General features: G+C 60.9%; 106 protein-coding genes and 2 pseudogenes (2 of these 108 only partly in view). 50 read left to right on the forward strand and 58 right to left on the reverse strand.

Annotation, left to right across the window (positions count from 1 at the left end):
- Nucleotides 1-601, reverse strand: the 5' portion of a protein-coding gene (locus tag ACYSTU_RS16240) for a MurR/RpiR family transcriptional regulator (protein ID WP_499000038.1). 254 nt of this gene lie to the left of the window's left edge; 601 of the gene's 855 nt are visible here — the first part of the coding sequence; the start codon lies at nt 599-601; the stop codon falls past the left edge of the window.
- 318 nt (nt 602-919) lie between these two features.
- On the opposite strand from ACYSTU_RS16240, the gene ACYSTU_RS16245 reads away from it, so the two are divergent.
- Both ACYSTU_RS16245 and cobF read left to right on the forward strand, forming a co-directional pair.
- Entirely contained in the window at nt 920-1,489 is a 570-nt protein-coding gene (locus ACYSTU_RS16245) for a histidine phosphatase family protein (RefSeq protein ID WP_499000041.1), read from the forward strand.
- On the forward strand, nt 1,489-2,244 hold the full coding sequence (cobF, locus tag ACYSTU_RS16250) for a precorrin-6A synthase (deacetylating) (RefSeq protein ID WP_499000044.1): 756 nt from the start codon (nt 1,489-1,491) through the stop codon (nt 2,242-2,244). The genes ACYSTU_RS16245 and cobF overlap by 1 nt, the downstream gene beginning before the upstream one ends.
- Before the next feature lie 220 nt (nt 2,245-2,464).
- Here the strand turns inward: cobF and ACYSTU_RS16255 are convergent, their stop codons facing one another.
- Genes ACYSTU_RS16255 through ACYSTU_RS16265 form a run of 3 tightly spaced genes read right to left on the reverse strand, consistent with a single transcriptional unit; the run spans nt 2,465 to nt 5,043 of the window.
- Complete coding sequence (locus tag ACYSTU_RS16255) at nt 2,465-3,646, reverse strand: acetyl-CoA C-acetyltransferase (RefSeq protein WP_499000047.1); 1,182 nt, start codon at nt 3,644-3,646, stop codon at nt 2,465-2,467.
- An 11-nt stretch (nt 3,647-3,657) separates the two neighbouring features.
- Nucleotides 3,658-4,323 (reverse strand): CoA transferase subunit B, encoded by a 666-nt coding sequence (locus tag ACYSTU_RS16260; RefSeq protein ID WP_016774134.1) that lies wholly within the window; start codon nt 4,321-4,323, stop codon nt 3,658-3,660.
- Nucleotides 4,324-4,344: 21 nt separating this feature from the next.
- Entirely contained in the window at nt 4,345-5,043 is a 699-nt protein-coding gene (locus ACYSTU_RS16265) for a CoA transferase subunit A (RefSeq protein ID WP_499000050.1), read from the reverse strand.
- A 224-nt stretch (nt 5,044-5,267) separates the two neighbouring features.
- On the opposite strand from ACYSTU_RS16265, the gene ACYSTU_RS16270 reads away from it, so the two are divergent.
- A complete protein-coding gene (locus ACYSTU_RS16270) occupies nt 5,268-6,203 on the forward strand; it encodes a LysR family transcriptional regulator (RefSeq protein ID WP_499000053.1) in 936 nt (311 codons plus the stop codon).
- 44 nt (nt 6,204-6,247) lie between these two features.
- Here ACYSTU_RS16270 and ACYSTU_RS16275 read toward each other — a convergent pair whose 3' ends face one another.
- Nucleotides 6,248-6,865 (reverse strand): DNA-3-methyladenine glycosylase family protein, encoded by a 618-nt coding sequence (locus ACYSTU_RS16275; RefSeq protein ID WP_499000056.1) that lies wholly within the window; start codon nt 6,863-6,865, stop codon nt 6,248-6,250.
- 58 nt (nt 6,866-6,923) lie between these two features.
- A complete protein-coding gene (locus tag ACYSTU_RS16280; protein ID WP_130889019.1) occupies nt 6,924-8,006 on the reverse strand; it encodes a bifunctional transcriptional activator/DNA repair enzyme AdaA in 1,083 nt (360 codons plus the stop codon).
- Between the two features lie 109 nt (nt 8,007-8,115).
- Here ACYSTU_RS16280 and ACYSTU_RS16285 point away from each other — a divergent pair, with 109 nt between their 5' ends.
- A complete protein-coding gene (locus ACYSTU_RS16285; protein WP_252877860.1) occupies nt 8,116-8,547 on the forward strand; it encodes a VOC family protein in 432 nt (143 codons plus the stop codon).
- Here the strand turns inward: ACYSTU_RS16285 and ACYSTU_RS16290 are convergent.
- Entirely contained in the window at nt 8,529-9,647 is a 1,119-nt protein-coding gene (locus tag ACYSTU_RS16290; RefSeq protein ID WP_499000060.1) for a carboxylate-amine ligase, read from the reverse strand. The genes ACYSTU_RS16285 and ACYSTU_RS16290 overlap by 19 nt on opposite strands.
- A gap of 161 nt (nt 9,648-9,808) precedes the next feature.
- Between ACYSTU_RS16290 and ACYSTU_RS16295 the strand changes: the two genes are divergently transcribed.
- From ACYSTU_RS16295 to ACYSTU_RS16310, 4 genes are all read left to right on the forward strand, one after another.
- Nucleotides 9,809-10,084, forward strand: coding sequence for a hypothetical protein (locus tag ACYSTU_RS16295; protein WP_024012480.1), 276 nt, complete (start codon nt 9,809-9,811; stop codon nt 10,082-10,084).
- Between the two features lie 194 nt (nt 10,085-10,278).
- A complete protein-coding gene (locus ACYSTU_RS16300) occupies nt 10,279-10,884 on the forward strand; it encodes a biliverdin-producing heme oxygenase (protein ID WP_016774141.1) in 606 nt (201 codons plus the stop codon).
- A complete protein-coding gene (locus ACYSTU_RS16305; RefSeq protein WP_223630267.1) occupies nt 10,881-13,118 on the forward strand; it encodes an ATP-binding protein in 2,238 nt (745 codons plus the stop codon). Before ACYSTU_RS16300 ends, ACYSTU_RS16305 begins: the two co-directional genes overlap by 4 nt.
- A 182-nt stretch (nt 13,119-13,300) precedes the next feature.
- Nucleotides 13,301-13,888, forward strand: a complete 588-nt coding sequence (locus tag ACYSTU_RS16310; protein WP_056784646.1) for a LysE family translocator — start codon at nt 13,301-13,303, stop codon at nt 13,886-13,888.
- A gap of 143 nt (nt 13,889-14,031) precedes the next feature.
- Here the strand turns inward: ACYSTU_RS16310 and ACYSTU_RS16315 are convergent, their stop codons facing one another.
- A complete protein-coding gene (locus ACYSTU_RS16315; protein ID WP_499000066.1) occupies nt 14,032-14,865 on the reverse strand; it encodes an AraC family transcriptional regulator in 834 nt (277 codons plus the stop codon).
- 34 nt (nt 14,866-14,899) lie between these two features.
- Nucleotides 14,900-14,977, reverse strand: a pseudogene (locus ACYSTU_RS16320) (VOC family protein); the annotation flags it as partial.
- Between the two features lie 55 nt (nt 14,978-15,032).
- Here ACYSTU_RS16320 and ACYSTU_RS16325 point away from each other — a divergent pair.
- Nucleotides 15,033-15,425 (forward strand): GFA family protein, encoded by a 393-nt coding sequence (locus ACYSTU_RS16325; protein WP_499000069.1) that lies wholly within the window; start codon nt 15,033-15,035, stop codon nt 15,423-15,425.
- Nucleotides 15,426-15,736: 311 nt separating this feature from the next.
- On the opposite strand, the gene ACYSTU_RS16330 is transcribed toward ACYSTU_RS16325, so the two are convergent.
- A complete protein-coding gene (locus tag ACYSTU_RS16330) occupies nt 15,737-16,567 on the reverse strand; it encodes an alpha/beta fold hydrolase (protein ID WP_024012485.1) in 831 nt (276 codons plus the stop codon).
- Nucleotides 16,568-16,815: 248 nt separating this feature from the next.
- On the opposite strand from ACYSTU_RS16330, the gene ACYSTU_RS16335 reads away from it, so the two are divergent.
- Genes ACYSTU_RS16335 through ACYSTU_RS16350 form a run of 4 tightly spaced genes read left to right on the forward strand, consistent with a single transcriptional unit; the run spans nt 16,816 to nt 21,053 of the window.
- Nucleotides 16,816-17,271, forward strand: coding sequence for a (2Fe-2S)-binding protein (locus tag ACYSTU_RS16335; RefSeq protein WP_499000072.1), 456 nt, complete (start codon nt 16,816-16,818; stop codon nt 17,269-17,271).
- A 22-nt stretch (nt 17,272-17,293) separates the two neighbouring features.
- Nucleotides 17,294-19,456, forward strand: a complete 2,163-nt coding sequence (locus ACYSTU_RS16340) for a xanthine dehydrogenase family protein molybdopterin-binding subunit (protein WP_136494205.1) — start codon at nt 17,294-17,296, stop codon at nt 19,454-19,456.
- A gap of 1 nt (nt 19,457) precedes the next feature.
- Nucleotides 19,458-20,036: a hypothetical protein gene (locus ACYSTU_RS16345; protein ID WP_499000076.1), complete on the forward strand. Its 579-nt coding sequence runs from the start codon at nt 19,458-19,460 to the stop codon at nt 20,034-20,036.
- 54 nt (nt 20,037-20,090) lie between these two features.
- Nucleotides 20,091-21,053 (forward strand): sensor domain-containing diguanylate cyclase, encoded by a 963-nt coding sequence (locus ACYSTU_RS16350; RefSeq protein WP_071171843.1) that lies wholly within the window; start codon nt 20,091-20,093, stop codon nt 21,051-21,053.
- Nucleotides 21,054-21,188: 135 nt separating this feature from the next.
- Here ACYSTU_RS16350 and ACYSTU_RS16355 read toward each other — a convergent pair whose 3' ends face one another.
- The 9 genes from ACYSTU_RS16355 to gloB form a co-directional block, all read right to left on the reverse strand.
- A complete protein-coding gene (locus ACYSTU_RS16355; RefSeq protein ID WP_499000079.1) occupies nt 21,189-24,311 on the reverse strand; it encodes a hypothetical protein in 3,123 nt (1,040 codons plus the stop codon).
- Between the two features lie 150 nt (nt 24,312-24,461).
- A complete protein-coding gene (gene fabI, locus ACYSTU_RS16360; protein ID WP_014339032.1) occupies nt 24,462-25,256 on the reverse strand; it encodes an enoyl-ACP reductase FabI in 795 nt (264 codons plus the stop codon).
- 19 nt (nt 25,257-25,275) lie between these two features.
- The gene (locus ACYSTU_RS16365) at nt 25,276-26,886 is read right to left on the reverse strand and encodes an ABC transporter ATP-binding protein (protein ID WP_056784662.1); all 1,611 of its coding nucleotides are present in this window, start codon (nt 26,884-26,886) and stop codon (nt 25,276-25,278) included.
- 1 nt (nt 26,887) lies between these two features.
- A complete protein-coding gene (locus ACYSTU_RS16370; RefSeq protein WP_016774153.1) occupies nt 26,888-27,907 on the reverse strand; it encodes an ABC transporter permease in 1,020 nt (339 codons plus the stop codon).
- A gap of 1 nt (nt 27,908) precedes the next feature.
- Complete coding sequence (locus ACYSTU_RS16375) at nt 27,909-28,982, reverse strand: microcin C ABC transporter permease YejB (protein WP_016774154.1); 1,074 nt, start codon at nt 28,980-28,982, stop codon at nt 27,909-27,911.
- Between the two features lie 4 nt (nt 28,983-28,986).
- On the reverse strand, nt 28,987-30,828 hold the full coding sequence (locus ACYSTU_RS16380) for an extracellular solute-binding protein (protein ID WP_425643170.1): 1,842 nt from the start codon (nt 30,826-30,828) through the stop codon (nt 28,987-28,989).
- Nucleotides 30,825-32,657, reverse strand: coding sequence for an extracellular solute-binding protein (locus tag ACYSTU_RS16385; RefSeq protein WP_499000087.1), 1,833 nt, complete (start codon nt 32,655-32,657; stop codon nt 30,825-30,827). The genes ACYSTU_RS16380 and ACYSTU_RS16385 overlap by 4 nt, the downstream gene beginning before the upstream one ends.
- Before the next feature lie 307 nt (nt 32,658-32,964).
- Complete coding sequence (locus ACYSTU_RS16390) at nt 32,965-34,428, reverse strand: transglycosylase SLT domain-containing protein (protein WP_039763240.1); 1,464 nt, start codon at nt 34,426-34,428, stop codon at nt 32,965-32,967.
- Between the two features lie 99 nt (nt 34,429-34,527).
- On the reverse strand, nt 34,528-35,295 hold the full coding sequence (gloB, locus tag ACYSTU_RS16395; RefSeq protein WP_499000089.1) for a hydroxyacylglutathione hydrolase: 768 nt from the start codon (nt 35,293-35,295) through the stop codon (nt 34,528-34,530).
- Nucleotides 35,296-35,361: 66 nt separating this feature from the next.
- On the opposite strand from gloB, the gene ACYSTU_RS16400 reads away from it, so the two are divergent.
- The 4 genes from ACYSTU_RS16400 (at nt 35,362) to ACYSTU_RS16415 (ending at nt 38,561) form a co-directional block, all read left to right on the forward strand.
- On the forward strand, nt 35,362-36,120 hold the full coding sequence (locus ACYSTU_RS16400; RefSeq protein WP_499000091.1) for a class I SAM-dependent methyltransferase: 759 nt from the start codon (nt 35,362-35,364) through the stop codon (nt 36,118-36,120).
- Nucleotides 36,121-36,209: 89 nt separating this feature from the next.
- Nucleotides 36,210-36,680 (forward strand): ribonuclease HI, encoded by a 471-nt coding sequence (rnhA, locus tag ACYSTU_RS16405; protein WP_007910572.1) that lies wholly within the window; start codon nt 36,210-36,212, stop codon nt 36,678-36,680.
- Between the two features lie 215 nt (nt 36,681-36,895).
- Nucleotides 36,896-37,654 (forward strand): DNA polymerase III subunit epsilon, encoded by a 759-nt coding sequence (dnaQ, locus tag ACYSTU_RS16410; protein ID WP_024012494.1) that lies wholly within the window; start codon nt 36,896-36,898, stop codon nt 37,652-37,654.
- Between the two features lie 292 nt (nt 37,655-37,946).
- Nucleotides 37,947-38,561, forward strand: a complete 615-nt coding sequence (locus ACYSTU_RS16415) for a GNAT family N-acetyltransferase (RefSeq protein WP_016774208.1) — start codon at nt 37,947-37,949, stop codon at nt 38,559-38,561.
- Here ACYSTU_RS16415 and ACYSTU_RS16420 read toward each other — a convergent pair.
- Both ACYSTU_RS16420 and ACYSTU_RS16425 read right to left on the reverse strand, forming a co-directional pair.
- Complete coding sequence (locus ACYSTU_RS16420; protein WP_499000095.1) at nt 38,527-39,420, reverse strand: LysR substrate-binding domain-containing protein; 894 nt, start codon at nt 39,418-39,420, stop codon at nt 38,527-38,529. The two genes, ACYSTU_RS16415 and ACYSTU_RS16420, sit on opposite strands and share 35 nt — an antisense overlap.
- 85 nt (nt 39,421-39,505) lie before the next feature.
- The gene (locus ACYSTU_RS16425) at nt 39,506-39,736 is read right to left on the reverse strand and encodes a hypothetical protein (protein ID WP_016774209.1); all 231 of its coding nucleotides are present in this window, start codon (nt 39,734-39,736) and stop codon (nt 39,506-39,508) included.
- A 183-nt stretch (nt 39,737-39,919) separates the two neighbouring features.
- Here ACYSTU_RS16425 and ACYSTU_RS16430 point away from each other — a divergent pair, with 183 nt between their 5' ends.
- Nucleotides 39,920-40,477, forward strand: coding sequence for an NADPH-dependent FMN reductase (locus ACYSTU_RS16430; RefSeq protein WP_024012496.1), 558 nt, complete (start codon nt 39,920-39,922; stop codon nt 40,475-40,477).
- 149 nt (nt 40,478-40,626) lie between these two features.
- Nucleotides 40,627-41,910, forward strand: coding sequence for an arsenic transporter (locus tag ACYSTU_RS16435; RefSeq protein ID WP_499000100.1), 1,284 nt, complete (start codon nt 40,627-40,629; stop codon nt 41,908-41,910).
- 116 nt (nt 41,911-42,026) lie between these two features.
- Here ACYSTU_RS16435 and ACYSTU_RS16440 read toward each other — a convergent pair whose 3' ends face one another.
- Entirely contained in the window at nt 42,027-42,977 is a 951-nt protein-coding gene (locus ACYSTU_RS16440) for a DUF1853 family protein (RefSeq protein ID WP_499000103.1), read from the reverse strand.
- A gap of 114 nt (nt 42,978-43,091) precedes the next feature.
- On the opposite strand from ACYSTU_RS16440, the gene ACYSTU_RS16445 reads away from it, so the two are divergent.
- From ACYSTU_RS16445 to pepN, 6 genes are read left to right on the forward strand one after another with little or no spacing between them, the layout of a single operon-like run.
- On the forward strand, nt 43,092-43,982 hold the full coding sequence (locus tag ACYSTU_RS16445) for an NAD(+) kinase (protein ID WP_016774212.1): 891 nt from the start codon (nt 43,092-43,094) through the stop codon (nt 43,980-43,982).
- Complete coding sequence (locus ACYSTU_RS16450; RefSeq protein ID WP_024012499.1) at nt 43,982-44,953, forward strand: metallophosphoesterase; 972 nt, start codon at nt 43,982-43,984, stop codon at nt 44,951-44,953. Before ACYSTU_RS16445 ends, ACYSTU_RS16450 begins: the two co-directional genes overlap by 1 nt.
- Nucleotides 44,950-45,819 (forward strand): rhomboid family intramembrane serine protease, encoded by an 870-nt coding sequence (locus tag ACYSTU_RS16455; protein ID WP_125926037.1) that lies wholly within the window; start codon nt 44,950-44,952, stop codon nt 45,817-45,819. Before ACYSTU_RS16450 ends, ACYSTU_RS16455 begins: the two co-directional genes overlap by 4 nt.
- Before the next feature lie 35 nt (nt 45,820-45,854).
- Entirely contained in the window at nt 45,855-46,115 is a 261-nt protein-coding gene (locus tag ACYSTU_RS16460) for a YeaC family protein (protein WP_016774215.1), read from the forward strand.
- A complete protein-coding gene (locus ACYSTU_RS16465; protein WP_016774216.1) occupies nt 46,112-46,942 on the forward strand; it encodes a DUF2797 domain-containing protein in 831 nt (276 codons plus the stop codon). The genes ACYSTU_RS16460 and ACYSTU_RS16465 overlap by 4 nt, the downstream gene beginning before the upstream one ends.
- Before the next feature lie 10 nt (nt 46,943-46,952).
- Nucleotides 46,953-49,610, forward strand: a complete 2,658-nt coding sequence (pepN, locus tag ACYSTU_RS16470; RefSeq protein WP_110599024.1) for an aminopeptidase N — start codon at nt 46,953-46,955, stop codon at nt 49,608-49,610.
- Between the two features lie 182 nt (nt 49,611-49,792).
- Here pepN and katG read toward each other — a convergent pair whose 3' ends face one another.
- Nucleotides 49,793-52,069: a catalase/peroxidase HPI gene (gene katG / locus ACYSTU_RS16475; protein ID WP_110599026.1), complete on the reverse strand. Its 2,277-nt coding sequence runs from the start codon at nt 52,067-52,069 to the stop codon at nt 49,793-49,795.
- A gap of 218 nt (nt 52,070-52,287) precedes the next feature.
- The gene (locus ACYSTU_RS16480) at nt 52,288-54,498 is read right to left on the reverse strand and encodes an LTA synthase family protein (protein ID WP_499000109.1); all 2,211 of its coding nucleotides are present in this window, start codon (nt 54,496-54,498) and stop codon (nt 52,288-52,290) included.
- Between the two features lie 327 nt (nt 54,499-54,825).
- On the opposite strand from ACYSTU_RS16480, the gene ACYSTU_RS16485 reads away from it, so the two are divergent.
- Complete coding sequence (locus tag ACYSTU_RS16485; protein WP_499000112.1) at nt 54,826-55,842, forward strand: ABC transporter substrate-binding protein; 1,017 nt, start codon at nt 54,826-54,828, stop codon at nt 55,840-55,842.
- A gap of 351 nt (nt 55,843-56,193) precedes the next feature.
- On the opposite strand, the gene ACYSTU_RS16490 is transcribed toward ACYSTU_RS16485, so the two are convergent.
- Together ACYSTU_RS16490 and ACYSTU_RS16495 are read right to left on the reverse strand one after the other, a co-directional pair.
- The gene (locus ACYSTU_RS16490) at nt 56,194-56,673 is read right to left on the reverse strand and encodes a copper chaperone PCu(A)C (protein ID WP_056784698.1); all 480 of its coding nucleotides are present in this window, start codon (nt 56,671-56,673) and stop codon (nt 56,194-56,196) included.
- Nucleotides 56,673-57,278: an SCO family protein gene (locus tag ACYSTU_RS16495; protein WP_016774221.1), complete on the reverse strand. Its 606-nt coding sequence runs from the start codon at nt 57,276-57,278 to the stop codon at nt 56,673-56,675. Before ACYSTU_RS16495 ends, ACYSTU_RS16490 begins: the two co-directional genes overlap by 1 nt.
- Before the next feature lie 274 nt (nt 57,279-57,552).
- Between ACYSTU_RS16495 and ACYSTU_RS16500 the strand changes: the two genes are divergently transcribed.
- The 3 genes from ACYSTU_RS16500 (at nt 57,553) to ACYSTU_RS16510 (ending at nt 59,583) form a co-directional block, all read left to right on the forward strand.
- On the forward strand, nt 57,553-58,479 hold the full coding sequence (locus ACYSTU_RS16500) for a Gfo/Idh/MocA family protein (RefSeq protein ID WP_499000116.1): 927 nt from the start codon (nt 57,553-57,555) through the stop codon (nt 58,477-58,479).
- Nucleotides 58,480-58,608: 129 nt separating this feature from the next.
- Nucleotides 58,609-59,238, forward strand: a complete 630-nt coding sequence (ycaC, locus tag ACYSTU_RS16505) for an isochorismate family cysteine hydrolase YcaC (RefSeq protein ID WP_016774235.1) — start codon at nt 58,609-58,611, stop codon at nt 59,236-59,238.
- A 144-nt stretch (nt 59,239-59,382) separates the two neighbouring features.
- Nucleotides 59,383-59,583 (forward strand): hypothetical protein, encoded by a 201-nt coding sequence (locus ACYSTU_RS16510; RefSeq protein WP_016774226.1) that lies wholly within the window; start codon nt 59,383-59,385, stop codon nt 59,581-59,583.
- A 70-nt stretch (nt 59,584-59,653) separates the two neighbouring features.
- On the opposite strand, the gene ACYSTU_RS16515 is transcribed toward ACYSTU_RS16510, so the two are convergent.
- Nucleotides 59,654-60,280, reverse strand: coding sequence for a helix-turn-helix domain-containing protein (locus ACYSTU_RS16515; protein ID WP_217879756.1), 627 nt, complete (start codon nt 60,278-60,280; stop codon nt 59,654-59,656).
- A 46-nt stretch (nt 60,281-60,326) separates the two neighbouring features.
- Between ACYSTU_RS16515 and ACYSTU_RS16520 the strand changes: the two genes are divergently transcribed.
- Nucleotides 60,327-61,022 carry a B3/B4 domain-containing protein gene (locus ACYSTU_RS16520; protein ID WP_217879757.1) on the forward strand — a complete coding sequence of 232 codons (696 nt, stop codon included), beginning with the start codon at nt 60,327-60,329 and terminating at the stop codon, nt 61,020-61,022.
- A 797-nt stretch (nt 61,023-61,819) separates the two neighbouring features.
- On the opposite strand, the gene ACYSTU_RS16525 is transcribed toward ACYSTU_RS16520, so the two are convergent.
- Both ACYSTU_RS16525 and ACYSTU_RS16530 read right to left on the reverse strand, forming a co-directional pair.
- A complete protein-coding gene (locus ACYSTU_RS16525) occupies nt 61,820-62,557 on the reverse strand; it encodes an SDR family oxidoreductase (RefSeq protein WP_499000121.1) in 738 nt (245 codons plus the stop codon).
- A gap of 126 nt (nt 62,558-62,683) precedes the next feature.
- Nucleotides 62,684-63,565 carry a helix-turn-helix domain-containing protein gene (locus ACYSTU_RS16530; RefSeq protein ID WP_217879896.1) on the reverse strand — a complete coding sequence of 294 codons (882 nt, stop codon included), beginning with the start codon at nt 63,563-63,565 and terminating at the stop codon, nt 62,684-62,686.
- 258 nt (nt 63,566-63,823) lie between these two features.
- Here ACYSTU_RS16530 and ACYSTU_RS16535 point away from each other — a divergent pair, with 258 nt between their 5' ends.
- On the forward strand, nt 63,824-64,588 hold the full coding sequence (locus ACYSTU_RS16535) for an SDR family NAD(P)-dependent oxidoreductase (protein WP_016774231.1): 765 nt from the start codon (nt 63,824-63,826) through the stop codon (nt 64,586-64,588).
- Between the two features lie 174 nt (nt 64,589-64,762).
- Nucleotides 64,763-65,680 (forward strand): AraC family transcriptional regulator, encoded by a 918-nt coding sequence (locus ACYSTU_RS16540; protein WP_073475257.1) that lies wholly within the window; start codon nt 64,763-64,765, stop codon nt 65,678-65,680.
- Here the strand turns inward: ACYSTU_RS16540 and ACYSTU_RS16545 are convergent, their stop codons facing one another.
- Nucleotides 65,681-66,610 (reverse strand): LysR family transcriptional regulator, encoded by a 930-nt coding sequence (locus tag ACYSTU_RS16545; protein WP_122699049.1) that lies wholly within the window; start codon nt 66,608-66,610, stop codon nt 65,681-65,683.
- Between the two features lie 94 nt (nt 66,611-66,704).
- Nucleotides 66,705-67,415 (reverse strand): SDR family NAD(P)-dependent oxidoreductase, encoded by a 711-nt coding sequence (locus tag ACYSTU_RS16550; RefSeq protein WP_016774234.1) that lies wholly within the window; start codon nt 67,413-67,415, stop codon nt 66,705-66,707.
- A gap of 265 nt (nt 67,416-67,680) precedes the next feature.
- Here ACYSTU_RS16550 and ycaC (ACYSTU_RS16555) point away from each other — a divergent pair, with 265 nt between their 5' ends.
- Complete coding sequence (gene ycaC, locus ACYSTU_RS16555) at nt 67,681-68,310, forward strand: isochorismate family cysteine hydrolase YcaC (protein WP_016774235.1); 630 nt, start codon at nt 67,681-67,683, stop codon at nt 68,308-68,310.
- 193 nt (nt 68,311-68,503) lie between these two features.
- Here ycaC (ACYSTU_RS16555) and ACYSTU_RS16560 read toward each other — a convergent pair whose 3' ends face one another.
- The 3 genes from ACYSTU_RS16560 to ACYSTU_RS16570 all read right to left on the reverse strand — a co-directional run bounded on the left by ACYSTU_RS16560 (nt 68,504) and on the right by ACYSTU_RS16570 (nt 70,758).
- Nucleotides 68,504-69,202, reverse strand: coding sequence for a tRNA (adenine(22)-N(1))-methyltransferase (locus ACYSTU_RS16560; protein WP_318782901.1), 699 nt, complete (start codon nt 69,200-69,202; stop codon nt 68,504-68,506).
- A 130-nt stretch (nt 69,203-69,332) separates the two neighbouring features.
- Entirely contained in the window at nt 69,333-70,382 is a 1,050-nt protein-coding gene (locus ACYSTU_RS16565; RefSeq protein WP_499000127.1) for an NAD(P)-dependent alcohol dehydrogenase, read from the reverse strand.
- Between the two features lie 148 nt (nt 70,383-70,530).
- Nucleotides 70,531-70,758 (reverse strand): hypothetical protein, encoded by a 228-nt coding sequence (locus tag ACYSTU_RS16570; protein WP_110645810.1) that lies wholly within the window; start codon nt 70,756-70,758, stop codon nt 70,531-70,533.
- A gap of 164 nt (nt 70,759-70,922) precedes the next feature.
- On the opposite strand from ACYSTU_RS16570, the gene ACYSTU_RS16575 reads away from it, so the two are divergent.
- Entirely contained in the window at nt 70,923-71,132 is a 210-nt protein-coding gene (locus ACYSTU_RS16575; RefSeq protein ID WP_136494225.1) for a hypervirulence associated TUDOR domain-containing protein, read from the forward strand.
- Here ACYSTU_RS16575 and ACYSTU_RS16580 read toward each other — a convergent pair.
- The 5 genes from ACYSTU_RS16580 to ACYSTU_RS16600 form a co-directional block, all read right to left on the reverse strand.
- Nucleotides 71,129-72,382, reverse strand: coding sequence for an NAD(P)/FAD-dependent oxidoreductase (locus ACYSTU_RS16580; RefSeq protein ID WP_499000130.1), 1,254 nt, complete (start codon nt 72,380-72,382; stop codon nt 71,129-71,131). The genes ACYSTU_RS16575 and ACYSTU_RS16580 overlap by 4 nt on opposite strands.
- Nucleotides 72,372-73,964, reverse strand: coding sequence for an aldehyde dehydrogenase (NADP(+)) (locus ACYSTU_RS16585; protein ID WP_499000132.1), 1,593 nt, complete (start codon nt 73,962-73,964; stop codon nt 72,372-72,374). The genes ACYSTU_RS16580 and ACYSTU_RS16585 overlap by 11 nt, the downstream gene beginning before the upstream one ends.
- A gap of 63 nt (nt 73,965-74,027) precedes the next feature.
- The gene (locus tag ACYSTU_RS16590; protein WP_110599051.1) at nt 74,028-74,975 is read right to left on the reverse strand and encodes a dihydrodipicolinate synthase family protein; all 948 of its coding nucleotides are present in this window, start codon (nt 74,973-74,975) and stop codon (nt 74,028-74,030) included.
- A gap of 54 nt (nt 74,976-75,029) precedes the next feature.
- Entirely contained in the window at nt 75,030-75,956 is a 927-nt protein-coding gene (locus tag ACYSTU_RS16595) for a 4-hydroxyproline epimerase (protein WP_039763195.1), read from the reverse strand.
- Between the two features lie 22 nt (nt 75,957-75,978).
- On the reverse strand, nt 75,979-77,604 hold the full coding sequence (locus ACYSTU_RS16600; protein WP_130000026.1) for an APC family permease: 1,626 nt from the start codon (nt 77,602-77,604) through the stop codon (nt 75,979-75,981).
- A gap of 220 nt (nt 77,605-77,824) precedes the next feature.
- Here ACYSTU_RS16600 and ACYSTU_RS16605 point away from each other — a divergent pair, with 220 nt between their 5' ends.
- Nucleotides 77,825-78,595, forward strand: a complete 771-nt coding sequence (locus ACYSTU_RS16605; RefSeq protein ID WP_499000137.1) for a PAS domain-containing protein — start codon at nt 77,825-77,827, stop codon at nt 78,593-78,595.
- Here the strand turns inward: ACYSTU_RS16605 and ACYSTU_RS16610 are convergent.
- Nucleotides 78,592-79,188 (reverse strand): LysE family translocator, encoded by a 597-nt coding sequence (locus ACYSTU_RS16610; protein WP_336341323.1) that lies wholly within the window; start codon nt 79,186-79,188, stop codon nt 78,592-78,594. The genes ACYSTU_RS16605 and ACYSTU_RS16610 overlap by 4 nt on opposite strands.
- 54 nt (nt 79,189-79,242) lie before the next feature.
- Nucleotides 79,243-80,079 carry an AraC family transcriptional regulator gene (locus tag ACYSTU_RS16615; RefSeq protein WP_366301768.1) on the reverse strand — a complete coding sequence of 279 codons (837 nt, stop codon included), beginning with the start codon at nt 80,077-80,079 and terminating at the stop codon, nt 79,243-79,245.
- Between the two features lie 1,030 nt (nt 80,080-81,109).
- Between ACYSTU_RS16615 and ACYSTU_RS16620 the strand changes: the two genes are divergently transcribed.
- Entirely contained in the window at nt 81,110-81,409 is a 300-nt protein-coding gene (locus ACYSTU_RS16620; RefSeq protein ID WP_039763483.1) for a hypothetical protein, read from the forward strand.
- 79 nt (nt 81,410-81,488) lie between these two features.
- Here ACYSTU_RS16620 and ACYSTU_RS16625 read toward each other — a convergent pair whose 3' ends face one another.
- The 3 genes from ACYSTU_RS16625 to ACYSTU_RS16635 are packed head-to-tail and all read right to left on the reverse strand — an operon-like array spanning nt 81,489 to nt 85,005.
- Nucleotides 81,489-82,727, reverse strand: coding sequence for a nucleoside permease (locus ACYSTU_RS16625; RefSeq protein WP_499000141.1), 1,239 nt, complete (start codon nt 82,725-82,727; stop codon nt 81,489-81,491).
- 42 nt (nt 82,728-82,769) lie between these two features.
- The gene (locus ACYSTU_RS16630; RefSeq protein ID WP_499000144.1) at nt 82,770-83,852 is read right to left on the reverse strand and encodes a sugar phosphate isomerase/epimerase family protein; all 1,083 of its coding nucleotides are present in this window, start codon (nt 83,850-83,852) and stop codon (nt 82,770-82,772) included.
- A complete protein-coding gene (locus ACYSTU_RS16635; RefSeq protein WP_136494233.1) occupies nt 83,842-85,005 on the reverse strand; it encodes a Gfo/Idh/MocA family protein in 1,164 nt (387 codons plus the stop codon). Before ACYSTU_RS16635 ends, ACYSTU_RS16630 begins: the two co-directional genes overlap by 11 nt.
- Nucleotides 85,006-85,208: 203 nt before the next feature.
- Between ACYSTU_RS16635 and ACYSTU_RS16640 the strand changes: the two genes are divergently transcribed.
- Nucleotides 85,209-86,222, forward strand: a complete 1,014-nt coding sequence (locus tag ACYSTU_RS16640) for a LacI family DNA-binding transcriptional regulator (protein WP_264364931.1) — start codon at nt 85,209-85,211, stop codon at nt 86,220-86,222.
- A gap of 5 nt (nt 86,223-86,227) precedes the next feature.
- Here the strand turns inward: ACYSTU_RS16640 and ACYSTU_RS16645 are convergent, their stop codons facing one another.
- The gene (locus tag ACYSTU_RS16645) at nt 86,228-88,609 is read right to left on the reverse strand and encodes a DUF3772 domain-containing protein (RefSeq protein WP_499000147.1); all 2,382 of its coding nucleotides are present in this window, start codon (nt 88,607-88,609) and stop codon (nt 86,228-86,230) included.
- A 165-nt stretch (nt 88,610-88,774) separates the two neighbouring features.
- Between ACYSTU_RS16645 and ACYSTU_RS16650 the strand changes: the two genes are divergently transcribed.
- The 6 genes from ACYSTU_RS16650 (at nt 88,775) to ACYSTU_RS16675 (ending at nt 91,930) form a co-directional block, all read left to right on the forward strand.
- Nucleotides 88,775-89,284: a CinA family protein gene (locus ACYSTU_RS16650; RefSeq protein WP_323163736.1), complete on the forward strand. Its 510-nt coding sequence runs from the start codon at nt 88,775-88,777 to the stop codon at nt 89,282-89,284.
- Entirely contained in the window at nt 89,281-89,799 is a 519-nt protein-coding gene (locus tag ACYSTU_RS16655) for a hypothetical protein (RefSeq protein ID WP_499000150.1), read from the forward strand. The genes ACYSTU_RS16650 and ACYSTU_RS16655 overlap by 4 nt, the downstream gene beginning before the upstream one ends.
- A gap of 7 nt (nt 89,800-89,806) precedes the next feature.
- On the forward strand, nt 89,807-90,262 hold the full coding sequence (locus ACYSTU_RS16660) for a DUF421 domain-containing protein (RefSeq protein ID WP_024012534.1): 456 nt from the start codon (nt 89,807-89,809) through the stop codon (nt 90,260-90,262).
- A gap of 86 nt (nt 90,263-90,348) precedes the next feature.
- Entirely contained in the window at nt 90,349-90,576 is a 228-nt protein-coding gene (locus ACYSTU_RS16665) for a PLD nuclease N-terminal domain-containing protein (RefSeq protein ID WP_024012535.1), read from the forward strand.
- 41 nt (nt 90,577-90,617) lie between these two features.
- A complete protein-coding gene (locus tag ACYSTU_RS16670) occupies nt 90,618-91,787 on the forward strand; it encodes a zinc-dependent alcohol dehydrogenase (RefSeq protein ID WP_073475215.1) in 1,170 nt (389 codons plus the stop codon).
- Nucleotides 91,784-91,930, forward strand: coding sequence for a hypothetical protein (locus ACYSTU_RS16675; RefSeq protein ID WP_016774259.1), 147 nt, complete (start codon nt 91,784-91,786; stop codon nt 91,928-91,930). Before ACYSTU_RS16670 ends, ACYSTU_RS16675 begins: the two co-directional genes overlap by 4 nt.
- Nucleotides 91,931-92,042: 112 nt before the next feature.
- On the opposite strand, the gene ACYSTU_RS16680 is transcribed toward ACYSTU_RS16675, so the two are convergent.
- Nucleotides 92,043-93,266, reverse strand: coding sequence for an MFS transporter (locus tag ACYSTU_RS16680; RefSeq protein WP_499000155.1), 1,224 nt, complete (start codon nt 93,264-93,266; stop codon nt 92,043-92,045).
- Nucleotides 93,267-93,373: 107 nt separating this feature from the next.
- Between ACYSTU_RS16680 and ACYSTU_RS16685 the strand changes: the two genes are divergently transcribed.
- The gene (locus ACYSTU_RS16685) at nt 93,374-93,829 is read left to right on the forward strand and encodes a winged helix-turn-helix transcriptional regulator (protein WP_130888629.1); all 456 of its coding nucleotides are present in this window, start codon (nt 93,374-93,376) and stop codon (nt 93,827-93,829) included.
- Nucleotides 93,830-93,987: 158 nt separating this feature from the next.
- Nucleotides 93,988-94,413: a VOC family protein gene (locus tag ACYSTU_RS16690; RefSeq protein ID WP_024012539.1), complete on the forward strand. Its 426-nt coding sequence runs from the start codon at nt 93,988-93,990 to the stop codon at nt 94,411-94,413.
- Here the strand turns inward: ACYSTU_RS16690 and ACYSTU_RS16695 are convergent, their stop codons facing one another.
- Nucleotides 94,414-95,328: a LysR family transcriptional regulator gene (locus ACYSTU_RS16695; protein WP_197891978.1), complete on the reverse strand. Its 915-nt coding sequence runs from the start codon at nt 95,326-95,328 to the stop codon at nt 94,414-94,416.
- A gap of 202 nt (nt 95,329-95,530) precedes the next feature.
- Between ACYSTU_RS16695 and ACYSTU_RS16700 the strand changes: the two genes are divergently transcribed.
- The 3 genes from ACYSTU_RS16700 (at nt 95,531) to ACYSTU_RS16710 (ending at nt 98,327) form a co-directional block, all read left to right on the forward strand.
- Entirely contained in the window at nt 95,531-96,871 is a 1,341-nt protein-coding gene (locus ACYSTU_RS16700; RefSeq protein WP_499000159.1) for a nucleobase:cation symporter-2 family protein, read from the forward strand.
- 33 nt (nt 96,872-96,904) lie between these two features.
- Nucleotides 96,905-97,414 (forward strand): nucleoside deaminase, encoded by a 510-nt coding sequence (locus ACYSTU_RS16705; RefSeq protein WP_016774265.1) that lies wholly within the window; start codon nt 96,905-96,907, stop codon nt 97,412-97,414.
- Between the two features lie 178 nt (nt 97,415-97,592).
- Complete coding sequence (locus ACYSTU_RS16710) at nt 97,593-98,327, forward strand: class I SAM-dependent methyltransferase (RefSeq protein ID WP_499000162.1); 735 nt, start codon at nt 97,593-97,595, stop codon at nt 98,325-98,327.
- On the opposite strand, the gene ACYSTU_RS16715 is transcribed toward ACYSTU_RS16710, so the two are convergent.
- The 10 genes and pseudogenes from ACYSTU_RS16715 to ACYSTU_RS16760 form a co-directional block, all read right to left on the reverse strand.
- The gene (locus tag ACYSTU_RS16715) at nt 98,324-98,572 is read right to left on the reverse strand and encodes a DUF6555 family protein (RefSeq protein ID WP_016774267.1); all 249 of its coding nucleotides are present in this window, start codon (nt 98,570-98,572) and stop codon (nt 98,324-98,326) included. The genes ACYSTU_RS16710 and ACYSTU_RS16715 overlap by 4 nt on opposite strands.
- Nucleotides 98,573-98,656: 84 nt before the next feature.
- Complete coding sequence (locus ACYSTU_RS16720; protein ID WP_082228610.1) at nt 98,657-98,863, reverse strand: hypothetical protein; 207 nt, start codon at nt 98,861-98,863, stop codon at nt 98,657-98,659.
- A gap of 178 nt (nt 98,864-99,041) precedes the next feature.
- Complete coding sequence (locus tag ACYSTU_RS16725) at nt 99,042-99,974, reverse strand: MBL fold metallo-hydrolase (protein ID WP_016774269.1); 933 nt, start codon at nt 99,972-99,974, stop codon at nt 99,042-99,044.
- 39 nt (nt 99,975-100,013) lie between these two features.
- A complete protein-coding gene (locus ACYSTU_RS16730; protein ID WP_073475203.1) occupies nt 100,014-101,216 on the reverse strand; it encodes an NAD(P)/FAD-dependent oxidoreductase in 1,203 nt (400 codons plus the stop codon).
- A 448-nt stretch (nt 101,217-101,664) separates the two neighbouring features.
- Nucleotides 101,665-102,024 (reverse strand): DUF6124 family protein, encoded by a 360-nt coding sequence (locus ACYSTU_RS16735; protein ID WP_016774270.1) that lies wholly within the window; start codon nt 102,022-102,024, stop codon nt 101,665-101,667.
- A gap of 116 nt (nt 102,025-102,140) precedes the next feature.
- Nucleotides 102,141-102,506 (reverse strand): DUF6124 family protein, encoded by a 366-nt coding sequence (locus tag ACYSTU_RS16740; RefSeq protein WP_016774271.1) that lies wholly within the window; start codon nt 102,504-102,506, stop codon nt 102,141-102,143.
- A 579-nt stretch (nt 102,507-103,085) separates the two neighbouring features.
- A complete protein-coding gene (locus tag ACYSTU_RS16745) occupies nt 103,086-103,355 on the reverse strand; it encodes a DUF6572 domain-containing protein (protein ID WP_499000348.1) in 270 nt (89 codons plus the stop codon).
- Nucleotides 103,355-103,726 (reverse strand): annotated as a pseudogene (locus ACYSTU_RS16750) (S-type pyocin domain-containing protein); the annotation flags it as partial. The pseudogene ACYSTU_RS16750 and the gene ACYSTU_RS16745, both read right to left, overlap by 1 nt.
- 311 nt (nt 103,727-104,037) lie before the next feature.
- On the reverse strand, nt 104,038-104,418 hold the full coding sequence (locus ACYSTU_RS16755; protein ID WP_499000166.1) for a response regulator transcription factor: 381 nt from the start codon (nt 104,416-104,418) through the stop codon (nt 104,038-104,040).
- Nucleotides 104,419-104,515: 97 nt separating this feature from the next.
- On the reverse strand, nt 104,516-105,520 hold the full coding sequence (locus tag ACYSTU_RS16760; RefSeq protein ID WP_499000169.1) for a GlxA family transcriptional regulator: 1,005 nt from the start codon (nt 105,518-105,520) through the stop codon (nt 104,516-104,518).
- A gap of 198 nt (nt 105,521-105,718) precedes the next feature.
- On the opposite strand from ACYSTU_RS16760, the gene ACYSTU_RS16765 reads away from it, so the two are divergent.
- Together ACYSTU_RS16765 and ACYSTU_RS16770 are read left to right on the forward strand one after the other, a co-directional pair.
- Entirely contained in the window at nt 105,719-106,390 is a 672-nt protein-coding gene (locus tag ACYSTU_RS16765) for a response regulator transcription factor (RefSeq protein ID WP_016774275.1), read from the forward strand.
- A 56-nt stretch (nt 106,391-106,446) separates the two neighbouring features.
- A complete protein-coding gene (locus ACYSTU_RS16770) occupies nt 106,447-111,909 on the forward strand; it encodes a trifunctional serine/threonine-protein kinase/ATP-binding protein/sensor histidine kinase (protein WP_499000172.1) in 5,463 nt (1,820 codons plus the stop codon).
- Between the two features lie 57 nt (nt 111,910-111,966).
- Here the strand turns inward: ACYSTU_RS16770 and ACYSTU_RS16775 are convergent, their stop codons facing one another.
- Nucleotides 111,967-111,991: the 3' end of an SDR family oxidoreductase gene (locus ACYSTU_RS16775; RefSeq protein WP_474320338.1), read on the reverse strand. The gene runs 740 nt beyond the window's last position; only the last 25 of its 765 coding nucleotides appear in the window; its start codon lies off the right edge, out of view; its stop codon occupies nt 111,967-111,969.

The raw sequence follows: 111,991 nt of genomic DNA on the forward strand, positions 1-111,991 counted from the left end.
CCTGCGCAACGCGCAAAGCTTGGGTCTGGTAGCGCCGGTAGTCGAACACCAGCACCACGTCCTGACGTTGCAAATCGTACAAACGGTCGGGCAGCAGGGCGTTGTCTTCCAGGACGAAGCAGCCGGGACGCAGCAGACGCAGGTGGTTGAGCAGGTAGTTGGCGAGCAGAATGCTGAAGCGGCCACCGAAACAGTAGACCTGATGGCGGCTGTCGAGCAGCCATTCCACGAGGATGCGCACATCTTCAGGCTGGGTCAGGGCTTGAGTGTCGATCAGCAAGCGCTGGCTGTCCGCCAGGTAATGCGCCCAGGCATCGTCCTTGTTCTGCTGCGAGCGCGGCTGCAACAAGGTGCGCGGTGAACGCAGGCGATGGTCCATGTCGCTGAGCAGGGCTTCCTGGAATTCGGCATAACCGCCGAAACCGAGCTTTTTCACCAGGCGCACGATGGTCGGATCGCTGACGCCGGCATGTTCGGCCAGTCGCGCCATAGGCCCGAGACCGTTGCGTGGATACTGATCGAGCAGGGCGCGAACGACTTTGCGCTCCGATGGCGTCAGGTCCAGGCCGGGGTCGGTGATCAGGTCTCTGAGAGGGGGCATCCGGGCTCCTGCTGGATGGGGTGTCGAATTCGTTTCACAATCCGTTAAACGAGTATTTATGTAATGGGTGTTACATGTCTAGCTAATTTTTGTACAGGTTTTTCGAGCACCAAAAGTGTGCAAGGTGCCCGTGTAATAAGGGCTACGTCGAAGTAGCGCGCTGTTGTAGTCCTTTGCCGATTGCTGTGTCAGACATTACCTATCCCAAGCTCAGCGACGGCCCGGTGACAACCCTGAACGCCGAGGTTTTACGGCACAATGCGACGCGTATCGGCTGTGTGCCATTGTTTGTTTTATCTTTCGACCGAGAACCTGCTTGTGCCAAGTAGCCGTTTGACACTGATTTGCCATGCGCGAACCGTCGCACAGAAACTAGCGCGTTTTCCTACGGACGAGCCTGTTGAAAATCTGGCTGTTCCGTCCGACGCGTTCAGGGCGCGATTGGCGGTAACACGGCGGCTGGTGTGTGCCCCGGAGTTGAGAACTCAGCAAACGGCGGCATGGTTTGGCGTCGATGCGCAGATTGATCAAGCCCTGCGCGATTGCGATTGGGGACGCTGGCACGGCCAGTCGATCAAGGATCTGCAAGCCAACGAAAACCAGGCTTTGCAAGCCTGGCTGGCCGATCCTGAAGCGGCACCCCATGGCGGCGAGTCAGTCAGGCAACTGACGCAGCGGGTGGCAAAGTGGCTGGACACAATCGCTGCAACGCCTGGGCATGTCGTGGCGGTGACTCATCCGTTCGTCATGCGCGCGGCGCTGATGCAGGTGCTGCAAGGCGCGGCGTTCCACGCAATCGACGTTGAGCCGCTGGCGATGATCGACTTGCGCTTCAATGGCATCTGGCGACTACGCTTGCCGGGCATGGCCCTTGACGAGGAATCCTGATGAAACAGCTGCTGGTCATCGGCATTGGCGCCGGCAATCCGGACTACATCACCATGCAGGCGGTGAAAGCGCTGAATCGGGTCGATGTGTTCTTTCTGCTGGATAAAGGCCAGAGCAAGCAGACGCTGATCGACCTGCGCCGAGAGATCTGCGAGCGCTACATCACCGACCACGCTTATCGCTTTGTCGAAGCCAGCAGCCCGGAGCGCGAGCGCGGCGATGTCGACTACACGGCGAGTGTCGATGCACTGAATCGCGCCAAGCAGCAGACATTCGAACAGCTGATCAATGAAGAATTGTCCGACGGCCAGTGCGGCGGATTCCTGATCTGGGGCGATCCGGCGTTATACGACAGCACATTACGGATTCTTCAGGCGCTTCAGGCATCAGGCCGCTGTCAGTTTGAATACGAAGTGATACCGGGGATCACCAGCGTTCAGGCCCTGGCTGCGCAGCACAAAATACCTTTGAACACGATTGGTCGCTCGGTAGAAATCACCACAGGCCGGCGATTGGCGGCGGGGCAGGTGAGTGAAGCGGACAGTCTGGTGGTGATGCTCGATGCCGAGGATTCCTACCAGCGGGTGGCGGATCGGCAGACCGAGATTTTCTGGGGCGCTTACCTGGGCACACCGGACGAGATACTGCTCAGCGGCCGGCTGGCGGATGTCGCCGATGAGATCGAACGGGTGCGCAAAGCGGCGCGGGCGGAGCATGGGTGGATCATGGATACCTATCTGTTGCGCAAGCCTTGAGTGGTTGGCTGCCTGATCAAGCGCTTTCGCGAGCAGGCTCGATCCCACAGGGTAATGCGTTGCAGAATGTGGGAGCGAGCCTGCTCGCGAAGGGGCCAGAACATTCACCACCGATCGTAGACAGGCAAAAAGAAACCCGGTGCAACGCAAATCGCACCGGGTTTTTTGTTGCCAGCCAACAGCGGATGTCGTGGATCCGCGGTCAACCTTGAACTCCGTATCAGGCGCGTTCCAGCGCCAATGCCACGCCCTGACCGCCGCCGATGCACAAGGTCGCCAGACCTTTCTTGGCATCGCGCTTGAGCATTTCATGCAGCAATGTCACCAGCACGCGGCAGCCTGATGCGCCGATCGGGTGGCCGAGGGCAATGGCGCCGCCGTTGACGTTGACCTTGTCCAGATCCCATTGCAGGTCCTTGGCCACGGCCAGCGATTGCGCAGCGAACGCTTCGTTGGCTTCGATCAGGTCGAGCTGGTCGATGTTCCAGCCGGCCTTATCGAGGCAGCGGCGGGTCGCCGATACCGGGCCGATGCCCATGATCGCCGGGTCGACGCCAGCGTTGGCGTAGGCGGCAATCCTGGCCAGAACCGGCAGGCCCAGCGATTTGGCTTTCTCGGCACTCATCAGAATCACAGCAGCGGCACCGTCGTTCAGCGACGAGGCGTTGCCAGCGGTGACGCTGCCGTCCTTTTTGAACGCCGGACGCAATTTCGCCAGAGATTCTGCGGTGGTATCGCCGCGTGGCTGCTCGTCGACCTTGAACGCGACAGGATCGCCTTTGCGCTGGGGAATCAGGATCGGCGTGATTTCATCAACGAAGCGCCCGGCCTCGATAGCGGCGGCAGCTTTCTGCTGGGAAGCGGCAGCAAAGGCGTCCTGCTGTTCGCGGCTGATCTGGTATTTGTCGACCAGATTCTCGGCAGTGATGCCCATGTGGTAATCGTTGAACGCATCCCACAGGCCATCGCTGATCATGGTGTCGACGATTTGCGCGTGACCCATGCGCAGACCGGTGCGCGCGCCCGGCATGATGTAGTTGGACAGGCTCATGTTTTCCTGGCCGCCGGCGATGATCACCTCGGCGTCGCCGCAACGGATCGCTTGCGCGCCCAGGTGCAGAGCCTTGAGGCCCGAACCGCAAACCTTGTTCAGGGTCATGGCCGGCACGGCATGGGGCAGGCCAGCCTTGATCGCGGCCTGACGTGCCGGGTTCTGCCCGGCGCCAGCGGTGAGCACCTGGCCCATGATCACTTCATCGACCTGCGCCCCGTCCAGACCGGTCTGCTCGAGCAACTGGCGGATCACCGCCGCGCCCAGGTCTACAGCGGATACATTGGCCAGGGAGCCCTGAAAACTGCCGATCGCGGTACGCGTGGCGGCAACAATGACGACGTCTTGCATGTGCGAATTCCTCACTGGGCAGCGAACTGCATTTCCGGTACGTGATCCGGGACGATCAGTTTACCAGCGGTTTTGGCGACGATTTCCTCAACGCTGACGCCAGGTGCGCGTTCCTTGAGGACAAAAGCGCCATTTTCGATTTCCAGATAGGCGAGGTCGGTCAGCACGCGCTTGATGCAGCCGGCACCGGTCAGCGGCAGGCTGCATTTGGCCAGCAGCTTGGACTCACCGTCCTTCGAGGCGTGGGTCATGATGACAATGATGTTGTCGGCGCCGGCCACCAGATCCATCGCGCCGCCCATGCCCTTGACCAGTTTGCCGGGGATCATCCACGAAGCGATGTTGCCTTCAACATCCACTTCAAAGGCGCCAAGCACGGTCAGGTCGACGTGGCCGCCACGGATCATCGCGAAGGATTCGGCGGAATTGAAGATCGACGCGCCGATCCGCGCCGTCACCGTTTGTTTACCGGCGTTGATCATGTCGGCATCGATGGTTTCTTCGGTCGGGAACGGGCCCATGCCGAGCAGGCCGTTTTCCGATTGCAGCATGACTTCCATGCCTTCGGGGATGTAGTTGGCAACCAGGGTCGGAATGCCGATGCCGAGGTTGACGTAGTAGCCGTCCTGCATTTCGCGGGCGACGCGTTGAGCCATTTGTTCGCGGGTAAGTGCCATGTTGTTCTCCGTAGGCCTGAATTATTTGCGGATGGTGCGCTGTTCGATGCGTTTTTCGAACGTGCCGCAAATGACCCGGTCGACGTAGATGCCCGGGGTGTGGATCTGCGTCGGGTCGAGTTCGCCGGGCTCGACGATTTCCTCGACTTCGACCACGGTGATCTTGCCGGCGGTCGCGGCCAGCGGGTTGAAATTCTGCGCGGTGTGACGGTAAACGACGTTACCGAAATGGTCGGCCTTCCAGCCTTTGACGATGGCGAAGTCGCCGGTGATGGACTCTTCCATCAGGTATTTGCGCCCCTTGAACTCACGCACTTCCTTGCCTTCAGCAACCGGGGTGCCAACGCCAGTGGCGGTGAAGAACGCCGGAATGCCGGCGCCGCCCGCGCGCATTTTTTCGGCGAGGGTGCCTTGCGGGGTAAGGATGACTTCGATCTCGCCCTTGAGCAGTTGCTCTTCAAACAACTTGTTCTCGCCGACGTAGGAAGCGATGACTTTGCTGATCTGGCGGTCGGTGAGCAGCACGCCAAGGCCGAAACCATCAACGCCGCAGTTGTTGGAAACGACGGTGAGATCACGGGTGCCCTTGCGCTTGATCTCGGCGATCAGGTTTTCCGGAATGCCACACAGGCCGAAACCGCCGGCGATAACGGTCATGCTGTCTTCCAGCCCGGCCATCGCTTCCTCGTAGGAATACACACGCTTGTCGAAACCTGCCATAGGCACCTCTTTTATTATTTGCGGGCGGCTGGCTAGCCGAATGACTGGAGTGTCTCTCTGTGGAATATATTTGTTAAGTTGATTTTTGCGGTTGATTGATTGATAAAGCTCACTAATACGCGTTCGGCGATGATCGTTCCCACGCAGGAGCGTGGGAACGATCAGGGCCATCGCATCACGGCTTGCAGCTTGACGCTTGCAGCTTGCAACTGGAGCAAAGCGACATGACCATCAAACAGATCCGTGCCTTTCTCGCCGTGGCCCATAGCCTGAGCTTCGCCGTGGCCTGCGAGCGTCTGCACCTGTCGCAGTCAGCGCTCAGCCTGACCATCAAAGCGCTGGAAGAGGGCCTGGGCGGGCGCCTGTTCAGCCGCAACACGCGTAACGTGGCGTTGACCCCGGAAGGCGAGTCCCTGCTGCCGCTGGCGCGCCGCTTGATCGCCGATTGGGACAACGCCGAAGACGAGATGCGCCAGCGTTTCAGCCTCCAGCGCGGACGCGTGACCCTGGCGGCGATGCCGTCATTTGCCGGCAATCTGCTGCCGCCGATTCTCAAGAGCTTCCGCGCGCGTTATCCGAACGTCAACGTCACGGTCAACGACGTGATCAACGAGCAAGTGCTGGAAATGGTCCGCGATCGTCAGGTTGAACTCGGTGTGGCGTTCGCGCCGATGCAGAGCACATCGATGACGTTCACGCCGCTGTATGTCGATCGCTTTGTCGCCGTGGTGCCGGCCGATTCAGCGCTGGCTGGTCGCGCCGACATCGATTGGCAGACCTTGCTGGAGCAACCGTTCATCACCTTGCAGCGGCCATCGACCGTGCGGGTCATGCTGGAAGAGCATTTGCAGGCGCGCGGAATGAAGTTGCCGGTGGAGTTCGAGAGCCATCAATTGGCGACCGTCGGGCGAATGGTTGCCAGCGGGCTTGGGGTCAGCGCGGTGCCGGCATTGTGCGCGGGGCAGATGCGCGAGCTCGGTGCGCATTGCCTGACCTTGAATGATTCTGTCGAACGGGCGATTGGCGTGTTGACCGATCCGGGCAATGAGCTGTCGGCGGCGGCGCAGGCGTTGTTCGAGATTCTCAAGGCTGAAGATTTGCAGCGCCAGTTCGATTTCCCCCTCACTCCAGAAGCGCGGAAACAGAGCGCCGAACGCTGATTCAGTGTGCGAGCGAGCCTGCTTGCGAAGAACGATAACGCGGTCTAAGCCTTGGCCACGCGCCACAGATACCAGGCTGCAACCGTCCGATAAGGCTTCCACGCCTGGCCAATCTCGATCATCTGTTTGCGCGTCGGCTGCACCTCCAGTCCCTTCAAGCGCCGATATCCCTCACGCACGCCAAAATCATCCGCCGGCAGGACGTCCATGCGTTCGAGGCTGTAGATCAACAGCATCTCCACGGTCCAGCGGCCGACACCGCGCAAACTGGTCAGGCGTTCGATCAGGGTTTCATCGTCCATCGCCCGTGCAGTCGGGTAATCGGGCACCACGCCGTCCAGCGTCGCCTGGGCGATCCCTTGAATCGTCGCGATCTTGCTGGCTGAAAATCCGCAAGCGCGCAGTTGCTCGACCTCAGTCGCGAGAATCTGCTCCGGGCGTGGAAACACCTGACCGGGAAACAACCCCACTAAACGCCCAAGGATCGCATCGCCGGCCTTGGCGTGCAGTTGCTGATAGGCAATCGCCCGTACCAGCGATTCATACGGGTCGCGCGCCGGATGTGGCTGATGCAGACATGGGCCGACGGCGCTGACATGGCGCTGCCAGTCGGTGTCTATCGCGGCCAGAAAAGCGCTGGCCATCTCATACATGTCAGCCATGTTGCGGTGATTCGGACATACCCATCGAAATCCCTGTTTGCGTGTTGGATTGCATGGCTCAAAAAGCCAATTGTTGAGTCATTTGCAGCGCAGCGTTTTCCAGCCTGAGCAGAAACGCCTTGCGCGGTTGTCCGCCACCATAACCGGTCAGCGATCCGTCGGCGCCGATCACTCGGTGGCACGGGACCACGATCGACAGGCGATTGTGCCCGTTGGCCAGGCCGACCGCACGGCTGGCGCCGGGTTTGCCCAGGCCTGCCGCGATGGCGCCGTACGTGCTGGTGTGGCCATAGGGAATTTGCAGCAGCGCCGCCCACACCTCGCGTGCAAAAGCGCTGCCGGGCAGGTGCAGCGGCACGCTGAACTGAGTGAGTTTGCCGGCAAAGTAATCCGCCAGTTGCACCTCGATCTGCTGCAAGTGGGCGTTATGCCCCGGTGCAATCGCGTAGCCGTAACGGTTTTGCAGCGCTTCAACTTCACGGGTCAGCGCCGGGCGATCGAGAAATTCCAACAACACCAGCCCACGGCGCTCGGCCATGGCGATCATCGGCCCCAGCGGCGTGGTCAGGCGGGTGAACAGCAACGGTTCACTATTGGCCGCGCGGCCCGGGGTGATGTGGAAGGACTTCTGAAACGCGTCGCGAAAACCACTGAGCGATTCATAGCCGGAGTCGAACGCGGCGTGATCGATCGAAGTGCCTTGCCTGATTCCGCCCAGAGCCATGCCGAGGCGCCGTGTGCGCAGCCAGGCGTGGAAAGTCATACCGAAGTGCTGCTTGAACCAGCGTCGCAGTTTCAGCGGTTCGATGCCCTCGGCGAGCAATTGCGCATCGCTCCAGCGCCGTTCGGGATCGGCGTTCACCGCATTGAGCAGGCGCTGCACCCAGTCCGGGGCGATGGCTGCTGCGTCCAGCGGTTTGCAGCGCAGGCAGGCGCGGTAACCGGCGCACAGGCACTCGTCGGCGTGGGCGAAGAATTCGACGTTTTCCGGTTTCGGCTTGCGCGCCGTGCAACTGGGGCGGCAAAAGATCCCGGTGGTTTTCACGGCGGTGAAGAACACGCCTTCATAGGCAGTGTCGCGCTCGAGCATGGCGCGAACCATTTCGGCGTGGGGCGGCAGGGCAGCGGCTGGTATGTTCATGACGTGAGAGTAAATCCGCTTTGTCGATGGCTCCACCGAAAAATCGACAGTGAATTTTTTCCCTTGTGCAGCACAATGAGCGGGTCGCCGCTTTCGAGGAAGCCAAACCATGCAGCCGTTTTCCATTCAGCGCATCGATCATATCGTCCTGCGCGTCGCCGACCTGCAACGCAGCATCGATTTCTACGCCAGGGTGTTCGGCGCCGAAGTGGTCAGGCATAACCAGCCGCTGGGGCTGGTGCATTTGCGCGCTGGCACGTCGATGATCGATCTGGTCGACTTGCACGGCGAACTCGGGCGCAAGGGCGGTGGCGCGGCGCAGGCGCAGCGACGCAATGTCGACCACTTCTGCCTGCGCATTGAACCGTTCGATGAAGCCGCGCTCATCGCTCACCTGCAATCGTTCGGGCTGACCGTGGAGAAAGCCGCCAGGCGTTTCGGCGCCGAGGGTTACGGCTTGTCGCTTTACTGTTTCGACCCGGACGGCAATCAGGTCGAACTCAAAGGCCCGTCCGAGAGCGATCAGCCAGCGGTTTCCTGAAGCAGCTGCTCGGCCACTTGCCCGAGGGCCGAACGGCCGTTTTGCACTTGTTCAGACGCCAGATTGAACAGCGCCAGTTGCCGATCGGCGCTGGTGCCGCTGTCGATGATCGCCCGGGCACGTTCGAACAACTGCGCCGCGCCCAGTATCTGCGCCGTCTCGGCAAAGCGCTGCTCGGCCAGTTCCAGCCATTGCGCGAGCGAACAGTCGCCGTCGATGCCTTCGACCAGAAAGCGCGCATGAATCCCCTGATGTTTGGCGCGCCAGCGATTTTCCTCCAGCATCGAACGCGCGGTCTGGTCGTACAGCAAACCGGGCCGCCGCTGCGCACTGGCATGAGCCACCAATACCCGGAAAAACGCCGCAAGGGTCAGCGCATCGTCGACGCGAGGGCAAGCGTCAGTCATGCGCAGTTCCAGGGTCGGAAAACGCGCGGCCGGACGCACGCCCCACCAGCATTCGCCTGGCTGAGTGATGGCGCCGATGCGCGTGAGAAACGCCAAGTGCTCGTCGTAATGGCGCTGATCGGCGAACAGCGGCGGGATGCCCATGCGTGGCCACTCGTCACACGCGGTCTGCCGATAGCTCATGAAGCCGCTGGCGGCGCCATCCCAGATCGGCGACGAACAGCTCAGCGCCAACAGCAGCGGCGTCCACGGCAGCACTTCGTTCATCACCGCAATGCGATCCAGCGGCTCTGCCACCTCGACGTGCACATGCAGGCCCGACAGCACGCTGCGGCGGGCGACATGGCCGTAGCGCTCGAACAGATACCGGAAGTGTTCCTCGTCGGTCGGAACCTGCTCGCGCCAGTCGGCCAGCGGATGACTGCCGGCGCTGAGCATGCCCAGAGCAAATGGCTCCAGGGCCGCGCGCAAGGCCTGACGGCTGCCACGCAGAAAATCACTGGCGTGTTCGAAATCGCTGAATACCGGCGAAGCCACTTCGATCTGGCCCTGAAACATCTCCGTGGCAAACCACACACCCAGCGCCGCCCGGCAAGCCTCGATGGCCTGTGGCGGCGGACTACCGATCATGCGCAGGCTCTGCAGGTCAGTGAGAAAGTACTCTTCCTCAATGCCGAATCGCGGGTGGCTCATGACAGTGCTCGAGCAAGTGTTTCTCTTGAGAACCGTGCGCCGTTGCGGTGGTTCACGCCGGGCGACCAGTGCCCCGCGAATGCACCGTTGGTCTTGTCCATTGCACTTGAGCGGCCAGGGCGTTGCCAAACAAGTCCGATCAACGTGTTCTGGAGGCAGACATGAGCAACTCATCCAGCAACGACAAAGCGCTTAACCAAACCGTCAATCCCAACGACGACGGCTTCGCCATCGGCACGGCCGGGCGTGATGAAGACCCCAACGCCACCACCGACTGGGATGTCAGCCGCGATAACGAGGATGTCATGACGCCGGACGATACTCGCGGTCTGCCCGGTTATCCCGGGGCCGAAAAAAACAATCCTTCGAAACCCGTTGTCGACAGCAGCGTACCGGCCAACGGCGATCCATCGGTGCAGAACGACGGCGCTGATTGAGGTGGTCAACAGTGGCAGGATAATGGCGTCGGTCGAACTTTTCTGATCCGGCGCCACTCTGAACCTGTCATAGGGTCGCAGTTCGACAGAAAAAACGCTTCGGCAGGCAGAAAAAGCTGCGTGGCGTGATAAATTCCCCCCACGTCGAGCCCACCCAGAATGGCCCCTGCCGGGTCCCACCAAGAGCGATCTACATGCAAGCAAAGGCCCGTGAGGTTTATGTGCCACCGGTGCTGCAAGATCTGCGGGCCGGCACAGCCGAACTGCACATCGCACTGGAAAAACGCCTTCCTTTTTTCTCCGACACCCTCGATACCCCCGCTTTCGAGCGCTTGATGCAGGCCTATTACGGGTTCTATCAGCCGCTCGAACAGGCGTTGCTCGCCAGTGGCGCGGTCCCGGACGATTTCAATCTGCTGCCTCGTCTGAAGGCTGACACCCTGCGCGCCGACCTGCGCGCACTGGGGGCAACCGCTGATGATTTGCCGCTGTGTGAAGATCTGCCAGTCATTGACTCCAGCGCCGCCAGTCTCGGTGTTTTGTACGTGCTCGAAGGCGCGACTCTCGGCGGGCAGATCCTGCGTCGCGAGATCGCCGCGCGGCTGAATCTGGACGCCGACAATGGCGCTGCCTTCCTCGATGTCTACGGCGCGGCCACCGGGCGGCGCTGGCGCGAGTTCATCGAATACCTGAGCAACCGGCCCATGGCGGCCAGCGAACGCGCGGCCGTGGTCAGCGCAGCACAAATCACATTCAGCTGTTTCGAGCAGTGGCTCGAGCGCCAGGAGGTACTGGCATGAACCCGCAAGACCAACAAGCCTTTGAAGAACTGCTGGCCAACTGTGCCGACGAGCCGATCCGCTTTCCCGGCGCGATCCAGCCCCATGGTCTGCTGCTGACCCTGACCGAGCCTGCGCTGCAGATCATTCAGGTCAGCGCCAACGTCGAAACCCTGCTGGCCCGCGCGCCCGAATCCCTGATCGGCCAGCCGCTGCACAGCCTGATCGGCGCCGAACACACCGCGCAAGTGCTGCAAGCCTTGCAACAGGCGACGTTCTCCGAGGCGGCGCCCCTGCGTTTCGAGCTTAACGGCACTGAATTCGAAGGTTTGCTGCACCGCCATCAGGGCGTGCTGATTCTCGAACTGGAAATTCACGTGAAGAATTTCCAGCCGCGCAACGTCGCCGGGGTCAATACCCACCTGGGCCGCATGCTCCAGCGCCTGCAAGCGGCGACCACGCTGCAGGCCCTGTACGACATCAGCGTCAAGGAAATCCAGGCGATGACCGGTTACGACCGGGTGCTGATCTATCGCTTCGAGGAGGAGGGCCACGGTCAGGTCATCGCCGAAGCGTCCGATCCATCGATGGAAGTGTTCAACGGCCTGTTCTTCCCGGCTTCGGACATTCCCGAGCAGGCGCGCGAGCTGTATCGCACCAACTGGTTGCGGATCATCCCCAACGCCGATTATCAGCCGGTGCCACTGGTGCCGAAGCTGCGCCCGGACACGCAGACGCCGCTGGACCTCAGTTTCGCCACGCTGCGCAGCGTCTCGCCGATTCACTGCCAGTACATGAAGAACATGGGCGTGCTGTCGTCGATGAGCATTTCCCTGCTCAAGGGCGACAAGCTCTGGGGCCTGATCAGCTGCGGCAACCGCCAGCCACTGCACGTGCCGCATGAATTGCGCATGGCTTGCCAGACCATCGGCCAGGTCCTTTCATTGCAGATCAGTGCCATGGAAACCCTTGAACTGACCCGCCAGCGTGAAGAGAAGGTCGAAGCGCTGGCGCGGCTCAATCAGGCGATGGTCGATTCGCCGCAAAATGTTTTCGACGGCCTCGCCCAGCAGCCAGCGACGCTGATGGCGCTGGTCAATGCCGGCGGCATTGCGATCATCGAAGACAAGCAGTTGCACCGTTACGGCAACTGCCCTGAACCGGAAGAAATTCGCGCGCTGCACAAGTGGTTGCAGGCGCGCGGCGAGCCGGTGTTCGCCAGCCATCACCTGTCCAGCGTTTACCCGCCGGCGGCGCAGTATCAGTCGGTAGCCAGTGGTGTGCTTGCCATGAGCCTGCCGAAACCGGTGGACAACGGCGTGCTGTGGTTCCGTCCGGAAGTGAAGGAAAACATCAACTGGAGCGGCGACCCGCGCAAGCCGCTGGATCTGGAAAACTCCGACGCCGGGATGCGCTTGCGTCCGCGCACCTCGTTCGAGATCTGGAAGGTCGAGATGGCCGGGATCTCCACCAAGTGGAGCCACGGTGACCGGTTCGCCGCCAATGACCTGCGCCGTTCGGCGCTGGAAAACGATCTGGCCCGCCAGGTCCGTCGCGAGCAGGCGGCTGTGCAGGCGCGCGATGATCTGGTGGCGGTGGTTTCCCACGACCTGCGCAACCCGATGACGGTGATTTCCATGCTCTGCGGCATGATGCAGAAAGCCTTCAGCTCGGAAGGCGCGCACACCTCACGGCGCATTTCCACGGCGATCGACACCATGCAGCAGGCCACGGCGCGGATGAACACGTTGCTGGAAGACCTGCTCGATACCTCGAAAATCGACGCCGGGCGCTACTCCATCACCCCGCAGGCGCTGGAGGTCGGGCACATCTTTGAAGAGGCCCAAGCGTTGCTGTCGCCGCTGGCCCATGACAAGGACATCAGCATTTCCTTCCAGGCCGATCCTGACCTGCGCATCCACGCCGACCCCGAGCGGCTGTTTCAGGTGTTGTCGAACCTGGTGGGCAACGCCATCAAATTCACCCCGCGCATGGGCACCGTCGGCGTGCACGCCAAATCGGTGGGCGACGAGATCGTGTTTATCGTGCGTGACAGTGGCGAAGGCATTCCCAAGGAGCACTTGCCGCATGTGTTTGATCGCTACTGGACGATAAAGGAAGGCAACCCGACCGGCACTGGCCTGGGTTTGTACATCACTCAAGGCATCGTCGAAGCCCATGGCGGCCAGATCGTCGCCGAGAGCGAGCCGGGGCAGGGCAGCGAATTCCGCTTCACCGTGCCGCGCCTGGCCTGATTGCCCCTTGTAGGTTTCGATCGTTCCCACGCTCTGAATGGGACGCAGAGCGTCCCGGGCTGCATTCCCACGCAGAGCGTGGGAACGATCAGATTCGCATCCTCAGGGTCATTTTCTTCAATACCGCAAATCCCCTGCTCGCTACCGTAGCCACCTCGTTCCTCGTTTGAAGCAGGTGTGCAATGAGTCTGATTCTTTCCATGGCGGCGTTTGCCCTCGCCGCATCCATCACCCCCGGGCCGGTCAATATCGTCGCCTTGAGTTCAGGCGCGCAGTACGGTTTCCGCGCCAGCCAGCGGCATGTGGCCGGGGCGACGCTGGGTTTTGTGCTGTTGTTGGTGCTGATGGGCCTGGGCCTGCATGAGGTCTTGCAACTCTGGCCATTCATGACCCGCGTGGTGCAATGGGCCGGGGTGGCGTTTCTGTTGTTCATGGCCTGGAAACTGGCCAGCGATGACGGCCAGTTGCACGCCAGCGAATCCGGCCGCGCGCCGTCGATGCTCTATGGCGCGGTGATGCAATGGCTCAACCCCAAGGCCTGGCTGGCATGCGTGGCCGGCATGGGCGCGTTTGTCGCTGATGGCGAGGCGCGGCTGGTCTGGCAGTTTGCGGCGGTGTATCTGGTGATCTGCTATCTGTCGGTGGGCTGCTGGGCGTATGCCGGGACGTTCTTGCGCGGGTATCTGAGCAATGCAGCGGGGATGCGCTGGTTCAATCGATTGATGGCGTTGTTGCTGGCGGTGAGTGCGCTTTATTTGCTGTTCACTTGATTCACAGGCCCACCACAACCCCCTGTGGGAGCGAGCCTGCTCGCGAATACGATGGATCAGTCAGTGAAGTGTTGAATGACACACCGCTTTCGCGAGCAGGCTCGCTCCCACAAGGGGGGCAGGGTTCAACTTCGAGTATGGAGTCAGCCGCGATACTGCCCCGGCGTCGCCGCCAGATGTTGTTTGAACGCTCGTTGAAAATGCGCCTGATCGGCAAACCCGGCCTGGAGCGCGACATCGGCAATCAACTGGCCGCTGCGCAAACGCTCGCGGGCGAACTGGATGCGCTGGTTGACCAGGAAGGCATGGGGCGTCATCCCGTAACGCTGCCTGAACGCACGAATCAGGTATGACGGCGATAGTTGCGCCGCCGCGCAAATTGCCTCGAGGCTCAGCACTTCGGTGCAATGTCCACGGATGAAATCAGCGGCGCGCTCCAGCTTGAAATTCGGCTCGGCAACGGGCTCGTCCGCTGGATTCAGGCGGACCTGCAAATCACTGAAAAACTCAACCGCTGCGCTGTGTTTCGCCAGCGCCTCCATTTGGTCGTCGAGCAAAACCTCGTACAACTCCATCAACTTGCCAAAGAGTTCGGCATCAGTCAGATGCGTGTCGGAAAATCGGCGAAATTCCAGCTCCCCGGCAAACCCCAATTGATGCTGCAAATCCGTCAGCCACGGCGTTTCGACATACAACATCACATACGACCAAGGCTGATCATCGATCGGATTGCAGGCATGCACATCGCCGGGATTCATCAGCACCACGGTGCCGGCCGCCACCTCAAATTGCGCCTGCTCATGCACATAGGTACTGCGCCCGGCGGTGATCGCGCCGATGGAAAAGTGCGCATGGGAATGCCGCGCATAACAGACTTCACGCCCATCCGCGATGGCCCGCGCTTCGATGAAGGGCAGGGCGTCGTCGCGCCAGAAGCGCGGGGCTTTCTCGGGGTTTTTCGCTGTGGCGCGTTTCATCGTGATCGTCCCGACAGGTCAGCGTCTGAGTGTATTAGCTCTGGCCGGCGAATGCCCGTTGCAGTGTCGCCACATCAAGCTTTTTCATCTGAAACATCGCCTGCATTGCAGCACCGACTGTTATAGGCTCTGGGGGCGTGACACTACGAGCGCGATGGAGCTGAACCATGACTGCATTTACCGGCGGATGCCTGTGCGGCGATGTGCGTTTTCAAGCCTCTGGCGAGCCTTACCGAGTTGGATTGTGCCATTGCCTGGACTGTCGCAAGGTTCACGGCGCGCTGTTTCATGCCTCGGCGATTTTTCCTGAGGACGCGGTGACCATCAGCGGTGAAACCCATGAGTATCAAGGGCGGCACTTTTGTCCGCGCTGTGGTTCTTCCGTGTTCAACCGCAGTGGTGATGAGGTCGAGGTGAACCTCGGCGCGCTGGATGCGCCGGATCAGTTGAAGCCGACCTATGAGAGCTGGATTGTGCGGCGTGAATCGTGGTTGCCGGATTTTCCGCTGGCCAGGCATTACCGTGGTGATCGTGAAGGCAAAGGGCGGGCAGAGCGGTAGGGGATTGATTCAGCCTTCAGCACGCTTGCGATTTCTGTGGGAGTGAGCTTGCTCGCGATAGCTATCTCAAAGATACGAATGAATAGCGGATCTACCGTGATCCCTGTGGGGGCTGGCTTGCCAGCGATGGCGGCCTTATAGCCGACCAGTCCCTGGCGGATATATACCCAATATCAACTGTGGGAGCGAGCCTGCTCGCGAAGGCGGAGTGTCATTCGCAGATAATTAGACTGGAGCGACGCCTTCGCGGGCAAGCCCGCTCCCACAGGGGATCAGTGTTGCCGATATCGCGGTAATCCTGATTGAGGCGATTACCCGCGAATAAACGCCAACAAATCCGCATTGATGGTTTCAGCCTGCGTCGTCGGCATGCCATGCGGGAAGCCCGGATACGACTTCAGTGTGCCGTTGGGCAGCAGTTTCGCCGATAACGGTCCGGAGTTGGCGTAGGGTACGATCTGGTCATCCTCGCCGTGCATCACCAACACCGGCACGGTGACTTTTTTCAGGTCGTCGGTGAAGTCAGTTTGCGAGAACGCGACGATGCCGTCGTAGTGCGCCTTGGCGCCGCCGATCATGCCCTGGCGCCACCAGTTGGCGATGATCCCTTCCGCCGGCTCGGCGCCCGGGCGGTTGTAGCCGTAGAAAGGTCCGCTCGGCACATCGCGATAGAACTGCGCGCGATTCGCCGCCAACTGCGCTTGAAAGCCATCGAACACCGATTTCGGCAAACCGCCCGGGTTGCTTTCGGTCTGCACCATCAGCGGTGGTACGGCGCTGATCAATACCGCTTTGCTGACCTTGTCCTGACCATGTCGGGCAATGTAATGGATCACTTCGCCGCCGCCGGTGGAATGGCCGACGTGCACCACGTTGCTCGTACCCAGATGATTGACCACCGCCAGCACATCGTCGGCGTAATGGTCCATGTCGTGGCCATCCCAGACCTGGCTGGAGCGCCCGTGTCCACGTCGATCATGGGCAATCACCCGAAAGCCCTGTGCCAGGAAAAACAGCATCTGCGCGTCCCAGTCATCGGAACTGAGCGGCCAGCCGTGGTGGAAGTGGATCACCGGCGCGTCGCGCGGGCCCCAGTCCTTGTAGAAGATATCGACGCCGTCTCGAGTGGTGACAAAGCCCATATTCGTTACTCCTGACCTGTGATGGACAACCGCGATGTACGCGGACCGTTTGCGCAGAGGTACGACGACTCAGTGCGAGCCGTTATCAACTGTAGGAGCAATGCCGGGGTCTGCATGACCGCTGGTCACAACGTCTGGCTTCAAGCGCAAATTAGGCTTTGCTGAAAGGGATAAGCGCGGGCGTCCGCAGGTTTTTCCGACCACAGCGACGCCCCTTCGCACCACCGTGAGCCTGAGGAAATCCGCCGATGCTGACCCTTAATATCAATGGCAAGGATCAGGAGCTCGATGTCCCCGCCGACATGCCGCTGCTCTGGGTTCTGCGCGATGTCGCGCACCTGACCGGGACCAAGTTCGGTTGTGGCATGGCCCAGTGCGGCGCCTGCACCGTGCACGTCGACGGCGCGCCATTACGTTCCTGTATCACTCCGGCGACTGCCGTCGCCCACGGGCAGAAAATCCTCACCATCGAGGGCTTGTCCAGCGATGGCTCGCACCCAGTGCAGGAGGCCTGGGCCGAGCTGGACGTGGTGCAGTGCGGTTACTGCCAGTCCGGGCAGATCATGTCCGCCGCCGCGTTGCTGGCGAAAATTCCCAAGCCCACCGACAGCGATATCGATCAGGCGCTCTCCGGCAATATCTGCCGCTGCGGCACCTATCCGCGCATTCGCGCAGCGGTCAAACGCGCCGCCGAAATCGGCTGAGTCATTCTCTGGGAGAGGAACGATGAACAGTCCCGTATCGCGTCGCGGGTTTCTCAAGGGCAGCGCACTGTTAAGCGGCGGCTTGATGGTGGCGTTCGTGGTGCCCGGGGCCAATCGCTTTGCCCGGGCGGCAGAAAATCAGAACAAGACCTTCGCGCCCAACGCGTTCCTGCGCATCGCAGCGGACAACAGCGTCACCGTGCTGCTCGGCCATTCGGAAATGGGCCAGGGCATCTGGACCGGCCTGACCATGCTGATCGCCGAAGAACTGGACGCCGACTGGTCGAAAATCCGCGTCGAGCACTCGCCAGCCTCGGCGGCCGATTACGGCTTGCCGGCGTTTGGCGGCATGCAGATCACCGGCGGCTCGACGTCGACCTGGATGGAATTCGACCGCTATCGACTGGCCGGGGCGACGGCGCGGCAGATGCTCGTGGAAGCGGCTGCGAAACGCTTCGACGTCGCGCCGTCGACGATTCGCACGGAGTCCGGCGTGGTCATCGCCGGGAACCAACGCGCGACCTACGGCGAACTGGCCGATGCCGCCGGGCAACTGCCGGTGCCGGATCCGAAAACCATCACCTTCAAGGAGGCCAAGGACTGGAAAGTCATCGGCAAACCGACCAAGCGCCTCGACACCCCGGAGAAAATCACCGGCCGCGCCAAGTTCGGCATGGACGTGCAGTTCGAAGGCCTGATGACCGCGATGGTCGCCCGCGCCCCGGTGTTCGGTGCCACGGTGAAATCCTTCGAAGGCGCCGCAGCGCTGGCGATTCCCGGCGTGCACAAGGTGGTGCAGGTACCCAGCGGCGTGGCGGTGGTGGCCGAGCATTTCTGGGCGGCGAAGCTGGGCCGTGATGCGCTCAAGGTTGACTGGGATCTCGGGGCGCTGGCCGACATGAGCAGTGAAAAACTGCTGGAGAGTTTCCGCAAACTGGCGGCGACGCCGGGCACTTCCGCCACGCAGGCCGGGGACGCCAAGGCCAATTTCGGCAAAGCCGCGAAGAAAATCGAGGTCGAATACAGCGTGCCGTATCTGGCCCACGCGCCGATGGAACCGCTCAATTGCACGGTAAAAATCAGCGCCGGCAAATGCGAGATCTGGACTGGTACGCAATTTCAGACGCTGGACCAAATGGTCGCCAGCAAGATCACCGGGCTCAAGCCCGAACAGGTCGAGATTCATACCGAATTCCTCGGCGGTGGTTTTGGTCGCCGCGCCAATCCGACCTCGGATTTCGTCGCCGAAGCCGTGCAAGTGGCGAAAGCGGCGGGCCTGCCGGTGAAAACCGTGTGGGCGCGCGAAGATGACATTCGCGGCGGCTACTACCGCTCGATGTATCTGCACAAGGCGCAGGTCGGGCTGGGCGCCGATGGTTTGCCGATGAGCTGGCAGCATGTGCTGGTCGGCCAGTCGATCATGGCCGGGACGATGCTTGAGGCGACGATGGTCAAGAACGGCATCGATGCCACCTCGGTCGAGGGCGTGGCTGACAGTCCGTACATCAAGGATCTGCCTCATCATCAGGTCGACCTGCATTCGCCGCAGACCGGCATCAATGTGTTGTGGCTGCGCTCGGTGGGCCATACCCACACGGGTTTCGTCATGGAATCGCTGATCGATGAACTGGCGACGGCGGCGGGCAAGGATCCGGTGGAGTACCGGCGAACGTTGCTAAAGGCGCACCCGCGCCACCTTGGCGTGCTCAATCTGGCGGTGGAGAAGGCCAACTGGGGCGCGCCGTTGCCGGACGGGCATGCTCTGGGCGTGGCGGTACACGAGTCGTTCGGCAGCTACGTGGCGCAAGTGGCGGAGGTGTCTCAGGACAATTTGGCGATCCGCGTGCATCGGGTGGTCTGCGCGGTGGACTGCGGCATTGCGGTGAATCCGCAGAGCATCGCCGCGCAGATGGAATCGTGCATCACCTTCGGTCTCGGCATGGCGTTGCACAGCAAACTCACCGTCAAGGACGGCGGCGTCGTGCAGTCCAACTATCACGATTATCAGGTGTTGCGGCTCAACGAAATGCCGGCGGTGGAAGTGCATATCGTCGCCAGCAGCGAAAAACCCGGCGGCATCGGCGAGCCCGGCGTGCCACCGACCGCGCCGGCCGTGGCCAACGCCGTGTTCGCCTTGACCGGGCAACGCCTGCGCGAACTGCCACTGCAACTGTCGGGGGTGTGAGATGAAACGACATCTTGTGTTGGGCACCGTCGTTTTGCTCGGTCTCGGTGGCTACGCCTCGGACCTGTTTGCCGAAGATCAGGAAGCTCTGAAAGCCTTTGGCTCGGTGCAGAAAGTCTTTCAGAGCCCGCGCTGCCAGAATTGCCACATTCCCGGCGATTCGCCGTTGCAGTTCGACGCCGGCATCCCCCACGCGATGAATGTGGTGCGCGGCATGGACGGCAAGGGCGCCGCCGGTTTGCCCTGCGCGACCTGCCACGCCGAAAGCAACCCGCCGGCCAGTTACGGCCCTCATGCGCCGCCGGGTGCGCCGCACTGGAGCCTACCGCCGGCGGCGCACAAAATGGCCTGGATCGGCCTGCCCTCGGACAAGCTCTGCGCGATGATCAAGGACCGTGCGAGCAATGGTGATCGGGATTTCGCCGCGCTGTTAAAACACGTCAGCGAAGACAGACTGGTGCTCTGGGGCTGGAATCCCGGGGCAGGGCGCGCACCGGTGCCAGTGCCGCACGATATTTTCGTCGCGCAATTCAAACTCTGGGCCGATGCCGGCGGGCCGTGTCCGGTGGCGCAAATGTGAAGCCTCGGCGATTTAGCGCTACGCTCAACGCATGACTGTCTACGGAGTGTGCGCATGCTGGTGCCCGGAAAGCCTGCCAATGAAGCTGCACGTATCGACGCGCTGCATGGCCTCAACCTCGACTCGGCCCCTGAAGAGCGCTTCGATCGTCTGACGCGCCTGGCCAAGCGCCTGTTCAACGTGCCGATCGCCCTGGTCACGCTGGTCGACACGGATCGCCAGTGGTTCAAATCCTGTGTGGGTCTGGATGTCAGCGAGACATCGCGCGATGTCTCGTTCTGCGGCCATGCGATTTTGCAGAACGAGCTGATGCTGGTCCCCGATGCGCTGGAAGATCTGCGCTTCCATGACAATCCGCTGGTCACCGGCGCGCCGAATATTCGCTTTTACGCCGGGTACCCACTGACCGTGCCGGACGGTAACAAAATGGGCACCTTGTGCCTGATTGATACCAAACCTCGCCATCTCGATGACGAAGAGCGCGCGCTGCTGCGTGACCTCGCGGAGATGGCCGAGCAAGAGTTGATGGCGGTGCAGATGGCGAGCATGGATGAGTTGACGCTGCTGTCCAATCGCCGTGGTTTCAAGCAACTGGCCCAGCATGCACTGGATGCCTGCGCGCGCTTGAACCGGCCGGCGACGCTGCTGTTTTTCGACCTCAACGACTTCAAGCAGATCAACGATCTGTACGGCCATGCCGAAGGCGACAGTGCGCTGAAGACCTTCGCCGATGTGCTGCGCATTGCCTTTCGCGAAAGCGACGTGGTCGGACGCCTGGGCGGCGATGAGTTTGTCGCGTTGCTGACCGGCTCCAGCCACGTTGAAACCACGCGGATCATGGCGCGGCTCAAGGAAATCCTCGAAGAGCGCAACGCCACGCTGCACCGCGGTTACGCGATTCGCTTCAGCGTCGGCCAGATCGAATACGACCCCACGCGCCACGAAACCGTTGATCGGCTGCTCGCCGATGCAGATGGCGCGATGTATGCGCACAAGCAAGCTCTGAAAGGCTGCTAGCACCGCCACCATCGCTGGCGAGCCAGCTCCCACAGGTTTCGATGGCGCGGAGGATTTTTCAGCTCAGCACCATCTCTGTGGGAGCGAGCCTGCTCGCGAAGGCGTCAGCCGATTCATCGCCGGATTCGCCAGTGCTCAGCGCTTGGGCGGGCTCAGCTTCTGGTAAAACGCCAGCCATTTCTCGTGACTGGCCGCGGCATCCTCGAGTTCGGGCATGCGCAACGCGTCTTGCAAGGCTTTCGCTTCATAAGCATCGAACAGATGCCGGACGGCGGTGCTGGCAATGGCGTTGACTCTGTTGGAGGCGAAGGTATCGGGCACGGCGGTGCGTGCCTGTTGCGCAAGTGGTGCGCCCTCAATATCGAGGCGAGTGATAAACGCCTTGCAGGTGGCGTTCAAGCGAGGCTGGGAGCCGTTTTTGTAGGCTTCGGCGTCGAGGGGCAGCGTTTTCGCCGCTTCTTTCGCCACCGATGGTTTGAGTAATGCGATGTCGATATCGCGACGCAGCACCACTTCATCTCTGCTGGTGAAAATCTCGAAGACTCTGGTTGGCCGCCCATGCAGCAGTGCCAATATGCCAAACGGCGCCGTGCCGGCCTTGGCAAGTTTGTCGGTGGCTGCCGATACTGGCCGCAGGGCGAGCAATTCCAGCGTGTTGTCTTCGAGGTCGAGCCGTTGCGCCAACGGCAACCGGCAGAATGCTTCCTTGAGAATCGCGACATGCGCGTCCTTCATATGCTTGAGGCGCGCCGCCAGCGCTGCATGAAAAGCGCTTGCCACGTTGTTCAGTCTGGGCAGCGAGGCAATCATCGATGGCAGTTGCAATTGTGCATTGCTCGATTGCCATCCCTGCATGTCACCCGTTAGCTTGCCGGCGATGTGTAATTGGCTCAGGGAATAATGTGGCCCGGTTGTATCAGCGTCCGAGGCTGGAACAAACAGCGCCTTCTCTGTCAGGTGTGGGGAATCAGCGAAGATCTTGCGCAGATCGGCGAGGGCAATAGTGGCGGGGGTGGGCGGTGACGACTGGAAGGCCCGGCGGTAAAAATCGTAAATCAGACGATTGTGGTTGCGAAAAAGCAGATCGGCTTGCTTGAGCGTGGCGGCGTCATAGACCGTGACTTGAAAATCGGCATCGCGCTGGATCAGCCCTCGTGCAACCGCCCAGTCCACTACGACCGAGGCACACGGCTCCTCGCGCAGAAACTTGTAGAAATCAGCCGGCGCCGGGCCTTCCGTCAGCTCGCGCAATTGCTCGTAGGTCATCAAGCGCGCCGCGCCCGGCAGGCGTCTTTCGATATACAGCACGACCTGTTTCAGCCTCACCCAGCGCAGGCAACTCATGTAAGGCAGTGATCGAGGAATGCCCCGGATGAGAAACTCCGGCGAGATGCCGGACAATAACAGGTGTGTCGCCAATGTCTTGTTCTTGACCAGTGCGAGTTGGGGTTGCCGGTCGATGAACCGGCGCACTTCGTCATAACTGTCGCCCCAGAAATCACTGCCCTCCAGGCGCTGGGCGACGATTCGGTTTATGTCTTCACCGGCGCTCGGTTCCAGGCTGAGAATCAATGCAGCGAGCAACAGGCGCTCGCGGTTGGTGGCCAGAAGGCGTTTTTTGTGAGACGGCGCTCCGAGGTTCTTCACCAACTGATTGCCCAGCGTCCGTGCGCGCGACGTGATCAGGATACGACTGATCAGGTAGTCGGCTTTTGCCTTGAGGGTATTGAGCGGCAGATCGGTGTCGACCCCTTCACTGAGGTAGTCGATCAGTGGCGGCGAGTCTTCGGGCAAAAAAGCCTGGGTGGTATCGATGATGCTCTGACGTTGCTGCGCGGTGAACCGCTCGGTCTTCGTCCAGGGTTGACCCAGCAGATACCACTGATTCATGTGCCCGGGACGCATGTGCAGATTGATCTTGTCCCATTTCGCCAGGGACAGGGCTTGCTCGACAGTTTTTGGCGACGGTAGCTCGTAGAAACGCAACATTTGCCCGAGGGTGACTTTACCGCTCGAGCGCAGGGCGCCGCCGGCTTCGCCTGCCTGAGCTTTAAGCTGGTCGCGATGAAGTTTCAGATCGGAATGCTTTTCCACTTCAGTCGTCAGGTTGACCCAGCCTTTGGCGCTGGCCGTGCCGACATGACCGGACTCGGTCACCAGCAATTGACTGTCGGCGGGCAACCCGTGCTGTTGCAAGATGGCTTGAAAATCCGCATTGGAGCTGAATATCTGCAAGCGCTCCTGGCCCAGCGCCATCTGCACCGCGAGCGTGGAATCCGGATGGGGCTCGCTGAATTCCTCGTAATCGATTCTGGCTTTGGGTGCCTTGTTCCAGCTCAAATCTTCCAGGCGTCGCCCAATATGCCGGACGTCCTCCAGATCGCCGAAGTCTTCGCGATAGCTGCGGATGGGGGTGCCGGTCTGCACGTAGTCACTGACGTAGGGCAGCTCAGGCCAACTGTGCTGTCGCAGGCGTTGCGCAAGCGCTTTGGCTTGTCCCGCATCTTCCGGCAGCGCAAATTCATAGCGACGCAGCAGCTCGCCCAATTTCAGGCGCGGGCCTCTGACAGGAGCGGAAACAGAGGCCGAAGCAAGCGTTACCGGCGTATCGAGAAAGCCTCGTTGCTCGAACGGATCGCTCGCCAGCAACACCGCATCGATCCGATCGGCGATCGCCCGAAAGTCCTCCAGTTGCGCGTTGCGTTCCTTCACCACAGCCGACGTGCTGTGGCCGTTCTCATCGATGGCAGCCAGACCGGTTTTCTTCATTTCGGTGAGGATGACGCGGGCCTGAATCTGGTTTTGCGGTTCCGGATAACCGTAGAACGCCAGCACCACTTGCCGTGGAAAGCGATACAGCGGGTTGGCGGACTTGCCGCCGATATAAGGCAGGCCCAACCCGGCAGGGTCGATGCGTTGGGAAATCGATTGCAGCATCGGCGCCACCTGCCACCAGCCAGAGTCGTCCTCCAGGGTGAAGGTGCGTACGTCGGAGGTGCCATTCGCTGGTGTGCGCGCTTGCAGAATGTCGCCTTTGATTTGCAAGGTATCCAGGTCGATGTGAAAGCGACTGGCCCAGTCGAGAAACTCGGGGCGTTCGAGGGCGGTCCAGTAAAGCTCCATCCATTCGCGCAGCAGGCATGGACGAGGAACCTCCAGCGTTCGCGTCGGCGTGGCCGCGGTGACCACCGGTACGGCGGTCAATTCTGCGATGAGATTGTGGATCAGCGTCTGTTCATGTACCGGTGTGTCGTTCATCTGCGCCTCCCTGGCGGCTGATAAGCATCGAGCGCCGAGTATCAAAGGCAGGGCAGGGTCGGTGGCGGTACATATGTAGTGCGGCAACCGTTCTGCAGGCATAAAAAAACCCGCCGGATCCGGCGGGTTTTTCTATTGGCTACAGGAAGATCACTCTTCGATGTTGCCCATCGCGGTGGTGTTGAAGCCGCCGTCGACGTACATGATTTCACCGCTGATGCCCGACGCCAGGTCGGAGCACAGGAAGGCGCCGGCGTTGCCGACTTCTTCGATGGTGACGTTGCGGCGCAGCGGAGTCTGCGCTTCGTTGGCAGCCAGCATCTTGCGGAAGTTCTTGATGCCGGAAGCGGCCAGGGTGCGGATCGGGCCAGCCGATACGCAGTTGACGCGGGTACCGTCCGGACCGAGGGAACCGGCCAGGTAACGGACGCCGGCTTCCAGCGAAGCCTTGGCCATGCCCATCACGTTGTAGTTCGGCATGGTGCGCTCGGCGCCCAGGTACGACAGGGTCAGCAGGCTGCCGTTGCGGCCTTTCATCATTTCGCGGCCAGCTTTGGCCAGGGCCACGAAGCTGTAGGCGCTGATGTCGTGAGCGATGCGGAAACCTTCACGGGTAGTGGCTTCGGTGAAGTCGCCGTCCAGTTGGTCGCCCGGGGCGAAGCCGACGGAGTGCACGATGCAGTCCAGGCCGTCCCACTTTTTGCTCAGTTGTTCGAAGACCTTGGCGATTTCTTCATCGCTGGCCACGTCGCACGGGAAGCACAGCTCAGGGCTCGAACCCCAGCCTTGTGCGAATTCTTCGACGCGACCCTTGAGTTTGTCGTTCTGATAAGTGAAGGCAAGCTCAGCGCCCTCGCGATGCATGGCGGCAGCGATGCCGGATGCGATGGACAGCTTGCTGGCGACACCGACGATCAGTACGCGCTTACCGGCGAGAAAACCCATGTGTTGCTCCTCTTTCAGGTTATTGCGCAGTGGCTGGTGCCAGAAAAGCGGCTTCCAGCAACTGCTGTGTATACGGATGTTGGGGGGCGGCAAAGATACTTTGCGCGTCTCCCTGTTCGACCACTTGGCCATGCTTGACCACCATCAGCTGGTGGCTCAGCGCTTTGACGACAGCCAGGTCATGGCTGATGAACAAATACGTCAGGTTGTACTTGGCTTGCAGTGAACGCAACAGCTCCACCACTTGCCGCTGCACCGTGCGGTCGAGCGCCGAAGTCGGCTCGTCCAGCAGGATCAGCGCCGGTTTCAGCACCAAGGCCCGGGCAATGGCGATTCGCTGCCGTTGCCCTCCGGAAAATTCGTGGGGGTAGCGGTGCCGGGTTTCCGGATCCAGACCTACCTCCTTCAATGCCGCAATGATCGCCGCTTCCTGTTCGGCTGCGGTGCCCATCTTATGTATCCGCAGGCCTTCGCCAACGATGTCATTGACGCACATGCGCGGGCTCAGGCTGCCAAACGGGTCCTGAAACACCACCTGCATCTCCCGCCGCAGCGGGCGAACCTCACTCTGCGTCAGGCAGTCTAGCTGCTTGCCTTCAAAGCGGATCGCGCCTTTGCTGCCGATCAGCCGCAAAATCGCCAGACCGAGGGTGGATTTGCCGGAACCGCTTTCGCCGACGATCCCCAGGGTCTGACCCTGCGGCAGGCTGAAATTGATGCCGTCCACTGCCTTGACGTAATCCACCGTGCGCTTGAGCAGGCCTTTCTTGATCGGGAACCAGACTTTGAGGTCCTCGACTTCGAGCAGCGGCGCGCCGATTTCATTGCTCGCCGGGCCGCCGCTGGGCTCCGCGCCGAGCAATTCCCGAGTGTACGGATGCTGCGGCGAACGGAACAGCTCTGCGCACGATGCCTGTTCGACGATGCAACCGCGCTGCATGACACATACGCGATGCGCAATTCTTCGCACCAGGTTCAAATCGTGACTGATCAGTAACAGCGACATGCCCAATCGAGCCTGAAGATCCTTGAGCAAATCGAGGATTTTCAGCTGAACGGTCACGTCCAGCGCGGTGGTCGGTTCGTCGGCAATCAGCAATTCCGGCTCGTTGGCCAAGGCCATGGCGATCATCACCCGCTGGCGCTGGCCGCCGGACAATTCATGGGGCAGGGCCTTGAGACGCTTGTGCGGCTCGGGAATGCCGACCATCTCCAGCAGCTCCAAAGTGCGCTTGGTCGCGACTTTGCCGCTGAGGCCCTTGTGGATGCCGAGCACTTCGTTGATCTGCTTTTCGATCGAGTGCAGCGGATTGAGCGAGGTCATCGGCTCCTGAAAGATCATCGCGATGCGGTTGCCACGAATATGGCGGATGGTCTTCTCGCTCAAATCCAGCAGGTTCTGCCCGGCGTAATTGATGCTACCGGCCGGATGCCGTGCCATGGGGTAGGGCAGCAGGCGCAGGATCGAATGCGCCGTGACCGATTTGCCCGAGCCCGATTCACCGACCAGCGCCAGGGTTTCGCCGCGCTTGATGTCGAAGCTCACGCCCTCGACCACGCGGTGGACGCGCTCGCCGAAACCGAATTCGACGGCGAGGTCGCGCACTTCGATCAGATTGTCCTGATTCATTTCACTTCCTCGGGTCGAAGGCATCGCGAGCGGACTCGCCGATAAACACCAGCAGGCTCAACATCAGCGCCAGCACGGCAAACGCGCTCATGCCCAGCCACGGCGCCTGCAAATTGGATTTGCCTTGCGCGACCAGTTCGCCCAGCGACGGGCTGCCGGCCGGCAGGCCGAAGCCGAGGAAGTCCAGCGCGGTCAGGGTGCCGATGGCGCCGGTGAGGATGAACGGCATGAAGGTCATGGTCGAGACCATGGCGTTGGGCAGGATGTGGCGGAACATGATCGCGCCGTTCTGCATGCCCAGCGCGCGGGCGGCGCGCACGTATTCCAGATTGCGCCCGCGCAGGAACTCGGCGCGCACCACATCGACCAGGCTCATCCACGAGAACAGCAGCATGATGCCCAGCAGCCACCAGAAATTCGGCTGGACGAAACTGGCGAGGATGATCAATAGATACAGCACCGGCAGCCCCGACCAGATCTCGAGAAAACGTTGCCCGGCGAGATCGACCCAGCCGCCGTAGAACCCCTGTAGCGCTCCGGCAATCACGCCGATGATCGAACTCAGCACGGTCAGCGTCAGCGCAAACAGCACGGAAATGCGGAAGCCATAGATCACCCGCGCCAACACGTCGCGGCCCTGATCGTCGGTGCCCAGCAGGTTGTCCGCCGAGGGGGGCGCCGGGGCCGGGACTTTCAGGTCGTAGTTGATGCTCTGGTAGCTGTAGGGGATCGGCGCCCACAGAATCCACGCGTCCTTGGCCTTGAGCAGTTCGCGGATGTACGGACTCTTGTAGTTGGCTTCCAGCGGGAATTCGCCGCCGAACGCGGTTTCCGGGTAGCGCTTGATCGCCGGGAAATACCAGTTGTTGTCGTAATGCACGACCAGCGGTTTGTCGTTGGCAATCAGCTCGGCGCCCAGACTCAGGCCGAACAGGATCAGAAACAGCCACAGCGACCACCAGCCACGCTTGTTGGCCTTGAACAGTTCGAAGCGCCGACGGTTGAGAGGGGACAGGTTCATCTCAATGCTCCCGGCTGGCGAAGTCGATACGCGGATCGACAAAGGTGTAGGTCAGGTCGCCGATCAGTTTCACCACCAGCCCGAGCAGGGTGAAGATGAACAGGGTGCCGAACACCACCGGGTAATCGCGATTGATCGCCGCTTCGAAACTCATCAGGCCGAGGCCATCGAGGGAGAAAATCACTTCCACCAGCAGGGATCCGGTGAAGAAGATACCGATGAATGCCGACGGAAAACCGGCAATCACCAGCAGCATGGCGTTGCGGAACACGTGGCCGTAAAGGACGCGATGGCGGGTCAGGCCCTTGGCTTTGGCGGTGACCACGTACTGTTTGTTGATCTCGTCGAGAAAACTGTTTTTTGTCAGCAGAGTCATGGTCGCGAAGTTGCCGATCACCAGCGCCGTGACTGGCAATGCCAGGTGCCAGAAATAATCGAGGATCTTGCCGCCCAGGCTCAGCTCATCGAAGTTGTTCGAAGTCAGCCCGCGCAGGGGAAACCAGTCCAGATAACTGCCGCCGGCAAACACCACGATCAGCAGGATCGCAAACAGAAACGCCGGGATCGCATAGCCGACGATGATCGCCGAACTGGTCCAGACATCGAAGTGGCTGCCGTGTCGCGTGGCCTTGGCGATGCCCAGCGGGATCGACACCAGATACATGATCAGTGTGCTCCACAGCCCCAGCGAGATCGACACCGGCATCTTTTCCTTGATCAGGTCGATGACCTTGGCGTCGCGGAAGAAACTGTCGCCGAAATCCAGCTGCGCGTAGTTCTTGACCATGATCCACAGGCGTTCCGGGGCCGATTTGTCGAACCCGTACATGTGCTCGATTTCCTTGATCAGCGCCGGATCCAGCCCCTGCGCGCCACGGTAGGACGAGCCGGCTACCGCCACTTCGGCACCGCCGCCGGCAATCCGGCTCGTGGCGCCTTCGAAACCTTCGAGCTTGGCGATCATCTGCTCGACCGGCCCGCCGGGCGCGGCCTGAATGATCACGAAGTTGATCAGCAGAATGCCGAACAGGGTCGGGATGATCAGCAGCAGTCGCCGAAAGATATACGCCAGCATCTGATTACTCCGTGCCCGCAGGGTCGACTTGCAGTTGGGTTTCGACTTCTACGGCAGGCTTGGCGTCAGGCTTGACCCACCAGGTGTTGATGCCGATGTCGTACTTGGGCGAGGTTTTCGGGTGGCCTATATGATTCCAGTAAGCCACGCGCCAGCTCTTGATGTGCCAGTTGGGCACCACGTAGTAGCCCCATTGCAGTACGCGATCCAGCGCGCGGGCGTGGGCCACCAGGCTTTTGCGCGAGTCGGCGTTGATCAGGCTTTCCACCAGTTGGTCAACGGTCGGATCCTTCAGACCCATGCTGTTGCGGCTGCTCGGCTTGTCGGCGGCGGCGCTCATCCAGTATTCGCGCTGCTCGTTGCCCGGCGAGTTGGACTGCGGAAAGCTGCCGACCATCATGTCGAAGTCTCGCGAGCGCACGCGGTTGATGTACTGCGAGACGTCGACGCGGCGGATCACCAGATCGATGCCGAGGTCGCTGAGGTTGCGCTTGAACGGCAGCAGCACGCGTTCGAATTCGGTCTGGGCGAGGAGGAATTCGATCACCACCGGCTTGCCGGTGGCGTCGACCATTTTGTCATCGACGATTTTCCAGCCGGCCTCTTGCAGCAGTTGATAGGCCTCGCGCTGCTGGGTGCGGATCATGCCGCTGGCGTCGGTCTTGGGATTTTCGAAGGCTTCGCTGAATACCTGAGCCGGCAGTTTGCTGCGGAACGGTTCGAGGATCTTCCGTTGCTCGGCGTCGGGCAGGCCGGTGGCGGCCATTTCCGAGTTCTCGAAGTAACTGCGGGTGCGCACGTAGGCGCCGTTGAACAATTGCTTGTTGGTCCATTCGAAATCGAACAGCAGCCCGAGAGCCTGACGCACGCGCACATCCTGGAACACCGGGCGGCGCAGGTTGAACACGAAACCCTGCATACCGGTCGGGTTGCTGTTGGGGATCAGTTCCTTGATCAAACGGCCCTCGGTGACCGCCGGAACGTTATAGGCGCTGGCCCAGTTCTTCGCGGTCATCTCCAGCCAATAATCGAACTGCCCGGCCTTCAGCGCTTCGAGGGCGACGGTGTTGTCGCGGTAGTAGTCGGTGGTCATCGTGTCGAAGTTGTAGAAGCCACGGTTGACCGGCAAGTCCTTGCCCCAGTAATCCTTGACCCGCTCGTAACGTACCGAGCGGCCTGCCTTCACTTGGGTGACCTTGTACGGGCCGCTGCCCAATGGGATTTCCAGATTGCCCTTGTTGAAGTCGCGGCTGGCCCACCAGTGTTTCGGCAGGACCGGCAACTGGCCGAGGATCAGCGGCAGCTCGCGGTTGTTGCTGTGCTTGAACTTGAACAAGACCTTCAGCGGGTCTTCGGCGATGGCTTCGGCGACGTCGTTGTAATAGCCGCGAAACATCGGCGAGCCTTCCTTGGTCAGCGTCTCGAAGCTGAACACCACGTCTTCGGCGCGCACCGGGTGGCCGTCATGGAAGCGTGCTTCCGGGCGCAGGTAGAAGCGCACCCAACTGTTGTCGTCGGCTTTCTCGATCTTGCTGGCAATCAGGCCGTACTCGGTGAACGGCTCGTCGAGGCTGTGTTTGGTCAGGGTGTCGTAGATCTGGCCGATGTCATCGGCGGGCACGCCTTTGTTGATGAACGGGTTGAGGCTGTCGAAGCCGCCGAAACCGGCTTGGCGGAACACGCCGCCCTTGGGCGCATCAGGGTTCACGTAGTCGAAATGCTTGAAATCGGCCGGGTATTTCGGCGGCTCGTTGTACAGGGTCACGGCGTGTTGCGGGGCGGCCCAGGCCAGCCCGGCGAACAGCAAGCCGCCGGCCTGCACGAGCAGGGTGCGAACAGCGTTCATCGATCTTTCTCCGAAGACTTCAGCCACCATGCGCTCAGGCCCAGGGTGTAGGGCGGCGTGGTGACAAAGGCCAACCGGTTGCGGTAGGCCAGACGGTGATAATTGAGGTACCAGTTGGGAATGCTGTAGTGCTGCCAGAGCAGCACGCGGTCGAGCGCCTTGCCGGCGGCGACCTGCTCGTCGCGGGTGCGCGCGGCGAGCAATTGTTCGAGCAGGTGATCGACCACCGGGTTGGCGATGCCCGCGTAATTCTTGCTGCCCTTGACGTTCACCTGGCTGGAGTGGAAGTACTGCCACTGCTCAAGGCCCGGGCTCAGGGTCTGGCCCAGCGTCATCGAGATCATGTCGAAATCGAATTGATCGAGGCGTTGTTTGTATTGAGCGCGATCGACCGTGCGCAGGCGCGCGTCGATGCCGATGCTGTTGAGATTCTCGATGTACGGCTGATAAAGCCGCTCCAGGCTCGGATTGACCAGCAGCAGTTCGAAACGCAGCGGCTGGCCGTCTTTGTCTTGCAGGCGCTGGCCGTGGAGATTCCAACCGGCCTCGGCGAGCAGGGCGAGGGCTTTACGCATGGTCTCGCGCGGGATGCCACGGCCGTCGGTTTTCGGCAGGCTGAACGGCTCGGTGAACAGCCGGGCTGGCAACTGCTCCTTGTAAGGCTTGAGCATCAGCCATTCATGCCCGACCGGCAAACCCGAGGCGCTGAATTCACTGTTGGGATAGTAGCTGCTGGTGCGTTTATAGGCATCGCTGAACAGCGCGCGGTTGGTCCATTCGAAGTCAAACATCAGACCCAACGCTTCGCGCGTCCTGACATCGGCGAAGGTCGCGCGGCGGCTGTTCATGAACAGGCCCTGAGTCTGGGTCGGGATCTGATGCGGGATCTGCACCTTGAGCACTTCGCCACGACGTACAGCAGGGAAGTTGTAACCGTTGACCCAGTTCTTCGCCTGATGCTCGATGTAGATGTCGAACTCACCGGCCTTGAATGCTTCGAAGGCGACATCGCTGTCGCGGTAGAACTCGACTTCCATGCGATCGAAGTTGTACTTGCCGCGATTGACCGGTAAGTCCTTGCCCCAGTAATCCTTGACCCGCTCGAAAATCAGCTGCCGACCCGGCGTGACCGACGTGATGCGGTACGGCCCGCTACCCAGCGGCGGCTCGAAGGTGGTGGCTTTGAAGTCGCGGTCTTTCCAGTAATGCTGCGGCAGTACCGGCAATTCGCCCAGGCGCAGGATCAACAGCGGATTGCCCGAGCGCTTGAACACGAAACGAATGCGCTGCTTGTTGAGAATGTCGACTCGCAGCACTTCCTGCAGGGCCGTGCGATACAGCGGATGACCGTCCTTGAGCAGCGTTCGATAGGAGAACGCCACGTCGTAGGCGGTGACAGGCGCGCCGTCGTGAAAGCGCGCTTCGGGGCGCAAATTGAAGACGACCCAGCTGCGATCTTCGCTGTACTCCACCGATTGCGCGATCAACCCGTAACTCGACGCGGGTTCGTCGCCGGACGGCGAATACTGCCCGGTGCCAACCATCAGCGGCTCATTGAGCTCGTTGATGCAGTACTGAAGGAAATTGGCGGTGGTGACCGGGCTGGTGCCCTTGAAAGTGTACGGATTGACCGTATCGAAGGTGCCGAACGCCATCACCCGCAACGTACCGCCCTTGGGCGCTTGCGGGTTGACCCAGTTGAAGTGGGTAAATCTGGCCGGGTACTTGAGCGTGCCGAACTGCGCATAACCGTGACTTTCGGTAATCGTCGCGCTTGCGGGTGAGCTCAAGGCCAGGCTGATCAGGAGCAGGGAGAGGGCACGCTTCAAGTCAGATCCGATCCAGCGGCTTGGGCTTTGTGGGCCGTACAGTAACAGCTTGTCTGGACAGGAAAAAGATGCGGGTTAAAGAGCCCCTCACCCTAACCCTCTCCCGGAGGGAGAGGGGACTGATCGTGGTGTCTGGGCGAATTGCACCGAGGTGCGATACCGAGTCGAACTCAGTTTCTGAAAAGCCCCCGATCGGCTCCCTTTCCCCCTCTCCCCCTTGGGGGAGAGGGCTGGGGTGAGGGGGATGGATCTAAAGCACACCAAAAACTTCATCCAAAAAAAGCCCCTGAATTCAGGGGCTCTTCTGTCAGTGCGGCTGATAAACCGTAAGCATCTGCCCCGGCTTCAACGCCTTGCCCGCACCCGGGTTCCAGCGCTTGAGATGTTGCATCTCGACGTTGAAACGCTTGGCCACCACATACAGGGTGTCGCCGCGCTTGACCTTGTACTGGGTCTGCTGCTTGCTCTCGTCCTTGCCTTTGCTCTTGGTATTCGCCGCGACCACGGTGTTGACCCGACCGGACTTGCGCGCCGGTGCACGCTTGGTGTTGTCCTGCATGACCAGGGTCTGGCCGACCTTGAGGTTCTTGCCGGTCAGCTTGTTCCAGCGCTGCAGATCCTTGACTTCGACCTTGTTGGCCTTGGCGATGGAGCCGAGGTTGTCGCCACGCTTGACCCGATAAGCACGTTTGAGCTGCGCCACTTCCGACGGATCGGCGCCTTCGAACACCGGTTTCAGCGAGCGCGGGCTGATCAGTTCGTCCGGGCGCATGGTCTGCAGACTGGCGGTCAGCAGTTGCGCCTTGGATGTCGGCACCAGCAGATGCTGCGGACCGTCGATGGTGGTGCGCTGTTTGAACGCGGGGTTGAGCTGGAACAGTTCGTCTTCATCGATGTTCGCCACCGCAGCGACCTTGGACAGGTCCATGCGCTGGTTGATTTCGACGACCTGGAAGTACGGCTCGTTGGCGATCGGGTTGAGGTTGACGCCGTAGGCTTCCGGCGCCAGTACCACTTGCGACAGTGCCAGCAACTTCGGCACATAGGCCTGGGTTTCCGCCGGCAGCGGCAGGTTCCAGTAGTCGGTGGGCAGGCCGAGCTTCTCGTTGCGCTCGATCGCACGGCTGACGGTGCCTTCACCGGCGTTATAGGCCGCCAGAGCCAGCAGCCAGTCGCCGTTGAACATGTCGTGCAGGCGAGTCAGGTAATCCATCGCTGCCGTGGTCGAGGCGGTGATGTCGCGACGGCCATCATAGAAACGCGTCTGGCGCAGGTTGAAGTAGCGCCCGGTGGACGGAATGAATTGCCACAGGCCCACCGCATCGGCGCGGGAGTAGGCCATCGGGTTGTACGCGCTCTCGATCACCGGCAGCAGGGCCAGTTCCAGCGGCATATTGCGCTCTTCGAGGCGTTCGACAATGTAATGAATGTAGAGGCTGCCGCGTTCGCCGGCATTCTCGAGAAAAGAGGGATTACTGGCGAACCACAGGCGCTGTTGCTCGATTCGCGGATTGACGCCAAGGCCTTCCTGCAACTGGAAGCCCTGGCGCATGCGTTCCCAGATGTCCTGGGGCGCCACGGGAGTGGGCTTCTCGGTCAGCCAGATCGGCTTCTGCTTGGCTCGCGCAGCAATGTTCGGCGTGTGCGTCGCTTCAGTCTGCGGAGCGTGGCTGGAGCAACCCGCCAGCGTGGCGGACACAGCCACCGCGATGGCTTGCGCCAGGCGGGTCAAAGCATCTGAATTGACGGACTTACGTATGGATGACGACATTGGCTGGAAGTAAGTTCCGGGCAAAAATGTCGGGCGATTCTAGAAAGCGCACCCCCTGCGGTCAACCATTGAGAATTTTTGTCCCGGCCGGCGCGGTCGTCAGAACTTGTCTTTCCATGCTCGCAGAGCCGCAAATACCTCGCTCGGCTCCCGGTTTTGAGCGCCTTCCCGTTCGTCCACTTTTTGTGTAACCAATGTTTCAGAAGTGCGTAAAAACGGATTGGTAAGCTTTTCCAGGGCCAAAGTCGACGGCAATGTCATCACGCCGTTCTGCCGTTGCTGGGTGACCTTTTCCAGACGGGCGGCGACTTCCGGATTGCCCGGCTCGACGGCGGCGGCAAATTTCAGATTGCTCAAGGTGTATTCATGGGTGCAGTAGACCAGCGTATCTTCCGGCAAGGCCGCAAGACGGCTGAGCGAGCGGTACATCTGCTCGGGCGTGCCTTCGAACAACCGGCCGCAACCGGCGGCGAACAGGGTGTCGCCGCAGAACAGCAGGCCATGGTGGTAATAGGCGATGTGCCCCAGGGTGTGACCGGGCACCGCGTAGACGTCGAAGTCCCAGCCGAGCACGCTGATGCTGTCGTTGTCCTTAAGGGCTACTTCGCGTGCCGGGATACGTTCGCTGGCCGGGCCGTAGACTTTGGCACCGGTCGCGGCCTTCAGGCGCTCGACGCCGCCGACATGGTCATGGTGATGGTGAGTGATCAGAATATCGCTGAGCACCCAGCCCGGATGCGCATCGAGCCACGCCTGCACCGGGGCGGCGTCGCCCGGATCGACCACCGCACAGCGCTGGGTCTGATGATCCTGTAACAACCAGATGTAGTTGTCGGTGAACGCGGGCAGGGCACTGATCTGTATCATCGTCGGAATTCGCCAAGCGGAAAACATTGGCGCATCTTAGTAGTTCCTGGCGCGTTGGAGAATGACATGACCGATAAAGCGTTCGCTCAGGCCGATCCCGACTGGCTCGCATTGATCAGCGCCGCCCGCGAATGGCTGTCGGGGCCGCTCGGGCAATTTCTGCTGGATGAAGAGCGGCGCATGCTCGACGACGAGCTCGGCCGCTTCTTCGGCGGTTATCTGGTGCATTACGGGCCGTCCGCCGAAACCCCGCCGTCCGCGCCGCAAGTGCAGCGCAACGTGCGTCTCGGCGCACCGTTGCCCGGAGTCGAGATCGTTTGCGAAGAGCAGGCCTGGCCGTTGAGCGAGCACGCCGCCGACGTGGTGGTGATGCAGCATGGCCTCGATTTCTGCCTGTCGCCCCACGGTTTGCTGCGTGAAGCAGCGAGCAGCGTGCGCCCCGGCGGGCATCTGCTGATCATCGGCATCAACCCCTGGAGCACTTGGGGGCTGCGGCATTTCTTCGCCAATGATGCCCTGCGCAAGGCGCGCTGCATCTCGCCGTCGCGGGTCGCCGACTGGCTCAATCTGCTGGGCTTCGCGCTGGAGAAACGCCGCTTCGGGTGCTATCGTCCGCCGCTCGCGTCGGCCAAGTGGCAGCACCGCCTGGCCGGCTGGGAACGCAAGGCCGGTGACTGGCAGCTGTCCGGCGGTGGCTTCTATCTGCTGGTGGCGCGCAAGATCGTGGTGGGGCTCAGGCCGTTGCGCCAGGAACGCCGCGAGCCGATGGGCAAGCTGATTCCGCTGCCGATGGCCAAGGTCAACCGCCGCCGCATCGAACCGTAAATCTTCTTTTATTTGTGGCCGGGCTTGTCCCGGCCGCGGTCATTGTCGATCCGTGATTGGCAGGACGGCATTTTTCTGGAAAGACTGGCATGAGCGAAAGCGTGGAAAGCGTCGACACCGTAGAACTGTTCACCGACGGTGCCTGCAAGGGCAACCCCGGCCCCGGCGGCTGGGGCGCGCTGCTGGTATGCAAGGGCGTCGAAAAGGAACTGTGGGGCGGCGAGGCCAACACCACCAACAACCGCATGGAGCTGCTCGGCGCGATTCGTGGCCTCGAAGCGCTCAAGCGCCCCTGCGAAGTGCTGCTGGTCACCGACTCGCAATACGTGATGAAAGGCATCAACGAGTGGATGGCCAACTGGAAGAAGCGCGGCTGGAAAACCGCTGCGAAAGAACCGGTGAAAAACGCCGATCTGTGGAAAGAGCTGGACGAGCAGGTCAATCGCCACAAAGTCACCTGGAAATGGGTGCGCGGGCACATTGGCCATCATGGTAACGAGCGGGCGGACCAACTGGCTAACCGTGGAGTGGATGAAGTTCGCGGTTACAAGCAGAGCTGATTTCGCTTGTGAACCGTGGCGTGGCCGTTCGCGAGCAGGCTCGCTCCCACATTTGCAATGCATTCCCCTGTAGGAGCTGCCGAAGGCTGCGATCTTTTGATCTTGCTGTAAGAAAAATCAAAAGATCGCAGCGTGCCGCAGCTCCTACAGGCTTCATTCCCAGCGTGTTAACATCCGCGCCTTTGCCCGATTGACCCGTTGAGAGCTGAGCACTGATGGCCACCAGATCCGTTGTACTCGATACCGAAACCACCGGCATGCCGGTGACCGATGGTCACCGGATCATTGAAATCGGTTGCGTCGAACTGATCGGTCGGCGCCTGACGGGCCGGCATTTCCACGTTTATCTGCAACCGGATCGCGAGAGCGACGAAGGTGCGATCGGTGTGCACGGCATCACCAACGAATTCCTCGTCGGCAAGCCGCGCTTTGCCGAAGTTGCCGATGAGTTCTTCGAGTTCATCCAGGGCGCGCAACTGATCATCCACAACGCGGCGTTCGACGTTGGCTTCATCAACAACGAATTCGCCTTGATGGGCCAGCACGATCGCGCTGACATCACCCAGCATTGCACGATCCTCGACACCCTGATGATGGCCCGGGAACGTCACCCGGGGCAGCGCAACAGCCTTGATGCGTTGTGCAAGCGTTACGGCGTCGACAACTCCGGCCGTGAACTGCACGGCGCCTTGCTCGACTCGGAGATTCTCGCCGACGTCTACCTGACCATGACCGGCGGCCAGACCAGCCTGTCGCTGGCCGGCAACGCCTCCGATGGCAATGGCACGGGCGAAGGTGCCGACAATTCGGCTACCGAAATCCGCCGCCTGCCGGTCGATCGTCAGCCAGCACGCATCATCCGGGCGACTGAAGAAGAACTGGCGGCGCATCTGGTGCGGCTGGAAATCATCGCCAAATCGGCGGGAGCGCCGGCGTTGTGGACGCAGATTGCCGAGGCTGATGCGCAGGCCTGAAAAACCTGAGGATCAAAAGATCGCAGCCTTCGGCAGCTCCTAAAGGGATTGCATTCCATAGTAGGGACCAGGAAGGCAGCGATTTTTTGCATTTGGCGACATGAAGCCAAGTTGCCACCCTCGCCACATTCGCTGCAACCCTCTACCCTGAGTGCACTGGTCAGGTGCAAATCTGCCGCCTCAGGACACTGAGCCTCATGTACAAAGAGTTCAAATTTGCGCTGGCAATCATCCATCGCGACAGCAAGGTCGACACTGTCGGCTGCGTCAAGGAATGAGGACTTTTCCCAGTATGCAACCGGTCATGAATCCGAAATACCCAGGGTTGTCGGTGCGGGTCGCCGACGAAGGTTTTGCGCCGTATATCTGGGGCAGCGACTTCAGTTTCGAAGTCGCCGCCTATGGCGCCGCCGTGATCGGCAAGCCGGTCGAGCAGTGGCCGGTGACGCCAATCGTGCCGTACCGCAAGTGCTACGGCATCGATCCGGAAGAGTTCAGCGCCTTTCACAACGCGCCCGACAGTGCGATTTTCATGGCGTACCTGGACGACGAGCCGGTCGGTCACCTGGTGATCAGCACCAACTGGAACGGCTTTGCCCACATCGATGAACTGGCGGTGCATGCCCCGGCCCGTCGCCACGGCGTGGCCAAGGCGTTGCTCGATGTCGCGCAGTTCTGGAGTCGCAAGAAGAAGCTGCCGGGCATCATGCTCGAAACCCAGAACAACAACCTCGGCGCCTGTCGGCTGTATGAGCGCTGCGGTTATGTGATCGGCGGCATCGACCAGTTGCGCTATCGCGGCATCGATCCGCACACCGCCGAAGTCGCATTGTTCTGGTATCGCCTGTTCGATAATCCGCTGGAAAAACCACTCAGCTCGACAACATCGCCTCGGCTTGTTCCGTGACGATGGTCAGCAGTGTCTGAATCGCCGCCGACGGCGTGGCATGTTTGAAGGTCAGGGCGTAGAGGTTGATCGGCACAGCCGGTGAGAGTGGGCAGACGTCAAGCCCACCGGCGCGGGCGCCCAACGCGGTGAAGGGGTCGACGATCGCCAGACCTTCGCCGGCCTCGACCATGCTGCGCATCATCTGATGGGTCTGCACGCGGGTCTGGATGCTCGGTGCCGGGCGCAAGGCCTGAAGTTTGTTTTCCAGCGCCGGGCTCAGCGGATCCTGACCTTCGAGACCGACCATGGCCTGACCGGCCAGATCTGCCAGGGATATGTATTTCTGTTTCGGTTGCAGCCAGCCGTGCGGAGCGAGCAATTGCAGCTTGCCTAGGGCCAGCGGCTGGCAGTGGATATCGGGATGTTCGGGATCGTGCAGGCTCAGGCCCAGATCGCTTTCGCGCAGTAACAGGCTGCGGACGATGTTGCGAGTCGGCGCGCTGAGCAGGCTGCACGGTGCGTCGGGCAGGCGTCGACGCAGAGTCGCAAGGCTTTGTGGTAGCAATTGCTGGGCCAGCGGCGGGGTGCCGATGATGCGCAAGGGCGGGGCGAGGTATTGCTTGAGGCTGCTGGCCAGACGCTGCACCGGCTCAAGCGCCTCGTAAACGTGTGCGATTTCCACCTGCAAAGCGCGCGCTTCGGGGGTCGATTGCAGGCGCCCGCGAACGCTGGCAAACAGCATGAACCCCAGCTGACTCTCGGCTTCGCGCAAGCGCTCTTCGACCTCGGTCACCGGCAATTGCAGCCATTCGGCGGCGGTGCCCAGGTGACCGGTCTGCAAGAGCGCCTGAATCACTTCGATGTGGCGTAAACGCATGCGTGAAGTCCATGTTCAGCAGGTGGGGTCAGACGCTGAATCCTACCCCAAGTCCGCTCGCATGACTTCTGCTCATAACGCTGGGTTATTGAGCGACGGTTGGCTCAGGTTCGCGAATCAGGGTAATGCCTGATTGAACCAGGAGAAACTCGCTGTCACTGACCTTATTGACCCGATCGCCAATAGCCAGTCTGTAAATGGGCTCCGAGCCAGTGGATCCGTCTGCAGACGGGTTCGATTCCTGGAATTCATGCACGGAATAAACGCGGCCTTCCGCATCTCTTGCATGAAACTGACCGACGAGTACTGCTGCCATCTGCTTAGAACCTCTGGAGATAAAACGCTTGATTTGCGGCTTTGTAGACCGTCACCAAGCTCGGTAAGTTTTCCTACAGGAAAAAAATATTCGCCGCGCAGGAAAAACCAATGACCACTGGTGAAAGCGTCACTGGATCATCTATAACTAGCGACTCTTCCCACGGACCATCGAGAGTCATCCATGAGCAATGTCTACAACGTCGCTGTAGTGGTCGGTAGCCTGCGCAAAGCATCGATCAATCGCAAAGTCGCACTGGCCCTCGCCGAACTGGCGCCGGCCAATCTCAAGCTCGAGATTGTCGAAATCGGTGAGCTGCCGCTGTACAACGAAGACATCGACGGCGCTTCTCCGCCGGCAGCCTACAGCACTTTCCGTCAGAAAGTGGCGTCATCCGACGCGGTGCTGTTTGTCACCCCCGAGTACAACCGCTCGATCCCGGCACCGTTGAAGAACGCCATCGACGTCGGTTCGCGCCCTTATGGCCAGAGCGCTTGGAGCGGCAAACCCGGTGCGGTGATCAGCGTATCGCCAGGCGCCATTGGTGGCTTCGGCGCCAACCAGCACCTGCGTCAGACCTTCGTTTTTCTCGATATTCACTGCCTGCAACAGCCGGAAGCGTATCTGGGCGGTGCGGGCAACGCGTTTGATGAAGCGGGCAAGCTGAGCGACTCGGTGAAGCCGTTCCTGCAGAAATTCATCGATGCGTACGGCCAGTTCGTCGAGCAACACAAGAAATAAACTTACCGAAACTCACTGTGGGAGCGAGCCTGCTCGCGAAGGCGGACTGTCAGATAACAATTTCACGTCTGACACACCGCTTTCGCGAGCAGGCTCGCTCCCACATTCGTTCGATTTCCACCCGTTTCGCTATTTGAAGGCTCCTGCGAATGCTCGCTGCGTCACTGATTTTCCTGCTGACCATCACCCTCGTCATCTGGCAACCCAAAGGTCTCGGCGTCGGCTGGAGTGCAACGCTGGGCGCCGTGCTGGCGTTGATTTTTGGCGTCGTTCACCTCACGGATATCCCGCTGGTCTGGCAGATCATCTGGAACGCGACCGGCACCTTCGTCGCGCTGATCATCATCAGCCTGTTGCTCGACGAGGCTGGCTTTTTCAATTGGGCAGCGCTGCACGTGGCGCGTTGGGGGCGGGGCAGTGGGCGCAAATTGTTTGCCTTCATGGTGCTGCTTGGTGCGCTGGTGTCTGCGTTGTTCGCCAATGACGGCGCGGCGCTGATTCTCACGCCGATCGTGATTTCGATGCTGCTGGCACTGCGCTTTTCACCGGCGGCGACGCTGGCATTCGTCATGGGCGCCGGGTTCATTGCCGACACGGCGAGCCTGCCGCTGGTGGTGTCGAACCTGGTCAATATCGTTTCGGCGGACTTCTTCCATATCAGCTTCAACCGCTATGCCGCAGTGATGGTGCCGGTCAACTTCGTCAGCGTGGCGGCGACGCTGGGCATGTTGCTGTGGTTTTTCCGTCGCGACATCCCGGCGGCGTACGATCCTGCACAACTGGAAAACCCGCATACCGCGATCCACGACAAAGCGACGTTCTATGCCGGTTGGGCGGTGCTGGTGATCCTGTTGATTGGCTGCTTCGCTCTGGAACCGCTGGGCATTCCAATCAGCGCAATTTCCGCGGTGTGTGCTGCGCTGCTGCTGGGCATCGCTGCGCGCGGCCACAAGATCTCCACGCGCAAGGTTATGAAAGAAGCGCCGTGGCAGATCGTGATTTTCTCGCTGGGCATGTACCTGGTGGTGTACGGCCTGCGCAATGCCGGGCTCACCGGTTACCTCGCCGGGTGGCTGGACGTGTTCGCTGAGCACGGTGTATGGGGCGCGGCCATGGGCACCGGGGTGCTGACGGCGCTGCTGTCGTCGATCATGAACAACTTGCCAACGGTGTTGATTGGCTTGCTGTCGATCGACGCCAGTCAGGCCAGCGGGGTGATCAAGGAAGCGATGATCTACGCCAACGTGATCGGCAGCGACCTGGGGCCGAAGATCACTCCGATCGGCAGTCTGGCGACCTTGTTATGGTTGCATGTGCTGGAGCGCAAGGGCATTCACATTGGCTGGGGCTATTACTTCCGCGTCGGGATTGTGCTGACGGTGCCGGTGTTGCTGGTGACGTTGGCGGCGTTGGCCGTGCGGTTATCCCTATAGATCGAGTTGCTCTTTTCGCGAGCAGGCTCGCTCCCACAGGGGATCGCATTCCACATTTGAAATGCATTCTCTGTGGGAGCGAGCCTGCTCGCGAATTGGGTCGGACACCACAAATCTCAGGTTTGGCCGGGCACATTCGGCCAAAGATCCGCCACCAGAAACAACCGCTCCGCCTCTTCCCATTCGCCCAGGGCATTCTCGGTCAGGCGCACCATCAACTGCGCCGGGGCCAGTGCTGGCAGGTCTTCGAGCCACAAACGCAGGTGCTCATCTGTCCAGACCTGATCCGCCGGGTGATGCGCCGGCGCCAGCCAGGCGTGGCGGGGCAGGGGTTGCCAGCGGCCCGGCGGGCGTTGGGCGACAAACGCCGGCCAGTCCTTCTGATGCAGCCAACTGCCACGCAGATGTTGCGGATGGGCGCCGTGCGGTGACTCGGCCTGCCCGGGCCACGGATACAGCAGATAACCGCCCAGCCACAGCTGCGCGCTGAAGGTTTCGATATCCAGCGCCGCGAGCACTTCGCGGCTTTCCGGGCGCGCCGAGATCGGCAATTGATGCTCGGCCAGATGCGCCAGTTTGCGATCCAGTCGATCATGACAACCCGGCCCCAGCCACTGCGCGGGATCGCGGCCATCGCCATCCTGCGGGCCAAGGTAGAGCTTGATCGCCAATTCCAGATGATGCACGCCGTCGCGGTCACGCAGCAGCATGTCCAGCTCGCCGAGGGTGTGCCCGGCGCGGCGGATTGGCAGGTTGGCGGCGATCAGTTCGATGCCCGGCGCATGCGAGACGGCGAACTGCCAAAGACGCTCGTAATACAGGCCCAGACGCCGGGTGCGCGCCTGCGCCAGCCATTGCAGCAGGCCGTAACTGTCGAGGTCGAGCTGGCGCAGCCAGTGTTCGAGACGCTGCGGGTCTTGTACCCAGTCGCTGCCGGCCAGCGGATGGCGCTGCGGCCACGGCGTAGCGGCGAGCATCGGCGGCGCGAGGATCACCCACGCCAGGTCCCGCACTTCGGGATGGCGTAACTGATGGGGCAACTGCAACAAATCGGGAAACAGGATCATCTTGCGAGCATAGCCTTAAACCTGAGCGCACCCTTGAGGCTGAAAGGATTTTGTCTATCTGGCGCTTTCGCCCATAATCGGGTTTTCGCGTTTTCGATTGTCCGCAGAGGTCCCATGGAGCAATTTCGTAATATCGGCATCATCGGTCGCCTGGGCAGCTCCCAGGTGCTGGATACCGTCCGCCGACTGAAACGCTTTCTGCTCGACCGTCACCTGCATGTGATCCTCGAAGACACCATCGCTGAAGTCCTGCCCGGCCACGGCCTGCAAACCTCGTCGCGCAAGATGCTCGGCGAAGTCTGCGACATGGTCATCGTCGTCGGCGGTGACGGCAGCCTGCTCGGCGCTGCGCGGGCGCTGGCCAAACACAATATTCCGGTGCTGGGCATCAACCGTGGCAGCCTCGGCTTCCTCACCGATATTCGCCCGGACGAGCTGGAAATCAAGGTCGCCGAAGTGCTCGATGGCCACTATCTGGTAGAAAACCGCTTCCTGCTGCAAGCCGAAGTGCGTCGCCATGGCGAGGCCATCGGCCAGGGCGATGCGCTCAACGACGTGGTGCTGCACCCGGGCAAATCGACGCGGATGATCGAATTCGAGCTGTACATCGACGGCCAGTTCGTCTGCAGCCAGAAGGCCGACGGCCTGATCGTCGCCACGCCCACCGGCTCCACCGCCTATGCGTTGTCCGCCGGCGGGCCGATCATGCATCCCAAGCTCGACGCTATTGTGATTGTGCCGATGTACCCCCATACCTTGTCGGGACGGCCGATCGTGGTCGATGGCAACAGTGAGCTGAAAATCGTCGTGTCCAAAGATATGCAGATCTATCCGCAGGTCTCCTGCGACGGCCAGAACCATTTCACCTGCGCACCGGGCGACACCATCACCGTGAGCAAAAAGGCACAGAAGCTGCGCCTGATTCATCCGCTCGATCACAATTACTACGAGGTGTGCCGCACCAAGCTTGGCTGGGGCAGCAAGCTGGGGGGCGGAGGCGACTGATGCTCGATCCCGCGCGCAGTTACGACCTGATCGGTGACGTGCACGGATGCGCCATGACCCTCGAACACTTGCTGGACCGTCTCGGTTATCACAAGCAGGGCGGGGTCTGGCGGCATCCGTCACGCATGGCGGTGTTCGTTGGCGACATCATCGACCGTGGCCCGCGCATTCGCGAGGCGCTGCACATCGTTCACGACATGGTCGAGGCGGGGCAGGCGCTGTGCATCATGGGCAACCACGAATTCAACGCGCTCGGCTGGGTCACCCCGGCGCCACCGGGCAGCGGTAAGCAGTTCGTGCGCGAACACACCAAGCGCCATGCGCGGCTGTTGCAGGAAACCCTGACTCAATTTGAAGACCATCCCGGCGACTGGCATGACTTCCAGCAATGGTTCTATGAGCTGCCGCTGTTCGTCGATGCCGGTCGCTTCCGCGTCGTCCATGCGTGCTGGGACGCCGGTCTGATCGAGCCGTTGCGGGCGTTGTTCCCCAATGGCTGCGTCGATGAGCATTTCCTCCAGGCTTCGGCGGTGCCCGGCAGCTTCGCCTGCACCGTGTTCGACCGCTTGCTGCGCGGCACCGACATGCGCCTGCCCGGTGGCCTGACCATGACCAGCGGCGACGGTCTGGTGCGTTCGTTCTTCCGCACCAAGTTCTGGGAAGACGACCCGAAAACCTACGGCGACATCGTCTTCCAGCCCGATGCACTGCCGGAACCTGTCGCGCAGACGCCGCTGACTTCAACCGAAAAGAATTCCCTGCTGCGCTATGGCGTCGACGAGCCGTTGCTGTTCGTCGGCCACTACTGGCGCAGCGGCAAACCGGCGCCGATCCGCCCGAACCTCGCGTGCCTGGATTACAGTGCGGTGCTCTACGGCAAACTGGTGGCCTATCGTCTGGACCAGGAAACGCGCCTGGATCCGCAAAAATTCGTCTGGGTCGATGTCGAGCGGCCGGAGGTCCTGCAATGAGTGCGGTAGCGGTATTGCGCCTGCCGTTGGCGGTGGATTTGAGCGGTTTTGTCAAACTGCTGCAACGCATGCAAGTGCCCCATCGGGTCAGCGAAGAGGCGGGCGAACAGGTGTTGTGGGCGCCGGAGGAAATCAGCGAGGACGTGCGCTCCTTGTACGAGCGCTTCCCGGCCGGCGACCCGGATCAGCAACTGGACATTCCCGTGGGCCAGACCTTCAAACGGCCAAGCTTCGCCGAACAGCTGAAACACGCCAAAGCCACCGGATTGATTCTGCTGTTGAGCCTGATCGTCGGTGGTCTGACCTTCCTCGGCGAAAACCTGGAAACGCTGCGCTGGCTGACCTTCCTCGATTTTCGCGTGATCGGCGAGTACATCCACTTCACGCCCCTGGCCGACAGTCTGGCGGCAGGGCAGTGGTGGCGGCTGGTCACGCCGATGCTGATCCACTTCGGCATCCTCCATCTGGCCATGAACGGCATGTGGTACTGGGAGCTGGGGCGGCGTATCGAATCGCGTCAGGGCAGCATCAATCTGCTCGGTTTGACGCTGTTGTTCAGTCTGGTGTCCAACTACGCGCAGTTCGTCTGGAGCGGGCCGAGCCTGTTTGGTGGGCTGTCCGGCGTGCTTTACGGCTTGCTCGGGCATTGCTGGATTTTCCAGCTGCTGGCGCCGAACCCGGCCTATCGTCTGCCGCGCGGCGTGCTGGTGATGATGCTGGTGTGGCTGGTGGTGTGCATGTCCGGGCTGATTTCGCTGATCGGTTTCGGCCAGATCGCCAACGCCGCGCACCTGAGCGGGTTACTCATCGGATGCTTCACCGGTTTGTTGGGCGGTTTGTATAACCGCCGTAAACTGGCCGTCTAACATTTTTTGTTTCAGCAAAGAGCACGGAGACCCTGATGTCCTCTTTCAACGACATGATCAACAACATCACCCCGGACATCTACGAAAGCCTGAAACTGGCCGTGGAAATCGGCAAATGGTCCGACGGCAACAAACTCACTGCCGAACAGCGCGAGCTGTCGTTGCAGGCGATGATTGCCTGGGAAATCCAGAACCTGCCTGAAGACCAGCGCACCGGTTACATGGGCCCGCAAGAGTGTGCGTCGAAGTCGATCGAAGTGCCGAACATCCTGTTCAAGTCGGATGCCATCCATTGATCGAGATTGGCCGCGGTGCAATCAGCAAAATGTCGGCGCGCCTGGACGGGTCGAACGTGCAATACGCGTTTCGTCTGGATGACGTCGAGGTGCCGGTCAATCCGTTGATCGGCAGCACGTTGCGTCTGGAATTCCTGGGGGCGATCCACTGCACCCATTGCGGGCGCAAGACCAAGACCAGTTTCAGTCAGGGTTATTGCTACCCGTGCATGACCAAACTGGCGCAGTGCGACCTGTGCATCATGAGCCCGGAGCGTTGCCACTTCGACGCCGGCACCTGCCGTGATCCGGTGTGGGGCCAGCAGTTCTGCATGACCGATCATGTGGTTTACCTGGCCAACTCGTCGGGGATCAAGGTCGGCATCACCCGTGCCACGCAGTTGCCGACGCGCTGGCTCGACCAGGGCGCGAGTCAGGCGCTGCCGATCATGCGTGTGTCGACGCGCCAGCAATCGGGCTTTGTCGAAGACCTGTTCCGCAGCCAGGTGGCGGACAAGACCAACTGGCGCGCACTGCTCAAGGGCGATGCGGCGGCGGTGGATCTGGCGCAGGTGCGCGATCAGTTGTTCGAAAGCTGCGCTGAGGGCCTGCAAGGGTTGCAGGAGCGATTCGGCCTACAGGCGATTCAGACGATTGCCGATGTCGAACCGCTGGAAATCCGCTATCCCGTCGAGCAATACCCGGCGAAAATCGTCAGCTTCAACCTGGACAAGAACCCGATTGCCGAAGGCACGCTGCTGGGGATCAAGGGCCAGTACCTGATCTTCGACACCGGCGTGATCAACATTCGTAAATACACGGCGTACCAGCTCGCCGTGCATCAATAAGGATTCCAGCATGCGCACCGAACAACCGAAGATGATCTATCTCAAGGACTATCAGGCGCCCGAGTACCTGATTGACGAAACGCACCTGACCTTCGAGTTGTTCGAGGACCACAGCCTGGTTCACGCGCAACTGGTGATGCGCCGCAACCCGGAGCGCGGCGCCGGCCTGCCGCCGCTGGTGCTCGACGGCCAGCAACTTGAGCTGCTCTCGGTGACGCTGGCGGACCGGGAGCTGAGCGCTGCTGACTATCAAGTCTCGGACAGCCACCTGACCCTGCAGCCGACCAGTGAAACCTTCACCCTCGACACCAGCGTGCGCATCCACCCGGAAACCAATACCGCGCTGGAAGGCCTGTACAAGTCCGGCACGATGTTCTGCACCCAGTGCGAGGCCGAAGGCTTTCGCAAGATCACCTATTATCTCGACCGCCCGGACGTGATGAGCAAGTTCACCACCACCGTCGTGGCCGAACAGCACAGCTACCCGGTGTTGCTCTCCAACGGTAACCCGATCGCTTCCGGCCCCGGCGAAGACGGCCGGCACTGGGCGACCTGGGAAGATCCGTTCAAGAAACCGGCGTACCTGTTCGCGCTGGTCGCCGGTGATCTGTGGTGCGTCGAAGACACCTTCACCACCATGAGCCAGCGCAACGTCGCGCTGCGCATTTATGTCGAGCCGGAAAACATCGACAAGTGCCAGCACGCGATGAACAGCCTGAAGAAGTCCATGCGCTGGGACGAAGAGGTCTACGGTCGCGAGTACGATCTGGACATCTTCATGATCGTCGCCGTCAACGATTTCAACATGGGCGCGATGGAGAACAAGGGCCTCAATATCTTCAACTCCAGCGCCGTGCTGGCCCGCGCTGAAACCGCCACCGACGCCGCGCACCAGCGGGTCGAGGCGATTGTCGCCCACGAATACTTCCACAACTGGTCGGGCAACCGCGTCACCTGCCGCGACTGGTTCCAGCTGTCGCTCAAGGAAGGTTTCACGGTGTTCCGCGATGCCGGTTTCTCCTCGGACATGAACTCGGCGACAGTCAAGCGCATTCAGGACGTGGCGTACCTGCGTACCCACCAGTTCGCCGAAGATGCCGGCCCGATGGCCCACGCGGTGCGCCCGGACAGCTTCATCGAGATTTCCAACTTCTACACCCTGACCGTGTACGAAAAGGGCTCGGAAGTGGTCGGCATGATCCACACCTTGCTGGGCGCCGAAGGCTTCCGCAAGGGCAGCGATCTGTACTTCGAACGCCACGACGGCCAGGCCGTGACCTGCGACGACTTCGTCAAGGCCATGGAAGATGCCAATGGCGTTGACCTCAGCCAGTTCAAGCGCTGGTACAGCCAGGCCGGCACACCGCGTCTGGCCGTCAGCGAGTCCTACGACGCTGCGGCGAAAACCTACAGCCTGACCTTCCGCCAGAGCTGCCCGCCGACCCCGGACAAGGTGGAAAAACTGCCGTTCGTGATCCCGGTCGAGCTCGGCCTGCTCGACAGCCAGGGCAATGAAATCGCTCTGCGTCTGGCTGGCGAAGCCTCGGCACAAGGCACCACTCGGGTGATCTCGGTGACCGAAGCCGAGCAGACCTTCACTTTCGTCGACATCAACCAACAGCCTTTGCCGTCGCTGCTGCGCGGCTTCTCGGCGCCAGTGAAATTGAGCTTCCCGTACAACCGCGATCAACTGATGTTCCTGATGCAGCACGACAGCGACGGTTTCAATCGCTGGGATGCCGGTCAGCAATTGTCGGTGCAAGTGCTTCAAGAGTTGATCGGCCAGCATCAGAAAGGCGAGAGCCTGAAGCTCGATCCGCGTTTGGTGTCGGCGCTGCGCACGGTGCTGTCCGACGAGTCGCTGGATCAGGCGATGGTTGCCGAAATGCTCTCGCTGCCGGGTGAGGCCTATCTCACCGAGATCAGCGAAGTGGCTGACGTCGAGGCGATTCATGTCGCTCGCGAGTTCGCCCGCAAGCAACTCGCCGAAGGCTTGTTCGAAGCGCTGTGGCTGCGTTATCAGGCCAATCGCGATCTGTCGAAAAAGACTCCGTACGTCGCCGAGGCCGAGCACTTCGCTCGTCGCGCCTTGCAGAACATTGCCCTGTCGTACCTGATGCTCAGCGGCAAGCCGGAAGTGTTGGCAGCGGCCCTGGAGCAATTCGAGACCGCCGACAACATGACCGAGCGCCTGACTGCGCTGGCGGTGCTGGTCAACTCGCCATTCGAAGAGCAGAAGGCTTTGGCTTTGGCCAGCTTCGCCGAGCACTTCAAGGACAATCCGCTGGTCATGGATCAGTGGTTCAGCGTGCAGGCCGGCAGCACCTTGCCGGGCGGTTTGGAGCGGGTGAAGGCGTTGATGCAGCACCCGGCGTTCAACATCAAGAACCCGAACAAGGTGCGGGCATTGATAGGCGCGTTCGCCGGGCAGAACCTGATCAACTTCCACGCGGCGGACGGTTCCGGTTATCGCTTCCTTGCCGATCTGGTGATCGAACTGAACGGCTTCAACCCGCAGATCGCCTCGCGCCAACTGGCCCCGCTGACCCGCTGGCGCAAATACGACAGCGCGCGCCAGGCACTGATGAAGGCCGAGCTGGAGCGGATTCTGGCGTCCGGGTCGCTGTCCAGCGATGTGTATGAAGTGGTGAGCAAAAGCCTGGCGTAACCCGATCCGGTAGGAACCGTCGAGTTGATCGTTCCCATGCTCTGCGTGGGACTGCCTCTCTCGACGCTCTGCGTCGGCTTTGGGACGCAGAGCGTCCCTTGCTGCATTCCTTTGCTGTGCGTGGGGACGATCAACAAAAAATGCCGCTCAACGAGCGGCATTTTTATTGGTACAACAAACAGCTATTTACGCAGATCAAACCGATCCAGATTCATAACCTTCGTCCATGCCTTGACGAAATCGTTGACGAACTGCGCCTTCGCGTCGGAACTGGCGTACACCTCGGCCAACGCGCGCAATTGCGCATTCGAGCCGAACACCAGATCCACTCGAGTCGCCGTCCACTTTGGCGCCCCGGTCTTGCGGTCACGGCCTTCAAACTCATCGGCATCCCGTGACGTTGGGGTCCACTCAACTCCCATGTCCAGCAGGTGGGTGAAGAAGTCATTGCTCAGCGTTTCGGTTTTGTCGGTGAACACGCCATGCCGCGTCTGGCCGACATTGGTGTTCAATACCCGCAAACCACCCAGCAGCACGGTCATTTCCGGTGCTGTGAGCGTCAGCAACTGCGCCTTGTCGATCAGCAGGGTTTCCGCCGCAACCGTGTATTTGCCTTTGCTGTAATTGCGGAAGCCATCGGCAATCGGTTCGAGGAAGCCGAACGATTCGACATCGGTCTGCTCCTGCGAAGCATCGACGCGGCCAGGTGAAAACGGCACCGACACTGAATGCCCGGCGTTCTGCGCGGCTTTTTCCACCCCGGCATTACCGGCCAGGACGATCAGGTCCGCCAGCGAGATTTTCTTGTCACCGGCGGCGCCGTTGTTGAACTCGCTCTGAATGCCTTCCAGTGTGCTCAGCACCTTGTCCAATTGCTCGGGCTGGTTGGCCTGCCAGAACTTCTGCGGGGCCAGACGCAAGCGTCCGCCGTTGGCGCCACCGCGCTTGTCCGAACCGCGGAAGGTCGATGCTGCAGCCCACGCGGTCGAAACCAGTTGCGACACTGACAACCCTGAAGCCAGCACCTTGTTTTTCAGCGCAGTGGCGTCGCTGTCATCGATCAGCGGGTGCGTCACGTCGGGCAGCGGGTCTTGCCAGAGCAATTCCTCTTGTGGCATTTCCGGGCCGAGGTAGCGGGAGAGCGGACCCATGTCGCGATGGATCAGCTTGTACCAGGCGCGGGCGAACGCGTCGGCGAGCTGATCGGGATTGGCCAGAAAGCGCCGCGAGATTTGTTCGTAGGCAGGATCGAAGCGCAACGCCAGATCGGAGGTGAGCATGGTCGGCGAGAGCTTCTTGTTCGGATCGTGAGCGTGGGGAACGGTGCCTGCACCGGCGCCGTTTTTCGGTTGCCACTGATGGGCGCCCGCCGGGCTTTTGGTCAGCTCCCACTCGAAGCCGAACAGGTTTTCCAGATAGTTGTTGCTCCACTGCGTTGGTGTGGTGGTCCAGGTCACTTCCAGACCACTGGTGATGGTGTCGGCGCCTTTACCGGTGCCGAAGGCGTTTTTCCAGCCCAGACCCTGTTGCTCCAGACCGGCCGCTTCCGGCTCTGGGCCGACATTGTCGGCCGGGCCGGCGCCATGGGTCTTGCCGAACGCGTGGCCGCCGGCGATCAGCGCCACGGTTTCTTCATCGTTCATGGCCATGCGGCCGAAGGTTTCGCGAATATCCTTGGCCGAGGCCACCGGGTCCGGGTTGCCTTCCGGGCCTTCCGGGTTGACGTAGATCAGACCCATCTGCACGGCGGCGAGGGGATTTTCCAGATTGCGTTCGCCCTGATCGGTGCGGCTTTCTTCACGGCCATGCAGATCGGGCTCAGCCACCAGCGTGCCGTCGCCGGGCTCTTGCACCGGGCCATTGCTCTTGCCGTAACGGTTATCGCCGCCCAGCCACTCGGTTTCCGAACCCCAGTACACGTCTTCATCCGGTTCCCAGACATCGGCGCGGCCCCCGGAAAAACCGAAGGTCTTGAAGCCCATGGATTCCAGCGCGACGTTGCCGGTAAGCACGATCAAGTCAGCCCAGGAAATATTGCGCCCGTATTTTTGCTTGATCGGCCACAGCAGGCGGCGGGCCTTGTCGAGGCTGACGTTGTCCGGCCAACTGTTCAGCGGGGCGAAGCGTTGCTGTCCGGAGCCGGCGCCCCCACGGCCATCGGCGGTGCGATAGGTCCCGGCGCTGTGCCAGGCCATGCGCACGAACAGCGGGCCGTAATGGCCGAAGTCGGCCGGCCACCAGTCCTGGGAGTCAGTCATCAGCGCTCTGATGTCTTGTTTCAACGCCTGAAAATCGAGGCTTTTGAAGGCTTTGGCGTAGTCGAAGTCCTGGCCCAGCGGATCGGACTTGGGGGAATGCTGGCTGAGGATTTTCAGATTGAGTTGATTCGGCCACCAGTCACGGTTCGTCGTACCGCCGCCGGCGGCGTGGTTGAACGGGCATTTCGATTCGTTTGCCATGTTCGTATCCCTATCAGGTCTGCGGCCGGCTCGTGCCGACTTCGGACTGGTAAGGCTAGACCCGAGTTGGCAAGTCGGCTAATAGCCCGACTATTGGATACCGATAGGCAAACTCTTTCACCGCACAGGCAGGAGCTGCCGAAGGCTGCGATCTTTTGATCTTTGTTCACCAAAAAATCAAAAGCAAAGATCGCAGCCTTCGGCAGCTCCTACAGGGGTTAGCTCGATTGTGCGGTGTCGTCCTCTGGCACGTCGTCGAGGATGTCTTCCTGGCCGGGCAGTTCAGTGATCACGCTGAAGTCCGAGACCTCGACCGCGCCATTGCCATACCCCAGCAAATGAAACGAGAACGCTTTGCGCGGCTGGGGGTTTTCAAAGCTGAAGTCCAACTCCAGTGGCTGGTCCGCCGTGGCGACCATTTCCGTAGGCAGGCCCAGTTGCACGTCCTGTTCGAATTGCTTGGCCTTGAGCTGAATGTACGCCGCCTGCTGCGGATCGACCGAGCGCACGGTCAGGCGCACGCGGGTGTGCGAGCCTTTGGGCATTTCCAGGTATTGCGCGCCGATCAGGTTGTCGGCCCAGTCATCCTTGATCTGCGCTTGCAGAGGGATGATGTTGTTGCTGCCGAACTGGTAGCGATGATTGAGTGGTGTGCGCAACAGGGACAGGTCCAGCGCATCGGCGCGCGCGGCGATCTGCCGGGCCGGATGGCCGCTGTAGGTGCCTTTGTAGGTGGCGCTTTCGGCGATGAAGCCGGTGCTTTGGTAATAGCGGCAGCGGCGCGGCAGGTCGCATTCGGAGAAGATGCCCTGACCGTTGTGGTAACGCAGTTTGCCGTTGGTGAACGACATGATTTCGCGCCCCGAATCGTAGTCGCGAAACAGCGAGCGGCCGCTCAGCGCAGTCGGCACCGGCAGGTCGAAATAGTCGAGGATCGAGGTGCTCAGATCGACATGGCCATAAACCCCGGCATTCAGGCGCGGCAGTTGCGCCTGCTCCGGCGCCAGCGTCAGATTGAAACCCCACGAGGAGGCCAGTCGCACACCGTCGATGCCGTGGGATTCATCCGAGGTGATCACCACCAGTGTGTCCTTGAGGACGCCCTGGCGCTCCAGCCCTGAAAGAAACTGATCCAGCGCATCGTCGAGATAACCGACGGCAGCCTGCTTGGGCGTCTCATAACGCTGCAGATAATCGTCCGGTGCCGAGTAGGGCTGATGGGTGCCGACCGTCAGCAGCGTGAGCATCCACGGCTGTTTTTGCTTCTTCAGTTGGCCGACGTAATCCAGCGCGCCTTCGAAAAATGCCCTGTCATCCTTGCCCCAGGGGAACTCCAGATAGTTGCTATTGCTGAACCATTCCAGGCCATGGGTCGCATCGAAACCGATGTGCGGCATGATCTTGTCTTTGGCCATGAAGCGCAGGCCCGCGCCCTGCAAGTAATGCGTGCTGAAGCCGTGCTCGCGCAATTGTGCCGGCAGGCAGGCCTGATTGCGTTCGTTGAGGGTGAGCATTTCCACGCCTTTGGGCGTGCCATTGTTGAGCTTGTCGTAGTCACCGCACAGCATGGCGTACAGACCGCGAATGGTCTGATGGGTGTGCAGCACGTAATCCGGGGTGTTCATGCCGCGCTCGGCCCAGCGGCTGAGGTTGGGCATCAGATCTTCCTGATAATGACTGCCGATCGCCTCACGGTTGGCACGGATGTAGGCGCCGGGAATGCCTTCGAGCGCGATGATCAACACATTGCGCGCCTGGCCTGGCGCGGCGAGCAGCTTCTGGCCATTGAGATCGACGTCGGTGAGCCCGGCCATCGCCGGTGTGGGTTCTTCAACGTCGCCGTCGAGCCATTCCTCGGCCTGGATCTGCAGGTCGGCGACTTCACTGGCGAGCAACTGATGCGGCAGGTTGTAGAGGCGCCAGGCGTCGCCGTCATTCGGCCACAGGTTTTGCGCGGCCCAATGTGCGGCGAACAACACGATTGGCGCGGCCCAGACAGAGCGAGGGAGAGCAGGGCGAGACAAGCCGCGACCAACAAACTGAGTCAGCAGCCAGAAAGCCAGGGCACCCAGCAAAGCCATGGCCAGGGCAGGGTGCGCAAGTCCGCCGCCAGTGGAGTTTTCGACGAACTGCGGGTCGATCAGGTAGTGAATATCCGAAGGCGTCGGCAGGCGGCCGACGGCGCTGACCAATTCTGCCGTGGCGATCGCCAGCAGCGCCCAGAACATCAGCACCGGCAAGGCCAGCCACCATGCGCGGCGATGCAGCGTTACCACCAGCAAACTGCCGACGGCCAGATCCGACAAAAAGCCCAGCGGGTTCGACCAGCCCAGCGCCGCCCGCAGGCACACCGGCACGACCAATACCAGAACGATGAGAGAAAGAAGGCGGGCATTCGGCCGCCGCAGCCAGTTGAAAAGAGCGCTCACGAAAAAGGCCTGCTTGTCATCAAAGGGTCAAAAAAGTGTGGGTGATGATACCAAGGGCAGAAAGGCTGATCGGCTTTTAAAACCTGCGGCTGGCGATCGCTGAAACGGCGCGTGCCCATAGCGGGCGTGGGTTGTGGGACGTATGGCCGTTTTTCGGAGGGGCAGTTTTTTGTTTCAGACTGTTGTAGGTCCATCCACTGCTCCTGAATTCCAGCAGCAGACGTCAAAGCGCTCAGTGCTATCGATATGCGATAAGGATATTTAATTTCTTTTTTTTATAGCTATAAAGTCAGGCCTTTCAGCCCACCCCCATGCTGCGAGGTTGTCATGGCCACACCGTTCAAACGTTCTGCGCTGACTCTGTTGGCCGCAACTCTGGCAGCGGGCGCGCTGTTCAGCAGCGGCGCCCAGGCCGAGGGCAAGATCAGCATCGCCCAGCAATTCGGTATCGGTTATCTAATCCTCGATGTCGTGCGCGATCAACAGCTGATCGAGAAACACGGCAAGGCCCAGGGCCTGGAGATCAAGGTCGACTGGAACAGCATTTCCGGCGCTACGGCCATGAATGAGGCGCTGCTCACCGGAGCGCTGGACGTCGTCTCGGCCGGCGTGCCGCCGATGCTCACCGTGTGGGATCGCACCAAGGGCAAGCAGAACGTCAAAGCCATCGCCGCGCTGGGCTCGATGCCCAATTACCTGCTGACCAACAACCCGAACATCAAAACGCTGAAAGACTTCAGCGACAAGGATCGTATCGCCGTGCCTGCCGCTGGCGTGGGTTTCCAGTCGCGTACCCTGCAGATTGAAACCGCCAGGCAATTCGGTGACGACCAGTTCAAGAAGTTCGACAACATTTCGGTCAGCCTGCCGCACCCGGACGCCACCGCTGCGCTGATCGCTGGCGGCTCGGAAATCAACTCGCATTTCTCCAGCCCACCGTTCCAGTACCAGGCGCTGCAAAACCCCAACGTGCATAAAGTGCTGAGCTCCTACGACATCCTCGGCGGCCCGGCGACGTTCAACGTGCTCTACACCACGGAAAAATTCCACGACGAAAACCCGAAAACCTACAAAGCTTTCTATGACGCACTGGCCGAAGCCGAGAACATCATCAAAGCCGACAAACCCGCCGCCGCCCAAGCCTACATCCGTGTAGAGCAATCGAAACTGCCGCTGGCCCTGGTCGAGCAAATCGTCAAAGACCCGGAAATCGACTTCACCGTTGTACCGCAACGCACGTTCATCTACGCCGAGAAACTGCAGGAACTGGGTGTGTTGAAAAACAAGGCGGGGAGCTGGAAGGATTACTTCTTTGAAGAAGCGCATGGTGGTGCGGGGAGTTGAGAATTGGGCGTCACCCGGCACTACTGTGGGAGCGAGCTTGCTCGCGAAAGTGGAGTTTCCGCCACGAATGAATTGACTGGCCTGACGCCTTCGCGAGCAAGCTCGCTCCCACAGGTTTTTTCGGCGGATGCGGAATAGGGCATCACTCAGAATTAATGTGGGAGCGAGCCTGCTCGCGAAAGCGGAGTTTCAGCCACAGATGATTTGACTGACCTGACGCCTTCGCGAGCAGGCTCGCTCCCACAGGTTTAGCGGCGTAAGCCTTCTTCCGGCCAATAAAAAACGGGGCGGCACGATCATCGATCAAGCCGCCCCGCTTATCTGTCGGGCGAACAGTCTTTCAGTCAGCGATCAATGCATCTTGCTGTGATCGTGGCCGCCCATGTTGGTCAGCGCGCGGACCGGTGCCTTGACTTCAATGGTTTCTTTCTCGCCCTTGGCGTTTTCCACGGTCAGGGTCAGCGGCACGTTTTCGCCTTCCTTCAACTGACCGGTCAGGCCCATCAGCATGACGTGGTAGCCGTTCGGATCGAAGCTCACGGCTTTGCCGGCAGGCAACTCAACCGACTTCACCGGGCCCATGGTCATCACATCGTTCTTCATGCTCATTTCATGAATCTGAACGTCCTTGGCCACTGGCGAGGCAACGCTGAGCAGTTTGCTGTCGCTGTCGGCAGTGACGGTCATGAACGCGCCGCTGGCGGACTGGGTCGGCACGGTGGCACGGACCCAAGCATCGTCGACTTTGGTCTGCGCCGACGCCTGAAAGGCCAGGCCGAGCAGGGACAGTGCACATACGGTGCGTTTGAGGTGATTCAGAACGGGATGCATCAGCAGACCTCCATAACAGTAAGCAAATCTTCCGTGCACTCTTGGGCTGTCAGCGAAGTGGACAGGCCCAGGCGCAACTCACCACGCGAGTCGTAGACGTAGCTGGTGGACGTATGGGAGATGGTGTAGGTGTCGCCGGCCGGGACTTTCTCGTAGAACACGTCGAATTCCTTGGCGGTGGCCTTGGTTTCCTCAAGCGTGCCGTACAGCGCGACGAAGCTCGGGTCGAAGGCTTTGACGTAGGCGTCGAGGATCTGCGGCGTGTCGCGTTCCGGGTCGAGGGTGATGAACACCACTTGCAAACGGTCGCCGTCGCGGCCCATGAGTTTTTTGATCTGTGCGGCGCGGGCCAGGGTGGTGGGGCAAACGGCCGGGCACTGGGTGAAGCCGAAGAAGATCATCGGCATCATCCCGCGAAAGCTCGACAGCGACATGGTTTCGCCTTCGGGATTCTTCAGCTTGAAGGTGCGTCCGAGAATCTTGTCGCTCAGATCCTTGCCGTACTTGTACGACAGTTGGCCACGGGTATCGCAACCGGCGAGCAGGCCGAGCCCGAGCACGCCCATTCCCGCAAGTACCTTGCGGCGAGTCAACAAAGCCGTCATCTAATACCGCCTTTTGCAGCCCGCCAGTCGGCAGGACTGGCGAGGGGTTAACCGTAAAAGCGCCGCATGATAGCAAACTGAGGCTGATCGCCGGCTGCCGATCGCCGCGCGGTGCGGGATCGGACGACAAAAGGTGTAAGAAGAAATGACGAATAAGCCATGCGTTCGCCGCGACCAAACTTTGATTTAAATAGTATGACGATTGGAGGCGAGCGCAGAAACACGTACTCTTGCCGCTGCGCTGCAAAGACCAAAACAACAACAGGAGTCTGTGATGCAACCGATTCGTCTCGGCCTGGTGGGCTACGGCAAGATCGCCCAGGATCAACACGTTCCCGCCATCCTCGCCAACCCGGCGTTCCAGTTGGTGGCGGTCGCTACCCAAGGCAAACCTTGCGCCGGGGTGGAGAACTTCCAGTCGCTGGGCGAACTGCTCGAAAACGGCCCGACTGTCGACGCAATTGCGTTCTGCACGCCGCCACAAGGGCGCTTCGCGCTGGTGCAACAGGCGTTGGCGGCCGGCAAGCACGTGCTGGTGGAAAAACCGCCCTGTGCGACACTGGGTGAGGCCATGGCCCTGGTCGATCAAGTCGCCGAACAAGGCGTCAGCGCTTTGTTCGCCTGGCACTCGCGCTACGCACCGGGCATCGCCGCCGCCCGCGACTGGCTGGCCAGCCGCACCCTGCAAAGCGTGCAGATCGACTGGAAGGAAGACGTGCGCAAGTGGCATCCGGGTCAGGCATGGATCTGGCAACCGGGCGGCCTCGGTGTGTTCGACCCGGGCATCAACGCCTTGTCGATCGTCACCCACCTGCTGGCGCTGCCGCTGTTTGTCGAAGCCGCCGAATTGCGCGTGCCGAGCAACTGCCAGTCGCCGATTGCCGCCTCGATCAAAATGTCTGATGCACATCAGCTCGACGTACGAGCCGAGCTCGATTTCGACCATGGCCACGATGAACTGTGGAGCATCGAGATCCGCTGCGCCGAAGGCGTCCTGCGCCTGGACAATGGCGGCGCCGTGCTGAGCATCGACGGCGTGCGCCAAAGCGTCTCGGAGGAGGGCGAGTACGCAGCGGTCTACCGCCACTTCCAGCAATTGATCAGCGACAAGGACAGCGACCTGGATCTGCAACCGTTGCGCCTGGTGGCGGACAGTTTTTTTGTCGGTAGTCGGGCGTTGGTTGAGCCGTTCTATGATTGACGTGGATTGTCCGGTTTGAGTGGACGGTGTAACCCTTTTCAAGCGATTTATCCCTTAGCTGTGCGTCAGTAATCTGTACCCAACTTGAACGCAACAACAAAACTCCAAACTTGAAAAGGGACGCACACCATGACCACTCCAACCTACAACCGCCTGAACAAAGACGACGCTATCGTGCTGCTGGTTGACCACCAGACCGGTCTGATCTCGCTGGTGCAGGACTTTTCGCCGAACGAGTTCAAGAACAACGTGCTGGCGCTGGCGGATCTGGCCAAGTTCTTTGACCTGCCGACGATCCTCACCACCAGCTTCGAACAAGGCCCGAACGGCCCGCTGGTACCGGAGCTGAAAGAGATGTTCCCGGACGCGCCATACATCGCTCGTCCAGGCCAGATCAATGCCTGGGACAACGAAGACTTCGTCAAGGCAATCAAGGCCACCGGGCGCAAGCAGATCATCATTGCCGGTGTGGTCACGGATGTCTGTGTAGCGTTCCCGACCCTGTCGGCGCTGGCAGAAGGTTTTGATGTGTTTGTGGTGACTGATGCGTCCGGCACCTTCAACACCACCGTGCAGCAAGCCGCATGGAGTCGCATGACTCAGGCCGGCGCGCAGATGATGAACTGGTTCTCGGTGGCCTGTGAGCTGCACCGCGACTGGCGCAACGACATTGAAGGCCTGGGCAATCTGTTGTCGCAGCGCATTCCCAACTACCGCAACCTGATGAACAGCTACTCGGCGTTGACGCAGCAGAAGTAAGCGTTAAATCCAAAGCAGAAGCCTGCCTCGAAAGCAGGCTTTTTGCGTTTTTTACAGAACGCCGTTCGTCCATTGTCGGGCACTTGTCACGCAAGGGCATTTCACACGTTCAGGTACTTATCGCTGAACACCTCGGAGAACGACATGGACATTGATGAAAACGCACCGGGCAACCAGTCGCAACAAGCCGTGACGCGCACCACCGACAATGAGACCGGGCACGATCCCAAGCGCGAAAACCCCGAGGTGCCTTTGCCGCCGGACGATGAGGCGCCTGTAGAAGAAGACATGTCGGATGTGGATGCGGCCAATTCGGTTTCGACGGAGCATCCGCCGTCACGCTGACCGTGCTGTTTGAAGGGGAACGCTCCCTGTGATGGTCAACCCGGACAGTTCCCTCTCCTCGGGGAGAGGGCTAGGGTGAGGGGCTTTCCCTGGCACCCTGATGCAGTTCAGTCACCGACATCGTGAAAACCAGTTTCGCTCGCCCATGGTTGGCATACCCATGCGCCACATCGGTCCGCGCCACCGCCGAACACCCAGGCCCGACAATCAGCTCGGCATCGCCAACCTGCAAATGCAACGCGCCTTTCTCGACATGAAACAGCTCTGTGGTGCCATTCGGGTGACCGGCTGAAGAAAACGACTCGCCGGGAAACAATTCCCAGCGCCATAACTCGAGCATGTTCGGGCCGCTGGTGCCGGCCAGCAGTCGTGCCGATCCACCCAGCTCACCGGTCCATAGCGTGGGGATGTCATCACTGTCGATCAGATGCGCCGCCGGAGTGTCGGCGACATTGACGAAGTCCGCCACGGACAAGCCCAGCGCCGCGGCGATTTTGCACAATGTCGCGATGCTTGGGTTGGCCGAGCCCTTCTCGATCTCGACCACCATGCCTTTGCTCACGCCGGAGCGCCTGGACAGTTCATCCAGGGTGATGCCCTGTTGTTTGCGCGCCTGTTTGAGCGTGCGCGACACCGCCGCGCTGACGGTCTCGACGTCGGCGCCGGCCTCGGTCGTTATATTGACTTTCTTGGTCATTGATCGCTAGCATCGTTTGAAATTCGGGTATGAGGGGGATTCTGGGATGCTGTCTGTCGTGCCGTCAATCGATCCGGCTGTTGCGCAACTCGCGCCGGGCTTCAGAGCGCTGAGTATTGTCGTGCAAGCGGCGCCGATTACTCAGGCATACGTGGCCGGTGAAGCACTGGCCAAAGCCTGTCAGATCGTCGCCAACGGTGGCCCGTCATGGGGGCCCGCGCACTTGCAGGCCTGGGCGGACGTGTTTCGCCAGTTCGGTGCCAAGCCGCAGCGCACGCCTTGCTCGGCCGAGGCTCTGCGCAAACGGGTGTTGCGCGACGGCGAGTTGCCGAGCATCGATCCGGTGGTTGATCTGTACAACGCCATCAGCCTCGAGTACGCGATTCCGGTCGGCGGCGAGAATGCGCAAGCCTACATAGGCTCACCGCGTCTGGTCGTCGCCGATGGCAGCGAACCGTTCGACACGATGAAAGAAGGTCTGCCCGCGCATGAGTTTCCGGACGCCGGCGAAGTGGTCTGGCGCGATGACCAAGGCGTGACCTGCCGGCGCTGGAACTGGCGCCAAGGCGTGCGAACTCGCCTCGATGCGCAGGCGCAGCACATGTGGTTCATCCTCGAAAGCCTTCCGGCCATGCCGCTGGAAGCGCTGACCGAGGCCGGCGACAAGCTCATCGAAGGCCTGCAGCAAATGATGCCCGGCGCCGAGATCGAAAGCATGTTGATCGGGCCGGGAGCGCGTTAGGTTAGATATGAGTGCCAGCCCGTTTCGTCAGCGGCACCGCGATTCCCTGTGGGAGCCTGCTCGAGAAGGCGGCACATTCAACATCTTTGCCGGCTGATCCACCGCTTTCGCGAGCAAGCTCGCTCCCACAGTGTTCCGTGTTGACCAATGATTTGGTGGTGCTACAACCTCTGTGGGAGCGGGCCTGGTCGCGAAGGCGGCGTCACATTCAACTTCATATTCGCCTGAACCACCGCTTTCGCGAGCAGGCTCGCTCCCACAGTGTTCCGTGTTGACCAATGATTTGGTGGTGCTACAACCTCTGTGGGAGCGAGCCTGCTCGCGAAGGCGGCGGCACATTCAACATCTTTGCCGGCGGATCCACCGCTTTCGCGAGCAAGCTCGCTCCCACAATGTTCCATATTGACCAATGATTTGGTGGTGCTACAACCTCTGTGGGAGCGGGCCTGCTCGCGAAGACGGCGGCACATTCAACATCTTTGCCGGCTGATCCACCGCTTTCGCGAGCAAGCTCGCTCCCACAATGTTCCATGTTGACCAATGATTTGGTGGTGCTACAACCTCTGTGGGAGCGAGCCTGCTCGCGAAGACGGCGGTACATCCAACATCTTTGCCGGCTGATCCACCGCTTTCGCGAGCAAGCTCGCTCCCACAATGTGTTGACCAATGATTTGGTGGTGCCACAACCACCCTGTGGGAGCGGGCTTGCCCGCGAATGCGGCGGTACATTCAACATCATATTCGCCTGACCCAGCGCTTTCGCGAGCAAGCTCGCTGCCACAGATTGACTCCTGGTTTCAATAAGGGCTCGCGGTTGGACGCACGATCAGTTCGCTGACGTCCACGTCCGCCGGTTGTTCGACGGCATACGCAATCGCGCGGGCGATGGCTTCGGCGGGGATGGCGATCTTGCGGAATGACTTCATCTCTTCGCGGCCGCCTTCATCGGAAATGCTCTCGGCCAGTTCCGATTCGGTCACGCCCGGTGCGATGACGGTGACGCGGATATCGCCACCGACTTCCTGACGCAAGCCTTCGGAAATCGCCCGTACGGCGTATTTGGTCGCGCAGTACACCGCCGCAGTAGGGCTCACCGCGTAAGCACCGATCGAGGCGATGTTGATGATCTGCCCGGCGCGCTGGCGCTGCATCAACGGCAGGCTGGCGGCTATGCCGTGGAGTACGCCACGGATGTTGACGTCGATCATGCGGTTCCACTCATCGAGCTTCAGCGCATCCAGCCGTGACAACGGCATCACGCCGGCATTGTTGACCAGCACATCGACGCGGCCGTAATGTTCGACGGCAAAATCGACGAAGCGCTGCACATCCTGCTGATCGGTGACGTCCAGTGCGCGGAACTGCGCGTGGCCACCGGCGCCGTTGATCTCTTCGGCAATCACTGCCAGACGCTCGGTGCGCCGTGCACCCAACACCACTTTGGCGCCACGTTCGGCGAGCAGGCGTGCGGTGGCTTCGCCGATGCCGCTGCTGGCGCCGGTAATCACGATCACTTTGTTTTGAATGTTCAGCATGATGTCGTCCTCTTCTGTGTGCCCTTGAGTGGGCTTGGAAGAAGATTAAGTGCGGCGGCTCATGGGCTATTAATCGATTCCTCCACGGGATTTGCCCAATTCTGCTGCATCGCTTTTCGACAGGTTTCAGGCCCCGCGTGGCGCATCGCGGTAGGCGCTCGGGGTGACGCCGACTTCACGGCGGAACACCTGGGAAAAGTGGCTGGGGCTGGAGTAGCCAACCTCCAGGCCGATGTCGATCACGCTGTGGGCGGTTTCCAGCAACAGATGACGCGCGCGGCTCATGCGCAGGCGGATGAAGTATTGCGAGGGCGATAAACCGGTGGCGCGCTTGAAGGTGCGGCTGAAGTGGTAGTCGCTCAGCCCGGCGATGGCGGCCAGATGACTGAGGCTGAAATCCTCCGCCAGATTCGCATTCATCGCTTCAAGCACCCGGCGCAGTTTGTAGGCGGGCAGGGCGTTGTCGCGGCGCGGGTTGCTGCCGGGGTCGAGGTAATGACGCAGCAGATGGATCGCCAACGCCTGAGCCAGGCTGTGCACCAGCAGTGCGCTGGGTTGGCGCTGTTCGGTCAGTTCGATGCGCAGTTGCTCAAGGATGAAGCTGACCTGCTCGTCACGCGCACCGGACACATCGACAAACGTCACTGCACCGGCCTGTTCGCCGAACGCTTCGCGCGCCGCTTGTTCGATCAGGCCCAGACCGAGGTAGAGGTGCATGACTTCGAAGACCTCACAGCCTTCGGTTTGCCAGCGCATTTCATAGGGTTCGCGGGTGTTGGTCAGGAAGAAGTCGCCCGCCGTGACCCGGCTCGCCTGCCATTCTCCGCCCAACGAACGTTCTTCGACCCGGGCAGTGCCGGCCAATACCAGCACCAGCAGCGGTTCGGCCACGCACGGCACGCGGATCGGCTCAAGCAGGGTTTGATGGCGGAACAGTTGCACCACTGCATCCTTGATCTGCGGCCGCGGCGTGGTCGTTTCCGCAACACCGGGCAGATGCTCCGGCATGGCTTCGGCGGCGATGCGCGCGGGCTGGCTGATTGTCGGTGTAGCGGGGCTGGCAGAGGGCACAGGACGCTCCATGAAAAGCTTCGGCTGCGAATGATTTTGCAGGTTAGGGCGGGCGAATGAGAAATTCCAGCGCAAAACTCCGACAGTCCCGGCAATCGCCCGAAAGCCCGGCGGCGGCCAGTGCGCGACAGTGAAGCCGTGTTTACGAGCGCGCCATCAGGCGCAACACCGACTCGCTATCGAGGAGTTAAAACCATGACTGATTTCAACCACACCCTGCCACAAGAAGTCGCCGGTAAAGTTGCACTGGTCACTGGCGCGGCCAGTGGCATCGGCAAGGCGATTGCGCTGATGCTGCACGCTCGCGGCGCCAAGGTGATTGCCGAAGACCTCAACCCGGCTGTCGAAGAACTGGCTCGTCCCGATCTGGTGCCGCTGGTGGCGGACATCACCGAGGACGGCGCCGCCGAACGCGCAGTCGGCCTTGCCGTCGAGCAGTTCGGGCGCCTGGATATTCTGGTCAACAACGCCGGGATCATTATCAACAAAGCAGTGATCGACATGAGCCGCGACGACTGGGAAAAGATCCAGGCAGTCAATGCCACGGCCGCCTTCCTGCACTGCCGCGAAGCGGTCAAGGCGATGATCCCGAACAAGTCCGGTGCAATCGTAAATATCGCTTCCTATGCGTCGTACTTTGCCTTTCCGACCATTGCTGCCTACACCGCTTCCAAAGGCGCGCTGGCACAGTTGACCCGCACGCTGGCCCTGGAGGTCATCGAGCACGGCATTCGCGTCAATGCCATCGGCGTCGGCGATGTGGTGACCAATATTCTCAACGATGTGGTCGAGGACGGCCCTGGCTTCCTCGCGCAGCACGGCGAAGCGGCGCCGATCGGTCGGGCGGCGCAGCCGGAAGAAATCGCCGAAATCGTCACCTTCCTCGCCTCCGACCGCGCCAGTTTCATGGTGGGCTCGGTGGTCATGGCCGATGGCGGCATGACGGTTACGGCGGGTTGATAGTCGGGTGAGAAGCCAACGGCGCGTGTGATAACGCGCCCATGGCTTTGCCAGTAAGACGAGCACGCAGAATCAGGCAAATCTGCAGCATCTTTGATCTAGTCGCCGCTGGGTAAAACTGGCTAATCTTCCTCCGCAGTTGACCCACCTTCGTCTGCTTTCGAGGCCCTTTGCATGGATAACCACGACGCTTCCATCCTCCACGACACGGCGGTGTATCGCGCCGAACTGGTGCGCTTGCTGACTCAACGCTTCGATGCGCCAGGCACCTACGAAACGGCGATTGCGCCGCTGCACGTGATCCGTCTCGATGGCCCGTCCGAGCTGATTCACGTTGTGCACCGGCCAGCGCTGTGCCTGATCGTGCAGGGGCGCAAGGAAGTCGGGCTGGGTGATGAGCGCTTCCTCTACGACCCGCTGAATTATCTGGTGGTGTCAGTGACATTGCCGGTGTCGGGACGGGTGATCGAAGCCTCGCCCGAGGCGCCGTATTTTTGCGTACGGCTGGATTTCGATCCGGCACAACTGACGCAACTGATTGCCGAGTCGCCGCTGACCGGCATGCCACAGGACGCCGGTCGCGGCATGTTTCTCGACAAAATCGACGTGACCCTGCTCGATACCATGCTGCGTCTGGTGCGCCTGCTGGATAATCCACGCGACATCGGCATGCTCGCGCCGATGGCTTTGCGCGAGCTGTATTACCGTCTGCTGCGCGGCCAGCACGGGCATCTGCTGTATGAAATCGCCGTCAGCGATTCGCAGACCCACCGGGTCACGCGCGCTATCGACTGGCTGAACAAGAATTTCACCGAGCCGCTGCGTATCGACGCGCTGGCGCAGGTGGCCAACCTGAGCAACTCGGCGCTGCATCACCGCTTCAAAGCCGTCACCGCGATGAGCCCGCTGCAATATCAAAAACAGCTGCGCCTGCAAGAGGCGCGGCGGCTGATCATCAATGAAGGGCTGGACGTCTCGAGCGCCTGTTACCGCGTCGGCTACGAAAGCGCTTCGCAGTTCAGCCGCGAATACAACCGCCAGTTCGGCTGCCCGCCGTCCAAGGAACTCAGCCGCCTGCGTCAGACCGGTTGATTACCGCGCGGGTCCTGCCCATTGCTCACGAAACCCCAGCAGAAAATCCACAAACGCCCGCACCCGTTGCGGCACATAGCGGCCGTGCGGGTAGAGCAGGGTGTAGGGGCGCGAACGTCCGGCGTACGGTTGCAGCACTTCAATCAGTCGGCCATCGGCGAGTTCCTGCTCGACGATGAAACGGTAAGTCTGAAACAGCCCGGCGCCGTGCTTGGCCAGCGTCACACCGCCGAGCACATCGTCGGAACAGGAATAGCCACCGTCGGAAATCACTTCCAGGTCCCGGCCGTTTTCCTGAAACAGCCAGGAAATCCGCCGCCCGCTGCTGGGCAATTCGAACTGGATGCACTCATGCGCGATGAGATCGTCCAGCGTCTGCGGCGTGCCGGCTCTATGCAGATATTCAGGTGCGGCGACCACCACCAGGGCGGCGTCTTCCAGCAGGCGCGCGATCAGGGTCGAGTCCGGTTGTGCGCGCACGCGTATCGCCAGGTCGTAGCCCTCTTCAACGAAGTCGATATTGCGGTTGCCCAAGTGCACGTCGACCGTGACCTCGGGGTACAACGCGCGAAATTTCGGTAGCAGCGGCAGGATGCGGTGATGCCCGTAGGTGGTTGGCAGGCTGATGCGCAGTCGACCCGATGGCGAAGTCTGCGCGCCCATGACTTCCTGCTGCGCTTCGACCAGTTGCGTCAGCGCCTGGCTGCATTGTTCGAAGAAGCTCCGGCCGGCGTCGGTGAGGCGAATGCTGCGCGTGGTGCGGGCAAACAGTCGCGAACCCAAGCGTTGCTCCAGACGCAGAATCGACCGGCTCACCGCAGCGGGCGTGACCCCGGCCAGTTGCGCGGCAGCGGTGAAGCTGCCGGCTTCGGCGGCCAGGCAGAACAGTTCGATACTGCCTAACTGCAAATCTTCAAAATGGCGTTTCATTGTGGCTCGCACCGAGGATCGACGGACGTTCATCCTCTGTGTACCACAACCAACGACGCCGCCGGTATCCACCGGCGGCGTCGCAGGGTTTCGATCAATGGCCGGCGCTCTGGCCACCGTCGACATGCAGGATCTCGCCAGTGACGAAATTTGCCCCGTCGAGGTAGAGGATCGCTTGCACGATGTCGTCGATTTCGCCCATGTGGCCGACCGGGTGCAGGCTGCCCAGCGCCTGATGGGTTTCCTCAGCGTGCATCGGCGTTTTGATGATGCCCGGCGACACGGCGTTGACCCGAATGCCGCGCTTGGCGTACTCGATGGCCAGGGATTTGGTCGCGGCGTTGATGCCGCCCTTGGTCAGCGACGCCAATACCGAAGGCACGCCATCGATTGCATGATCGACCAGGCTGGTGGTGACGCTGACGACGTGGCCGCTGCCGTGTTTTTCCATCTCGGCGATGGCCAGTTGCGAGATGTAGAAGAAGCCGCTCATGTTGGTCGCCACGACCTGGGCATAGTCCGCCTGGCTGTAAGCGGTGAACGGCTTGGCCAGAAAGATCCCGGCATTGTTGACCAGCGTATCGACGCGACCGAAGCGGGCAACAGCGGCGCGAATCACGCGCTCGGCGGTTTGCGGATCGGCAATGTCGCCGGCGACGGTCAGGACATCCGGGTCGCTCGACTCTTTGATCGAGCGCGAGGTGGCGACCACTTGATGGCCAAGGGCGCGAAAGCCTTCGACCAGACCTGCACCAATGCCTTGCGAGGCGCCGGTGATGACAACTACTTTTTTCGATGTGCTCATGATGATTTCCTCTGTCGCTGGCCCGTCAGGATGGCGGGTGGCTGTTGGAGGAGACTTTAGGAAGTTGTGCCGAGTTGATAAATGGGGGCTGAGGTACATCATTTGTACTGTGGTGTATCTAATCAGAGCGGGCCTCGAATGATTGTCCCGTTTGAGTGGACGGTGAAACGCTTTTCAGCCGATTTATCCCTTTGCTGTGCGTCAGTAATCTGTACCCAACTTGAACGCAACAACAAACTTCAAAACTTGAAAAGGGACGCACACCATGACCACTCCAACCTACAACCGCCTGAACAAAGACGACGCTATCGTGCTGCTGGTTGACCACCAGACCGGTCTGATCTCGCTGGTGCAGGACTTCTCGCCGAACGAGTTCAAGAACAACGTGCTGGCGCTGGCGGATCTGGCCAAGTTCTTTGACCTGCCAACCATCCTCACCACCAGCTTCGAACAAGGCCCGAACGGCCCGCTGGTGCCGGAGCTGAAAGAGATGTTCCCGGACGCGCCGTACATCGCTCGCCCTGGCCAGATCAACGCCTGGGACAATGAAGATTTCGTCAAGGCGATCAAGGCCACCGGGCGCAAGCAGATCATCATTGCCGGTGTGGTCACGGATGTCTGTGTAGCGTTCCCGACGCTGTCGGCGCTGGCAGAAGGATTTGATGTGTTCGTGGTCACCGATGCGTCCGGCACCTTCAACACCACCGTGCAGCAAGCCGCGTGGAGCCGCATGACCCAGGCCGGCGCGCAAATGATGAACTGGTTCTCGGTGGCCTGTGAGCTGCACCGCGACTGGCGCAACGACATTGAAGGCCTGGGTAACCTGCTGTCGCAGCGTATCCCCAACTATCGCAACCTGATGAACAGCTACTCGGCGCTGACGCAGCAGAAGTAAGTTCACGGCCCACGAAAAAGCCTGCTTTTAACAGCAGGCTTTTTGTTTTTCCGACGGCTGCGGCCAACTTGGTTGCTGTGTAGCTTGACCCACCGCTTTCGCGAGCAGGCTCGCTCCCACAGTTGACCGTGTTCCCTCAGGAGAAATGCAATTTCCTGTGGGAGCGAGCCTGCTCGCGAAGACGGCGGCACAGTCACCCGAGCAATTCACTGATCCACTGCATCTCTTGCTTCAGCGCAAGAATTTTGTCCTCCGGCAGCGCTTGTTGCGCTCGCGTAAACTGCCCCAACGTCTTCTGCCGCTGCTTCAGCCTGCGTTGCCATTTGTGCAGAAATGCCGGGCAGCGTGCCTGCAGGTGCAGCGGACCGAAAAACAGTTCCCTGGCATCGTAAGTCACCGGATCAGAGGCCGGCTCGGCAACGATAATTTCGTAGTCGAAGCGGTTCTCATGCAGCACCTCTTCACAGACGATGCGGTAGCCGTTGTCCATCAACCATTGGCGCAGCGTTTGCTCGCCGCCGTTGGGCTGCAGGATCAATCGTTCGTGGCCGCTGAGATGGGCTTTGCCACTGTCGAAAATATCGCGAATGGTTTCGCCGCCCATGCCGCACAGGGTGATGGCGCTGATGCCGTCGTCAGGCCTGATCGCCGCCAGGCCATCGGCCAGACGCACGCTGATCTGGCCGTGCAGATCGTTGTCATTGACGGTGCGTTGCGCTGCGTGGAATGGCGTCAACGCGACCTCGCCAGCCACCGCCGCTGTAATAAGTCCTCGGCGCATCAGGGCAACGGGCAAATAGGCGTGATCGGAACCGATATCGGCCAGTCGTGCGCCGACCGGCACGTGAGCGGCGACGCGTTCAAGGCGCATGGACAATGTCTGTTGGTTCAACGGCGACCCCTGTTCACCCAGCGGTGGAAAAAGGGGTGCGACTCTGGCGAGCAACGCGGGCGCTGTCAAATCGCGCCGATGGAATCCCTCAAGCCATCGGCAGCACGGCGCTGCCGATGGACGTTGGCGCTTAGCCGGCGAGGGTTGCGTTGTCGATGACGAAGCGGTATTTCACGTCGCCCTTGAGCATGCGCTCGTAGGACTCGTTGATCTGGTCGGCGCGGATCAACTCGATGTCGGAAACGATGCCGTGCTCGGCGCAGAAATCCAGCATTTCCTGAGTCTCGAGAATGCCGCCGATCATTGAGCCGGCAATGGTGCGCCGCTTGGTGATCAGGTTGAACACGTTCGGCGACGGGTGCGGGAAGGCAGGCGCACCGACCAGGGTCAACGCGCCATCGCGCTTGAGCAGCACGAGGAAGGCGTCGAGATCGTGCGGCGCTGCGACGGTATTGAGGATGAAGTCGAAACTCTTGGTGTGTGCCGCCATCTCTTCGGCGTTGCGCGACACCACCACTTCGTCCGCGCCCAGTGCCTTGGCCGCTTCACGCTTGGATTCGGAAGTGGTGAATGCGACGACATGGGCGCCCATGGCGTGGGCCAGTTTGATGCCCATGTGACCCAAGCCACCGATGCCGACCACGCCGACTTTCTTGCCGGGGCCGGCGTTCCATTGGCGCAGCGGCGAATAAGTGGTGATGCCGGCGCAGAGCAGCGGCGCGACGGCGGCCAGTTGCGCCTCGGGATGACGGATGCGCAACACATAGCGCTCGTGCACGACGATGTTTTGCGAATAGCCGCCGAGGGTCCAGCCCGGTGCGTCCGGGGTCGGGAAATTGTAGGTGCCGATCATGCCGTCGCAGTAATTTTCCAGACCGGATTCGCAGTCATCGCACTGCTGGCAGCTGTCGACGATGCAACCGACACCGACCAGATCGCCGACCTTGTAGTTTTTGACGTGATCGCCAACCGCCGAGACGCGGCCGACGATTTCATGGCCGGGCACGCAAGGGAATTGCGTACCAGCCCATTCGGCGCGCACCTGATGCAGGTCGGAATGGCAGATGCCGCAGAAGGCGATATCGATCTGTACGTCGTGCGCCGCCGGGGCACGGCGGTTGATCTGCATGGGCTCAAGAGGTTTGTCGCCAGCGTGGGTGCCATAGGCTTGTACGAGCATGTGAGCATCCTCCATGGGGTTGTCGGACGCCCATTGTTGCGCCTGGGGCGGAGCGCGAAGTAGTGCATTTCTGTGAAATGCTTGCCTGATTCTGCTGTTGATTGCGCAACCGAAAGGCAGCCGCATGGCGACGGCTGCCTTTTCAGGCTCAACGCGGATTGGGCTGGTCGTCCATCTCGGCGTTATCGGTTTCCTGACGTACGCGCTCCGGATCCAGACCGGTATCGTCATCATCCAGCGGGATTTCGCCCTCGTTGTCGGGCAGTTCGTCGATGCCGCGTTCCTTCATCGGATCGACCTCGGTACGCCCCGGACTCAGCGGGTCGGGCGTGGTTGGGAGCGGATCGTCACCTTGCTTGCCTTGATCGTTGTTCATCTCACACCTCGTCATTGCCGTTTTCTATGGCTTGTGGAAGTTGGAGGTGCGGGCGATTTTCGCCGTTCGATTTTTTTGCCTGCCTTCGGTCGCCTCTCAAAAAAGCGGAATTTCTCCGACGCGCGCGGCTCCATAAACCAACAGCCAGAGGCGAGGAGGCAATGATGAGCAGTTCATTCAAAGTCGGCGATGCGGTGCGCTGGAAATCCGAGGCCGGCGAGATTCACGGCAAAGTGGTCAAGGTGCACACCCGCGACACCGAGTTCATGGGCCGCCACCGGCCGGCTTCGAAAGACGCGCCGCAGTACGAGGTCAAGAGCGACAAGACCGGCCACCTGGCCATGCATCACGGCGACGCGCTGAAGCACGCTTAGAAACGTGCCAGTCGGTAGGCGTCGACACTCGGCAGCGCGAGAGCCGCGCCTGAGACCATCTGCCCGATCAATTCCGCCGTCAGCGCCGCTTGAGTCAGGCCCAGATGCTGGTGACCGAAGGCAAGCAGGACCTTGCCGTCGCAAACCTGATCGATCACCGGCAGCGAATCCGGCAGCGACGGGCGAAAGCCCATCCACGGCGTCGCGGCATCAGCGTTCAGGTCCTTGCGAAACAGACCTTGGCTCAGGCGCTGCAATTGCCAGGCGCGTGCCATGTTTGCTGGCCGCTCCAGCCCGGCGAACTCGACTGTGCCGGCCAGGCGCAGGCCATCGCGCATGGGCGTCATGATGAATTTGCGTTCCAGTGAGGTGACGGGGAAGGGCAGGCGATCATGCTCGTGCGGCAGCATCAGGTGATAGCCGCGTTCGGTGTCCAACGGTACTTGCTTGCCGGTCAGCGCGGCGGTGAGTGTCGCCGAATGCGCACCGCAGGCCAGTAACACGCGGCTGGCCGTCACACCGCCGTTGCCCGTCACCAATAAAACGCCGTTTTCCTGCACGTAGCCGCCTTGAACCTGCTGCTTTAGAAAACTCACGCCGCTGCTGCGAGCCGCTTCGACCAGTGCGCAGACCACCCGATAGGGATCAAGGAAATGCCCTGTGCGCGGGAAAAACAGTCCGCCCTGAATCTGTTCGCTGAGCTGCGGCGCCGTTTCGCGGATCGCACCGGCCTGCCAGTAATCCACCGGCACCTGCTGCTGATTCAGGCGTGCCTGCAAGGCTTCGATGGCCTGACGGGATTCAGGTTTTTCGAAGACCAGTAACGAGCCGTCAACCTTGAGCAGATCCGTGCGCTGGATATCGCTGAGCAAGCGCTGCCACGAGTCGAGACTGCTTTCATTGAGCGCGCGCAGGCCGGCGACGGTTTTCTGAAAAGGTTCAGACCGCAGATTCAGCAGCAAGCGGGTGAACCACGGCAGGGCGCGCGGCAGGTATTTCCAGTCCAGACGCAGCGGCCCCATCGGGTCCATGAGCATGGCTGGCAAGCGCTTGAGGATCGACACGTCTGCAATCGGAAATACCTGCTCGGTGGCCAGATGCCCTGCATTGCCGAACGAAGCGCCGTACCCCGGTTCCTGCTGATCGATGACCACCACGCGCAAACCCTGACGCGCCAGGCGCAGTGCGCAAGCGACGCCGATGATCCCCGCGCCGACCACCGCGATGTCGTGCGAAGGATTATTCGCCATGGTGTGTCGCTTCCCGTTGGCCATCGAGCAAGCGCCGAAGGTTTAGCGGATTGGTCTGTTGCAGCGCCGTCGGCAGCAGGCTGTCGGGGAAATCCTGATAGCACACCGGCCGCAGGAAACGCAGGATCGCCGCAGTGCCCACCGAGGTGCTGCGCGCATCCGAGGTCGCCGGGTAAGGCCCGCCATGCACCATTGCATCGCAGACTTCCACGCCGGTCGGCCAGCCATTGACCAGCAAGCGCCCGGTCTTGCGCTCCAGGGTTGGCAGCAACGAACGCGCCAGTGCAAGGTCGGCGTCATCCATGTGCAGGGTCGCGGTCAGTTGGCCTTCCAAATGTGCGCAGACCTGACGGATTTCTTCGTCACTGCTGCATTGCACGATCAGCGATGTCGCGCCGAAGACCTCAGCTTGCAAGCTTTGATCAGCGAGAAAATCCGCTGCATCGGTGCTGAAGACATGCGTCTGACACTGATTCGGGCCGCTGCCCGGTTTGCCAACCGCCACCGCACGCGTGTGGGGATTGTCTTGCAAAGCCGTCACGCCTGTTTGATAGGCACCGAAGATGCCGGGCGTGAGCATGGTTTGCGCCGCGCTGCGCGGGATCAGTTCAGCCACCGCGCTGAGGAACCCGTCGAGCGCCGGGCCTTTGCGGGCAATCAGCAATCCCGGGTTGGTGCAGAACTGCCCGGCGCCCAATGTCAGCGACGCGACAAACCCTTCGGCCAGCGCCTGCGCGCGATTTTCCAGCGCGGCGGGAAACAGCAAAACCGGGTTGATCGAGCTCATTTCCGCATACACCGGGATCGGCTCGGCCCGCGCTTGCGCAGCTTTCATCAAGGCCAGACCGCCAGTGCGCGAGCCGGTGAAACCAGCGGCTTTGATGCGCCAGTCGCTGACCAATGCGATGCCGACTTCGTAGCCAGAATCGAACAATAAGGAAAACACGCCCTCGGGCAGAGCGCAGGCTTTGACCGCTTGCGCCACTGCGCGGCCGACCAGTTCGCTGGTGCCCGGATGGGCGCTGTGCGCCTTGACGATTACCGGGCAACCGGCCGCCAGTGCTGCGGCGGTGTCGCCGCCGGCCACGGAAAATGCCAGCGGAAAGTTGCTCGCGCCGAACACCGCGACCGGCCCCAAGGCAATCTGCCGCTGGCGCAAGTCGGAGCGCGGCAGTGGCTGGCGTTGCGGTTGCGCACTGTCGACGCGCACGTCCAGCCATTCACCCGCGCGCACCGTGCGGGCGAACAGGCGCAATTGCGAGCAGGTGCGGCCACGTTCGCCCTGAAGGCGAGCAGGCGGCAGACCGGTTTCGGCGTGGGCGCGTTCGATCAGTTCATCGCCAAGGTTTTCGATGTGTTCGGCAATGCTTTCGAGAAATGCCGCACGGGTGCTCAGGCTGGTTTCGCGGTACGCGTCTTGCGCCGTCCAGGCCAGGGCGCACGCCTGTTCCACCTGTTCGGCTGACGCCCCGGCGAACGGCGGTTCAAGTGCCTGGTTGGTCGCCGGATCAATCCCGCGAAAGGCCGAACGCGTACCCGTCACGGATTGTTGGCCGATCAGCATGTTGCCCGTCAGAGTCATGGTGTCTTCCTGTGAAATGAGCGAGGCCTGCCGCGAATCGTTTTGACTCGCGGCAGGTAGTAGTCAGGCGAAATTCTGCTCGGCGGACCAGTTTTCGTACCAGTGACGGAACAGCGAATACTGCTTCTCGGCATAGCGTCTTTGCGAATCGCTCAGCACGTCGCTTTCGTTGAAGTGCAGGGTGTATTCCTTGTCGCCGTTGAGCACCATCAGATGCTTGTAATACAGCACCAGATCGCAACCTTCGTCGAACGAGGACAGCACCGCCAGCGCCGACTCCAGCTCCCGCGCCTGGCGCCGGGCCTTGGCATCGCCTTGCGCGGCCTGCTTGCTCAGCGCCACCAGTTGCAGCACTTCGCGAGGAAGGGCGTTGCCGATGCCGGTAATGGCGCCGGTAGCGTTGCAGTTGACGAAGCCGTGCACCACTTGCGTGTCGACGCCGACCATCAGCGTCACGTCGTCATCCTTGGAGGTGATGTTCTCGGCCGCGTAGCGCAGGTCCGCGCCGCCGCCGAATTCCTTGAAACCGATCAGGTTCGGGTACTCGCGGCGCAGTTCGAAAAACAGATCGGCGCGGGTGGCGAAGCCGTAATAAGGGCTGTTGTAGATCACCGCCGGCAAGTTCGGTGCGGCTTGCAGGATCGCGGCGAAGTGGGCCTTTTGCGCCGTCGCCGAAGCGCCACGGGACAGCACGCGCGGGATGACCATCAAGCCTTGCGCGCCGACTTTCGCCGCATGCGCTGCGTGGGAAACCGCTTCACGGGTATTCACCGCGCCGGTGCCGACGATGGTCGGCACCCCGGCAGCGACCAGCCGCGCCACGCCTTCCTGACGCTCGGCTTCAGTCAGCAGCGGCCAGTCGCCCATCGAGCCGCAGTAGACCACGGCGCTCATGCCGACATCGATCAGCTCGCGTCCCTTGGCCACCAGCGCATCGAAGTCTGGTTTGCGCTGGGCGGTGCATGGGGTCATCAGGGCCGGCATGCAGCCGGTGAAGATGTTGTCGCTCATGATTCAACTCCTTGGCATTTCGTTTGATTCGAAGTGAAAAATCGGCGTGGCGGCTCAGATGCCCCACGCGAACGGGTCGCTGTCGTCGATCAGCAAGGTGCTGTCGGCGGTCATGTAGGCGCGGCCGGTGATGAACGGGCGAATGCGTTCGCCTTCCCATTCGAAGCGGCCTTCGAACTGGCTGCCGGTGATGCTCGCCTGGATCCACGGTGCGCCCGGTTGCAGCTTGTCGTCGGCGGCCAGGCAGGCAAGTTTGGCGCTGGTGCCGGTGCCGCATGGTGAGCGGTCATAGGCTTTGCCGGGGCACATGACGAAGTTGCGGCTGTCAGCCTGATCGTCATCGGCGAACAGTTCGATGTGGTCGATGACCGCGCCGTCTTCGCCACAAATGCCTTGGTCTTCCAGCGCCTTGAGCATCGCCCAGGTGTACGCAGTCAGGTGTTCGACGTTGTCCATCGTTAACCTCTGGCCATGCTCGGAGACCAGATAAAACCAGTTGCCGCCATAGGCGATATCGCCGACCACGCGGCCATAACCCGGCACCTCCACCGGTACCTGTTTGCGATAGCGGTAGGCGGGCACGTTGCCCAGGGTGACCGAGCCATCGTCATGCAAAGTCGCGCTGACTTGCCCCACCGGCGTGTCGATCTTGTGCACGCCCGGCTGGATTTTCCCCAGATGCTGCAACGAATTGATCAGGCCGATGGTGCCGTGGCCGCACATGCCCAGGTATCCGGCGTTGTTGAAGAAGATCACCCCGCAGGTGGCATCAGGCGACACCGGTTGGCAATAGAGCGCGCCGACCAGCACATCGTTGCCGCGTGGCTCGAGCAGACAGGCGCGGCGCCACTGGTCGTGCTGGCTGCGCAGGGCGTCGCGTTTCTCGACCATGCTGTTGCCGGACAGCTCGGGGAAGCCGCTCATCACCAGCCGTGTCGGCTCACCGCCGGTGTGGGAATCAATGACGTGTACTCGTTTCATGAAGAGATCCCGTTGGATGATTTCAGTAGGCGCCGGCAGGGCGGGCGCTGACGGTGGACGAGGGCGCAGGGCTGTCGCTTTCTTCGTCCTCGTCGTCCAGGCGCAGCAGATGGGCAGGCACGCCGGTCGCTGCGCCCCAGTAGTAAATACCGGTGGCGCAAGCGGCGACGACGATCGTGTCGAACGGATGGGTGAGGATGCCCAGGCCACCGAAGGTGCCGAGTTTCGACAGCACGATGGTCACCGCGTAGAAGGCGATCAGCCACGCCGATGAGCGCACCTGACGCGCCAGACTCAGATGGGCGGTGGGCACGAAACGACCGCAGAACAGATAGATGACAAACATCAGGATTTGCAGGCCGAGCAGCCACGACACGGTGTTCCAGCCCGACCAGTAGACGATCAGCGCGGCGATGATGAACGACACCGGCCCGAGCAGGCCCATGCTCTTGACCCGGAACGGGCGCGGCATGTCCGGCGCATTGCGCCGCAGCGCCGCAACCGATACAGGCGCCACCGCATAGCTCAACACCAGCGCGGCGGAGACTACGTTGATCAGCGCTTCCCACGACGGAAACGGCAGGGTCCAGAACACCGACAGGGCGAAGGTCAGCCACAGCGCCGGACGCGGAATGCCGGACTTTTCATCGATGTGGGTGAAGACCTTGAAGAAAGTGCCGGTCTGCGCCCAGCCGTAGATCACTCGCGGCGTGGCGTTCATGTAGATGTTGCCGCAGCCGCTCGGCGAGATCACCGCATCGGCGACCACCAGATACGCCAGCCAGCCGACACCGAGCGCCAGGGCGATGTCGCGATAGGGCAGGGCGAATTCCTTGCTGATACCCGCCCAGCCGTTGGCGAGCATTTCCGTCGGGATGCTGCCGAGAAAGGCCATTTGCAGCAGCACGTAGATCAGGGTCGACAGCAGCACCGAGAGAATCAGCGCGATGGGAATGGTGCGCTGTGGATTCTTCACTTCGCTGGCCACGGAAATGATCGGCGTCAGGCCCAGGTAGGCAAAGATGATCCCCCCGGCAGAGACCGCCATCTCCACGCCGGACAGGCCGAATGGAGCGAATCCCTGAACCTGAAAGTTCTCCGGTTTGAAGAAAGTGAACAGCACGCCGATGACCAGCAACGGCACGATGAATTTGAACACGCTGACCAGATTGTTGGCCTTGGCGAACGTCTTCACGCTGCGGTAGTTGAGCAGGAAAAACACGCAGAGCAGGCCGAACTGCACCAGCCAGCCGAGGATCGTCGGATCGCCGCTGCCAGCCTTGGTCAGGCCGGGAAACCACGCCGCCGCGTATTGGCGCGAGGCGACCACTTCGATCGCCACCAGACTGGAAAACGCAATCAGCGTAATGAAGCCCATCAGGTAGCCGAGCAGCGGGCCGTGGGAATAAACCGGGTAGCGCACCACACCGCCGGCACGGGGCAATGCCGCGCCCAGCTCGCAGTAGACGATGCCCAGCAGCAACACGGCGAAACCGCCCAGCAACCAGGAAAAAATCCCCGCCGGACCGGCAATCGCCGAGACATGGCTGGCGGCGAACAACCAGCCGGAGCCGAAGATCGCGCCGAGTCCGATAAAGGTGAGGTCGATCAATGAAAGCTGTTTTTTGAACTTGCCTTGGCCTGACATGGCATCGCCTTCTTGTGAGTTATTGGATAGGCAGTTGTGTCACGGGGACGAGCAGACTTTGCACGGGTCGACGGCGGCGGCGATTGATGTTTTATGCAGGGATCGATGACGAATTCAGCACAATGGCGCCGATGAATGTGCGGCCTCGACAGGGCCGCGACGTTGCTGCACTCTGCTCGCGGACGGCGTTTCTGGCGCTTCATCGCAAAGGAGATTTTTCATGCAGCCTGGGTTTTCGATCCTGTGCCAAGGCACTGACGGCCTGCGTCCGCAGACCCTCGAAGCGATGGTCGCGGGTGCCGCGCAGCTGTTGCCGATACTCGATGTGATCCCGAATGCGGCGATCTTCATCAAGGATCTGCACGCGCGCTATGTGCTGGCCAACCGCACGCTGGTGCAGCGTTGTGGCTTGAAGGACCTGCGCCCGTTGCTCGGCAAAACCAGTGCGCAGGTGTTCCCGGCGCAGTTGGGCCCGGGTTATACCGAGCAGGATCGCAAGGTGCTGGAGGAAGGATTTGTGCTGGAGGATCAGCTCGAACTGCACCTGTATGGCAGTCGCGAGCCGGGCTGGTGCCTGACCCACAAGCGGCCGATCTACAACCGTGACGGGACGATCATCGGCCTGGTGGGGATTTCGGTGGATCTGCAATCAGCCAGCGAAACCCACCCGGCGTTCGAGCGCCTGGCGGCGGTCGATGAATACATTCGCGGCAATTTCAACCGGCGGGTGACGCTGGGTGAACTGACGCGGATCGCCGGGATATCCGTGGCGCAACTGGAGCGCTATTGCAAACGCGTTTTCCACCTGACACCACGGCAGATGATTCAGAAAGTCCGCCTGGAACACGCGCATCGATTGCTGCACAGCGACTTGACGATTACCGAGGTTGCGCTGCAATGCGGCTACACCGATCACAGCGCTTTCACCCGTCAGTTCAAGGCCTCGACCGGGTTTACACCACGCGAATACCGGCAAGCCACCGGGCATTAGACCAACACGGCCAGCCAGGCCGAGAGCAGCAGAAGAAGGGCCAGTGCCGCGTTCATTCGCTTGAACGCTTGCGGTGTGCTGAGCAACCGCGCGCTGCCAACGCCGAGCAGCGCCCAGAGCGTCATGCACGGCAGTGACACCAGCAGAAATGCCAGCGACAACACCAGCAGGCGTAGCGTCTTGTCGCCGCCGCCAACGAATACGCTGACCACCGCCACAGCCATCATCCACACCTTCGGGTTGACCAGTTGCAGCAGCGCCGCGCCGAAGACGCTCAAGCCTTGTTCCTGCGCAGCATTCGGGTCCAGCGATGGCGGCGGGCTGCGAAAGATCTGCCACGCCAGCCAGCTCAACCAGAGCACGCCAGCCCAGGCCATCGCTTGCTGCACGCGCGGAAAGCGCAACAGGGTTTCGCCAGCACCGAGCCCGACCACCAGCACGATCAACGCGGCCGCCGCGCAGGCGCCGAAAATGATCGGCAACGTGGCGATCAACCCGCGCCGCGAACTGTGGCTCAGCACCAGAATATTGGTCGGCCCCGGCGTGATCGAGGCGACGAAAGCAAACAGCAGAAAGGGCAGTAAAGAAGCCATGGTGCAGATTCCTGAAAGTCGAAACAGGACACCATGATCGTCAGTGGGCAGGCCTCAGTCTGGAAGATTTGAGCAGCGTTTGCGGTAGTCCGCCGGGGTCAATTGATAGGCGCGGCGGAACCAGCGCCCCAGATGACTCTGATCGGCAAAACCAAGCACGCTGGCCACCTGCGCTGGCGTCTCGCCGCGCGCGAGCAATTGCCGCGCCTTGGCCAGGCGCAGTTGGATCAGGTAGGCGTGGGGTGCCAGACCGAAAGCGGCCTTGAACGCGCGGGTCAGGCGAAAACGATCGACACCACAGGCTTGCGCTAGGTCGTCGAGGCCGATGTCTTCGTAGGTGTGGGCATGCAGATAGTCGCGCGCAACCTGCGCAACCAGTGGCAGGCGCGGATCGAAGTCCTGACGCTTGCGCCAGTCGAGATGGCGGGTGAGGGACGCCAGCAGGCCATCCAGCGCAGTCTGCCGGACGATGCGCAGATCGCCGTCATGTAACACGTGGAAGGCTTGCACGATCGCCGTCGACAGGTGCGGATCGTGGCTCAGGGTGTCGGCAAAGCCTGGCTGGCTGTCGGCCGGTGCCTCTTCGAACAGCGCGTGCAGTTCGCGCTCCAGCCAGTGCGGATCGAGGTACAGCATCGAGTAGGTAAAGCCATCCTCGGTCGGCGCGTGGCCATCGTGGATTTCTCCCGGCTCAAGCAGAAACACATGCCCCGGCGTACTGCGATGACGCACCCGGCGACAATTGAACTGCTGCACGCCTTGCTCGGTCACTCCGACGAGAAAACTGTCATGCCAGTGCGGATCGTAGGCATGCCCACGGAAATGCGCACGAATCGACTCGATCCCGGTATCGACATCCTGGGAGAGAGAGATCCAGTTGCGTTTGTCCATGGGAGGATTCCATAGGTCGGTTGAGCAGGGGCGTTTCTAAAATACCGCGTGGCGGAGGAGAGTGTTTAGAAGATTTGTGCAGGTGCGCAGAGGGATCGCGTCAGGCAATGTGCCTTGGATGGGAGGGGACCAGAAAACGCAGACGAAAAAAAACCGCCTTCGCGGGGCGGTTTTTCATGTCTCGGTTTGAAGCCGAGGCCGTGTGCATCACTAGCCACACCAACATGTCCGCGCATGGTATTGAGTTTCTCCCGTCAGTGCAACGAAGGTTTAGCGTGATGTGCGAGGTTTTTTCGGAACGTCCAACGCATGTAACTGAATTCAGGTCTGTCAATAAACATTGTCAGAAATACGGTTTTACAAAGGTTCAGGCGTAGCCGCAGAATAACCTTGGCTACTCGGGTTTTCTCTTCTGATTTCTGCGTTAAGATGCCTGCGCTCATCTTGTTGGTAGAGCTGTGAGGTTTGGCTGGGGGCGCAAAAGGTTTCACGCCCTCTGACGCGGATTCGCACCCGCGCCGGAATGATGTCTCGGAGGGATTTCAACCGGCCGCCTCACTAGCTACACCAACATTTAGGCTGAAGGCACGCATGGTCCGGTAAGTTTGCTGGAGGTTTGGCCGCCAGCCCTGGAGGCCAAAACGTATGAAGCTTCTGCTGCGTACGCTGAGCCTTGTATGGAGATTGTTGAAAGCTTTGCGCTTTTACGAGTTCCTGCGAGATCACTTTGACGACTTGAAATAAGGTCGTCTAAGTGGGGAAAGACCCGTTTCGGTTTCGACTGATACGGGTCTTTTTTTGTGTGCAAAAAACTGTCAAAAACGAGATTATCGGTTTTATGCTTTCGACTTTGTAAGGCGTTTCTCTTAATGACGTAAGCAACAGCATGAAGATCGATCCAATAGCGGCTCATGCTCGATCAGCCATTGATTGCGTCAATAACAACCATTAAGTCAATGAAGTTCTCATATCCACGGTGCGGCGTAAGCTCGGCTCCATACCCAACCACTGCAACTCGGAGCACATCATCATGAAACGCCAGACTATCCTCGGTATCGCTTTCTCGGTTTTTGCACTGAATGCCTTCGCCGCCACCGAAACCGACCCGCTGTTCAGTGATGCGGTCGCGGCCGCCACTCAAACAGACCGCTTGTTCAGCGATGCAGTAGCCGCAACCGAAACCGATCCACTGTTCAGCGATGCAGTCGCTGCGACCGAAACCGACCCGCTGTTCAGCGATGCAGTAGCCTCTGATGGCTCCGATCATCTGCAAGGCAATCGGGTCGCCGAAGGTGGCGCTGACCGTCTTCTCGAACGTCGCACCGCTTGAGCGCAACGATGAACATCGATAACGAATGCCGCCTCAACCACAGGCGGCATTCGTTCTATTCATGCATTACAACGCTGCTCTAAACCGCACTCGGCAGCACAGCCTTGTCGCGATCGCGGCTCTTGAATGTCGCCCAGAAACACAGCAACACCGCCACGGAAAAACCGGCGGGGAACAGCCAGATGCTTCTCCAGTCATGCCCCGCGCTTGATGTGAAGTGGTCGGTAATCCGTCCCGCGATCCAGAAACCAATCAACATGCCCAATCCGTACGTAGCCAAGGTGATCAAACCTTGCGCCGAGCTGCGGAAGCGTTCCGGTGCTTTTGCATCGGTGTAGATCTGCCCGGACACGAAGAAGAAGTCATAGCACACGCCGTGCAGGGCAATGCCGATCAGCAGCATGAATGCCTGATCGTCGTTATTGCCGAACGCAAACAGCACGTAGCGCAACGCCCAGGCAGCCATGCCGACCAGCAGGGCGATCTTGATGCCGAAACGATGGATGAACAGCGGCAACAGCAACATGAACAGCACTTCCGAGACCTGACCGATGGCCATCTTCGCTGTCGGGTTGGTCACGCCGATCTCCGCGAGAAACGGATTGGCATTCTGGTAATAGAACGCCAGCGGAATGCAGATCAGGATCGAGGCGAGGAAGAACACCAGATAGCTGCGATCCTTGAGCAAACCCCACGCATCGACGCCGAGCATCTGCTTGAGGCTTGATGAGCCGGCTGCGCTTTTCAACGGCGCAGTGTTCGGCAGACTGAAGCTGTAAAGCCCCAACAACAGCGACGCGACGGCGGACATCAGGAACGTATTGCGCAAGCCTCCGGCCGCGATGCTTTGCTGCGAGTCCCAGGCGAACACGAAGCTGATCACCACGCCGGCGACGATCCAGCCCACCGTGCCCCACACGCGAATGCGCGAGAACTCCAGCGCCGGGTCTTTGATCTGGCGGAACGCCACGGCGTTCACCAGTGCCAATGTCGGCATGTAGACCATCATGTAGGCGAGCACATAGGGATAAAACACGCTGAAGTCTGCCGCGCGATAGAGCTGATAAAGCAACACTGCTCCAAGCAGATGCAGCACTGCCAGAATGCGTTCGGCATTGAAGAACCGGTCGGCAATCAAGCCAATGACAAACGGCGCCAGAATCGCGCCCCAGGATTGCGTGGCAAAGGCCATGCCGACCTGACCACCGCTGGCGGCCAGCGTTGTTGCCAGAAAAGTGCCGAGGGTGACGAACCAGCCGCCCCAGATAAAGAACTGCAAAAACATCATCACGCTGAGTCGCGCATTCATTACGTTCATTTCAGATCACCGTATTGTTTTTATGTCGGTAACGCGGATGAATCAGTCGTCGGTCAGGCCGAGCAGGCGCCGGTTGGAAGCGGCATCGGCGCTGACCCCGGCGAAATCGTCGAAGGCCTTGGCGGTCTTGCGGATCATGTGTCGCTCGATGAACGCCGCGCCTTCCGCCGCGCCCTGTGCGGAGTCTTTCAGGCAGCACTCCCACTCGAGCACGGCCCAGCCGTTGAAGTCGTATTGGCACAATTTGCTGAAGATCGATTTGAAATCGATCTGGCCGTCGCCCAGCGAGCGAAAGCGCCCGGGACGCTCGACCCAGCCCTGATACCCGCCGTAGACGCCGGAGCGCGCATCGGGGCGGAACTCGGCATCCTTGACGTGGAACATGCGGATGCGTTGGTAGTAACGGTCGATGAAGCCAAGGTAGTCCATTTGCTGCAGCAGCAGGTGGCTCGGGTCGTAGAGGATTGCGGCGCGAGGGTGATGATTCACCGCTTCGAGAAACTGTTCGAACGATGCACCGTCATGCAAGTCTTCGCCGGGATGGATTTCGTAGCACAGATCAACGCCAGCCTCTTCGAAGCAGTCGAGGATCGGCAGCCAGCGCTTGCCCAGTTCGGCGAAACCTTGCTCGACCAAACCGGCCGGACGCTGTGGCCACGGATAGACGTAAGGCCAGAGGAGGGCGCCGGAGAAGGTCGCATGGGCCGTAAGTCCCAAACGCTTGCTGGCACGAGCGGCCAGTTTCAACTGCTCAATGGCCCACTCGGTGCGCTCCTGCGGCTTGCCGCGCAGCGCGGGCGGGGCGAAGTCGTCGAACAGGCTGTCGAACGCCGGATGCACCGCGACCAATTGCCCTTGCAGGTGCGTCGACAACTCGCTGATCACCACTCCGGCGCGGGCGCAGACGGCGATGAGTTCGTCGCAGTAATCCTGGCTCTCAGCGGCGCGCTGCAAATCGATGAACCGTGTGCCGAGGGTCGGTACCTGGATGGCTTTGTAGCCTTGCGAGGCCGCCCATTCGGCGATGTTGGCGAGGGAGTCGAAAGGCGCTTCGTCGGCGATGAATTGCGCGAGGAAAATCCCAGGACCTTTCAGGCCAGTCAAATTTTGCTGATCACTGTTCATTGTGCTGGGCTCCTGTCAGTTGGCCGGGGATCTCGCTCCACTTTTCATTGCCAAGGTGGTTGGCGATGGCGGTTTCAATGAAGGCCATGCCGCGCAGGCCGGTCTCGATGCCCGGTACGCCCGGTGCCTGATGGCCCTCGGCGCCATGCACAATCGCTTCGGCGAGATCGCCGTACAGGTTGGCCATGGCTTCCAGATAACCTTCGGGATGCCCCGCAGGCAGGCACATGCGTTGGGTTGCGGCGGCACACAGCCACGGCTGACCGACCCCGGAGCGCAGAACGCGCATCGGCTCGTTCAACGGTCGATGAATTAGGCTGGCCGGATCCTCTTGGCGCCATTCCAGGCCGCCCTTGTCCCCGTAGACGCGGATCTTCAGCGGGTTTTCCTCACCGGCGCAGACCTGGCTGGCGAGCAATACACCACTGGCGCCGTCGCGCATTTTGAACAGCATCGCGACATCGTCATCCAGTTGCCGACCCTCGACATGCGAGCCGAGCATCGCGCTGATGAACTGAATCGACTGGCCGGCAACGAACTCGGCGAGGGAAAACGCATGGGTGCCGATGTCGCCGATGCAGCCGCCGATCCCGGATTGCGTCGGGTCGTCGCGCCAGCCGGCCTGCTTGTTGCCTTGCCCGGCGACATCGGTGCTGAGCCAGCCTTGCGGGTATTCGACGAGGACTTTGCGCACGCGCCCGAGCACGCCGCTGGCGACCATTTCGCGGGCCTGCCAGACCATCGCGTAACCGAGGTAGGTGTGCGCCAGCCCGTAAATTCGCTGGCTGTTGATGACCACCGAGTGCAGCGCCTGCACCTCGGCGAGGTTCAGCGCCGCGGGTTTCTCGCTGAACACGTGAAAACCGGCGCTCAATGCCTCACGGGCAATCGGTGCGTGCAGATGATTGGGAGTGACGATGACCAGCAATTGCATGCGCTGCTCGGCGGGCAGGGCGGCCTCGCGGGCGAGCAGGGTTTGCCAGTCGCCGTAACAACGCTCGGCCGCGACACCCAAGGACGCAGCGGTGCGCTGATTATTCTCCGGGTCGCGGCTGAATGCGCCGCAGACCAGTTCGAAGCGTCCGTCGAGGCCGGCGGCTTGCCGGTGGGCACGGGCAATGAATGAACCTTCACCGCCTCCAACAAAACCCATTCTTATTTTTGCGGCAGCGTACATGGCAGTCGTCTCGGTAGCTGGATGCAATGTTGATGAGCGATGTAACCGGTTACATCATGGGCGAAATCTAGGCTTGAATTAGCCGAGTGTCAAATGGCAGCGGATGATCGACAGCGTTTCGATCGCTCGTCGCCTGCGGTAAGCTCCGCGCCTGATCGGCATGAAACAACGAGGTGTTTTTGTCCAATATTCGCGAAGTGGCTCGGCTGGCCGGGGTTTCCGTGGCGACGGTTTCGAGGACTTTGAAATCGCCCGAGCGCGTGCTCGCGCCAACCCGTGAGCGCGTCATGGCCGCCGTGGAGCAGGCCGGCTATCGGCCGAACCTGATGGCCGTGCAGTTTCGCTCGCGGCGCACCGGCAATCTGGTGATTCTGGTGCCGACCATCGCCAACACCTTTTTTGCCCGGGTCATCAGCGGCGCGCAGCAAGCGGCGCAGGCGGCCGGTTATCGCCTGCTGCTGTGCGACACCCAGGGCCGGGAAGAACTGGAGCGACAATTCGCCGAGCTGGTTTACGCTTATCAGGCCGACGGGGTGATCCAGTTGCGCGCCTACGATCCTTTCGAAAACGCCCCGGCCGACGCCGATGTGCCGCCGATCGTTAACGCCTGCGAAGTGCTCAAGGCCGGGCGTTATCCAACCATCAGCCTGGACAACGTCGCCGCCGCCAAAGCCATGACCGACCACCTGATCGCCTTGGGACACCGACGTATCGGCCTGATCAAAGGCTCAAAAAACAGCCCGCTGACTTTGGATCGACTGGCAGGTTACGAAGCGGCATTGCGCGAGGCCGGGATTGCCTTCGATGAAGCACTGATCTGCCATGGCAATTTCAGCCTCGAGGCCGGTTTTGCCGGAGCGCAAAAGATGCTCGCATTGGCCGAGCGGCCGAGCGCGCTGTTCTGCGAAAACGATGAAATGGCCATTGGTGCGCTCAAGCGCATCCGGCAGGCCGGGCTGCGTGTGCCCGAGGATATTTCAGTGGTGGGTTTCGATGACATTCCCATGGCTGCGTACTGCGATCCGCCGCTGACCACCATCTCGCAACCAGCCGAGGCCTTCGGGGCCAGGGCGGTCGAAATGTTGATTGCCCTGATCGAAAAACAGCCGCTGACAGAGCGGCATGTCGTCTTGCCGTTCGAGCTGACGCCACGCAGCAGCACGGCCCGCATCGACAACTTGGGCAAGCGCTAACCGAATCACGCCGCTGGCGGCTTCGCCAGCGCAATCCCCGCCGCGCCCAACCGCTTCAACACCTCAAACAACAAATCGCTCTTGGTCAGCCCGACAATCCTCGGGCTGCCCACATAGCCGGTGACCGTGAGGGTTATGCCGTCCGGCGACAATTTGCTGAAACGCACGAATGGCGCCGGTTTATCGAGGATGGTTTCGTTCTCGTGATACGCATCCAGCAGCAGTTGTTTGACCTGCTCAGGATCGATATCCAGCGGGAACACCAGCTCCAGCGATGCCACGCCTTGAGCACTGCCGCCGAGGGTAACGTTGCGCAGGTTCTGCGAGATCAGCTGCGAGTTGGGCACGATCACGATCGAGCGGTCGCTGAGCTGGATTTCCGTGGCACGCACGTTGATCCGGCGGATGTCGCCCTCGACGCCGCTGATGCTGATCAGGTCGCCGACTTTCACCGGGCGCTCGGTGAGCAGGATCAGGCCGGAGACGAAGTTCTTGACGATCTCCTGCAAGCCAAAGCCGATACCTACGGATAGCGCACTGACGATCCACGCCAGATTGGTCCACTGCACGCCTAGCGACGACAGCGTCAGCAGAATCACAAAGGCGTAGCCGATGTTGGAAAACAGCGTGCTCAGTGACGCGCACATGCCCGGGTCCATGTCGGTCTTGGGCAGGAATTCGTTGTCGAGCCAGCGGCTTAATGCACGGATCAGCCAGATACCGATCAGCAGTGCCAGCAGCGCGTTGAGCAGATGCGCCGGGACGATATTCAGCTTGCGCAAACCGGCGCCGCCAAGGATCGACATGATGTTGGTGACCAGTTGGCCGAGCGTGGTGCCGATGCCCCCGACAAACAACGAAATCAGCGCCATCAGCATCAGGCCGGCGCGGCTGACGCCGGACAACAGGATCGACGTCTGCTCAAGGCGCCGATCGCTGACGCCGAGCAATTGCTTGAGCGCCTGGCCGCTCGCGTGTTTCGGCGAAAACAGGTGCTCACAGGCGTCCTTGACCAGCTGAATCAGCAAGTAGAAGCCCGACAGCACGACATAGCCCCACACCAGCTCATAACTGATGAACCGTGCCAGCGAAACATAGCCGGCCAGCAGCGCAATAGCCGTCACCAACATCGAGAGACTGGCGACGCTGTAGATCAGCCCGGCGAACACGCTGTTGGTCGCCGATGGGTCGTTGGCTGCGACCAAGGCCTTGCGCACTTTGCCGACGCGCAACAGCATCGTGCCGATGATCGCCAACACCACAATGGAAATCACGCCGCGCCCGGCCATCACGATGTGGCTGCTCATGCCTGTGGCATTGGCGACTTGCACCAGCGTCACCAACACCAGCAACGAGCAGGCGAGGATTCGCGGATAAGGCTTGAGGGCCAGCGCCACCGGATCGGCAATCGCCGGCAGGCGCCAGGACGGGTGCGCGGTGGAGAGCAATGCGCGGCTGAGCCCGGTGATCAGCACGCAGGCATAGACGACTTTCTCGAACTCTTCGGAGAAGGTTTCCAGCACCGGAGGCAGTGCGTCGTGGCGGGTGCAGGCGTAGAACAACAGCTTCAGGGCGATGGCGGTGGTGATGAAGGTCGCGATAGCTGAGGCGAAGGCCAAGGCACTGCGGCGCAGTCGGCCCTCCGCCACGCGATGAATGCAGAACCAGGTCAGCCCGCGCTCAGCCAGACGTCGGCCGAAGGTCCAGATCAGCAGCGCCAACAGCACCAGTACGCAGGTGTAAAACCGCTCGCCCGGCGCCCAGACCGTGGCCCATACGTCAGCCACCTGCTCGACGAACAGTCGCAGGCGCTGGCGGTCGTCTTCGCTTGGATTGACCAGCGGTGTCCAGAAATACGGGCTCAATACGCTGCGGGTGCTCAGGGTCAGTTCGCTTTCCAGCAGGGTGCGGCGGATGCCGGCGATTTGCGTGATCAGGTCGGCGGCGTTCTGTTTCAGTGCGGCGAGGCTTTTCAGGGTGCCGTCGATCTTGCTTTTCTGCTCCGCCAGCGCCGCCCGCTGCGCGACGATATCGGCTTGCTCGGCGGCGACCTCGGCGTCTGGAGCGGTGCCGAGCACGCCCAGTTGCACCGCCAGTTGCGCCTGTTGCGGCAACAGCGCTGCTGACAATCGATCGACATCGAGAATGAACGCCTGCACCCGATCCTGCGGGCCTTCGAGCTGGTTGTAATTATTTGCCGCCGAAATCTGCTGCTTGAGCCCGTCCAGGCGTTGTTGCAGGGCTTGCAGATCGCTTTGCGAAATCACCGGCATTGGCGCTGCGCCGGAGTTTGCCGGCGCGGCAACATCCGCCGCCCACAGCGCAGCGCTGCCCGGCATCAGTAGCAGCAACAGAATCAAAAACAACGACTTGAATGAACAACGCATGGGGGCGGCGGGCTCGAGTGGATTACACAGTCTATGAGGGTAGGTGATCGCGCCGAACGGGGCGGAAAACTTTCTCTGCAAGAGGCGCTTACACGCTCATCCAATCCGGCGGAATGATCCGCGCCGCGAGCGGTCAACCGGCAATAACAGCTTCGAGAACATGCCATGTCCATTGCCAAGGAAACCATTGAATACCTGCGCCAACATTCGTTGATCATCACCACCGCCGAATCCTGCACGGCCGGGGAAATCGTCATGTTGCTGTCGGAAGTCCCCGGCAGCGGCGAGCTGATCGAGTGCGGCTATGTGGTCTATTCGCCGCAAGCCAAGCAGCGCCTGCTGCACGTCAGCCCGGCTACCATGGACACCTTCAATCTGACCAGCGTGGAAGTGGCCAGTGAAATGGCGATCGGTGCGTTGCGCGACAGCACCGCCAACGTTGCCGTCGCCACCACCGGCATTCTCGGACCCGATGATATGGACGGCATCAAGGCCGGTACGGTGTGTTTCGCCTGGGCATTCCAGTTCGATGACAAACATTTTCTGTTCAGCACCCAGCAATGGTTTGCCGGATCGCGCAGTGAAGTGCAGACCCTCGCTTCTGAATTCGCCCTGCAGCAGTTGCCGGACTATCACCGTCGCGCCTTGCGCGGCGAAGGAGGGTGGCGCCAATGAAGCCTGACGCTGAGCATCCCGATCTGCAAAGCCGACGATTCCCGGTGCAGGAGGACATGGCCTATCAGTTGAAGGTCTGGCGCTTCGAGCACATTGGTTGGTACCTGCTGGTGCTGTGCATGCTGCTCGGTCTGTTGGGGCTGTTTTCCCGGGGCGTGCTCAGTTCGCAGGACGCCCGCAGCGACGACGGTAAAGTCCAGGTCGAATACGAGATGTTCCATCGCAACGGCTCGACCAACCCGCTGAAACTCAGCGTGCACACGGTGCCGGAAGCCACTGTCGAACTCGACATCGGCGGCGAGATGCTCGATGGCTTCAGCGTCGAAACCATGCAACCGGCCCCGGTGCGTATGCGCAGCTCAAAACAGGGCATGCGCTTGTGGTTGCAGGCGGATGCCCAAGGCCAGGCGACGCTTTATGTGACGCTGCGCGGTGACGGATTGGGCCTGTTTCGCAGCCAAATCCGCGTGCCGGGCTCGAGCGAAGTGAAGCTTACTCAATTCATTTATCCATAGGTGACCCATGGACTCGGTGTTGCGCGCACTCGCGATGTATCTGGCCCTGATGGTGCTGTTCAAAATTGCCGGCCGGCGTTCGCTGGCCGAGTTGACGACGTTTGATTTCGTCCTGCTGATGATCATCGGTGAAGCCACCCAGCAAGCGCTGCTCGGTGATGATTTTTCTCTGACCAATGCGTTTCTGGTGATCATTACGCTGATCGCTGTGGATGTCGGTTTTTCCTTGCTCAAACAACGTTCCAGTTGGGTGTCGCGGCTGATTGATGGCGAGCCGACGATCATTGTCGAGAATGGCAAGCTGTTGCACCGACGCCTGCGCCATGCGCGGCTGGTCGAGGCAGATGTCATGGAGGCGGCGCGCTCCAGTCAGGGCATAGAAACCATCGACCAGATCAAATTCGCAATCATCGAGCGCAACGGCAAGATTTCCGTCATCCGCCAGGATCCGGAAGGCGGCTGAACCTTTGACGCCCCACGGCCGCAATTTTTTTGAACGCTGAAAAAGCCTCACAGCCCAATGCTTACAAGTCATCGGAGGATTGCGAAATGAACGAGGCAGCCAGTTACTTCTCCATCGCCGTGGCGGTGATCATTCTGCTGGTCGATCTGTGGGCGATTGTCAGTGTGTTTCGCAGCAACAAAAGCGTCGGCGTCAAAGCCGCATGGGCGATCGGTTTGATCGTATTTCCGGTGCTCGGCCTGATCGTGTGGGGCATCGCCGGCCCGCGCGGCGTCAAGGAAGGGCCTTCGTCGCCGGAGCACAGTAAGGGTTGAGAACCCTGATTTGCGCACATCCGGAAAATGGGAGGTGAACGATGAAAGCTGTTGTATTTCATGGCGTCGGGGACATCCGCCTGGACGATGTGCCCGAGCCAACCATTCAAGCGCCGACCGATGCCATTGTCAGGCTGACCGCGTCGGCCATTTGCGGCACCGATCTGCATTTCATTCGCGGCAGTGCGCCGGACATGCAGCCCGGTACGATCCTTGGGCACGAGGGCGTGGGGATCGTCGAAGCACTTGGCGAAGACGTGCGCAATCTCAAGGTTGGCGATCGCGTGCTGATTCCCTCGACCATTGCCTGCGGCAACTGCTCGTACTGCCGCGCCGGCTATTTCGCCCAGTGCGACGTGGCCAACCCCAACGGTAAAACCGCTGGCACGTCATTTTTTGGCGGGCCGAAAACCACCGGGCCGTTCGATGGCCTGCAAGCCGAGAAAGCGCGCATCCCTTTCGCCAACATTGGTCTGATCAAACTGCCGGACGCCATCACCGACGATCAGGCGATTGCCATGTCGGATATTTTTCCCACTGCCTGGTTCGGCGCCGACATGGCCCGGATCAAGGACGGCGACACGGTGGCGGTGTTCGGCTGCGGGCCGGTCGGGCTGTTTGCGATTATCAGCGCGAAGCTGATGGGCGCCGGCCGGGTGTTCGCCATCGATGGCCTGGAAGATCGCCTCGCTCGCGCGCAGGCATTGGGTGCCGAGTGCATCAACTTCGAGAAAGAAGATCCAGTTGAAACCATTGCGCGCCTGACTGCGGAAATTGGCGTGGATCGGGTGATCGAGGCCGTGGGCATCGACGCCAACCATTCCCATCACGGCCATCACCATCCTGCGCAGTGGCAACCGGGCGATGCGCCTTCGCAAGCGCTGGAATGGGCGGTCAAGGCTGTGGCCAAGGCCGGCACGATTTCCATCATCGGTGTCTATCCCGCCGGGTTCGACAGCTTCCCGATCGGCGAAGCGATGAACAAGAACGTGCGTATCAACATGGGCAACTGTCATCACCGCAAATACATTCCCAAGCTGATCGAAATGACCCTCGCCGGGCGCGTCGATCCAGCGAAAGTGCTGACGCAGGACGAGCCTTTGACTGACGCGATTTCGGCGTTCAAGGCGTTTGATCAACATCAATCCGGCTGGATCAAGGTCAAGCTTGAACCCGGTAGCGATACCACTGCTGACAGGAGATCGTCATGAAAAAAATCTGCGTATGTCTGGGGTTCTGCTCGATGTTTCTGTTGAGCGGCTGCTTCGATTCCAACGATGCACCCAACAAGGACGGTGACAAAAGCAAACCGTCGGTGCAGATGCAGACCGAGAAGCCTGAGGAGGGCAAGTAACTGCTGGCAAATAATCCCTGTGGGAGCGAGCCTGCTCGCGAAGGCGTCAGGTCGGACAACTCTGTGCTGACTGATGCTCCGTCTTCACGAGCAGGCTCGCTCCTACACTGGTTCAGTTCGTATAGCCGTATTCCAGCCATGCCCAATACAGTAAAGCCACAGCACTGATCCCGCCTCCGAGAAAACACACCGCCACCCAGCCAGATTGCGCATAGATATACGTCGCCGCGATAGCGCCCAAACCACTGCCCACCGAGTAAAAGCACATATACGCACCGACCAGTCGGCTCTGCGCATCGGGCCGTGCGGCGAAGATCAGGCTTTGGTTGGTCACGTGCACCGCTTGCACGGCGAAGTCTAGGAGGATCACTCCGACGGCCATCGCCAGCAGCGAACTGTCGACAAATGCGATGGGCAGCCAGGACAGCGTCAGCAGCGCCAAGGCGATGCCAGTGGTGCGATTGCCCAAGCCGCGATCGGCCAGGCGCCCAGCCCGTGCGGCGGCGAGCGCGCCCGCCACTCCGGCCAGACCAAACAGGCCGATCTGCGTGTGGGACAACGACAGGGGCGGGGCGCTGAGCGGCAGCACCATCGACGTCCACAACACACTGAAGGCGGCGAAAATCAGCAGGGCGAAGATGCCGCGCACGCGCAGTACCCGCTCAGTCAAAAACAATTCCAATACCGAGCGCAGCAGTCGCCAGTAACTGCCCTGTGCGGGCGGTTTTGCCGAGGCGGGCAGGGTGCGCCATAACAGCAGGGCCAAGCCGATCATCATGACTGCCGAGACAAAATACACGCCGCGCCATCCGGCCAGATCAGCCACTACGCCGGAAACGAAACGCGCCAGCAAAATGCCCAGTACCACGCCACCGGTGACGGTACCTACGGCGGCGCCGCGCTGCTGCGGGCGAGCAAGGCTGGCGGTGCAGGCGACCACCACTTGCACCACCACCGCCAGCAGACCCACCAGCATCATGGCGCCGAGCAGCACTCCCCAGCTCTCGGACAGGCCCACGGCACACAGCGCCGTTGCAGACAACAGCAGTTGGCTGACGATGAGTTTCTTTCGATCGAGCAGATCACCCAGCGGCACAATGAACAGCAGCCCGACCGCATACCCGGCTTGCGTGGCCGTGACCACAACGCCGATCGCCCCCGGTGGAACCCCGAGGCTGGCGGCCATCGATTCCAGCAATGGCTGTGCGAGGTAAACATTGGCCACCGCCATCGCGCAGGTGATTGCAAAAAGAAGAGTCTGCAAACGACTCAGCCGGGTCGTTGCGCTGTCAGTTGCGGCTTGCGCATTGACCAGGGTTTGCGTCTGGCAGGGCATCCTTGCTTCCTCCTAGTGTGGTTTTGAATTGAAACCGAGGCGTTGATCTTTATTCATTCGGGTTGTTAAATGCAACCACATTCAATAGCCGATCCATCAGGAACCACATGGCCCGACAACAAACATTGGCGCAGAGCGAATGCCCGGTGGCCCGAACCCTCGAAGCCATTGGCGATCGCTGGGCCTTGATGATCATTCGCGATGCGTTCGATGACGTGCGCCGGTTCAGCGAATTCCAGAAACGTCTGGGCCTGGCCAAGAACATCCTCACGGTCAAACTGAAAATGCTCGTCGAGCTCGGCGTGTTGCAGATTCAGCCCGCGTCCGATGGCAGCGCCTACAAGGAATACGTGCTCACCGACATGGGCCGCGCGGTGTTCCCCATCGTCGTCAGCCTGCGGCAGTGGGGCGAGCGCTTCCTGTTCGCGGAAGGCGAGGAGCATTCGATTCTGCTCGACAATGAACGGGCCGAGCCCGTTGAAACCATTGTCGTACGCTCCAGAGCCGGTGCCGTGCTGAGCCCGGAGGATTGTCACCGACAGGTTGTCAGGCGCGGGCAGTGAAACCGGGCGGATAGCCGTGGCGCGTATCGATAGCCGCGCCTTCTCGTGACATGTCGGGTCGGCGTCTGGCGGGTTTTTGATCTAGGCTGTTTTCGATCCTCGATCAGCAGCGGTGCGCCGTTGCCATATTTCCAGCAACGCGATTACCGGAGTGCCTGATGAGCCTTTCACCTTTCCACCTCGCCATCCCGGTCTACGATCTTGCCGCTTGCCGGCGTTTTTACGGTGAAGTGTTCGGCCTGGAGGAGGGCCGGTCCAGCGCGCAATGGGTCGACTTCAACTTCTACGGCCACCAATTGGTGATCCACGAACAGCCGAAAACGGCTGCCCAGCAAAGCATTAATAGCAACCCGGTAGACGGTCACGACGTACCGGTCCCGCACTTCGGCATCATTTTGCAGTGGGAGCAATGGGAAGCACTGGCCGAGCGACTGAAGTCATTCGGCACGCAATTCGTGATCGAGCCCTACATTCGATTCAAGGGTCAGGTCGGCGAACAGGCGACCATGTTTTTACTCGATCCCTGCGGCAATGCGCTGGAATTCAAGGCATTCAAGGACATGAGTCAGGTGTTTGCCAAATGATCACAGCGTAGTGATCTGCCCGTTGCGATCGCGTTCATAAACCTTGTTGGCCTGCAGCTTCTCCTTCAGCCAGCGCTCGGCCGTGCCCAAGGGCCGTTGGCGCGCCCACAATAGATCGACGCCGATTTGCCAGTCGGTATGCGGGTACGCCGACAGCTGCAACTCGACCAGTTCGCCATTACCCAGTTCACGCTGGATCAGCTGGCGCGGCAGAGTCGCCCAGCCGAGGCCGGCGCGGACCATTTCCAGCAGCGCCAGATAGCTTTCCGCTTGCCACAGCTGCGTCGAACGCAGGTATTCACTGCTCGGCAGTTTGCTGGCGTGCGCACTGAACGCCAGGCGCCGGTGCACGTGCAAATCGTCGAACGTGACGTTGTCCAGTTTCGCCAGCGGATGATCGGGATGGCATACGTGCAGCATGATCAGTTTGCCCAGTTGCTGGAACGCCAGTTCCCGAGGATAGCCCGGTTGCGAAAACGCCACCCCCAGCACCGCCTCGCCACTGCTGACCAGTTCGCTGACATCGCCGTAGACCGGGTGACGAATGATCAGATCGACAAACGGGAAGGCCTGCTCGAACGCTTGCAGCACCGGCATGATCGGGCCGTACGGCGTTTCAATCGCCAGGGTCAGGCTCGGTTCGACGCTATCGGAAAGGCAATCGGCGTGGGCCTCGAAGGTCATGCAGCGCTCCAGTACCGCTTCTGCCTGCACCAGTAATTTATGCCCGCTGGCGGTGAGGGCAGGGCTGCGATTGCTGCGGTCGAACAGCTCGACGCCAAGGTCGGTTTCAAGATTGGCGATCGCTGCGCTGATGGTCGATTGCGTCTTGCCCAGCTTGCGCCCGGCGGCGGAGAACGAGCCGCTTTTCACCACCTGGACGAACATCAGCAACTGATCGAGTGAGAAGCGCACGCGGTGTACTCCGAGGTTGAGCGAGACGGCGATTGTGCCGCGTCTTTGCCATCGAAAAAAGCGATGGTTGCCAATTTGTTTCATCGTTAAAAAGATTCAAGGATGACCCCGCGTCTTCGAACGCCGGGGCCGATTCTCTCTGTGCATCTGTCCCTGAGCGCCCGCGATTACAACCAACGCTGCCCCTTCAGGAGCTTGTGCCATGACTACACAACGCGTTCACCCGGTCGACGAGGTGTTGCCCCTGCGGCAGCTTTTCACCTTCGGTCTGCAGCATGTTCTGGTGATGTATGCGGGAGCGGTGGCGGTGCCGCTGATTCTTGGCAGCGCGATGGGGCTGACGTCGGCTCAGGTGGTTTTACTGATCAACGCCAACCTGCTGACCTCTGGTGTGGCGACGCTGATTCAGACCCTCGGCTTCTGGAAGTTCGGCGCGCGGTTACCGTTGATTCAGGGCTGCTCGTTCATTGCGCTGGCGCCGATGATCATGATCGGCAAGGAGTTCGGCCTCAGCCAGATCTTTGGGGCGGTGATCGCCGCCGGCTTCCTGACCATCGCACTGGCGCCGGTGTTCAGCCGCTTGCTGCGATTCTTTCCACCCGTGGTGATTGGCAGCCTGATCACCATCATCGGTATTTCACTGATGCCGGCGGCGGCAATCTGGCTGGGTGGCGGTGATCCCGATTCGCCTGACTTCGGTCGCCCGGCCAATCTGCTGCTGGGCCTGGCCACGGTCAGTGTGACGCTGGTGATTTATGCGAAATTCAGCGGTTTCATCGGCAATCTCAGTGTGCTCATCGGCTTGTTTGTCGGCAGCCTGATCGCTGCCGCCTGCGGCATGACGCACTTCAATCGGGTCAGCGAGGCGGCGTGGTTCGAGTTGAGCGCGCCAATGGCGTTCGGTCCGCCGGAATTTTCTCTGGTACCGATTCTGATCATGACCCTGGCGATGCTGGTGATCATGGCCGAGACCACTGGCAACTGCCTGGCCATCGGCAAACTGGTCGGCAAACCGACTACGCAGCAGACCCTCGGCAACGCCTTCCGCGCCGACGGCTTGTCGACCATGCTCGGTGGTGTGTTCAACAGCTTTCCCTATAACGCCTTCACGCAAAACACCGGCCTGATTGCTCTTTCGAGCATCAAGAGCCGCTTCGTCGTCGCCGCCGCTGGCGCAATCATGGTGTTGATGGGCTTGTTCCCCAAGCTCGGCGCGCTGATTGCGGCGGTGCCGACGCCGGTGCTGGGCGGCTGCGCGATCGTCATGTTCGGCATGACCACGGTGGCGGGCATTCAGGAATTGTCACGGGTGCAGTTCGAAGGCACGCGCAACGCCATCATTGTTGCGGTGTCGGTCAGCGTCGGCGTCTTGCCAATGTCGTTTCCGGCCCTGTTCGAACACGTCGGCCCGACGCTGAAACTGGTGCTCGATAGCGGCATTTTTCTCGGTGCGATCACCGCCATTCTGCTCAATGTACTGCTCAACAAACAAAAACCATCGACCGACGCCGTCGGCGCTTCCACGGCCGAACTGGCTGACTGACCTTTGTCTTTTACCACTGCCCAGGAGTTACCCATGAATCAATTCACTCAGCTTGTCCCGGCCGGCGTCAGCGATCTGGACCTGGCATTGCTGCGCCAGACCATCGCCCTGTCGCAGGCGTCGAAACAACGTGGCCGGCACCCGTTTGCTGCGCTGGTGGCGGACCGCGACGGCAAGGTCATTGCCGAAGCGGGCAACAATTCGATGCCGCCGGAGGGTGATCCCACCCAGCATGCCGAACTGGTCGCGGTCGCTGCGGCGGCGAAGCGGTTGTCACCCACGGAGCTGGAGGCGTGCACGCTGTACACCAGCGCCGAACCTTGCTGCATGTGCGCGGGCGCGGTGTATTGGACCGGAGTCGGGCGAGTGGTGTATGCGTTGTCGGAACATGCTTTGCTCGGGCTGACCGGCGATCATCCGGAGAACCCGACGTTCTCGTTGCCGTGTCGCGAAGTGTTTGCCAGAGGGCAGCGCACGGTGAGCGTTTTCGGGCCAATGCTGGAGGCAGAGGCAGCTGAGCCGCATAAAGGGTTCTGGTCTTAGTTGTTATGGATCGTTCCCACGCTCCTGCGTGGGGACGCATCCGCTGACGCTCTGCATCACTTTTACTTCGCCGGGATGACATCCACACATTCCCCAGCGGAATGCCCCCCATGAAATCATTGGATTTTTCTTCTCCACGCTCACCGCGTAGCGTGTCGCAAAGACAAGGAGAATCGCCATGACCCAACCCGCCACTGACGCCGCCGGCAAATTCGACACCTCCCGCGCCAATGAATATGCCCGGCAAAGCCGCATTGCCTTGGCTGGCTACGATGCCTGTCACGACCTGTCGGCCTGCATGCTCGCCGCCAGCCTTGGGCAGTCGCGTCCGGCAAACGTGCTGGTGGTGGGCGCGGGGGGCACCGCGCAGGAAATCATCGCCATGGCCGCGCTGGAGCCGGATTGGCACTTCACTGCGGTCGATCCTTCCGGGCCGATGCTTGATGCTGCGACCGAACATCTGCGCGCCAATGATCTATTGCACAGAGTCCAGATACATCTCGGTCATGTCGAAGACTTGCCGGCCGACGCATCTTTCGACGCCGCCACCCTGATCGGTGTACTCCATCACCTGGGCGGTGACGAGGCCAAGCAACAAATACTGCGCTCCATTCAGGCCCGCCTCAAACCCGGCGCGCCATTGATCGTGGCCGGCAATCATTACGCTTACGCCAGTCAGCCATTGCTACTGCAAGCCTGGAGCCAGCGCTGGCGACAGCAGGGCGCAACCGCTGACGAGGTGCAGGCGAAACTCGGAAAGATTTTGCAGGGCGCTGATCCGCCGCACTCGGAGGCGGCGGTTCAGGCACTGCTGCATGACGCCGGATTCGGCGATGCAACACGGTTTTTCAGCAGTCTGTTCTGGGGCGCCTGGCTGACGTACAAGCTCAGCCAGGCGACCCGATTTGCCTAAGCCTCCGTCCAGTCCAGCGCTGCCGTCTCGCGCCATTTCACGTCGGTGATCCCATAACGCTCGGCCTGGGGTTTGGAAACCACTTTCAACGGTGGTTTACCCGGTTTCGGAATCGGCGCAATACCGGCGTCACAGCTCGCCCAATGCCAAGCGTCGGCGTTGCGCATACTCTTGGCGCGGATGACGAATGATTTTGGCTGGTCGTGATGTTTGTATTCGATGACGAAAATATCGGTGCTACGCATGAGTTCCTCCTTACGCTCATACGTAAATGATTTTGTCCGACAAGAAAAATTCAAAGGATTTTCTGGCCGGATGATCAGCGTCACTCAGCGCTCTAAAACGCGGTTCTTCATGAAGCCGCGCAGGTTCATCAGGAACAGGCAGAGCTGCAGAACGATCAGCGCGTAAGCCCCGGCATGGACGCCCCAGATCACCCACAGCAAATTGCTCAGACTGAAACAAACGAAGCCGCTCTTGCGCCGTTGCGGTCGTTGCGAACCGATCAGCCACGCGGCCAGAACGGTGACCAGCATCGCCGGCCATTGCACCCAATCCAGATATGCCAACGCTCTGTCCTCTGCACAGATTTGTTTGATGCAGAAAGGGTACACAGCAACCGAAGGATGGTCACCGCCCGCACGGCTCTGCGTAGCAATGGCGGTGAAAAAGGTTTCGCCCGGCAGAAGCCGGGCGAAGATTTCAGGCGCGCAATCAGTAATCCCAAATCGCAGGTATCCAACGGAAAGCAGCACCATTGATCGCGACCCGACCCACCGAAGGGAAGGCCAGATGCGTGGCGACGAACAGCTCGCCGCTGGCGGCGGCTTCCTTGAGCATGCGCACGCGCACTTCCACCGATTTGGCCGGATCGTGTTCGAAACCGTTGTGCCAGTCGGGGTGATCGAACGCCACCGGGAACAATGCGTCACCGGCAAAGGTCAGGCGCTCGCCACCGGAGTTGACGTAGACCACGCAGTGCCCTGGCGTATGACCACCGGTGAGTTTTGCAACTACGCCAGGTGCAACCTGACATTCGTCTTCGAAGATGTGCAACTTGCTTTCATAGTGGTCGATGAACGCGTTGGCGGTGCTGCGCAGGACGTCTGGTACTGGTGCGGGCATGTCGGTGCTGGTGAAGTCTGGCGTGGACCAGAAATTCACTTCGGCCGCGGTGACGTGGATGCGCACGTCGTGACGCAGACGGCTCTTCACCGAGTCGACCAGCAGGCCGCCGATATGGTCCATGTGCATGTGCGTGATGACGATATCAGTGATGTCGGCGAGATCCACCCCGGCAGCGGCCAGGCGCTTGGGGAACTGCCCGGCACGCGGGAAACCGGGGAATTGGCCACCGAGGCCGGCGTCGACGAGGATGACTTGTTCGCCGCTACGCACCACCAGCACGTTGAGCGCCCAGTCGAAGGCGTCAGGGCCCAGATACATTTCCTTGAACCAGGCGGCACGGTCGGCGGGGTCGGCATTGGTTGACATGGTCTGGGTCGGCAACGGCAACACGCCGTCGCTGATCACCATCACGTCAATGTCGCCCAGGCGCAGGGCGTAGCGCGACGGCACCAGTTCTTCGCTTTGCGTTTGCAGGGCCACCGCGCGGTTGGCGGTGAAGGAATCCAGATGCAGGGTCATGGTGTTCTCCTTGTTTTCAGGGCTAAAGCGGAGGTGAAATCAGGCTACAGGGATCAGCGGATCGGCGGCCGCGAGGGCAGCGCGACGATCTGCGGCGGGCGGGTAGATCCACACCGTGTTGATCTGCGTCTTCAGCTCTTTGGCTTCGGCCTTCACCAGCTTCAGCTGACGATCCCAGCCTTCGGTGTATACCGCGCCCCAGGCGCCCAGATCCAGGCAAGTCACGTACTTGGGCTGGCGATACATTGTCGGAGCGACGCCGAGGAGATCGGCGGCGGCGTTGTTGCCGGCGTAGCGACCCAGGCTGATCGCGTGCTGGCAAGACATCGCAGCATAGTTGCCGAAGTCGTCTGTGGCGGCGCGAGCGACATCACCAGCGGCAAAGACGTGATCGATGCCGTGCACCTTGAGGTTGCCATCGACGTGCAGGCGGCCCTGGCCATCGCGTTCGGCGTCGAGTTGTTCGGTGAGCGGGCTGGCGCGGAAACCTACGGTCCAGATCACGGTCTGGCTTTCGATGTGGCGGCCATCGGCGAGGGTGACGCCATTGGCATCCACAGCGGCAACGCTGGCATCGACGATCCATTCGATACCCAGGTCATTGGACGCCTCGATGATCGACGGGCGAATGCCATCACCCATGGTCGCGGCGATGTCCTTGCTGCGATCGACAATGATCACGCGCAGGTCTTGATCCTCACCGAGGATCGCACGCAGGCGCGCCGGCATTCCCGTCGCAGTTTCAATCCCGGTGAAACCGCCACCCGCGACCACCACGGTGTTGCGCGCAACGCTGGGCGGTTGGTTGCCGAGGGCGATGAGATGACGTTCCAGACGCGCCGAGGATTCGATCTGATCGACATCGAACGCATGCTCCTTGAGGCCAGGCACCGGAGGCCGAGCGAGCTGGCTGCCGCTGGCGAGAACCAGCCGATCGTAGGCCAGTTCACCCGGACGCCCGGCCTCGTCGCGGTAGCCGACTCGGCGCGCCCGGGCGTCGATGCTTTCAGCGGTGCCTTTGACGAAGCGCACACCCACCGCATCGAACAGCGCGTCGAGCGGCGCGTACATGCTGTGCACGTCCGGCTCGTAGAAGCGCGGGCGAATACGCAATTCGGCTTGCGGGGCGAGCAGCGTGATCTCGACATCCTGACGGGCATGCATATCCAGCAAACGCGCAGCGCTCAGCGCACTCCACAGCCCGCCGAACCCTGCACCGATCACCAATAATTGCTGTTTCATAATGTGCTCCCTGACGCTGATGGATGGATGACGCCCGAGTCCGATGCGGACTCTGGCGTGACGATCACTGGCCGCCGTAACTGCTTGCCGTACTGCCTGGCGCTCAATCGCCCGCTGTGTAGAGCCATGCTAGGGCGGGGAGGCTGCGAGCGCAGTTGTCCATCGGTGTGCGTGGGCTACGCATGGGTGGAAGGGGGGTATACGAAGGTATGGGGGGCGAGGTGGGAATACCGGGCGAGGTGTTGTTCGAAACGAACATCGCCGCGATCGGCGAAGTCCTTTCGGGTTATGCCTTTTTCGGAGCTGGTGAGAATCAAGGAATCGATCAACCGCGCGGTGCAGAACAACATTCGCAGCTTTCTGGTCAGCTTGGACAGCGCCCACCTGGCTCGCTGAAATGGGCGACGCAGCGCAGGTGCCAGCACGCCTGCGCGGCCGATGCCGTTGTTCAGTCTGTGGGCACTACGTTATCCAACGCTTTGTTGACGGCCAATTCTCCTAGCATGACCACCTGCGCGATGCCCAACAGGGTATTGCGTCGTGAACCCTCCAGCATTCCGGCGAAATCGCTGAGCATCACCGTGGCGGAAGCCAGGGATTCGCAAGCGTTGACCAACAGTGATTCTGTGTCGGACTCAGGATTGACCATAAACAACGTGTTGGGACTGTAGGGCGTGGCGTTGATCTTGGCCGGCGCGAGGTAATGGTCGAGCGCGCGCTCGGCGGCGTCGTGAAGTTTTTTTGAATGGAAGGATTCATAAGGCGATACCGATTCGGTGACCGGCGGATGGGACGGTGTCTGTGACATCAGCTGAAACTCCGATGAGCGCCGCTTGAGCGTCTGGGTATGAGGACGACGCGCCACGGCTGTGGCGCGTCCGCTGGCAGTGAGGGGAGCACGCCCCCTCATGCCTCGATGGCCGGCTAGTTCGACACGCGTCGGCTGTCGAGCACGCGATTGACGATGAGCTCACTCAACATGATCACCTGCTGCAACATCAGCAGCGATCGACGCTGTGGATGGTCAATCACGCCGCCGATTTCGCGGGCCATGTCATTGGCGGCTGCCAGCGATTCACAGGCTTCGACGAGCAACGTTTCCTCATCCACCGTCGGGTCAATGAGAAAGATCCTGCCTGGCTGGCGCTTGGGAATGGTGGTTTTGAGCGTCTGAGGGTCGAGGTAAAAGTTGATGGCGCGAGCAGCCGCATCTTTTATCCGCTGAGGTTCCAGAGCAGGGTCGTACGGGATTGAATCCGCTTCCGGCGGGTTTGGGGTTACTTTGAACATTGATGAAGCTCCTAACACATTTAAGGGAGGCTTCACCCTTTCGCTACCAAACGAAGGGTGGCGGCCATGCACAGGTTGGTAGACCGGGTGTTAGGATCCGGCGCGCCCTAGGACGCCCTATACATGGCCACCGCAAATCCGAGACAGAAATCTCGACGGCAGATCTGTATATCTAACACTGCGGGCTACCAAACCCGATCACCTATTTCAGTGACCGACAAACGATAGGACCCGCAGCCTAGACGCACAAGCCGGCGGATTCTGAAGTACCCGTAGGCAGCGGCGCAAGGCGTTGTAGGCTTTTTGGAGGAGAAATCGGTGTAATTTAAACGTGCTTGCCAAGTCGTGTTTATGCGCTGTACGTGCCTGCTCATCTCACCTTTTCAGAATATCGGAGACCCGAATCTGTTTAGGCCGATCTCAAGGCCGTTGCGCCGTGGGGCGGAGAGTTTCAAGCAAGTCGCGTCGTAGACGGGCTTTTTGGCTCTTCCACTGTTGGCCGTAGATCAGCAGAAAAACGCCTCGGCTGGCAGGTGAAAAAATTACTTGTCAACACTGGGATCACAAATGACATAGCGCTTAGTCTGCTTTGAAAACGAACTCAAAACCGATTCCCATTTTTCTCAGGAGCTCGGCCACGCGCTCGAAGAACAATTCCCCCTGCTCCGAAACCTCGTACTTGCCGTAAACACGGATTACAAGTGACTTGCCGAGTGCAGCGGGAATCTTGTTATAGATCTCACCGCTTTCGATGAAAGCGATGTAGCCGTTTATCTTCCGTTGTAGCGCGAGCAGGTGCTCGGCTTGTAGGGTCTTATTGCCCCATTCTAGGTGGTCAGCGATGCCCAGCCTGCGCCGTCGAGTAGGCCTAGCGCGAGTGAGCCACCCAGCCGTTGGGCAACGGCACTGCCAGTTGCGGAGCCGCCGACAAACTGAAGGGACGTGCCTTCGGCGGTAATCGCTGCGCCAGTGGCCAAAACGGCCCATAGCCCATAGTCGGCCAACTTTTCGACGGGAACGAACCCTGTCGGGTTGCTGTGGTTGATTTCGCCGTCGGGCAGGTTGCAGCTTTTGGCGAAGACGCAACCTTTGAGGTCGGGTTTCGCGTCTGGCGCTGGCGGGAGTTCTTTGTATTGCGCCCAGTGTTGGGCGTTTAGGTCGACAGGTTCGACGCCGGTGTTGCGGTAACCCTTGGGTGGGTTGGGGACGTAGCCGCTCAATCCTTGGTTCCTTGTTCTGGTCCTTTTTGAACGGGGTGGAGGGTGACAGGCGGAGTTTGCAGTGGCAATTAGTGGCGCTTTGATTCTAGATTCTGAGGCGCCTCTCATTTCCGTGTGATCAAGTCAGCGCTTAAGGAAATGGGGTAGCTCAACTACCTCCGTAATCTCTGGAGCTTCCCCTCGCTCCCAGCCCTCTCCTCGAGGAGAGGGAGCCGACCGTGTTGTCTTCTGTCAGAAATCGGCCTGATCGACCGAGTCGATAGGAGGCGATAAATCCAGGCGACACGCAATTCAATGCGATGAGGGCCTTATCAAGTGTTTTCAGATTTACGCGGTGCAAACTCAACCCAGGCAAGTAGCTCGTCCGCCGCGAAGGGTTTACGCAGGCAGGCAACGACATCGGCTTCCCGAAACTTGGCGCAAAGCAAACCACTCTGATCCGCCGACACAAATATCACCGGCATCCGCCAGCCTTGCGCCCGCAGTGCATCCAGCATCTGCAAACCACTCATGCCCGGCATCTGAATATCGGAGATCACACAATCAGTCTGCGCCGGCCCGTCCGAGTCAAGGTAGTCCGCTGGCGCCGCATAGCAGAACACCTGATACCCCGACGCCCGCAGCAGGCTGCTCAGCGATGTGCGCATTGCCTCGTCGTCGTCCACTACCGCAATGACATGCGTCTTGTACATAACGCTCCCGGGCCGGGCGGCCGAGCTTGGTGACTCCTGTCGTTCTTGCACCATACGCTGATGGCCAGCGGGCAAAACTATACGTAGGTATAGCGGTTCAGCCATCGCGGCTGAAGCGACTGCGGTAGTCGCGCGGGGAGATCGACAGGTGGCGCTGGAAGCAGGCGCGCAGGCGTTCTTCATCGTTGAAGCCGCAGAGGCGGGCGATTCGTTCGATTTTGTGCGGGGAGTTTTCCAGTAGGCGTTTGGCCGCTTCGAGTCGGAACAGCTCGAGCGCTTTCGACGGTGTGCGCCCGGTGCGCGCTTTATAGACCCGCGTGAAGTTGCGCAGGCTCATTGCGGCTTGCTCGGCGAGGCGCTCCACCGTCAGATTCGGATCGCCGAGGCGCTCCATGAGCCAAAGGTGCAGATCATCGAACATCGCAGCGTCCTGCGCCTGCGATTGCAGCAGCGTGCTGTATTGCGCCTGGCCGCCGGGGCGTTTGATGTACACCACCAGTTCCCGCGCGACTTGCAACGTCACTTCACGGCCGCAATCGGCCTCGACCAGCGCCAGCGCCAGATCGATCCCGGCGGTGACTCCGGCCGAGGTCCAGACCTTGCCTTGCTGAATGAAGATCGCGTCGGCATCTACCTCGACCGCTGGAAAGCGATCGCGCAAAGCGTCGCACATCGCCCAGTGAGTGGCAGCGCGGCGGGCGTCGAGCAATCCGGCCTGAGCCAGCAGAAACGCACCACTGCACACCGAGACCACGCGGCGGGCGAGGTGAGCATGGTCCTGCAGCCAGTCGCTCAGTTCGCGGTGCTCCTCAAGGGTCTGGCAGATGTCAGGGGCGCCGGGCACGACCAGCGTGTCCAGCGCGGCGGTGTCGAGCGTGGTTAACGCTTGGGTGTCGATGGCCAGCCCTTCGACGGTCTGGATCAAGCCACCGTTGAGGCTGGCGGTGTGCAGTTGATATCCAGACTGCCCGCGCTCGGCCATGGCTTTGCTCGCGGCCCAGAACACGGTTTGCGCACCGCTGAGATCGAGCAGGCTCAGGCGTGGGTAGGCGATGAACACCACGTCGCGCGGAGCCGTTGTAAAAGCGGGATGAGTGGACATCGCGGGCCTGCCTGTTTGCAGCGCTGGCGGCGGACTGCCTCAGCCTGGCCGATTTTCAGGGGTTTCTGGCCGGCCGGCAATGGCGCTGACTGTTAGCCTGATTGCTGACCGTCCGGCAGGTGTCTGGCTGCGGTGGCCATCCTGAACTAGATTTATTGACCAGCCCAACGCGTGCTGCGATCTCGCCGAGGAGACACAATGACCTTGTGGTCGCATTCCAGCCCTGCGCAAAGTCCCGGCGTGCTCGGCGAGCCAGTGGTGTACGTGGTCGATGACGATGCCTCGATGCGCCAAGCGCTCGACAGCTTGCTGCGCTCGATCGGCCTCCAGGTGCAAACCTTCGACAGCGCCGGAGATTTTCTCGCGCAAGCGCAACGTGAGGTACCCGGTTGCCTGGTGCTCGACGTGCGCCTGCGCGGCGAAAGTGGCCTGACGTTTCAGGAACAGATGGAAAAAAACGGCTTGCGCATCCCCGTGGTGTTCATGACCGGCCACGGCGACATCGCCATGAGCGTCAAGGCGATGAAGGCCGGCGCGGTGGATTTTCTGGCCAAGCCGTTCCGTGATCAGGACATGCTCGACGCCGTGGCCAGTGCGTTGGCTCGCGACCGTGCGCGGCTGGCAGCCGAACACTCCGGCGCCGTTTTGTGTCGGGCTTACCAAACCCTGACCGCACGTGAGCGCGAAGTGCTCGGCTTCGTCATTGCCGGGCTGATGAACAAACAGATTGCCGGACAGCTCAACCTCAGCGAGGTCACGGTCAAGGTCCACCGTGGCCAGGTCATGCGCAAAATGGCCGCACGTTCAGTGGCCGATCTGGTGCGTATCGCAGAAGCGCTGGGCATCGAGCCTGTCCAGCGCAACCCCTGAGCGCTGGCGACGTGCAACTCACCGTGCGGCAAAAAACCTGAGCAGTGTTGACGCAGATGGCCAGCAGAAAACAGATTTTGTGGGACGACGGCGAGCGGGTGCTGTCCCGTGAGCGCGGTTCGAATGATGGCAGCCTACTGGCGGTGCGTCCGGCGATGGGGCAGCCATTGCCGAGCACCCTGGAGCGTCTGGCGCATGAATACAGCCTCAGGGACGACCTCAATCCTGCCTGGGCGTTGCAGCCGACAGCTTTCGAGCGTACGGGCACCCGAGTTCGTCTGCTGTTCGACGATCCGGGCGGCGAGCCGTTGTCGCGGTTGCTGGTCGCCCCGCTGGATATCGAAACCTGTCTGGAATTGGCCACGAACATCGCCAAGGCACTGGGCCATATGCATCAGCGTGGTCTGGTGCACAAAGACCTGAAACCGCAGCATGTTTTTGTCCATTGTCATGATGGGCAGGCGCGGCTGACCGGCTTCGGCCTGGCCACGCGCTTGCCACGGGAGCGGCAAGCGCCCACGCCACCGGAATCTATCGCCGGGACGCTGGCCTACATGGCGCCGGAACAAACCGGGCGGATGAATCGTTCGATTGATTCGCGTAGTGATCTGTATGCCTTTGGCGTGACGCTTTACCAGATGCTCACCGGCTCGCTGCCGTTCAGTGCAAATGACCCGACGGAGTGGGTGCATTGCCATATCGCGCGGCTGCCAATGCCCGTGTGTGAACGGGTGGCGACGGTGCCGCCGATGTTCTCGCGACTGGTCATGAAACTGCTGGCGAAAACGGCCGAGGAACGCTATCAGAGCGCAGCCGGTGTCGAGCATGACTTGCGCCGTTGCCTCGATGACTGGCGCCGTATGCGGCAGATCGAGACGTTCACGTTGAACGAGCAGGGCGCCTGCGAGCGCTTGCTGATTCTGGAAAAACTCTACGGCCGCGAACACGAAGTGCAAACGTTGATCGATGCCTTCGCCAATGTGGTGCAGACAGGCGCGCCGACACTGGTGCTGGTATCCGGCTATTCCGGCATCGGCAAATCGTCGGTGGTCAGTGAACTGCACAAGGTGCTGGTGCCGTCGCGTGGCTTGTTCGCCGCCGGCAAGTTCGACCAGTACCAGCGCGACGTGCCTTATTCGACCCTGGTTCAGGCCTTTCAGGGGCTGGTGCGGACGCTATTGGGCAAGCGCACCGACGTACTGGCGGGCTGGCGCGAAGCACTGTTGCGGGCACTGGAAGCGAATGCGCGGTTGATCACCGATCTGATCCCCGAACTCAAGCTGATCATCGGCGAGCCGCCGCCCGTGCCTGAGTTGGAGCCGCAACAGGCGCAGCAGCGGTTCCTTCAGGTCTTGCAGCGTTTTATCGGCGTGTTCGCTCAGGCCGAGCATCCGTTGGCGCTGTTCCTTGACGACCTGCAATGGCTCGACGCGGCCACCCTTGATCTGCTCGAAGATATGCTCAGTCGCGCAGAGACCCCTCATCTGCTGCTGGTCGGTGCTTATCGCGACAACGAGGTAGATGGCGATCACCCACTCAGCCGCACACTCAAGACCCTGCATCACGCCGACGTACACATTGACGAAATTCGTCTGGCGCCACTGGCTGGCGCGCACATCGAACAACTGATCAGCGAGTCACTGCGCTGCCCGCCGGCGAGCATTGTCGCGCTGGCGCGGCTGGTACTGGACAAGACCGCTGGCAATCCGTTCTTCGTCATCCAGTTTCTGCACGCCCTGGCCGAGGAGAAGCTGCTGACATACGAGCCTGCGCGCCAGCGCTGGCGGTGGGATGTGCACCTGATCAACGGCAAGGGCTACACCGACAATGTCGTCGATTTGATGGTCGGCAAACTGGCGCGGCTGCCCCAGGAAACCCGCCAGGCGCTGCAACAACTGGCCTGCCTGGGCAACGTCGCGCGTCTCGACACGCTGGCCACAGTCCTTGATGTGCCGGTGCCTCACGTTCACTCCGCATTGTCGCCGGCGGTGCGGCTGGAGTTGGTCGAGCGTCAGGACGGTGCCTACAGGTTTGTGCATGATCGCATCCATGAGGCGGCGTATTCGCTGATCGCGGAAACCGAACGGGCGCAAATGCACCTGCGCATCGGCCGGCTGCTGGCACTGCAAACCCAGGGTGAGCGGCGCGAGGAGGCGATCTTCGAGATTGTCGGCCAGCTCAATCGCGGTGCGCATCTGATCAGCCTGCGTGCCGAGCGCGAGCAGCTGGCCGAGTTCAACCTGCTCGCCGGCCAGCGAGCGAAGGCCTCGACCGCTTATACCTCAGCACTGACCTATCTGGGGGCCGGCGCAGAACTGTTGGGCGAGCAGGGTTATGACAGTCGGCATGAACTGGGTTTCGCTCTGGAGCTGGACCGTGCCGAGTGCGAATTTCTCACCGGCCAACTGCAGCTTGCCGACTCGCGCCTGGCGACATTGGCCGAGCGCGCCGTGACCACCGTCGAGCGCGCGGCGGTGGCGTGCATGCAGATGGATGTCTACTTGCTGCTCGATCGCAGTGACCGGGCGGTGACGGTGTGTCTGGCCTTTCTGCGTCAGGTCGGCATCGATTGGCCAGCGCGTCCGGACGATATTCAGGTGCGCGACGAATATCAGCAGGTCTGGACCAGGCTGCGCGGGCGCAGTATCGAGCAGATGATCGACTTGCCGCTGATGGAGGATCCTGCCGCGCGGGCCACCCTCGATGCGCTGGGCAAACTCTTCGCGCCGGCGGTGCAGTCGGATCTGAACCTCGCCAGCCTGACCATTTGCAAAGCGATCAGCCTGAGCCTGCAATATGGCAACTGCGACGCCTCCTGCCTGCTCTATGCCAACTTCGGGCGCATGTCGGGGCCGCGTTTTGGCGACTATGCCGCTGGTTATCGATTTGGCCGTCTGGGCTGCGATCTGGTTGATCGGCGCGGGCTCACGCGTTATGAAGCGAGCACTTGGTTGTGCTTCTCGATCTTCGTGGTGCGCTGGATGCGGCCAGTGCGCGAGTGCCGCGAACTGTTGCGCCGTGCGCTCAACGCGGCCCATCGCAGCGGCGATCTGCCGTATGCAGCGTTCGCTGGAAACAGCCTGATTTCCGATCTGTTGTTTATCGGCGAGCCGCTGGCCGAGGTGCAGGCGCAAGCGGAATCAGGGCTGGTCTATGCACAAAAGGTCGGTTTCGGTCTGGTGGCGGATTTCATGCGCTGCCAGTTGACGCTGATCCGCATGCTGCGCGGGCAGACGCCGACGTTCGGCTGTTTCGACGATGAGGGGTTCGATGAAACAGCTGTCGAAGCGCATCTGGCCGGTTCGGCGGATCTGGCGCTGGCGCGCGGCAAGTACTGGGTACGCAAGTTGCAGGCGCGTTATCTCGCCGGGGATTACGCGGCGGCCGCTGAGTGCGCGGCCCAGGCGCAGGGACTTTTGTGGGTGGTTTCGGCGTTTTTCGAGGAGGCCGAATACCATTTCTACGCGGCTTTGACCTTGGCGGCCCACGGCGAAACTGACGCCGGTGCTTTGCAGCGTCTGGGTCAACATCATGAACAGTTGCAGACGTGGGCGCGCTTGTGTGCAGAGACCTTCGCCAGTCAGGTGGCGCTGGTCGGCGCGGAAATGGCGCGCGTCACCGGGCAGTTGCTCGAAGCCGAATTGCAGTACGAGCAAGCCATTCAATTGGCTCAGGACAATGGTTTGCTCCATATCCAAGCGCTGGCCAACGAACTGGCCGCACGGTTCTACAGCGCTCGCGGTCTGGCCAGGATATCCCGCGTCTACCTGCGCGACGCACGTTATGCCTATCTGCGTTGGGGGGCTGCTGGCAAGGTGCGGGAGCTGGAGCGACGTCATCGTTTTCTGCGTGCCGAAGAGGCGCAACCGAATCCGGTCACCACGCTCATTACGCCAGTTGAACATCTCGACCTGGCAACGGTGCTCAAGGTCTCTCAAGCAGTCTCCGGCGAGATCGTCCTGGACCGTTTGATCGAAACGGTGATGCGCACCGCGATCGAACAGGCCGGGGCCGAGCATGGCCTGCTTATTTTGTTGAACGCCGACGTTCCCTATGTCGCTGCGCGAACCCGTATCGGCGACGGTGCCACGCAGTTGTGCAACGCGCCGCTGCACACGGTGGCGCTGGCAGAGTCGGTGCTCTACCAGACGCTGCGCACCGGCGAAAACCTGTGCCTGGACGACGCGGTTGCCGATCCGCTGTTCGCCGCTGATCCATACGTTCAGCAACGAGGCGCGCGCTCGATCCTTTGCCTGGCATTGATGAATCAGGCGCGGGTCGCCGGGGCGCTGTATCTGGAAAACAACCTGTCCGCCGGGGTGTTCAGCCCGACGCGTCTCGCCGTGTTGCGCCTGGTGGCGTCGCAGGCAGCGATCTCGCTGGACAACGCGCGCCTGTACCGCGACCTCGCCGAGCGAGAAGCGAAGATCCGTCGGCTGGTCGACGCCAACATCATCGGCATCATCGTCTGGGGCGTGAAAGGGGAAATCATCGAGGCCAACGACGCGTTCCTGCGCATGGTCGGTTACACCCGTGATGAGTTGCTTTCGGGCAATGTCCATTGGCGTGACATGACCCCGCCGGCGATGCGCGCTAACAGCGATATTGCACTGGCAACGGCGATCCACACCGGCCGGGCCCAGCCATTCGAAAAGGAGTACATCCGCAAGGACGGCAGTCGGCTGCCGGTGATTGTCGGTCTGGCCGCCTTCGAAGCGAGTCAGCAACAGGGCCTGGCCTTTGTGCTGGATATCAGCGAACGCAAGCTGGCTGAAGAGCAAGTGCGCGAAGGCGAGCGTCGTTATCGTCAGGTGCAAACGGAACTGGCCCACGCCAATCGTGTGGCAACCATGGGCCAGTTGGCCGCATCGATTGCCCACGAAGTCAATCAGCCGATCGCCGCCACGGTGACCCATGCCAATGCCGCGTTGCGCTGGCTCGGTGCAAAGCCACCAAATATCAACGAAGTCGAGCAGGGCCTGCGGCATATCATTCTCGACGGCAACCGCGCCGCCGACGTACTCGGGCGCATCCGCGCGCTGATTCACAAAACGCCACCGCAGCGTCAGCCTGTCAGCCTCAATCTGCTGATTGAAGAAATGGTCGGTTTCAGCCGTGGCGAAGCGCTCAAGCACGGCGCCGAAGTCAGCGTTGAGCTGGCGGCAGATTTGCCTTTCGTAGTGGCGGACCGGGTCGAACTGCAACAGGTGCTGCTTAACCTGATCATCAACAGCCTCGAAGCCATGACGATCATGGCAGAGGGGCAGCGACGTCTGCTGATTCGCAGTGAGGCGCTGGGTGATAACGTGCACATCAGTGTCAGCGATTCAGGGCCGGGCTTTGCCTGCGAGCGGGCGGAGCAAGTGTTCACGGCGTTCTACACTACCAAATCCACCGGGCTGGGCATGGGCCTGTCGATTTGCCGCACGATCATTGAAGGACACGGCGGCAAATTGTGGGCCGAGCGCAATGAGCCGAGCGGGGCGCGGGTGGTGTTTGGCTTGCCGCGTTGTGAATGAACATGATCAACAGCCAGGCTACCCGGGCATTGAGCCCGGGTGTTTCTGTCGGTGAGTTCAGGCCACCGGAATAGGATTTTCC

The sequence above is a fragment of the Pseudomonas glycinis genome (assembly GCF_054871425.1).

What these genes read in the sequence shown, in the direction of transcription:
- cobF (WP_499000044.1), top strand. Translation starts at nt 1,489, where the DNA reads ATGAAACAGCTGCTGGTCATCGGCATTGGCGCCGGCAATCCGGACTAC.
- ACYSTU_RS16255 (WP_499000047.1), bottom strand. Translation starts at nt 3,646, where the DNA reads ATGCAAGACGTCGTCATTGTTGCCGCCACGCGTACCGCGATCGGCAGT.
- ACYSTU_RS16260 (WP_016774134.1), bottom strand. Translation starts at nt 4,323, where the DNA reads ATGGCACTTACCCGCGAACAAATGGCTCAACGCGTCGCCCGCGAAATG.
- ACYSTU_RS16265 (WP_499000050.1), bottom strand. Translation starts at nt 5,043, where the DNA reads ATGGCAGGTTTCGACAAGCGTGTGTATTCCTACGAGGAAGCGATGGCC.
- ACYSTU_RS16270 (WP_499000053.1), top strand. Translation starts at nt 5,268, where the DNA reads ATGACCATCAAACAGATCCGTGCCTTTCTCGCCGTGGCCCATAGCCTG.
- ACYSTU_RS16275 (WP_499000056.1), bottom strand. Translation starts at nt 6,865, where the DNA reads ATGGCTGACATGTATGAGATGGCCAGCGCTTTTCTGGCCGCGATAGAC.
- ACYSTU_RS16280 (WP_130889019.1), bottom strand. Translation starts at nt 8,006, where the DNA reads ATGAACATACCAGCCGCTGCCCTGCCGCCCCACGCCGAAATGGTTCGC.
- ACYSTU_RS16285 (WP_252877860.1), top strand. Translation starts at nt 8,116, where the DNA reads ATGCAGCCGTTTTCCATTCAGCGCATCGATCATATCGTCCTGCGCGTC.
- ACYSTU_RS16290 (WP_499000060.1), bottom strand. Translation starts at nt 9,647, where the DNA reads ATGAGCCACCCGCGATTCGGCATTGAGGAAGAGTACTTTCTCACTGAC.
- ACYSTU_RS16295 (WP_024012480.1), top strand. Translation starts at nt 9,809, where the DNA reads ATGAGCAACTCATCCAGCAACGACAAAGCGCTTAACCAAACCGTCAAT.
- ACYSTU_RS16300 (WP_016774141.1), top strand. Translation starts at nt 10,279, where the DNA reads ATGCAAGCAAAGGCCCGTGAGGTTTATGTGCCACCGGTGCTGCAAGAT.
- ACYSTU_RS16305 (WP_223630267.1), top strand. Translation starts at nt 10,881, where the DNA reads ATGAACCCGCAAGACCAACAAGCCTTTGAAGAACTGCTGGCCAACTGT.
- ACYSTU_RS16310 (WP_056784646.1), top strand. Translation starts at nt 13,301, where the DNA reads ATGAGTCTGATTCTTTCCATGGCGGCGTTTGCCCTCGCCGCATCCATC.
- ACYSTU_RS16315 (WP_499000066.1), bottom strand. Translation starts at nt 14,865, where the DNA reads ATGAAACGCGCCACAGCGAAAAACCCCGAGAAAGCCCCGCGCTTCTGG.
- ACYSTU_RS16325 (WP_499000069.1), top strand. Translation starts at nt 15,033, where the DNA reads ATGACTGCATTTACCGGCGGATGCCTGTGCGGCGATGTGCGTTTTCAA.
- ACYSTU_RS16330 (WP_024012485.1), bottom strand. Translation starts at nt 16,567, where the DNA reads ATGGGCTTTGTCACCACTCGAGACGGCGTCGATATCTTCTACAAGGAC.
- ACYSTU_RS16335 (WP_499000072.1), top strand. Translation starts at nt 16,816, where the DNA reads ATGCTGACCCTTAATATCAATGGCAAGGATCAGGAGCTCGATGTCCCC.
- ACYSTU_RS16340 (WP_136494205.1), top strand. Translation starts at nt 17,294, where the DNA reads ATGAACAGTCCCGTATCGCGTCGCGGGTTTCTCAAGGGCAGCGCACTG.
- ACYSTU_RS16345 (WP_499000076.1), top strand. Translation starts at nt 19,458, where the DNA reads ATGAAACGACATCTTGTGTTGGGCACCGTCGTTTTGCTCGGTCTCGGT.
- ACYSTU_RS16350 (WP_071171843.1), top strand. Translation starts at nt 20,091, where the DNA reads ATGCTGGTGCCCGGAAAGCCTGCCAATGAAGCTGCACGTATCGACGCG.
- ACYSTU_RS16355 (WP_499000079.1), bottom strand. Translation starts at nt 24,311, where the DNA reads ATGAACGACACACCGGTACATGAACAGACGCTGATCCACAATCTCATC.
- fabI (WP_014339032.1), bottom strand. Translation starts at nt 25,256, where the DNA reads ATGGGTTTTCTCGCCGGTAAGCGCGTACTGATCGTCGGTGTCGCCAGC.
- ACYSTU_RS16365 (WP_056784662.1), bottom strand. Translation starts at nt 26,886, where the DNA reads ATGAATCAGGACAATCTGATCGAAGTGCGCGACCTCGCCGTCGAATTC.
- ACYSTU_RS16370 (WP_016774153.1), bottom strand. Translation starts at nt 27,907, where the DNA reads ATGAACCTGTCCCCTCTCAACCGTCGGCGCTTCGAACTGTTCAAGGCC.
- ACYSTU_RS16375 (WP_016774154.1), bottom strand. Translation starts at nt 28,982, where the DNA reads ATGCTGGCGTATATCTTTCGGCGACTGCTGCTGATCATCCCGACCCTG.
- ACYSTU_RS16380 (WP_425643170.1), bottom strand. Translation starts at nt 30,828, where the DNA reads ATGAACGCTGTTCGCACCCTGCTCGTGCAGGCCGGCGGCTTGCTGTTC.
- ACYSTU_RS16390 (WP_039763240.1), bottom strand. Translation starts at nt 34,428, where the DNA reads ATGTCGTCATCCATACGTAAGTCCGTCAATTCAGATGCTTTGACCCGC.
- gloB (WP_499000089.1), bottom strand. Translation starts at nt 35,295, where the DNA reads ATGATACAGATCAGTGCCCTGCCCGCGTTCACCGACAACTACATCTGG.
- ACYSTU_RS16400 (WP_499000091.1), top strand. Translation starts at nt 35,362, where the DNA reads ATGACCGATAAAGCGTTCGCTCAGGCCGATCCCGACTGGCTCGCATTG.
- rnhA (WP_007910572.1), top strand. Translation starts at nt 36,210, where the DNA reads ATGAGCGAAAGCGTGGAAAGCGTCGACACCGTAGAACTGTTCACCGAC.
- dnaQ (WP_024012494.1), top strand. Translation starts at nt 36,896, where the DNA reads ATGGCCACCAGATCCGTTGTACTCGATACCGAAACCACCGGCATGCCG.
- ACYSTU_RS16415 (WP_016774208.1), top strand. Translation starts at nt 37,947, where the DNA reads ATGCAACCGGTCATGAATCCGAAATACCCAGGGTTGTCGGTGCGGGTC.
- ACYSTU_RS16420 (WP_499000095.1), bottom strand. Translation starts at nt 39,420, where the DNA reads ATGCGTTTACGCCACATCGAAGTGATTCAGGCGCTCTTGCAGACCGGT.
- ACYSTU_RS16425 (WP_016774209.1), bottom strand. Translation starts at nt 39,736, where the DNA reads ATGGCAGCAGTACTCGTCGGTCAGTTTCATGCAAGAGATGCGGAAGGC.
- ACYSTU_RS16430 (WP_024012496.1), top strand. Translation starts at nt 39,920, where the DNA reads ATGAGCAATGTCTACAACGTCGCTGTAGTGGTCGGTAGCCTGCGCAAA.
- ACYSTU_RS16435 (WP_499000100.1), top strand. Translation starts at nt 40,627, where the DNA reads ATGCTCGCTGCGTCACTGATTTTCCTGCTGACCATCACCCTCGTCATC.
- ACYSTU_RS16440 (WP_499000103.1), bottom strand. Translation starts at nt 42,977, where the DNA reads ATGATCCTGTTTCCCGATTTGTTGCAGTTGCCCCATCAGTTACGCCAT.
- ACYSTU_RS16445 (WP_016774212.1), top strand. Translation starts at nt 43,092, where the DNA reads ATGGAGCAATTTCGTAATATCGGCATCATCGGTCGCCTGGGCAGCTCC.
- ACYSTU_RS16450 (WP_024012499.1), top strand. Translation starts at nt 43,982, where the DNA reads ATGCTCGATCCCGCGCGCAGTTACGACCTGATCGGTGACGTGCACGGA.
- ACYSTU_RS16455 (WP_125926037.1), top strand. Translation starts at nt 44,950, where the DNA reads ATGAGTGCGGTAGCGGTATTGCGCCTGCCGTTGGCGGTGGATTTGAGC.
- ACYSTU_RS16460 (WP_016774215.1), top strand. Translation starts at nt 45,855, where the DNA reads ATGTCCTCTTTCAACGACATGATCAACAACATCACCCCGGACATCTAC.
- pepN (WP_110599024.1), top strand. Translation starts at nt 46,953, where the DNA reads ATGCGCACCGAACAACCGAAGATGATCTATCTCAAGGACTATCAGGCG.
- katG (WP_110599026.1), bottom strand. Translation starts at nt 52,069, where the DNA reads ATGGCAAACGAATCGAAATGCCCGTTCAACCACGCCGCCGGCGGCGGT.
- ACYSTU_RS16485 (WP_499000112.1), top strand. Translation starts at nt 54,826, where the DNA reads ATGGCCACACCGTTCAAACGTTCTGCGCTGACTCTGTTGGCCGCAACT.
- ACYSTU_RS16490 (WP_056784698.1), bottom strand. Translation starts at nt 56,673, where the DNA reads ATGCATCCCGTTCTGAATCACCTCAAACGCACCGTATGTGCACTGTCC.
- ACYSTU_RS16495 (WP_016774221.1), bottom strand. Translation starts at nt 57,278, where the DNA reads ATGACGGCTTTGTTGACTCGCCGCAAGGTACTTGCGGGAATGGGCGTG.
- ACYSTU_RS16500 (WP_499000116.1), top strand. Translation starts at nt 57,553, where the DNA reads ATGCAACCGATTCGTCTCGGCCTGGTGGGCTACGGCAAGATCGCCCAG.
- ycaC (WP_016774235.1), top strand. Translation starts at nt 58,609, where the DNA reads ATGACCACTCCAACCTACAACCGCCTGAACAAAGACGACGCTATCGTG.
- ACYSTU_RS16510 (WP_016774226.1), top strand. Translation starts at nt 59,383, where the DNA reads ATGGACATTGATGAAAACGCACCGGGCAACCAGTCGCAACAAGCCGTG.
- ACYSTU_RS16515 (WP_217879756.1), bottom strand. Translation starts at nt 60,280, where the DNA reads ATGACCAAGAAAGTCAATATAACGACCGAGGCCGGCGCCGACGTCGAG.
- ACYSTU_RS16520 (WP_217879757.1), top strand. Translation starts at nt 60,327, where the DNA reads ATGCTGTCTGTCGTGCCGTCAATCGATCCGGCTGTTGCGCAACTCGCG.
- ACYSTU_RS16525 (WP_499000121.1), bottom strand. Translation starts at nt 62,557, where the DNA reads ATGCTGAACATTCAAAACAAAGTGATCGTGATTACCGGCGCCAGCAGC.
- ACYSTU_RS16530 (WP_217879896.1), bottom strand. Translation starts at nt 63,565, where the DNA reads ATGCCGGAGCATCTGCCCGGTGTTGCGGAAACGACCACGCCGCGGCCG.
- ACYSTU_RS16535 (WP_016774231.1), top strand. Translation starts at nt 63,824, where the DNA reads ATGACTGATTTCAACCACACCCTGCCACAAGAAGTCGCCGGTAAAGTT.
- ACYSTU_RS16540 (WP_073475257.1), top strand. Translation starts at nt 64,763, where the DNA reads ATGGATAACCACGACGCTTCCATCCTCCACGACACGGCGGTGTATCGC.
- ACYSTU_RS16545 (WP_122699049.1), bottom strand. Translation starts at nt 66,610, where the DNA reads ATGAAACGCCATTTTGAAGATTTGCAGTTAGGCAGTATCGAACTGTTC.
- ACYSTU_RS16550 (WP_016774234.1), bottom strand. Translation starts at nt 67,415, where the DNA reads ATGAGCACATCGAAAAAAGTAGTTGTCATCACCGGCGCCTCGCAAGGC.
- ycaC (WP_016774235.1), top strand. Translation starts at nt 67,681, where the DNA reads ATGACCACTCCAACCTACAACCGCCTGAACAAAGACGACGCTATCGTG.
- ACYSTU_RS16565 (WP_499000127.1), bottom strand. Translation starts at nt 70,382, where the DNA reads ATGCTCGTACAAGCCTATGGCACCCACGCTGGCGACAAACCTCTTGAG.
- ACYSTU_RS16570 (WP_110645810.1), bottom strand. Translation starts at nt 70,758, where the DNA reads ATGAACAACGATCAAGGCAAGCAAGGTGACGATCCGCTCCCAACCACG.
- ACYSTU_RS16575 (WP_136494225.1), top strand. Translation starts at nt 70,923, where the DNA reads ATGAGCAGTTCATTCAAAGTCGGCGATGCGGTGCGCTGGAAATCCGAG.
- ACYSTU_RS16580 (WP_499000130.1), bottom strand. Translation starts at nt 72,382, where the DNA reads ATGGCGAATAATCCTTCGCACGACATCGCGGTGGTCGGCGCGGGGATC.
- ACYSTU_RS16585 (WP_499000132.1), bottom strand. Translation starts at nt 73,964, where the DNA reads ATGACTCTGACGGGCAACATGCTGATCGGCCAACAATCCGTGACGGGT.
- ACYSTU_RS16590 (WP_110599051.1), bottom strand. Translation starts at nt 74,975, where the DNA reads ATGAGCGACAACATCTTCACCGGCTGCATGCCGGCCCTGATGACCCCA.
- ACYSTU_RS16595 (WP_039763195.1), bottom strand. Translation starts at nt 75,956, where the DNA reads ATGAAACGAGTACACGTCATTGATTCCCACACCGGCGGTGAGCCGACA.
- ACYSTU_RS16600 (WP_130000026.1), bottom strand. Translation starts at nt 77,604, where the DNA reads ATGTCAGGCCAAGGCAAGTTCAAAAAACAGCTTTCATTGATCGACCTC.
- ACYSTU_RS16605 (WP_499000137.1), top strand. Translation starts at nt 77,825, where the DNA reads ATGCAGCCTGGGTTTTCGATCCTGTGCCAAGGCACTGACGGCCTGCGT.
- ACYSTU_RS16610 (WP_336341323.1), bottom strand. Translation starts at nt 79,188, where the DNA reads ATGGCTTCTTTACTGCCCTTTCTGCTGTTTGCTTTCGTCGCCTCGATC.
- ACYSTU_RS16615 (WP_366301768.1), bottom strand. Translation starts at nt 80,079, where the DNA reads ATGGACAAACGCAACTGGATCTCTCTCTCCCAGGATGTCGATACCGGG.
- ACYSTU_RS16620 (WP_039763483.1), top strand. Translation starts at nt 81,110, where the DNA reads ATGAAACGCCAGACTATCCTCGGTATCGCTTTCTCGGTTTTTGCACTG.
- ACYSTU_RS16625 (WP_499000141.1), bottom strand. Translation starts at nt 82,727, where the DNA reads ATGAACGTAATGAATGCGCGACTCAGCGTGATGATGTTTTTGCAGTTC.
- ACYSTU_RS16630 (WP_499000144.1), bottom strand. Translation starts at nt 83,852, where the DNA reads ATGAACAGTGATCAGCAAAATTTGACTGGCCTGAAAGGTCCTGGGATT.
- ACYSTU_RS16635 (WP_136494233.1), bottom strand. Translation starts at nt 85,005, where the DNA reads ATGGGTTTTGTTGGAGGCGGTGAAGGTTCATTCATTGCCCGTGCCCAC.
- ACYSTU_RS16645 (WP_499000147.1), bottom strand. Translation starts at nt 88,609, where the DNA reads ATGCGTTGTTCATTCAAGTCGTTGTTTTTGATTCTGTTGCTGCTACTG.
- ACYSTU_RS16650 (WP_323163736.1), top strand. Translation starts at nt 88,775, where the DNA reads ATGTCCATTGCCAAGGAAACCATTGAATACCTGCGCCAACATTCGTTG.
- ACYSTU_RS16655 (WP_499000150.1), top strand. Translation starts at nt 89,281, where the DNA reads ATGAAGCCTGACGCTGAGCATCCCGATCTGCAAAGCCGACGATTCCCG.
- ACYSTU_RS16660 (WP_024012534.1), top strand. Translation starts at nt 89,807, where the DNA reads ATGGACTCGGTGTTGCGCGCACTCGCGATGTATCTGGCCCTGATGGTG.
- ACYSTU_RS16665 (WP_024012535.1), top strand. Translation starts at nt 90,349, where the DNA reads ATGAACGAGGCAGCCAGTTACTTCTCCATCGCCGTGGCGGTGATCATT.
- ACYSTU_RS16670 (WP_073475215.1), top strand. Translation starts at nt 90,618, where the DNA reads ATGAAAGCTGTTGTATTTCATGGCGTCGGGGACATCCGCCTGGACGAT.
- ACYSTU_RS16675 (WP_016774259.1), top strand. Translation starts at nt 91,784, where the DNA reads ATGAAAAAAATCTGCGTATGTCTGGGGTTCTGCTCGATGTTTCTGTTG.
- ACYSTU_RS16680 (WP_499000155.1), bottom strand. Translation starts at nt 93,266, where the DNA reads ATGCCCTGCCAGACGCAAACCCTGGTCAATGCGCAAGCCGCAACTGAC.
- ACYSTU_RS16685 (WP_130888629.1), top strand. Translation starts at nt 93,374, where the DNA reads ATGGCCCGACAACAAACATTGGCGCAGAGCGAATGCCCGGTGGCCCGA.
- ACYSTU_RS16690 (WP_024012539.1), top strand. Translation starts at nt 93,988, where the DNA reads ATGAGCCTTTCACCTTTCCACCTCGCCATCCCGGTCTACGATCTTGCC.
- ACYSTU_RS16700 (WP_499000159.1), top strand. Translation starts at nt 95,531, where the DNA reads ATGACTACACAACGCGTTCACCCGGTCGACGAGGTGTTGCCCCTGCGG.
- ACYSTU_RS16705 (WP_016774265.1), top strand. Translation starts at nt 96,905, where the DNA reads ATGAATCAATTCACTCAGCTTGTCCCGGCCGGCGTCAGCGATCTGGAC.
- ACYSTU_RS16710 (WP_499000162.1), top strand. Translation starts at nt 97,593, where the DNA reads ATGACCCAACCCGCCACTGACGCCGCCGGCAAATTCGACACCTCCCGC.
- ACYSTU_RS16715 (WP_016774267.1), bottom strand. Translation starts at nt 98,572, where the DNA reads ATGCGTAGCACCGATATTTTCGTCATCGAATACAAACATCACGACCAG.
- ACYSTU_RS16720 (WP_082228610.1), bottom strand. Translation starts at nt 98,863, where the DNA reads ATGCTGGTCACCGTTCTGGCCGCGTGGCTGATCGGTTCGCAACGACCG.
- ACYSTU_RS16725 (WP_016774269.1), bottom strand. Translation starts at nt 99,974, where the DNA reads ATGACCCTGCATCTGGATTCCTTCACCGCCAACCGCGCGGTGGCCCTG.
- ACYSTU_RS16730 (WP_073475203.1), bottom strand. Translation starts at nt 101,216, where the DNA reads ATGAAACAGCAATTATTGGTGATCGGTGCAGGGTTCGGCGGGCTGTGG.
- ACYSTU_RS16735 (WP_016774270.1), bottom strand. Translation starts at nt 102,024, where the DNA reads ATGTCACAGACACCGTCCCATCCGCCGGTCACCGAATCGGTATCGCCT.
- ACYSTU_RS16740 (WP_016774271.1), bottom strand. Translation starts at nt 102,506, where the DNA reads ATGTTCAAAGTAACCCCAAACCCGCCGGAAGCGGATTCAATCCCGTAC.
- ACYSTU_RS16755 (WP_499000166.1), bottom strand. Translation starts at nt 104,418, where the DNA reads ATGTACAAGACGCATGTCATTGCGGTAGTGGACGACGACGAGGCAATG.
- ACYSTU_RS16760 (WP_499000169.1), bottom strand. Translation starts at nt 105,520, where the DNA reads ATGTCCACTCATCCCGCTTTTACAACGGCTCCGCGCGACGTGGTGTTC.
- ACYSTU_RS16765 (WP_016774275.1), top strand. Translation starts at nt 105,719, where the DNA reads ATGACCTTGTGGTCGCATTCCAGCCCTGCGCAAAGTCCCGGCGTGCTC.
- ACYSTU_RS16770 (WP_499000172.1), top strand. Translation starts at nt 106,447, where the DNA reads ATGGCCAGCAGAAAACAGATTTTGTGGGACGACGGCGAGCGGGTGCTG.